We start from the raw sequence: 115,343 nt of genomic DNA on the forward strand, positions 1-115,343 counted from the left end.
ATGTTCAGACATATATTCTCCTCCTTTGACCACAAACCAGATATGATTGCCCGTCAGGCGAGCGTGTCCCCCTTCTGCCTGTAATCAAGGAAAACACAATGACCAGGCTTGCTCTGCCTCGCGTTATGCTATGGGTATGGCGAGCATGTGCCTGGTCATGTGTTCATTATCAGGATGTTTGACTACTACGACCGCCTGGCGCAATGAATATCTATCCTATTACACGTAGCAGCGGCCGAAACGGTTGTTCTGATGGATGAAAATTATTCGGTTGTTGGTGGCTTCGCGGCAATAGTGGGTTTGACCTGACGGCGGGCCGTCATGGGATCCTGTCCCATGTTGGGGTTGCGCAGGCGTGTGCCATCTCGATCGCCTAAGCCACGGGCCCAGGCCGCATAACTCTGGCGTGGATCGAGAGGGACCGTCGCAGCCTTACGGCGCGCAACTTCGCGCTCCGCCTCTTCTTGCCGTCGCTTGATGGCTTCCTGAGCCAGAATGGCATCCTGTTCCCGTTGCAGGTCTCTTTCGCGTCTGATGCGCTCCTGTTGTGCTGCTTCCTGTTCGGCTTTCAAGCGCTGGCGCCGCTCATTTTCCTGAATAATCTTCTGCTGGCGCTCAGTCAGCGCAGTCGGACTCATCATCGGATCCTTCGCCATGGCGGCCCGCTGGCGTGGTGTGATCTCGCCTTTCTGGGCGGCGCTTTCCTGATGGAACAGATAATGGGAAGACATAGGGTCTAGCGCGCCTGCAGGGGCTTCTTCAACCATGCGGGCGAAATGGTGTAAATCTTTTTGCAGGATCGAATCAAAGTAGGCATTAATGCCCAGATTCTCGCCCAGGCCACCGAGAGGTCCGGTGGGTGGTGTATAGCGCAGATAGACATCGACACTGGTTCGCTCAGGACCAAGCGCGCGAAACTTGACGCGCCCCGCGTTTTTGAGGCCTCGAGTTGAACGCCACCCCACCTGTTCATCCGGAATCCAATCCTCATTCACGGCGTCCCACTCATATTGTCCCAACACCTTCACAACCCAATGGCTCCGCTGCTCATCACGGTAGGTAACCTCTTTCACAAAGCTCATGAATTTGGGAAAATCATTGAAGTGTGTGAAGAGTGAATAAACCTGATGCACTGGAGCTTTGACGATAACCGATGCTGAATGTTCAACCATAACAGTTCTCCTTGTCGAGGGAGATGCACATCTCAGTAGGGATATACCGATTGCATATCTAACGATCGAGTAGTGACTGACATTTTTTCAGGCGTACGGGTTTCGACTTCAGATTGACTTTGTATGGTGCTACTAGCACTAAGGATTTCTTAGTATAGCACATTGATTCAAGGTAATCAATCATGTTTCACACGCAGGTCCGTGGCCCGGAACTTTACAAAAAGGGGCGTGTGCGATTAGACTTATTTGTAGTAAGTTCTGTCCGTAACTTGTTGAAGCGTCCTTAAGAGATGCCATGTGCATAAAGATGAACAGAGGGATCTGCTAGACGATGAATTTGAGATCGTGGATTTGGAGGATGGGGAGCGACACGTCTGGCCAGGATTGAATTTTTTGCAGGGACAGCGTTTCTCGCGCCGCGTGAGTGGCTATCTGGTTGCTCTGATACTGGTGACGGCAGTGATCGGGCTGGTAGTGCTGGGGCCGAACCTGGCCTTTGTCTCGCAGCGGCTAGTGGGAGGAGCGCAGAAGATACAGGCGAATAGAGGGGCGGTAGTGATAGGTACCCCGGTGGCGCAGGAGCAACAACTTCCAATCGTGACGATGGAGACGCTTGGGGACGTGATTGTGGTGTGGACCTCTCCAGCTATGCAGGATGCAGCGGGTCGGATTGTGGCACTCTCTCGTGGCACCGGTCAGGTGCGCTGGGAATCGCAACCGACGATCATGGCGATGGGCGTTGCTGATGGCAAGTTGTGGGTACAGGAGGCTGATAACTCGCTCAACGGTATCAGTGCGCACGATGGCTCACTGGTCTGGAAACGGGACCTGCCGCCCGCATCTCATGTGGTAGATGTGCACGATGGCTTGATCTATGTCCAGAATATCCAGCTTGCTCTATTTGTGTATCATATCGCCGACGGTTCGCTACAGTGGCAATATGCCCATGCCGATCGGATTGTGCAGTTTGGTCCGGGAATGATCTATGTGACTAAGGCGTATAGCTCGGTGCTGAGTGTGCTGATGGGTCTGCGTGAGCGTGATGGGAAGGTGGTCTGGCAATATACGCTGCCGATGGTGCCACAGTCGCTGAAAGTGGATCAGGATATTGCTTATGTGTCAGGCATGAATGATCTGCTGATCGCGGTGCGTGTGGGTGCCAGCCAGTCGCTCTGGGAGCAGCAGTTGAAACTGGGAGATGTGGTGTCGCAGGCGGTAGATGGTCGCGTCTATGTTGAGCTTGCCGGCCATAAGCGCCTGGATGTGCTGGATGGGCATACTGGCTCGTTGGCCTGGAGCTTCCAGCAATCAGACCTCTCGCTGGTGGCGGTGCAGCAGCAGCTGGTCTACATCAAGGTCTTTCAGGGAGTCACGGTCCTTTCCAGTCAGCACGGCACAACTATCTGGAGCTATGGCACCAGCATTACCGCACCGAATATTCAAATGGATGGTGGGGTACTCTATGCGAACTCGCTCGTGGATGGCGTGGTCAATGCCATGGATGCAACCACAGGCAAGCTGCTCTGGCATTATGATGCTTTTTCTACCACCAATAAGCCAGCGAAGCAACAGGCGGCCGTGGGCAAAATCGAGTCCGGGGTGCTCTATCTGGTGCTCAGGAGCGATCTCTCTCTGCGTGCGCTGGACACCCATACGATGGTCATACTCTGGCAAACCGCGCTGAATTGAAGCGTGTAACCAGCAATATCGATCACTGAAAGTGAAAGGGGATGCAGGGATGCAGGATGATGATGTTATTGAGATTATTGATCTGGACCGGCCGGAGGGCACAGGCTCTTCCAGTGGAGGAGCTTTTTCACACCGGAGCCGCCTGTGGCTGGGTGCGTTGACCGGTATCGGGATTGTGGTGACACTGGTGTTGTTTGGTCCGGCTTTAGCGCCTCTGTTTGGAATGACGCAGGCGACGCAGCCAGCCAATCCGATACCGCAGACTGCTGGTGTGGGACACACGCCGCCGCTGCTCTCGATGGTCACAGACGGGGATGTCGGCCTGGTGAAGGAGGCTCCTTCTTATTCCGGGGTCATCGGCCGTCTCTATGCGGTGCAGACAACGACGGGACGCTCGCTATGGCAGGTCGCGCAACCTGTACGCGAGTTCGGAATGGCTGATGGTAAGGTGTATGTGTATAAAAGCACATATGTGCTGGCAGTGCTGAATCGACAGACGGGCGCGACGGTGTGGCAAAAGCAACTGGACGTGGATGCTGCGGTGGTTGGGACGCTGGAGCAACAGCTGTATGTGAGTGAGGGCGATCAACTGGCGGCGTATGATGTGAACACAGGCGCACGGCTCTGGAGTCGAACGCGGGTGGGGAGTTTTCTACAGGTGGATGCTGGCCGGATCTATACCTTTGCCAATAGCCGTACCGGTTGGGCCTTGCTGGCCTTGCGACCGCAGGATGGGAAGACGGTCCAGACCTATATGATGATGGATGTCTACCTGCGCTCGATCCAGATTGAGCATGGCCTGGCGTATGTGGTGCAGGCCGATGGCGTCCTGTTTACGCTGCGGCTCACGGATCATCGCCAGCTATGGCGGCAGGCGCTACCAGACAACTCGACGGTGGCTCGGATCCTGGATGGCCGTATCTATCTGGATATTTATGATCAGGGTAAGGACAACTTGATCGAGGTGCTGAATGGCAGCAATGGCCACCTGCTCTGGAGCTATAGCTATGGCTATGTCTCAACCACCGATGTACAAAATGGGATTGTGTATGTGAGCGCGCATAGCAGTGTCAGCGCTTTACGGGTGGAGACAGGCCAGTTACTCTGGCACTACGAGACCGGCTTCCTGGATCCTGCGATTCAGATTAATGATGGCATCGTCTATATCAACTCGCTCTCCGCAGGCGTCATCGATACCCTCAATGCCCGCACCGGCCAGCACATCTGGCACTATACCACTCCACAGGGAGGGAAAGGCCAGTCTATGATCCAGAACTTTATCGTCCACGTTGATGGGGGCATTGTGTATATTGCCGCCGTCAATAATTTTACGCTCAACGCTATCAATGCCAGCGATAAAAGCCTGCTCTGGAATACGCCCATCCATGTCAACACGTAAAGTTAGCGCTGGATGGGAACATGGTCCAGGGATGAATACCAGATCAGGAGGGAAAGTGACCTTCAGGCTATAGCGAACAAATTTCCAAACTGGTAAGAAAAGTGATTTATTCGTTCTGAAGCGGGTTCTCACGTCCTTTTAGCGCCATGTTTTTTTACGGTCCAAGCTCAAAAAACATGGTATAGTTTCACTGATTGTGTTTTCAGAGGATTGCATATGTTAGCGTAATCGCTGCGGATTACCCCCGAGGGAGTAGAAGAGCATTGCATCTAGCTGGTAGGATAGAAGGGCTTGAACACAAGTCTTATAACAGAGAGAGGACCACCGATGAACTGGCAAGGCGCTTTTCGTATTCTTATCCGCGTCATTTTTATTTTTGCGTATATAGCTTTCCTGGCGGCGTCGATCCGACATGTCGCCACATTTTTCCATAATTTTGAAGCAGATCCAAACGACTGGGTGAATCCTTATACGCTGGCAGTAAGCATTGACCTGACGGCGCTGGTCCTTACAGTCGGTGTGATGTTTTTCCGAGGGAATATGCCCTGGTATGCGCAGGGTTTTACCTGGGTCTTTATCGTGGCGTTGACGGCCTTTAGCTGGTTTGTCAACTGGGAATATGCCATGACCTTCCAGGGCAATGATCTGCGTGTCAATGATACATTGAGGATGCTCAATCCTATTCTGGCCTCATCTTTTGCTTTCTTAAATCTGGCTTATTCGGTGGTGGCGGAGTTCTTTAGCTCTAAGAATAAGACTGCCGCTGAACTGGCTGCCGAAGTTGATGAACTGGAACTTCTGGAAGCGCAGCAGGTGCGCCTGGCTGAATATCGCGAGCGCACAAAGCAGCCGAGTATCATTCAACGTGTGAAAAAGACCGCCATCGAGGCTCGTGAGGCTGTCAATGAGGTCTTAACCGCAGAACAGATCGAGAATCAGCAGGTAACCGTCGCCAGTGCCGCTCAGCAGTTGACCCCGGCTATCCAGCCTGAGATCGTGGCCGAGACGCCTGTGCCTGCTATGGTGGCTACTGAGCAGCCACTGGCCAGTCAGAGTGTTGCGCCACTGACCCATGAGGAACCAGCCGCACCACAGTTTGTACAACCTGAGGAGCCAGCCTTTGTTGCTCCCGTTGTAGGCGAACCACAGACAGAGACCGTACAGCCTGTCAACGAGGAAGTCGTGACCAGCGAACTGGTGGAGCGTAGCGAGGATGAGGAGAATCTGATTACCGAGCCACTATCCCTGGATGCTTATGAGTATACCGTCGAGACCCGCCAGGATAGCACGCAACTGGAGCCACTGGAGGATTTCACCCTGTCGCGAGATCATCCTCTCAGTGATGTCTTTCTGCCGGCCTGGGCAGGTGGCGAGGACACCAATACGTTCCTGACCTCCGAAGAGATGCAGCCGTATATCCCAACAAGTGATACTGGCTCGATGTCCAGGATCTCATCGGCCACCGGCAAATTGACACGCCGCAAACCGATGACTGTTCCTGAAGCCGCCGAAGCTCTGGCACTCTCCGAGCGCCGGATCCGTGAGTTGCGCAGCCAGGGTATTCTGGTCACCGACGAGAGTAATAAAATCAAGGTTGCCAGCGTCAATGCCTATCTCGGCAAACGTAAAGTCAAAACAACATAAGTACGTCCCGTTTATAACTTCCAGGTGGTGAGTGTAGCGCTTCTTGTCAGACTCACCACCATTGCCACGCCCCCTGATTTTTATCACCAGTACACTACCCTTTCAGGGGGTCCTTTATGCTGAAATATGTAGTAATCTCCCTGAATTAATGATATTATGGTGGCACAAAAGAGAGTATCTATCGTGTGCTATATATCTATAGCTGCTTCCAGTTACAAAGAAATCTTAATCACACCAATAACGAAAAACCTATGGTAACGTACTCATTTGGTAGAAAGATGTAACGAATAGCGATGTCGATTCAAAAGTTTTTTAAATTATATTTTGCTGGCATCATCGTGTTTTGCGTGGCCCTGATCGTCCGCATCGGTTATAATGTATTCGTTGGACATAATTACCAGCCTTTATTTGATGCGCATTTTTTTCGCGATACGGGCTTAAATCTGGTCCATGAGGGATGTTTTTGTCTGCCCGCGCATGTGCATTCGGTTGGACGCGCTCCGATCTGGCCTACAATCATCGGTCTTATTTCTGTCCCATTCGGAACCTCAACCCTGTATCCACGCCTGTTCCTGTGCCTCACGGGCGCGCTTACATGTGTCATTATCTATCTGTTCGCCCAGAATCTGTTTGGACGGCGTGTCGCCCTGATTACTGGCCTGCTGGCCGCCATCTATCCAGGTATGTTTATCTATGATGGCTGGCTCTATTCAGAGGGCTTCTATACCTTTGTACTGACCTGCTTCAGCTACTCATTGTATAAAGTACTGCAGACCAAAAAAATCGCCTGGATGATCGCGAGTGGCTTCTTTATTGCTGCATGTGCCCTGACACGACCCAATGGCTTGATTCTGATCGGACTGGTTTTCCTCTGGGCGCTTGCGCTGTGCGTGGCTAAAGGTATCTCCTGGAAAAAAGGTATCCAGACGTTCGTGATTGCGACCCTGGTTGCCTCCCTCTTCATCATTCCGTGGACTATTCGCAATTATAATGTGACCGGAAAAATCATCCCGATCGAGGTCAGCGAAGGCGCGACCATTGCTGGCTCCTATAACGATACTGTGCTGAAAGAAAATCCTTATGGCTATGGTATGTGGATGCCCCAGCATTACATCTCACCACCGCTGAAGGACAATAAGGATGCCACGGAGACTGAGGCTGGTCTGCATTGGATTCGCACTCACCTCAGCTCGATGCCGTATCTGTTGACGCTACACTTCGCGAACCTGTGGGTTCCGTACACTTCGGAGTTAGGGTTGCCGATGATGCAGAATCCGGGCGCGATCTCGTCGCGTATTGTCTGGAATATGGTCTGGATCATGACACCCATCATCATCGCAGTGGCGGCGCTGGGCCTGCTGCTGACCTGGCGGCGCTGGAAAGAACTGCTGGTGGTCTACCTGCTCATTCTGCTGACGTGTGCGACCTGTATCGCGTTCTATGGTAGCTCGCGCTTCCGCGCACCGATTGAGCCCCTGCTGATCCTCTTAACGGGAGCCTGTATCTGGTGGTTCAGTAGCGATGCTCCGGGCTCGTTACGCTATTATCGCCAGCATAAAACATGGCGCGAGGAGTAAGGGATTCTTTTAGCTGCGGGTGCTTCTTCATAAGTTATGGAGAGGCACTTTTTTTGTGGTAAATTGGGTGGGGTGGATAAGACAAAAAAAAGCGCGCCCAGCAGGGTTCGAACCTGCGGCCAACCGCTTAGAAGGCGGTTGCTCTATCCACTGAGCTATGGGCGCTTACATGAAGGATGAGGTGCATCCTGTGTTTTTTCATAATAACAAGGATGATTGTGTACTGTCAAGTACTTGAGTCCTGAATTTTGGGGGATATGGTTGTACGCGGAGAGGCCGCAGGCGTGAGGCCTGCCGTTACGTTGGGGATATGGTCGTACGCGAAGGGGTTACAGCGACAAGCGCTGTCGGTACGGGCTGTTCAGCCTTGACATTGATGCTAAAAGCTCCTATAATACAATTAAATCCGAGTTCAGAAGTAAGGATTAACCAACAAGGAAAGCACGTGGCTTTCTATGTCTCAGATAGAATCAGCCAGCAAGTGGAGTGAATCATGAGTCAAGCATTTGAATTGGAACAGGGTAACTACAGTGCTGGGTTCCATGTAAAAGAAAATTATACATATAAGTCCGAACGCGGACTGACCCGCAAGGTCGTCGAGCAGATTTCCGAGATGAAGGGCGAACCCAGTTGGATGCGTGACTTCCGCCTCAAGAGCTTCGACCTCTATGAGAAGCGTCCAATGCCCACCTGGGGAGCTGATCTGTCCGGCATCAATTTCGATGATATCTTCTATTATATTAAGCCGGTTGCCCAGCAGGGTAAGAATTGGGATGATATTCCCGCCGAGATTAAAGATACCTTTGATCGCCTGGGTATTCCTCAGGCCGAACAGAAGTATCTGGCCGGTGTGACGGCTCAGTATGAGAGTGAGGCCGTCTATCACAAGGTGCGCGAAGACCTTGAGAAGCTCGGTGTGATCTTCACCGATATGGATACCGCGCTGCGTGAGTATCCCGATATCATTAAAGAGCACTTTGGCTCGATCATTCCACCATCCGATAATAAATTCGCGTCCCTCAATAGCGCGGTCTGGAGTGGTGGTAGCTTCGTGTATGTGCCACGCAACGTGCGTGTAGAGGTGCCTCTGCAGGCATACTTCCGTATTAATGCACAGAATATGGGCCAGTTCGAGCGTACGCTGATTATCGCCGAGCCCGGTTCCTATGTGCACTACGTTGAGGGCTGTACTGCACCAAGCTATACCAGCGATAGCCTGCACAGCGCCGTCGTTGAGATCAAAGCCATGGAAGGCGCTCGCGTTCGCTATACGACGATCCAGAACTGGTCCAAGAACGTGTATAACCTGGTCACCAAGCGTGCCGCCGCCTACCGCGATGCTACGATGGAATGGGTTGATGGTAACCTGGGATCCAAAGTCACCATGAAGTATCCGGCTATCCTGTTGATGGAGCCAGGTGCACGCGGTGATGTGTTGTCGGTCGCTTTTGCGAACGATGGTATGCACCAGGATGCCGGCGCGAAGATCACCCACCTGGCCCCGCATACGACCTCACAGATCCTGTCGAAGTCGGTCTCAAAGGGCACAGGCCGTTCCTCATACCGTGGACTGGTCCGTATCAATCCAGGTGCGCATCACACCAAGTCAAGCGTGCGTTGTGACGCTCTCTTGCTGGATGAGAACGCCCGTACAGATACGTATCCAACCATTCGCGTTGAAGAGAACCAGACCGAGATCGGCCACGAGGCCACCGTCTCCAAAGTCGGCGATGACCAACTCTTCTACCTGATGAGCCGTGGTCTGGATGAGTCCGAGGCCTACTCACTCATCGTCAATGGTTTCATCGAGCCAATCACCAAAGAGCTCCCGATGGAATATGCCGTTGAACTCAATCGCCTGATCCAGCTGGAGATGTCCGGTAGCGTAGGCTAGTCGGCGAGCGGTCCAGGACCGTTTATCCACGATAATAAAGAGAAAGAGCTTCCCACACCGGGAGGCTCTTTTTTGTGTCATAAATGGAAAGGGAAAATGTAAAAAGGGACATGACATGTAGGTTCGACCCTCGCGGTCGATTGTCCTGGCCTATGATAACGCCTATTCAAATATGATTCATTTGAGGTATGGATCGCGCTGTAGCGAGCATAGGTCGAGAGAGAGCATAATCGACCGCGAGGGTCGAACCTACGTTTCGTTTGGGGAAGGATTGCCGTTTTGGGGTTGGTATGAAAGAATAGATGGGAAAATAAGGGTAACAAGGGGCTATGGCTATTTTTGTTACGCTGAAATAAAAGAATTAAAGGAAGTTGTATGCAGATTGATATTCCGCAAAGCTGGCATGAGCATCTGGCTGATGAATTTGAGAAGCCGTATTTCCAGAAGTTGGCGCAGTTTGTTGATGAGGAGCGTCAAAAATATACGGTGTTTCCTCCTGAGGAGGATGTGTTTTCGGCTTTTCAGCATACACCTTATGAGAATGTAAATGTGTTTCTGCTGGGTCAGGATCCTTATCATGATAATAATCAGGCCCATGGTCTCTGCTTCTCGGTACGCCCGGGGATCAAGCCACCGCCGTCGCTGGTGAATATGTTGAAGGAGTTGCGCGAGGATCAGGGCTGTACGATTCCGAATAATGGCTATCTGGTGCCGTGGGCGGATCAGGGGTTGATGTTTAATGCGGTACTGACCGTACGCGCCCATCAGGCGAATTCGCATAAGAATCATGGCTGGGAAACCTTCACGGACCATGTGATCCGCGTGGTGAATGCGAAGGAGAGTCCGGTGATCTTTGTGCTGTGGGGAGGCTATGCGCAGAAGAAGAAGGCTTTGATCGATACGAGCCGTCATACGATTATCGAGTCGGCCCATCCATCACCGCTGTCGGCGCGCAATGGCTTTTTCGGCAGTCGCCCCTATAGCAAAATTAATCAGGCGCTCAAGGCGGCTGGCAAGCCTGAGATCGATTGGCAATTGCCGAATCTCTGAGGTACGGTCCGTGTCACGTAGGTTCGACCGCAAGGGTCGAACCTACGTTTTCGCCAGAGCGTGTACAATATGGAGGATGGAATCATGATGTATGTTTATCCATCCTCTTTTTGGTGACTTGCATGAGCGAAAGAAGCGAGCTGATGACTTCGAGGACAAAAGGTTTCTGGATTCTCCTGGCGACTATTCTGGGTTCGAGTATGGCGTTTATTGATGGAAGTGTGGTGAATGTGGCGATGCCGCGTATTCAGCTTGAACTTAATGCCAGCGCGGCCAGCGTGCAGTGGGTCGTAGAGGCCTATGCGTTATTTCTGGGGGCGTTGATTCTGGTTGGCGGTTCGATGGGAGATCTCTTCGGGCGCAAGCGGATGTTTGCGCTGGGGATTGTGATTTTCGCGGCTGCCTCGGTCTGGTGTGGCCTGACCTCGGATATTACGCAGTTAGTGGTGGCGCGGGCCGTCCAGGGGATCGGGGGCGCGCTGCTGACACCTGAGAGTCTGGCCATCTTGCGGGCCTCCTTTGATGAGGGGCAGCGCGGTAAGGCGATCGGTATGTGGTCGGCGTTCTCGGCGATTACTTCGGCGCTGGGACCTGTGCTGGGGGCTGGCTGGTGCAATATGCTTCGTGGCGCTGGATCTTCTTTATTAATCTTCCGTTTGCGATCATTGTGCTGGTGGTGCTCTATTTCTTTGTGCCGGAGAGCCGTGGCGAGCAGGCTAATCGCCACCTGGATCTCGCGGGTGCCTTCCTGGCCACCATTGGACTGGGCCTGCTGGTGTTTGGATTGATCGAGGCCAATACCTATGGCCTGGTCCATCCGCTTGTCGTAGGCTGTGTGCTGGGTGGCATTATTGCCCTGATCGCTTTCATCATGGTCGAGCGCCGCAGTCCAGCGCCGATGATGCCCTTACAACTGTTTCAGTCGCGTCTCTTTAGTGGCACTAACCTGTTGACCTTCTTCCTCTATGCCGCGCTGGGTGCGACGCTGTATTTTCTGCCCTTTAACCTGATGCGCGTCCAGGGCTATACGCCTACTGCAGCTGGCTCGGCCCTGTTGCCCTTTACGCTGCTGATGTTCACGCTCTCGCGCTGGTCCGGCGGACTGGTGGTGCGCTATGGGGCGCGGCTGCCGCTGGTCGTAGGACCAATCATCGTAGGATGTGGCTATCTCCTGTTTGCTGTTCCAGGGATCGGTGGTAGCTATTGGACGACGTACTTTCCGGCGGTGGTGGTGCTGGGATTGGGAATGTCGATTACGGTGGCGCCGCTGACGACGACGGTGATGGGGGCGGTCGAAGATCAATATGCTGGTACCGCCTCGGGCATCAATAATGCGGTGGCGCGTATCGCTGGTCTGCTGGCGATTGCTATCTTCGGGCTGGTGGTCCTCTCTACCTTTAATCTCGCCCTGGATAATCGCCTGGCCACTCAGAACGTGTCAACTGCTACCAGTCAGCTACTGGATACCGAGCGTCCCAAACTGGCGGCGGCCGTGGTTCCTGCCAGTGTGGATGCGCCTACGCGGGCCAGATTGCAACAGGATATCTCAGAGTCCTTTATCACCGGTTTCCGGGTCGCCTCGTTTATCTCGGCCGGCCTGGCCTTTGCCAGCGCAGTTTGTGCCGCTGTGACCGTGCCCTCACACCGTAGGGCTATACAAAAGGCCAGACAAGAGCGAGAATGTGGGGATAACGCGTGTACACTTATGTATGCCCATAGCGAGATTGAACTGGCGCATGACGCGGATATGTCCGATGCGAGCCAGAAATCTTGATAATAGTAGTATTGTAGCTTTATTTTGTTGGAGTGTTTTGTATGGCTAAGACACAATCTATTTCTATCCTGTCGCTGGATGTCGGTACATCCTCGACGCGCGCCCTGTTGTTCGACGCTACGGGCAAAGCTATGCCTGATATGGTGTCCCAGCATACCTATGAACTGACCACGTCGGGTGAGGGTGAGGTATCGGTGGATGCGGATCACCTGGTTGATGTGGTGGCCCAGACTATCGACGAGGTATTGAAAAAAGCTGGCAAGCTCTCGGCTCCCATCGGCGCGGTCGCCACGGATACGTTCTGGCATAGCCTGCTGGGCGTGGATGAGCATAATAAGCCTTTGACGCCGGTGATTACGTGGGAGGATACACGCGCCTTTGGGGCGGCCCGTGAGCTACGTAAGCAGTTTGATGAGAAGGCGGTCCATGATCGCGTGGGTGTGCGCTTCCATGCCAGCTACTGGCCCGCTAAACTACGCTGGCTGGCCGAGAATCAGCCGCAGGTCTTTAAGAACGTCAAGCAATGGATCTCCTTTGGGGAGTATCTGTATCGCAAACTGCTGGGCAAATCGGTCTGTAGCCTCTCGATGGCCTCAGCGACCGGTCTGCTCGGTATCAAGACGCGGCAGTGGGATCCAGAGTTGATCAAGGCCCTGAAAGTACGACCTGAGCAGTTGCCAGAGATTGGTGATTTTAAGGACGCGATCAAGGGATTGCAGGCAGAGTATGCGAAACGCTGGCCGGCCTTGCATGACGTGCCCTGGTATGCGCCGATCGGTGATGGGGCCTCCGCCTGTATTGGTACCAACTGCGTCAGTAGCGAAAACTGGTCCCTGACCATCGGCACTTCCAGTGCTATCCGTGTTGTCGTGGCCCCCGATCGCCTGGCCGCGCCGCCGCTGGGTCTGTGGCAATACTATATCGATGGGAAACGGGCCGTGGTGGGCGGAGCTATGAGTGAAGGTGGCAACTTGCTGGCCTGGCTGACCGAGTCCTTCAAACTACCAACCCTCCAGGAGGCCGAGCCACTGGTCGCCGCCCTCAAGCCTGACAACCATGGACTGACGATCCTGCCGTTTCTCTCAGGTGAGCGCAGCATCGGCTGGCACGCCGAGGCCCGCATGACCATCTCCGGCATCTCCAACCATAGTACGCCCGCCGAGATCTTACGCGCTGGCATGGAAGCCCTGGCCTATCGCCTCAACGTCATCCATAGCCAGTTACTGCAGGCGCTCGACATCAAACCGGCCGATCACCGCCTGATGGCCAGTGGTGGCGCACTCTTCCATTCTCCACTGCTGCGACAAATCATCGCCGACACCCTCGATACCAGCATCTATCCATCCCGTGAGCAAGAAGCATCCGCACGGGGCGTGGCGATCCTGGCCCTCGAAGCCCTCAACGTCCTCCCCGAGGCCGCCGCCAGCCAACCCGAGATCAAAGATCCAACCAGACCCAATTCCCATGACGGCCAGATCTATCGTAAGGCCGCCGCCCGCCAGGATACCCTCTACCACCAACTTCTCGCAGACTAAAGCATATATGGGGCCATTCACACCGGATGGCCTCGTATGCTTCTTAAGTTGGCATCGACGTACCGGTAGCGCTGGTCGCTGCGACCTGTTCGCGTGCGAGTCCGTTCCTGGCAGCGCTAACCCGTACCCGTTCGACACCATACAGGTCCATACAATGGAGAGCCATCTCATATAGCGTTACCTGCTCATACGTCGACAGGTCGCTGCGACCAGCACTGCCGGTACGAGAGATCGCGTTATTTCTGTTAAAAATGGGTCTGTTGCTTGCTTAAAAAAGAAGAGAACGTTACTTCTTGAGGAAGGAGACGTTTTCTAAATATATATGTATTATCTTCAATGCATATATATTTCATATTTGAAGCATGAAAGAAGAATTCTCATGAAAGTTGGTTCCATTGTCGTTGCAGTAGTTGGACTTCTGGCCGTCATCGTTGGCATTTATCTGAAAGCGACCGGCCAGCCGCATGGTCTCACAATCCTGGGAATCGGCGCTGTACTGGTAATCCTTGGTGCAATTGGCACTTTTGTGCTCAAACCCAAGGCTTAGGAGTCCGGACCGTATCTAGTTCACGAGGAAGCCTTCCCCACTACTCACAAGAGTAGGAGGAGGGCTTTCTCTTGCGTTACGTCAGGGTGTCGTATGCGTCTTAAGTTCTTATTCTTAAGTTGGCGGATGTGAGGAATGCCTATGATAATGCATGAAGAAACCCGACACGTAGGTTCGAGGCTTGCCCTCGATTTCCTTCCCCCCACGATAACGCCTTTCCCAAGGACAAAGCTGGTTGTAATCTCCAGGATTGCCGAGGCCAGTGGATTGACGCTCCAGGCTTCATAGCACAGCTCATGCAGCTCCAGATACGTCGCGGGGAGTAGATCTTTCCGCGTTACATCACCCGACAGTGCGCGCCAATAGTAATCTTCCTCAGTACCTGCACGGTTACCAAACGGATCATCCGAGGAGAGGAAGGCCGGATTGATCTGCTCAGTAATTCGCGAGCGACGACGGTGAGGATGCTGACAGTGGCGCATATGCGGGCTGTCCTCTGTACTCATCACAACAACACTAAACGACAAAGCCATCAGTATTACATAAAAGATACCTTGATGAGTATCATATTACATAAAACATCTGTTGTCAAGTGGATTTTCAACGAATTTTTAGATTTTGCAAAAAATTGGTTCTAGCAGCATGTTTATATAATATTTACTGCATCAACTTAAGATTAAGAACTTAAGACGCATAAGACATATGCAAATACCTGGCAGAAAGTATGGCAACTTAAGAATAAGAACTTAAGACGCATAAGACATCTATGATTTCCAGGCAGAAAATATTGTTTGCAGAAATTATTACTTGCAGAAATTATTACAACTTAAGATTAAGAACTTAAGAAGTATAAGTAACGTATAAAATACATTGCAGAAAATATACATTGCAGAAAGTGTATGTTTCAGTAATCACTGTAATGTTTCTTTACTGTAACCTTAATTCCCTGCATGTAAAAAACTTTCAATTATGTTAAAGTAACATATAATAACTTAATAATAATAATAAAATTTAATAATTATATATAATATATATATTATATATAATTATTAAATTTTATATATACTTAAATTTAAAATAACTTATAATTTTTACTTACTAAGTATCTATTCTACAAAGTAAAACCATTGCTAATAAAAAATAATATAAAAAAATAATTATCTTACGCGTCTTAAGTTCTTAATCTTAAGTTGTGTCAACCATATGCGAAAAAATAATTATCTTATGCGTCTTAAGTTCTTAATCTTAAGTTGTGTCAACCATATGTGAAAAAGCAAGTGTCTTATGCGTCTTAAGTTCTTAATCTTAAGTTGGTAGATAGATGTTTCATCTATTTTCCATTGTTTTATGCCATGGTGTTGCTATTGATTGAAATATATGCTATAATGCCGCAAAGCGTTACGTGAGGGGGCGGGTTGTCAGGAGAGGATGGCGGCCAGGGCTTGCTCGACGTGGGGAAGTTTGGTGATGGGGAAGATGCCCATACAGTGGTGGTCGGGCCGTGCGAGGAGGAAGAGGTCATGGCGGTGCTGGAGGATGGCGGCGAGTTGTCCGCTCTCGTCGATAATCTCGCTGATCCGCTCACTGGCAGCAATTTGTCCGGGGGCGAAGCTGGTGGAGCGGAGGGCGATACAGTGGACCGCTAGCTGGCGCCAGATGCCGCGCATGAAGGGCTCGAAGTCGTGGGCCGGGTTGTTGGATAGTCTGACAATGGAGAACGTGTTGCCGCTGACGTGATCATAGAGCTGGCGCTGGCCGTCTCGCAGGAGGATATGGGGTTGTGGCAGGAGCTTACCAGTCCAGGGGCCGCCACCGCTGATCTGGAAGCCTGAGCGATAGTGTGGTTGCGGTTTGACCTCCATGTCGGTAAGCTGGCGGCGTAGCGGAGGAATCCTATGGATGCTGTTGAGGACCAGGTCGCGTGCACCGGCGAGGAGGGGGTGCGTGGGCATGATCAGGCCACCTAACACGGAGGAGAAGAGGATCATCTGGATGACGTGTGGCAGGCGCTCCTGTTGATAGCTGTCGAGGATGCGGGGCGCGGCCGTACTCTGGATGACGAGTTGGAGTTTCCAGCACAGATTGCTGGCATCGCGCAGGCCACTATTCATCCCTTGTCCACCAAAGGGGGGCATCTGGTGAGCGGCATCTCCCAGCAGGAAGACCCGGCGTCCAGCCGCGAAGCGTTCGGCGATTGTGCTATGAAAGGTATACATGGTTTTTCGTATAGTTTTGTTGGCCAGGCTTGAACTGGTGGGGCGCTCGTTCGCTGGTAGGGTGTGCAGCGCCTGCTGGATGCAGTGGGTGATGGCTTCATCGGAGAGCAGGTCTTCCTCGGGTTCTCCCGGTTTGAGCATAAACTCCCAGCGTCGGCCGCCAGCCGGGGCGGGCACAGTGACCGCAGGCCGGGCGGGATTGCAGAAGAAGATGATGGATGAGAGGGTGGGCATGTCATCCACGGTATCGACGACCAGCCAGCGTTGCGTGCGCTCGCTCCTGATCGAGCGTCTGGACTGATGACTATAGGGATCCAGGAGGTGCCAGAAGCGGGTCGGGTGGAGTGGGATCTCCAGGTGCTGGCGCATGCCGCTGCGCCCCCCGTCACAGGCCAGCACATACTCACCGTGGAGCTCTTCGATGTTCCCGGAATGTTTTTCCAGTTGGAGGATGACCCCATGATCGTCATATGCGAGCGTCTTGACGTGGCAGCCAAAGCGCACCTGGACACAGGAGAAGCGTTGCAGTCCCTTGAGGAGGATCGCCTCGAAGGTGGGTTGGTGAAAGGTGGAGATCTGGGGATAGCCATAGGGCTGTTGTGTGGGCGCTATCTTGACCAGGTAACGCCCACGGGAGACATAGTGGGCTGCGCGTTTGAGCAAGGCATGTTCAGAGACCTCTTCGGCCAGTCCGATCGCCTGACAGATGCGCAGTCCTTCGTCGTCGATGGTGATGGCTCTGGGATGATCCGTCAGGTCGAGGTTGCGTTCCAGCAACACGGTCTCGATACCGGCCTGACCCAGTAGATTGGCGGCGAGCAGTCCGGTTGGTCCGGCTCCCACGATCACAACGCGCACCCTACCGCTCCTTCCTGAGTGTCAGTGCCACATTGGTTCCACCGGTGCCGCGTCCTCCGACCAGCGCGACCTGACTCCCTGAGGATGGCAGTGGCTGGGGCTTATCGCGGACCAGATTGAACTCATAATGAGGATTAAACTGGTCGCAGTTGAGCGTTGGCAGGATCTGTCCATGTTTGAGGCTCAGGAGCGCGGTGATTGTATCGAGCGCCCCCGCCGCCGCATAGCTATGTCCAAACATCGTGCGTGGCACACTGGCTGGAATCTGTTGGAGGCGCGTACCAAAGACCTGACGCAGCGCATCAACCTCGCCTTGATCCGAAGAAGGGAGTGCGCGACCATCCAGACTGAGATAGGCCACATCGTCCGGTGACATGCCACCCGCCTGGATCGCCTGACAGAGCGCACGAGCATAGCGCGTACCATCCTCGGACGGTGGTAGCAGTCCGTGGGCATCATTACTCTGTCCATAGCCAGTAATCTCGGCATAGATTGTGGCCCCGCGCTCCACGGCATGCTGATACTCCTCTAAGATGCAGATGCCGGCCCCTCGGCCAGGACCAGTCCTGAGGCGCGTTGATCAAAGGGCCGATAGCCCGCCAGATCATCGCCGGTGACATATTGACCCTGTTGCGAGAGGATCAGCAGGATAAAAGGATTAAGAAAAGCTTCGCAGCCCCCGGCGATAATCACATCGGCCGCCCCCCGGCGGATCGCCCCATAGGCCATCCCCAGCGCATCCAGGCCACCCACGGTATCATTGACCGGTGTTTTACAATAGCCCTGAATCCCATGGCGGATAGCGGTCTGGCCGATGGTGGCGACGTGCAGCCAGGCGATCGCCGTATAGGCGCTCATAAAGCGCGGGCCGCGTGTATATAAAGCCTGCAATTGTTGTAGCACATACTCCACACCACCCATGGTATTAGCGATCACCGCCCCCACGCGTTGTGGATCCTCATGGTCCAGTGCCAGTTGTGCATCCGCCAGCGCTTCCTGGATCGCCGCAAAAGCGAAATGCGTCATGCGATCCGAGCGATTGGCCAGCTTACGTTCAATATAATCCTCAGCCAGGAAATTCTGTACCACGCCCGCCACCTGGATCGGTAACGTCTCCTCTTGAGGAAGTCGGATCACGCCCGAGCGTCCGGCCAGGCCAGCCTGCCAGAAAGCATCCTGACCGATGCCATTTGGTGAAACCACACCCAGGCCAGTAATCACCACGCGTCTCTGTTGTAACTGCTTCATGCTTCATCATTCCAGTCCGCTTGTGCGAGTAGCAACGCACTATTCACTCCTCCAAAGCCACTCGAATGCGTCAATGCTACCTTGACCGTGGCCGGGCGGGCAGTATTGGGAACATAGTCCAGATCGCAACGCGGATCGCTTTGTTCCTGGTTGATCGTTGGTGGAAGTTGTTGCTGTTCAAGGACCAGCGCCGTAACCACGGCCTCAATCGCACTGGCGGCTCCCTGACTATGCCCGATCATTGATTTGGTGGCACTGATCGGAATGAGCGTGGCATACTCACCCAGGACCGCCTTGTAGGCCGCTGTCTCCGCGACCTCATTGGGGGGTGTCGAACTGCCGTGGGCGTTGATATAGTCAAGTTCCTGTGGAGTGATGGCGGCCTGCTCCATGGTTTGTTGTAGCAGTTGTTGCAGGGGATGTCCATCGGGTGGCAGGGAGGTCATATGATACGCGTTACTATTCGTCGCGAAGACCAGGATCTCGGCATAGATGTGAGCGCCACGTGCCAGAGCATGGTCGCGCTCCTCTAGCAGCAGCACGCCCGCCCCCTCGGCCATCACAAAGCCATCGCGGCCCAGATCATACGGACGTGAGGCGCGGGTCGGGGTCTCATTATACTTTGTACTCAGTGCCCCCATCACACAAAAGACATCCATTACCGCATAGCTCACCGCCGCATCGGTCCCCCCGGCCAGCATTAGATCGGCCTGGCCCTCCTGAATATGCCAGAAAGCCTGTCCGATAGCATCCGCGCCGGCCGAGCAACCTGTGGCAATCACCTGATTAGGACCATGCAATTGATGATGGGCCGCGATACTACTGGCGGCGGCATGCGACATCAGCAGAGTAGCCGGAAGTTGTTCCTGTGGGATCAGTTGCGGGGGCCTGGTCCCTTTCTCCGTCATGCGCGTCCACTGGCGCTCCCCCTCCTCAAGACAGGCCAGTGCCAGTCCCATAATCACACCAGTACGTTCACGCTCTTCCTCATCCAGTTCGGGAAGGATCTGTGCATCCGCCAGCGCTTGATTGGCGGCGGCCAGCGCAAACTGAGTTGCGCGATCCATATGCATGATCTCATAGGGATTTAAACCAAGCGCGGCCGCATCAAAATCCGTCACCTCACCAGCCACCCTGGCCGGTAGAGAAGTGGCATCGAAGCGGGTAACCGTACCTAGTCCCGAACGACCCGCCAGACAGGACTGCCAGAACGATTCTTTTCCAATGCCGTTCGCGGCAATAACTCCCATGCCGGTGATAACGACGCGACGTAGTGGCTGTATCAGGGCTTCATCCATCGGCCTCTCCCCTTGTCTTATGGTTGTAGTTGTTTGAGTGGACCTCTCCTGGTATCTCTGGCGGCAAGAAATGCTTCGATCAATGGCGTCACAGTCTCGGCGCGAGAATACATAAAGAAACGTTCCCTACCAGAAACGACGTGATAAGCCGCACAATTAGGTAAGTGTTTGGCCAGCCAGCGCGTCTTTGCCTCTGGCGAGAGCGCGTCATCGGTGCGGTTGATTAATAAAACGGGCATGGTGAGCGTATTGAGGCGCTTGTGGACATCAAAATTGTGGATGATCGGGAGTACAGAACATTTATAGACAAACGGCCATTGCGAAATTTTGTTGAACTGCTCCTCAATCAAGTGGCGTGGTAGCGAAGGGGTGGTGTGGTTATCCATAGAATGTGCCATGATGTAGTTAATCACATTGGCGCGCAAAACCGAAGCCGGCAGCACATATTCAATCGGGAGACGATAGAACAGCTCATGCAAGCACCAGATAAAAGGATGTGGCGAGATCCGATAATCGGCCCCCTGGGCAATAATCGTCAGGGAGCGGCAGCGCTGAGGATAGCGCAAAGCAAACTCAAACAGCACCATCGCCGCATCCCCATGTCCCACCAGATCCGGTGCCTCTAATCCCAGACCATCCAGTACCTGGCGCAACTCCTCCGCCCGATCGTTTGGTCCAAATGGGGTCGTGCGCATCTCTTGTCGGCGATAAAGGATGACCCGGCGTGACTCGCTCATCTTGCGCACCTGGCGTGAATAGACAAACTCTAGATGTTCCAGAATCGGCACAAAGACCAGCGGTTCGCCTCTCCCGATATCAATCAGTGGCAGTTCGATCGTACCAATCGATCGCTGCTGCCAGAGCGACTCTATATACTCTACATCTTCATGAAACGTTGCATCGTCGATCCAGCGATCTTTTGGCGTGGTCACAAGTTGCCTCCCTGATTACATTTCCCGCTGCGCTACCTGGCCAGTTGGTATCACATGCATGCCTCAAAATACACCGACGAGTGGATGCACACGATACCCTCAAGTGTAGCGACTGTGCTGTCTTCATACTGTACCATTTTGGCGGCAGAGTTGGTGGTCTCTTTTTCAGTAGTTGTAGCTAAAGATTTTCATGCGTGATTATTGCCATTCTCTGGTTATAGCCCTGCTATCCATAATTATAATTCTACTACCTTTGACAACATAAAAGCACCTGGAATTGAGCGAGGCCCAATATATCCAGGTGCTTGTTACCAGTTGAATAAACTCAGACTGTTATTTAGTTTTTTTCTGATTTTTGATCTTTTCAGCCGCCTGTCGGATTTCTTTTTCAGCCTGTTCCTTAGAAATAGTCTCGACATCATCAAGCTCGTCTTTACCCTTAGAGCCGCCCTTCGCAGCCTTTCTGGCGGCCTCCATCAGTTCCTTCTTTTCAGCCTGTTGCTCTTTACTAGAAATAGGTTCAGGATCCACTTTTTTCAGTTTATCATCCATCGGGTTTCTCCTCATGCAAGCTATTCAGATAAGTCAACAAACGAGCCTACCTGAATCCAGACATATTTCCAGGAAATCCCTTCCACAACCATCTATCCTTCGTTACAAAAAATGAGGTCAAAAGCGCGTGTCCTCAATAGCGAACCCGGGCCAACTTACGCTCATCACAAACCTACCCCAGGGTAGCCGACTCTTACTAAACACGCCTGCTTCAACCTGAAAGTTACTCAACAAAAAACAGGGAGCTATATCTAATATAAAGGATCATTCAAATAAAAAAGGAGTATTGAGCTAGCTCTTGACAAAGTACGCAAAGGTGCGTAAGATAGGTACATGTATACACCAGGAGAATTTGGGGAAATAATCCGCGTTTCCGTGAAAACGTTGCAACGATGGGATCGGCAAGGGGTGCTCAAAGCCCACCGAACCGCAACGAATAGGCGATACTACACGCAAGAAGATCTCCTCTCCATTCTCCCGCAGGAAGCGGGGGTGAGACGGCGAATCATTGCCTATTGCCGCGTATCGCGTGTGGCGCAAAAGCCGGATCTGGAAAACCAGCGAAGGATACTGGCCGAGTTTTGTGAAGCGAACCGCTATGAAGTCGATGAATGGATCAGTGAAATTGGTGGGGGACTCAATTTCAAACGGAAACAGTTTCTGCGACTGATTGATGCCATTATTGCGGGAGAAGTGGCCGTGCTGCTCATTGCCCACAAAGATCGACTGGCTCGCTTTGGATATCACTTGCTGGTACATCTGTGCGAAACCCACGACTGCGAAATCGTGGTGATGAATACCGAACAGCTTTCTCCTGAACAAGAGTTAGTGCAGGATTTGATCACCATTACCCATTGTTTTAGCTCACGGTTGTATGGACTGCGCAGCTACCGCAACGCATTAGAAAAGGCACTCAGAGATGAAAACCGCGCACCGGATCAGAATGAACCCCACACCTGAACACGTGGAGTATTTGAAACGTGCCTGTGGCACCAGACGTTTCATTTATAACTGGGGGCGCGAACAGTGGGAAAAACAGTATCAGGCGTATACGCTGGAGCAGGAAACGGTTCCTGAAGAGCACCGTGTGCTCACACCACCCAACGCACTTGCGCTTAAGAAGCAATTCAATGCCATTCGAGCAGAAGCCTATCCGTGGACGTATGAGGTAACCAAGTGCGTCGTGGAGGGAGCCTTTGATGATCTGGGAAAGGCCTACAGCAACTTCTTTGCCGGACGCGCGGCCTATCCAAAATATAAGAAGAAAGGGAAATCGCACGAGTCGTTTTATCTGTCCAATGATAAATTCACCCTCGGCAGTCATTGGATCGCCATTCCGGGGTTAGGTCGCTTCATCTTGGATCAACGGAAGCAGGAAAAGAATCGAGGCAAACTCAGGCGAAAACTCGGAACAGTCAATCTGTCAGAAAAGCTGCGTTTTGTTGAGCTTGGAAAAGCCTCAGCCCCACGCAAGAAGCGTCCTCGACGGAAACAGGTGCTTTGTGAGAAGGTCACGATTCTAGGCGCAACCATGTCATGTGAGGCCGATCACTGGTATCTGAGCATTCAGGTGGAGATCAAGAAGCCCTTGCCTCCGACTCCGGTACCAGTCGTGGGAGTGGATGTGGGGGTGAAACAAGCTGCCGTGGTGAGCGATGGACGAGTGCTTGAGAACCAAAAGCCACTCGCATGCCATCTCAACAAGCTCGGCAAGCTCCAACGCCAACTCAGTCGCAAACAGAAAACCAAAGACCCGCATACGGGGAAAACCACGTTCAGCAAGAACTATCAGAAGCAGCGGGTGAAGGTGGCACGCAAGCATCAGCACATTGCCAACATCCGTCGAGATGTCCAGCACAAATTCACGACTGAACTTGCTCGAACCTGCGGGACCATTGGCGTGGAAGACCTCAACCTCTTGGGAATGATGGCCAATCGGAAGCTCTCACGTGCTGTTGCTGATGCGGCGATGGGACAACTCCTGCAGTTTTTGAAGACCAAGGTGGCAAATGCCGGAGGAGAGATCTTCATCGCCTCGCGCTGGTTTCCCTCGACCAAACAGTGTTCGTGTTGTAAGCATGTCAAAAAACGCATGCCACTCAAGCATCGTACCTATGAGTGCCTGATGTGTGGGTTGGTGATCGAGCGCGATCTCAACGCTGCATTGAATCTCGCGTGGTTTGCAACAGAACAGCTTCGCCACCTTCGTGCGTAAAGGTGGTCGTCCAGGGTAGTGGCTACGACCGGACGTAAAAGCGCCTGTGGAGTTGATGTGAGACCGAAACGGGAGGGCTGATCCAAAGGTTCCCGTGCTCTGGCAACTGACTATGAAACAGGAACAACTAACCGCTCAGGCGTGTCTTGCGCACGTTTGAGTATGAGAAAGGTAGCAGAAATACCCGATGTCAATTGAACCTACCCCGTCGCTCGCCAGCCAATGGATCGCCGCCTTTAATGCCCATGATGTCGCGCAGATTGTCTCGTTCTATCATGAGGATGCCGAGCTGAATGATGCCGGTATGAAGCATCCACGGCGCGGAAAAAAAGCCATTGAAGCCTGGTTTACCCAACGCTTTAGCACCATGCCTACCATCACGTACACCCCCGGCGAATACGTGGTTGTCACTGATCAACGCGCCGTCGTTACCTGGACCACGTATGGTCGTAGTCCGGTTCCAGGGAGGCGTCGCTGGCTCAACTGGCTCTCACGTTCCTTTCAGGTCGATGGAGTGAGCGTCTTCATGATCGAGGACGGACTCATCCGCAGTCAGCGTGGCTATTATGATCATCTCGCGGTCATCCAGCAGATCCTTCCACCGCTGCGCTGGCTACTCCCGGTCCGCTTTTAGTTTTGTATGCATGCAAAAAAATACAGGCAATAGACTTGTATTGGTCTATCGCCTGTATGTCCGGGTCTGGTATTGGAGCTAGCGATTGAATAATGTATGTTCTTCAGAAATCTCTTCTAACGAACGCCCCTTGGGTTCTGGTAGGGTGGCCATCGTCAGGATCAATCCCAATATTGAGACGATGCCGGCTACCAGCATAGCGCCTGGAAGCTTATATTGCGCCAGAATAGCCGGGAAGGCCAGGGCACCAATAAACGCGCCAACTTTACCCAGTGCGGCCGCCAATCCATGAGCGGTACTGCGCACCATCACCGGGAAAATCTCGGCGGGATAGACAAAAGTTGTCACGTTTGGGCCGAACTCGGTGAAAAAGTAGCTGATGCCATAGACCAGCAGAAAGGGTGCGGTGATACTGGTGAGCTGTGGTACAAAGGCCAGTAGCAGATACGCCACCGCCATCACGGCAAAGCCCACACACTGGATCCATTTACGACCCAGGCGATCAATCATGAAGGCTGCCAGAACATAGCCCGGCACCGCTGCGATCAGGAAGATCAGGAGCGTGTAGAATGTATTTGTGATCAATTGAGCATGAGGATTGAGCAGTTTCAGCACCATCGGGCTTGAGATCGTGGTGCCGTAGTAAGCAATATCCAGCAGGAACCAGGTGCCAGCCGTACCGATCAACCATTTCAGATAGCGTGGTGTGAAGAGCAAGTAGAGCCAGGATTTCTTTTTCTGTTTTTTCTCCTGGGATAGAACCTCCGCCTGCTTTTCCTCGATCTTCTCTTCTTTGGGTGTGCCAATAACCTGACCCACGGTCCTGCTCGCGGCTGCAACATCCCCATTCATAGCCAGTGAGAAACGTGGTGTTTCAGCGATCTGACGACGCAGATAGAACGTTGCCAGAGCAGGAATAGCTCCGATGCCCAGCATCAGACGCCAGACCAGATCATTGTTCAGATGCATGCTGAGTAATATAATCGCGATCAAGGGTGCCAGAACCAGGCCAACGCCTTGCATCGAGAAAACCATTGTAATCAGCTTGCCGCGATCCTTACGGTTCGCATACTCGCTCATCAATGTCGCGCTGAGTGGATAATCACCGCCAATACCCAGTCCTAAGATAAAGCGGAAAATTAATAGAAAGATCAGGTTAGGTGCCAATGCAGAAGCGATTGCACCAATTGCCAGGACAACCAGCGTAAAGCCATAGATCGCCTTACGACCAACGAAATCCGCAATGCGACCGAAGATGATAGAGCCGAGCGCTGCCGCAATCAGTGAGGTGCTACCAACGAGAGAGATTTCAAATGTATTGAGGTGCCAGAGAGGCGTTAGAATGGCCAGAGCAACCCCGATAATAAAAAGGTCATAGGCATCTGTAAAGAATCCCATGCCTGAAGTAATCATTGCTTTCCAGTGGAAGCCCGAAAGTGTGCTGTTATCTAATTGTTCTAGCACAGCGTGCGTATGTGCACTGCGTGTCGAATGCGTATGTACCGACTTATCTTCGACGATCATAAAAGTGTTCGTCTCCTTGTTACTATTCCGGGGAGATAGGTTTCATGAACTCAACCATCCCTGATTGTGATTTTAGTATTCTAGTGTTATCGCAATGTTAATAAAATGTTAAATTGGGTAAAATAAATTCTCTTTTGTCAATATTTCGGTGTGTAGTGGACAAAGAGATTTTTCAGGGTGTTACGTATCGTACGTGAGGTGAGCACAAAAAGTGTCAGCGGGTCTGGTAGTTTGGGCCCAAATATGTGGGGGGGTAAAGACATAGGCCCCACCACATCGTCGTGATAGGGCCTATGCACTTTCTACTAGTGTATCATATAGATCAAGTAATTGGCGAGTGGGCAGGCAATGTATTTTTATCCTTCGCTGGCGATCTGGCTCTGTTGATACCAGGCCAGCGCCTCGCCAACACTGACAACCGAGCCGATCACGGTCAGGGCGGGTGTAGAAAAGTCGGCGGCGGCGGCCTTCGCGGCAATTTCCGCGAGCGGAGCAGTGACCACGCGTTGTTGTGGGGTGGTGCCTTCTTGAATCACCGCTGCGGGCGTAGTTGGATCCATTCCACCGGCGATCAGGCGTTGTGTGACATCCGGCAGTGCCTTGACACCCATCAGCACCACCAGCGTCCCATCCAGCGCGGCCAGCGCCTCCCAATTAACCGTAGGCGAGGCCGAGCGTCCCTTATGTCCGGTGACCACCGTAAATGATGTTGTATAGTCGCGATGCGTGACTGGAATGCCCGCATAGGCCGGGACCGCAATCGCCGACGTAATCCCCGGGATAATCTCATAGGGAATATGGGCCTCTACCAGTGCCAGAGCTTCCTCGCCGCCGCGTCCAAACACAAAGGGATCGCCCCCCTTTAAGCGTGCCACCGTCAATCCCTGTTGCGCCTGACTGACCAGAATCGTATTGATCTCGTCCTGCGCCATTGTATGGCAGCCGGGTCCCTTACCTACATAGATCAAGGTCGCCTCCGGACGCGCCTCCTGGAGTAGAGCCGGGTTGATCAGGCGATCATAGAGCACTACATCGGCGCTGCGTAGATAGCGCAGGCCCTTGACCGTCATCAACTCAGGATCACCAGGACCGGCCCCAATCAAATAGACCATACCAGGACGAGCGGCGGCGCTGACAGTGTCTGTGATGTTTGTCTTCGCGTCAGCGGGAACTTTCATGGGGAACCTCGGCCTCTTTCAAATCATCGAGAATGCGCGCTACTGAGACGTCTACCTTATAGCGACGGAGTAAACGAACAGTGGTGGCCAGTGCCTCTACTTCATCTTCGTCGATCCACAACGTAAGAACATCAGAACGAAAGAAGTCGCCGAAGAAGGCATCGCGTTCGTCATATGACAGGCCATGCTGGCGTAGATACGTGCGTACAACGCTGGCCAGGCGCATATAGCCCTCATACGCGGACGGAAACAGCTCTTCCAGGTGTTGACGAATGTGTTTCGCCAGCGCGGGACTTGATCCTTCGGTCGAGACGGCGATTGTCAGTGGTCCACGGCGTAAGATTGAAGGCACAATAAAGTTGCAGAGGGCCGGTACATCCACGATATTGACCAGCTGGTTATTGCGCTGGCCTTCCCGCCAGATCGCCTGTGCCAGTTCCGGCTCATAGGTCGCCGCCGCCACCACCACAAACGCGCCCGCCAGATCGCCATCCTCATAGGCTTTATAGCGCAGCGTCACCTGTTGCTGGCGCGCCAGATCCTGTAACTCCTCACAAAACTCCAGATTCATCACCGTCACCTGCGCACCGGCTGCGTTGAGGGCCGCAGCTTTTTCTGCTGCGACCCGGTTGCCACCAACAACCAGGGCCGGTCGCTGGCGTACATCTAGCATCAGTGGATAATAGTTTGGCATCGTGGTTTTATCCTATGGAAGACTGTGTGGTCGCTCTCTCTTTAAGCTGCTCGACACCGATGCGATGACAGAAATCCCCGAAGCCCTCGCCCGACTGGCGCTCGTCGTGCCAGAGCACAAACAGCGGCTGCAACGTGGCCGGGATATCCTTAACATTCACATTCTGCGCATAGATCGTATTCAGCCGCGTATTCGTCCAGTCGCCACCCACATGCACATTATAGAGATCCCGTGAGCGACCAATAAAGCCCACATCCCCCATAAATGGCCGTGCGCAGCCATTGGGACAGCCAGTCATGCGGAAACTTAGCTTCTCGTCATCCAGTCCCAGTTCGCGTAAATTATTTTCCAGGATTTTGACCACGGCGGGCAAGGCGCGCTCAGCTTCAGCTACGGCCAGACCACAGGTAGGCAGCGCAGGACAGGCCATGGCGTAGCGATACGCACCGGCATCTTTAGGATCAGTGGCGATACCAAACTCCTGTAAGCGTGTCTCGACCGCCGAGCGTTGCTCAGCAGGAATATCCACCAGTAAGATATTTTGTTGTCCCGTCAGGCGAATATTGGGGCGGAACTCTCTGACCACGGTGCGCAAGCCGGTCTTCAGGCGGCGCGTCTCCGTATCTTTCAAGCGTCCATTCTCAATGTGCAGTCCCAGAAACCAGTTGCCATCCGCCTGCTCATGCCAGCCCAGATGATGGTCTACATCATGGAAATGCACCTCACTCGGATCACTCAGCGCATAGCCCAGGCGCTCCTCAACCTGCTGACGGAACCAGGGAATGCCGCGCTCTTCAACCACATATTTCATCCGGGCGTGGCGCCGGTTGGTACGATCGCCATAGTCGCGCTGGACCGTGATGATGGTTTCGGCAACCTGTAATACTTGCTCAACACTCACATCCGCAAATGGATTAGCCACGCGTGGGAAGGTCTCCTTCTTACCATGGGTTGAACCCATGCCACCACCGATCACGACCGTAAAGCCAACCAGTTCCTCATGTTCAACGCGAGCCACAAAGCCAATGTCCTGCGTGAACGCATCCACACAGTTATCCCCTGGATACGCCACCCCGATCTTAAACTTACGAGGCAGATAAGTCGGACCATACATAGGCTCGATCGTCTCTTCCTCTTCCTCACTGGACGCGACCTTCTCGTTATCCACCCAGATCTCATGATAGGCTTTACTCTTTGGAGCCAGGTGTATGGCCAGTTTATGCGCAATCTCCTGGATCTGTGCCTGCGCACGCGACGAGACCGGAGCCGGACAGGCCATGACGTTACGGTTCACATCGCCACAGGCGGCCAGCGTTGAGAGGAGCGATTCATTAATGCTATGGATCGTGCTGTGAATATCCCCCTTAAGAATGCCATGTAACTGGAAACTCTGGCGCGTCGTGATGCGCATCGTCTGATTGCCATAGCGCTCCGACAAATCATCCTGAACCAGATACTGTTCCGCCGTCAGCGCGCCACCAGGGATGCGTGAACGGATCATAAACTGATAGGCCTTCTCGGCACCCGCCGCTTTGCGCGACTGGCGTGCATCCCGGTCCTCCTGTTGATACATGCCGTGGAACTTAATGAGTTGCACCTGATCTTCGGTGAAGCGTGGCGTATCCTGTTGCAGTTCTTCGACGATCTGCCCATGCAGATAATTACTTTCAATCTTAATATGCTCAACCTTACTGCCTTCGCCAGGGCCAAGCTCCAAAATAGTCTTTTCTGTTGTGCTCTTATCCTGATCGGGTGTGCTCATGGCATCTCCTTTGAGATTGCGCGACAATAGAACCTTTTTGTAACGGTTATAGTCGCTTTATACTGCCAGATATGGCGAATTTATCCCTTGCATTCTAGAATACTTTGTTGATATAGTAGATCAACAAAGTAGAAGTTAATACTAAATATAAGGCCAGGGGATAACTATGTCAACCTTTTTCAGGTGATTGGACATAGTAATACACTGAAATATGTGAGGACTGAACATTATGAATTTTCTCCTGAGTTGTATCTCGACCAGACATTCTCTGTTAAAAAATCACTGGGCGCAATCCCAGCAGTCTCAGCAAGAGTCCCAAACAGAGTGTCCTGTTACTGTACTGGGTAGCCTGCAAAAACCCAAAGAAGATCAGGGCGGCCTCCTCTGTTTACTCGATGAGAGCGGGAATGTCAAGGCCAGTCTGGATATGTCAATGCCAGCCGGGATCGTTCCAGCGACGCAAGGTTTTTTGATTGCCACCATGTATGATGTCCATCGTGTCTCGCGTGACCTTTCCCATGTCGAGCCCGCAACCATCAGCCTGCCTTCCTTTAATCTCCTCCACTCGCTCTCACGCAGCCAGCGCGGCTATCTCGTTGCCAGTACCGGACTGGACGTGATCGTCGAGTTTTCCGAGAGCGGCGAACGCCTCTGGGATTGGTGGGCTGTCGAGCATGGCTTTGAGACCACTCCTGATGGTCAGCCACGCTTCATCAATAAAGACGAAGACTATCGTGGCGTCAAATTTGGCACGCTGGCCCAGACCACCCACGTCAATTCTGTCGCCGAACTGCCCGATGGTACCATTCTAGCCACCCTTTTTCACCAGGGAACCCTCATCGCCATTGAGCGTGAGAGCGGCAACTGGCAGGTTGTCCTCGACGGTTTAGATCATCCCCACTCAGTACGCATCCTCAATGAAGACTATGTTACCATAGCCGACACTGGCCGTGGTCAAGGACTCCTGGTCAATATCAAAGGCCTGAAAGGCACAATTGAAGCCCGCGTAGATGCCCGGACCAGCTGGTTACAGGACTGTTCCTATAATGAGCGCAACGACCTCTGGACCCTGGTTGACGGTAAAAAGACCCGTATCGTCCTGCGCTCTGGTCCATCTGGTGAGAAACCATATGGACAAATAGAACTCAATCCCGAGTGGCGCCTCTACGAAGCCCTACCCCTTTCGTAACGGCAGCCCTCGTGGCTGCTGCCCGTTGGCGTACGTAATGCTCGCTTTCTATTTAAACCACGCCAACTTAAGATAAGAACTTAAGATACTAGAGACCTCTTCTATTTTGTATGTTGAGCATTACTGCCATTGTGCTCTGCTATCACCTCGATCCCTGCCTTGTTGGTGAGCTGGATTTTGTGCACCCGGAAGGAATTTTGTAGCGAGCGAACTATGTACAACCCCTGGGCTTGGTGCGATAATAGGAAACCATATACTATTACTGTTCGAGTTGTAGTTCACTGGGCGAGCAATATGCACATATAATCTGGATGTTGCTAATCGCTATCTTGCTGAATACATTAGAGAGATGTAAATATTATTATGACATTACGAATAATTCAAGTTGGCCTGGGAGGGTGGGGCCAGAACTGGGCTAAGGCTATTGTCGCAAAGAATAAAGATGTTGAGACGACCGCCTGGGTCGAGATTGATGCACCATCGCTGGAAGCCGCGCGTAAGCGCCTGGATCTTCCGGCAGAGAAGTGCTTTACCTCTTTAAGTGAGGCCCTGGATACAGTTCCTGCTGATGCTGTGCTGGTAACGGCAAGCCTGCCGGGCCACGTCCCCAGTGCGCGCACTGCTTTATTAGCCAATAAGCATGTATTGATGGAAAAGCCCTTCGCGCCAACCGTCGCCGAAGCGATGGAACTCATCGAGCTGGCGGAAGAGCGTGGTCTGACCCTGATGATCAGCCAGAACTACCGTTTTGAGCCAGCGGCTCGTGCGGCTGCTGAAGCCATTGCGCAGCAGAAAATCGGTCGCCTCAGTACTATTAATATTGATTTTCGTCGTTATGACAACACAGCGCCAGTGGACGAGCATCGTCACTACCATATCTGGGAGCCATTGCTGGTCGACATGACCATCCACCACTTCGACCTGATGCGCCTGGTTATTGGCCAGGATCCCGTCCAGGTCATATGTAAAACCTGGAATGCACCCTGGAGTAAATACGACGAGCCAGCCGAAGGAGCGATGACAATCACCTTTGATGGTGGTGCGGTCGTCAATTACCGTGGTAGCTGGGTCAGCACCGGTCCCAAGACCAACTGGGCTGGTGAGTGGCACATGGAAGGCGAAAAAGGCGAGCTAGTCTGGACCAGCCGCGGCGAACTGCCCGAATCCGCCGAACTGCGCCTCCTGGGCGAAACAGAGTCTACCGCGCTAGAACTGCCAACCATTGCTGAGCACGATCGCGCAGGAAGCCTGGCCGCCTTCGTAACCGCACTCAAAACAAAGACTGTGCCAGAAACCTCTGGTCGCGACAACCTCAAGACCTTAGCCTTGATGTTCGCCGCCATCGAATCCGCCAAAACTGGCCAACCAGTCGACGTCCAGTAGCGGCAGTGCTTGCCGCTGCGGCCCGTTGTACCGGAAGCGCTTGCCGCTGCGGCCCGTTGTACCGGAAGCGCTTGCCGCCAACACTTTTCGTTGAAGGAGATAACCTCAACGGTATGGCGTGGCGCCGTGTACGTGGAGAGAGCGCCACACGCGGAGGCCGCACTGCTGCGTTTGCGCAGGCCAGCGTGCTCGAACGACGCGCAGTGCTGTGGCGCCTCCAGGGATCGTGTGTGCCGTGGCCTGCTCGCACAGCAACGTGGTGGGTGAGCGCGTAGATCCTCCCCGTACCTTCTCGAAGAGGATCGCGAACCATAATCCGTCGCGGTGTAGGCGCCACAGGCATGCGCTGCTCTTTGAGCCCCTCGCTCCACGAGAACGCCGCATGCCGGCCTCCGCGTGTGGCGCCCTCTCCACGTACACCTTGCTTGCTGGTCACGTCGAACCATCTCTCAACGTAGCGCTAAACGAAAAGTATTGGCGCTTGCCGCTGCGACCAGTTCGCGTATGAGCAAGCGACGCCGGTACGTTGGAGGCCACCATTTGCATCCCATCAATGATGGTGTAATATATGACAGAGCCACATTTAGAGAGGAAGCAATCGGGGATGAAACAGAGTAGCAGGCCACGTGTCGTCAAAATATATTCAGAGAATAACGACTTTCAATACGCCGAAACCTTACGTCGCAAGCGCGAGAAGCGGCTCCGCCAGCGCGAATTCTTTGTTGAGGGCGTACGGCCCATCAATCAGGCGCTCCAGTATCACTGGCATATCCGGGCCTTCTTATATTCTCGCGACAAACCCTTATCCGATTGGGCTAAAAATATCCTGAACAGCTCCCAGGCCGAAGCCCACTATGAGTTACCGTGGCACCTGCATGCCAAACTCAGTAACAAGTCCGAGCCATCCGAGCTCATCGCCCTGGTGACCATGCCAGATGACGATGTCAGCCGTATTCCGCTCAAAGAAGACCTGCTGATAGTGGTCTTTGACCGTCCATCCAGTCCAGGCAACCTCGGCACCATCATCCGCTCCTGTGACGCCCTGGGAGTCGACGGCATGATCATCACCGGACACAGCGTAGACCTCTATGATCCTGAAACCATCAGCGCAACCACCGGCTCTTTCTTCGCCTTACCCGTTGTACGCCTGCCCTCCCAAAAAGAGCTCGTCACCTGGATCGACATCCTCAAGCACCAGTTAGGACACATACACGTCGTCGGCAGCGATGAAAAAGGCGATTGCGAACTCACCGAGCACAACTTCAAGCAGCCCACCTTCCTGATCGTCGGCAACGAAACCTGGGGCATGAGCGCCGCCTATCGCGAACTCTGCGACACCGTCGTCAGCATCCCCATGGCCGGCTCCGCCACCTCCCTCAACGTCGCCTGCGCCACCTCCATCCTCCTCTACGAAATTAGCCGCCAACGCCACCTCCCATGATGGCCCTCATTTGCGTGTAAGGCTCAAGAGAGGCAAAACGCGTAGGTTCGGCCCATGCGGCCGATTTATGCTTCTTGAAGAAACACGGCACGTAGGTTCGGCCCATGCGGCCGATTGCGTCCCCTCACGCCCATCTTGCCTCACCGAGATCATGTGGAACGCTCAGATGATCTCCAATCCATCCACGTCCGGCAATGCCGGATGTGGTGTGTGTGGCTCGGTCTGATACCAATAGGCCACGGAAGCTATATCATCCTGGAGCGGAAGATAGCGCCCTTCGCTACGCCAGCCGAGAGCCTGGATCGTGACGCGCAAATCTGCTTCAAAGCGGATCGGATCCATGATATGCCAGCGATACATCCCGAAGCGTTGCTGGCTCTGATAGAGTCCATCGGGTTGGAGGACCTGGGGCAGGCCCAGAAAGGCGGTTGAATAGGTGCCATACTGGCCCTGAGGATGTTCAAAGTTCCAGGCACCGCCAAAGTAATCCTCGGTTCCTGTACCACAGATAGTCGGAAACTCTTGATCTCCATCCAGATAAAACTTGATCTCGCCCTCACCCCACCAGCCGCGATTATTTACCTGCCAGGCCAGATATGTGCCCACATAGTGTCCATTACCCTTAACATTATCCAGCAGGGTATGTACTTCTTGATACTTCAGAGGATTGCTACGCCGCCAGCGGGCGTGAAAATAGCCGACCTCTTCTGGCACATCGGTGAGGGTATAGGTGATCTGATAGTACAGTACAGCCTCTTCAGTGCCCAGATTCTCAACCGTAATGCGCGCACCCTGGCGAAATGGCATTTCCCAGTAGGAGTTCATGCCACCGGCCGAATTCACGGCAATCGGCATGGAATTGATATTGCAGCGTTCCCCCAGCCATTCGCGAAGAAATCGCCCAGTGGACATTCGATCGAAGCGTGCTCCTCGCCGTCCCAGTAGGCGCGTAAAATAAGCTTGCGCCAGTGAGCGGGAAAGGTTGTCAACCAGATATGCTGGATGGCGCCAGCATCTGTAATCTCAGCCAGCGTAAATGTGCTATGAGGAGCAATCTTCACCGAAGGCGAAACCTTCCAGCCCTGACCCAATTCGCGGGCGTGAAACGCCCCTGTCCCCTCGGTCGCCATACCTCCCTGGCCCTTTGAGCCACTGAAGTTTTCGGCACTGATAGAGCGTGTTTTCGCATGCGAGAGACGAGAAAGATTGCCCAGGCCCATCCCCAGTCCATTAAAGCCTTTGTGTGTGCTTGTCATCGTCTGACCTCCTGCTAGCTCTAAAAAAAACAATCGTGTGAGCATCACGCATTTGTAATAAAGCGGAGATCACACGATTGACAATTGGTAGGCTACGAAGCCATAAAACTACGAGACTATAGACTCTTCGTGGATGCTCTCCTCTTGTTTGGACTCTTGCTGCTCAAGCTCTTCCTGTTTGGCGCGTCTGGATAGTCTGGCCTTTTTAGGTTGAGCCTCAACCTGGAAGGCCATGAATGGACCACTATGATTCTGGGGCATATGGCCACGGAGGTGGGTGCCTCCATCTTCATATTCCTCAATCTCAATCGTGCCATACTGGTGGAATTGCGCGACCAGTTCACCATGATCATAAGGGATCACAACATCGAGGGCCGTGAATTGCTCCACCAGCGTCTCACTGATGCAACGCAGCAGGCTATCGACGTTGGTTCCTTTCATCGCCGAGACCTCTACTTTAGGGAGCGTAGCCGCCACGCCCTTGAGTTCCAACTGATGGCCCTCAGGCAGCAGATCCGCTTTATTCAGGGCCAGCACCATCGGCAGACCACCGCCACCGATCTCTTCCAGGACTAACTCTACAGCCTCGATCTGATGCTGTACGTAGGGATGTGAGGCATCGACCACGTGTACCAGCAGATCGGCTTCGGCTACCTCTTCCAGTGTTGCGCGGAAAGCCGCCACCAGCGTGGTTGGCAGGCGCTGCACAAATCCTACTGTATCCGAGAACAGGATCTCTTGACCGCCAGCCAGACGCACACGACGCGTGGTAGGATCCAGGGTCGCAAACAGCTTATCCTCAGCCAGCGTTGTCGTTGTGCCTGCTAACTGATTGAGCATCGTAGACTTGCCAGCATTGGTATAGCCAACCAGCGCCACCACTGGAGCCCCGGCATATTTACGGCGCTCGCGGTGCAATTGTCGCTGACCGCGTACCTGTTCGAGTTCCTCTTCCAGCAGCGTTTTCTGGCGGCGCAGTAAACGGCGGTCCACCTCAATCTGTTTCTCACCTTCACCACGCTGATTGGTACCACCACCGCTCTGACGAGAAAGGTGGGACCACTGGCGGGTCAGGCGCGGCAGATCATACTCAACCTGAGCCAGTTCAACCTGGAGGCGTCCTTCACGCGTCCGGGCACGCTGACCAAAGATGATCAGGATCAAGGCGGTGCGGTCAAGCACCTGGATCTCTAACTCGCGCTCAAGATTACGGTGCTGATTTGGTCGTAACTCCAGATCAAAGATCACCGCATCGCAGTCGTGGGCATGGAGTAATTCGCTTAACTCTTTTACTTTACCAGAGCCAAGCAAAGTCGCAGGATGCGGATGATCCATTTTCTGAATCACACGATCCACGCACTGTACGCCCGCAGTGGACGCCAGTTGCTCAAGCTCATCGAGTGATTCATGGAGAGGCCAATCCGTCTCCGAGGTTTCCACACTCACCAGAATCGCACGCAGGGGAGCATCGGCCAGCAAGCCGCGCATAGGTTTTTGTTCGTTTGTATCTTTATTATTTTTCTCTTGAGAAGACATTTGTTCCGGCAAAATTGCACTCCTTCAGTTAAAGGCCATATGCATACATGTATCGTGTGTCGTCATTAGCGCTGTCTCTATGCCGGCTATGCGGACAGTAGTCGAGAACATACTCTGATGCTACTGTGAGTGGATACCTGATAATGGCAGAAAATCTGTGTGTGTATCTTTAAAAGGGGGAATAGGTTCTTCGTTGATCAGAAGCATACAACAAGAAAGCCTTCATCACCAGGTTCCGTCCCGCACCATGCTCTGCGCATCTGTATGCCTGAAAAGGCACGCCAAAAACAGCTATGACACGTGCTAAACGGTTGATCCATGGTTAATTAAAGACTATCACTCGTTATTTCTCCTATATAATCTTGTGGTCTTATAAGCATACCCGAACATCGAGCAAAAGTCAATGCAATTTTTTTATTTTTTCTGGATCAGATATTCGTTGGTGATGAGATTGGCTTGCAATAATGTATTGCCTGTGGTGCGGCTCCAAACTTTGATATCCAGGGGAGCGGCAGGATCATTGGCGATCACCAGGAGCGTCTGGCCAGGTTCGATAGTGACCAGAGCATCCTCGATATTTTCCAATAAGCGGCTACAGCCCTCTGTACCAAGATCAAGTATGCGATCTGCTCTGGTTGTGGTGTGTGAACCTTCCATGTTTGCAGCCTTTCAAGAGCAATGATAGTGATTGGATATCCAGTGATTTTTCTTATATATGCACCATGCGCCTGTAAAAAAGGCACTATGATGAGATTTTTCTAATTGTAACATACGTTTCTGTTTTTTTGGGTGTGTATTTTTGACAATGTTGATCAAGTTTATATGGTTATTCTTGATTGTCGTAACGAGAAAAATATGCTTGACAAAAGTTGATCACTATAGCTACACTTAGAAGAGATACCTACGGGTGTGAAATGACTATTTCTTTTTCTGTTTTCAGAGGACCCTTTTTTTATTGTAGAATGATCTGTAATTTTTAAAGAAGGCATAAACCTCCCGGCTTATACTGGCTTTATGTTATGAAAGATCATGTGGAGTGAAACGACTTTGCAGCAGGCGCAGCGATTTTCGATGTTAAAGACGATGCGTACGTGCATGCCGATGCCTGAGATGATGGCTATGGCATGCGGCAAAGTGTCATGTTCTTCTCCAGGTAGATTTCTGAGGGTCCCGCACGAGTGAGTATTACAGAAATGTAGATATTGAGAGGAGCGCAGATGACACGATCTGTGCTCCTCTCTTTTTGTGTTGTTTATCGACTATTTTTGCGAGGGAGATGCTATGACATATCAGCATTCTGAGGAAGGTACGGATGCGGGTGGCTCGGACAGCTACTATATCACGACCGCGATTGATTATCCCAATGGCGCACCGCACATCGGCCATGCACTGGAGAAAGTGGCGGCCGATGTGGTTGCACGCTATCATCGTTTACGTGGACACGATACTTTTTTCAGCATGGGCATTGATGAGAATAGCCTGCATGTATTGCGCACCGCGAATGAACGGGGTGTAGAGCCACATGAGTGGATCAATACACTGGATGAGACCTTCCGGCGGGCCTGGAAGGCGCTGGATATCTCTTACGATTATTGGATCCGGACCACTGAGGAGCGCCACCAGCGTGCTTCGCAGGAGATGTTTCGGCGCGCACTGTCCAAAGGCGATATCTATAAGGACAACTATTCCGGCTGGTATTGTCCCAACTGTAACACCTTCTATGCCACCGAAGAACTTATCGGGGGCCGCTGTCCCAATCATCCTTCGCTTTCACCTGAATGGTTGCATGAAGACAACTACTTCTTCGCTCTTTCAAAGTATGGTGAGCGCCTGCTGGCCCATATCGAAGCCAACCCGGACTTTATCGTGCCTGCCTCGCGGAAAGCCGAGGTCGTTGGTCTGCTGAAGCAAGGCCTGCGGGATTTTTCGGTGTCGCGCCTGGTGCGTCCAGGGGTTGAAGGTTGGGGTATTCCTGTGCCTGAGGATCCCAAACATGTTATCTATGTCTGGTTTGACGCCCTGACCAATTATCTGACGGCGGTTGGCTTTCCTGATGATGAGCAGAAATTCGCTAATTACTGGCCGGCGGATGCCCATGTGATCGGCAAAGACATTACGCGCTTCCACTGTCTCTACTGGCCCGCCATGCTACTCTCCGCTGATTTGCCACTACCAAAACAGATTCCAGTACATGGCTTTCTCTCGGTCGAGAATCAAAAGATCTCAAAGACGCTCGGTAACGTGATTGATCCTGTGAAGCTGGTTGAGAAGATCGGGGTAGATGCCGTACGCTATTATCTGGCCCGCAATCTTTTCTTTGCTTCGGATGGTGATTTCTCGCGAGCTGGTCTGGCGCGCTTTTATAATGATGAGCTTGGAAATGATTTAGGCAACCTGCTCAACCGCGTTGTCTCGATGATCAAGCGCTATCGCAAAGGCGAGGTGCCAGCCCCAGGACCACAGGGAACACGTGAAGATGAGCTACAGGTTATGGCTATCTCTACGCGGGAGCGTGCCGCCGAGGCGATTGAGAACTGGGAGATCGGGAATGCTCTGAGTATTACCTGGAACTTTGTGCGCCGTGTCAACCAGTATATTGAGCACAGCGAGCCCTGGAAGCTGGCCAAACAGCCGGATGCTGAACAACAACTGAATACCGTGTTGTATACCGCTGCTGAAGCCACACGCATCCTGGCCATTTTGCTGGCCCCATACATACCGACATCCAGTAATCGTATGTATGAGCAGCTCGGTCTGCCAGCTATCCAGGCCGGTGCCTGGGAGACACAAACCGCCTGGGGCAGCATCCCCATGACCGAAGTCTCTCCCTCAGCGCTACTCTTCCCACGTCTGGATCCCGAAGTTACAGCAACTCTCTAACTTTTACTCTATATTCAACTGGACAGCCCACATGATCTTTCATATATAAAGCAGTATAAGCAGGGAGGTGCAGGAGGGCCAGGCCCTCCTGCCGGGGTCGGGAGGGATTTTTTTACACCCTCTTTAAAAGTGAAAGATCATGTAGGCTGTCCATTTTTTGTCTTTGCCAGCGTCTCTAATATTGTTCAGATACGAAAATATCAATGTATTATTGAGTTTCAGTGTGTTTTAAAATGCATCAATGGATTTGATAAAAGCTCCACATTTACGTTGAATAGAGTGGTAAAATATATATATAAGGGTGGTTAGAGCCATCATCAGAAGGCAAGGGATATTATGACTACATTTTTGGTCGCATTATTCATTATCCTTGTCGTATCACTTATTGCGGTCTTTGTACACCTCTCAATTGGATTTCATCGCGTCTATCATTTTCGCTTAGGCCGGAAAGGCGATTCCCAGCTCAAAGCTGGACGCCCACAGCTCGATGACATCATCTTCGATCAAACACCTTAGTCTGGGCGCGCTCAAGCGCATTGCCATTCCAGACGTGTTGCCTCCTCTCTTTTTGTAGTGGAGCAGCGTCTCAATCTTCTATGTATGTAGTTTGGGGAGCCCGAGTTGTGGATATGCATCTGGCGACATCCTCTCTATAGTGCTCATGACATTGATGAGTACAGTAGAGAGGATGCTGTATTTTTGGCACACCCTGGTAGACTGAAAGTGTGGTACAGGAAACGCATTCTTTACTGGATTGTGCGGGACCATGTACGACCGCCTGGGTCCGACGTAAGCGTTTACTTTCAGCGGTGGAAGGGAATGTGGGGCAATGATTATCATTTCTCCCAACGCGACCAACTCCATCTTTACCTGCTCACATCGGCGTTAGCGGGCCAGATATTCTTGCTAGAGACACGCGATATGGAGAAAGAGGTTTTCATGCGATGGGACTACGACAATTTTTCACAGGCTATGCGCGAGGAGAAATATCCCGTCAGTGGGCATTGTTCGCCCCGACGGACAGTCAAGGGATGCCGCAGGTAAGTCTGGCAACCGGGATGCTGGCGATGTCTATGACGGATGGACGGACAGTACAGACAAAGCAGGGGATTGTGTCTGCACCAACTACATCTGAAGACGTACATATCGCGCAGAGTCTGGCTGTAGTATTGCCTGCTTATAACGAAGAAGCTGTCATTGAGAAGACTGTCTCAGTAGTGGCCACGGCACTCCAGAAATGGACCGCTGACTTTGAAATTGTGGTGGTGAATGATGGGAGTAAGGATCGGACGGGCCAGATTGTTGAGCAGTTGAGCATGAGCGAACCGCGTATCCGTTTGATCAACCATCCTGTGAACAAGGGATATGGTGCCGCCCTGGTAACGGGATTTCACGCTGTGGGTAAGGATCTGGTCTTTTTTATGGATTCTGATGGGCAGTTTGATATTGATGATCTACAGCATTTTTTTCCACTCATCGAGAACTTTGATGCCGTACTTGGCTATCGCAATCCTCGCCAGGATCCCTGGCTGCGTAAATTAAATGCCTGGGGCTGGAAGCAACTGATCTGGCTGGTATTTGGTGTCCGCGTACGTGATATCGATTGTGCCTTTAAACTCTATCGCGCAGATTTCTTTCAGCAACTCAACCTGGAGACCCGTGGTGCGATGATTAATGCGGAAATCCTCTACAAGCTGAAGCGTGATGGTCGCACTTATACTGAAGTCGGTGTCAAACATTTACCCAGAGAGGTGGGCCAGGCAACTGGAGCAAAGCCTCAGGTGATTCTGCGAGCCCTGAAAGAACTGTTCATATTTGGGCGGAAGTGGAAGCAAGAAGAGCGTGCAAAGTTGCACTATCCTCTCACCCTTCCTGAATAATTCTACGCGGTCCCGACCTGGGACGGCCCATCAGGATTGGTGGATACGTCCCAGGTGATTTGTGTATTTTACTTAATTTTTTAATCCCCAGCGATTGGCGCGACGACGGGCCTTCTGTGCCTCCTGAGAATTGCCAAGAGACTCAAAAACCTCCGATTTCAGTAACCAGGCTCGTCCATAATTCTTATCCATCTCGGTTGCCTCATTTAAGGCATCCAGCGCCGCTTTATTGTGTCCCAGGCGAATAAGTCCCTCAGCTTTATTACACCAGGCTACCGCGCTGCGTGGATTGATCAACAGGGCGCGGGTATAGGCATCCACGGCACCAGGGAAATCATGCAGGCTCGAACGGGCATTGCCCAACCCATTCCAGGCATGAAAACTTCTGGCGTCAATTCTTAACGCCTGTTCATACGAAGCCCAGGCATCCTCGGGCTTATTCATATCTAATTGCGTATCCGCTTTCCCATTCCAGGCGGCTACATATAATGGATCTATTGAGAGTGCCCGCTCAAAATGAACCAGCGCCTGTTGATAGCGTTGCAGGCGATTGAGCACCAGGCCCGCACTGACCCAGACGATGGCATTATTCGGTTCAATCTCAGTGGCCCGTTGATATGACTCCAGTGCCTTGCGATAATTGCCCTGATTATAGAGCGCCGTCCCTTTCCCATTCCAGGCATAAAAGTTAAACGGATCCATGCGCAGCGCCTCCTCATAAGCCATCAAGGCCTGCGAGTAGGCTTGCTGTTTCAGGTATTGATCACCCTCGCGACACTTCTCCCGGACACTACCCGTGCTGTAATGGATACGTGGCTGCGGATACGGTGGGCTCGGGTTGGGCGGATTATAACTGCTACTGGGTATATATCCCTTATTCGTATTTCGGTTATTGGTGTTTCTATCCTGCACCCGTTGAGCGGGCGTAGCCGGATTGGTCATATTGCGTGGCAGCACGATAATCTGTTCTTCATGCAGAGAACTGGAGTGTGGGCTACGTGACCGCATGTTGGGACGATACGCATAATCAAAGGCACGCATAAACTCCATCATATCGGCATAGCGATCCTCGGGATGTGAAGCCAGGGCGCGCTGCATCACAGTATCCAGTAACACCGGTAACTCTGGATTCAGTGAGGTCACCGGTGGAATCGAGCCCCCACGTGGATCGAGAGGATGGTAGCCAGTGAGCATCTCATACAGGACCACCGCGCTCCCATACTGATCGCTACGCGGGTCAACGATGCCACTGCTCTGTTCAGGTGCCATATAGCCAACCGTCCCACGCACCGTAATCGTTTTGCCCACACTTGTTCCAGGTTCCAGGGAACGTGCGATGCCAAAGTCAGTAATCACCAGGCGATAATCCTCCTGGTGAATCAAAATGTTTTCGGGTTTAATATCACGATGAATAATTGGACGTTGACGGGTATGAGCGTAATACAGGGCTTGAGCGAGTTGATGGAAATTATGAATAACTTCCTGTATCGGTAAAGGGCCATTGACCTGTGCAAGCCGGGTGCGTAAAGAGCCAACCGTATACAAAGGCATGACGAGAAAAACGCTTGAGCCATCCTTACCATAATCGAGTATGGGAACGATGTTTGGATGATCAAGCGTGGCAGCGATCCGTGCTTCACGCAGGAAATGATCGCGTTCATTGGGTGTGGTTTTACTGGGTAACAGCACCTTGATAGCAATGTGACGAGAAAGATTTTGGTCTATCCCACGAAATACCGCCGCGTATCCACCCTTGCTCAGCAGAGCCTCCACAATATAACGTCCAGCCAATGCGGTGTCTAATAACGGCAGTGCACATGCTCTACAAAATAAATCGCTGTCCCGGTTGTCATATCCGCAGTCAACCTGATCGGCGCAGCGTCGCATTCCCTCCTCCGTGTAGCAAAACACCCTTCTTAGGTGTCGAGATCTAAGGGCACCTGGTCAGTGGCACCGACATTTGTATGTTTGAGAGTGTCATCGGGACGGAACAACCTGGTTTGGCATTGACCACTATCACCAGGGATAGCTTTGCTGGATAAACCTGTGTCTGGGATTAGCGTCCCTGTTTGTCTTTGGCTTGCTGATCGAGCGAGCGTGCCCAGTCCTGGCAAGTGACCGCTTCCTGTTTTCGCCCTAGCTTTTCGAGGACGACCGCTTTATTATACCAGGCGTCCGGTTCCTCGGGTGCAAAGGATGTTGCTTGATCCAGGGCAGCCAGTGCCTCATCCAATCGGCCCAATGCAAAGAGTGAAAGACCTTTGTTATTCCAGGCGGCAATATAATGGACATCGAGTGAGAGCGCGCGATCGAATGCCGCAAGAGCCTCCTGGTGGCGTTTGAGCTCATGTAACAGGCTTCCCTTATTATACCAGGCCGAAATAAGTCCGTCATCATATTGTAGGGCGCGGTCATATGAGTCTAATGCCTGTTCGAATATTCGGAGTGCAGCTAAGACATTGCCTCGATTATACCACGCGCCAGCTAATGTTGGGTCAAGTGCCAATGCCTGATCATAATCGGACAGTGCTTCACGGTAGTTGCGTAGATCGCGTAGGTCATTGGCTTTGTCGAACCAGGTGGTCGCGTTATCGGGCTCAATCGCCGTCGCGTGCTCATGCAATGCCAGCGCTTTTTCAGGCTGCTTCAAGCGTCGCAGAATATTTCCTTTGGTATCCCAGAGTGAAGCCTGACTATCATCCAGCGCAAAGGCTCGATCGATCGCGATCAAAGCTTCATCGTAGCGCTGTAAGCTATATAATGTATCGCCCATCGCCTGCCAGATCGTACTGCGCTGTGGATCCAGCATTAACGCCCGATCAAAGGCCACCAATGCTTCTTCAGCATAGCCCTGTTCAGCCAGCGCCATGCCGCGTCCACTCCATGCATAGACATAATCTGGTTCAAAGGTCAGCGCCTGATCATAGCAATACATCTCCTCATCATAGCGCTGGAGATCGTGCAGCACACTGGCGCGTGACGTCCATAATTCAGGATCATTGGGATTGAGTGCGATCGCCTGATCATAAGCCACCAGGGCCTCATCCGGTTGCCCTACGTGTAGGAGCGTTGCTCCTTTTCCACTCCAGGCTTCAACCAGTCCTGCATCCTGGCGCGTCGCCATCTCATAGGCCGAGAGTGCCTGGTCATACGCACCATGTTCATAGGCCAGATTACCCTCAGTCAGCCAATCACGAAGCGCCGATGCTGGTGTTGACTGGATTGGTTGTGGTGATACGGCAGCGGCAGCCGGCACCGCTATGCGTAACTGGGTAGCCTCTTCTTCATCGCCACCCATATTCCCGGCGGGAGGTGTCTGGGGAAAGAAATCACTGGAAATACGGTTCACCAGGCGCGATAATGTCGATGCGGGCTGCTGCGGCTGTGCCAGGGCTGTTTTTGCCATAAAAACGACTGGTCCATCCTGACCATAATCAATTACACGAATGCTCCCGGGATCGCTGACATGCGTTGAAAGCGACACCGCTAGTTCGGCATCCTGTAAAAAATTTTCTTGTTCCTGGGTACTTGTATCTTTAGGAATCAATGCCCGAATCGTCACAGGCTGTTGCGTTTGCTGATCGGTTGCCTGAAAAGTAACCGTACCACGATCCTTATCTAGCAAGGACTCGATAGCATAACGGCCTTTTAGCAAGGTCCCTTTTGTCGGGATGCCGCAATGTGTACAGAAGCGCGCCCCGTCGCGATTATCAAATCCACAATTTTTGAAGTCCAAACACTTCCCCATGACCGTCCTTCCTCCCTGTCCTACGCATATATCATGCCATTCAATCATGTGAGCGAAGTCGCCTGACAGGCTGTTACATTTCTGTAATACTGATCAGCTTGTTCTTGTTGTGTGGTGGCGACTACGCTAGTTGCGAGTGAGCGGCGTTCACGATTGCTTTTCAATAGTATGTGCATAGAATATAACGTTTCTCTACTGTAGCGAAAGTAGTGCTGCTTTGTCAATATAAGGAGCATCCATATAGTAAGCCTGACGCAATAAAAGCATAGAGCACAACATTAGCGTTGCTAGCTCTAGTGTATCACTATTGCTCGCTTATTGCTGTGCTTTTATTGTGTTGATCAGGCACTTCTTTCTTGTTTCAGGGTATGATCCTTATTAGTATGATGATTCCTATTGACTTCGCGAAATGTTTCTTCTATACTCCCAAAAAGGTCGTTCTAGAATACACCCTTATCACTCTTTACTGTTCTGGCACAGCAAAAAAAATGTGCTCTTTGTTGTATATACGCTCATTGTCGCGCTTTTGATCTATTTATTTGCAATGGTCACTATGATTCTTTGTCATATGCCAAAAATACAGAGATATCTCTATACAAAGACGAATATACCCCACCAAAAAGATGCAGAAATAGCCTTTGATAGAGCAAAAAGTTGCTGTAACGGCATCTCTCGTGGCTGCGGCCAGTTCCCGTCTGAGCAAGCCCCGCGTGACTGAGCAAAAAAAGGAGAAAAATAATGTCTGAACATATCATATGGGAAGGTGAGGTCGTAGCCCTCTATATTGCGGCTGCCGCTGATGAGCCAATGCAGCAGGTTGATGAGGCCGATCTGGTTGCGGGCTGTGGTATTGTTGGCGATCGTTATTATGCGAAAAATGGTACGCATTCTGGATCTGACGAAGAGAGTTATGAAGTTACTTTTATAGAAAGCGAAGCTTTTGAAAGTGTTGAAGCCGAAAATAAGCTTTCCATTGCGTATGCGGATATGCGCCGCAACATTGTGACCCGTGGCTTTTCGCTCAACCATCTCGTTAACCGCGAATTTCGCATTGGTGATACCCTTTTCCGTGGGATCGCCCTGCGCGAACCCTGTCCTCATCTGATGGAACGGACAAACCATAAAGTTGTGGTTGGCTTCATTCATCGTGCTGGCCTGGGAGCGCGCATCATTGCAGGTGGCACTATTCGCGTTGGCGACACCATTCACGACTAGCGGCCAGTACCGGCAGCGCTTGCTGCTGCGACTGTTTCGCGTACCAGCAAGTTCCCCTAAAACTCTTCACCATAAGAAAATAAGAGCTTAAGATATCTGTTGCCAGCGTTTATTGTCTGGCGTTGCTTTTTCATACGCGACCCGGTCGCAGCCGTGAAGGCTAATACGTTTCACGTAAGCCTTTTTCTAGACGAGATTGACGAAAGCATCTAAGCCGATCAGAGGCCCAGTGACTTCAAAGGATCAAGAAAAGCGAACCTACACGTTTTACCTCTCTTGATCCTTTGAGAAGGTGTTCCTTCACCGTCATGCTATTATTTCAGCCATTCAATCCTTAAGTGAAACGTATTGGCCGTGAAGGCTGCCGGTACGTTGCCCCAGGTCCATCATGGTCCCTCCCTCCAATTTTTGAGATCCCCGTTTTCCGTTCCACAAAGGTAGTCCTATGCTATATAATAAGACTGAATGTTAGCTGTTTCTGATGTAGGCTTGGCTTGCACGAGGGTTTGTGCAGTCATCTGTCCCCCTACAAAAAATAACTCCTAAAAGGACTTGATATGACGACGTACAAAGATGTATTTAATGCCCGTACAAAATTAGAGGGCATGCAAAATTCCTCAATCCATTACTATCGTCTGGCCGCTCTGGCTGAGCGTGGAGTGCAAGGGCTGGAGCGACTTCCTTTTACGGTCAAAATTATTCTGGAAAATCTGTTGCGCCATGCTGGTGGTGAACTGGTGACCGAGGATGATGTCTTATCCCTGGCCGCCTGGACTCCTGGAAAGTCGGCTGGTAATGAGGCGGAATATCCATTCCTACCCGGTCGTGTCCTGTTGCAGGACTTTACCGGTGTGCCTGCGGTCGCTGATCTGGCTGCAATGCGTTCGGCTGTGGCACGGATGCAGGGTGATCCACAAAAAATTAATCCATTGGTGCCCGCTGATCTGGTCATTGACCACTCTGTACAGGTGGACTCATATGGTTCGACGCTGGCGTTTGGCCGCAACGTTGAACGGGAATATGAGCGTAACAGTGAGCGCTATGGCTTATTGCGCTGGGGCCAGCAGGCCTTTAGCAATTTCCGTGTCGTGCCTCCTGGAACTGGTATTGTGCACCAGGTTAATTTGGAATATCTGGCTTCAGTTGTGCTGACGAAAGACGATGCCGGGGAGACAGTTGCCTATCCTGATTCATTGGTTGGTACCGATTCGCATACAACGATGATTAATGGCCTGGGCGTACTGGGCTGGGGTGTCGGTGGTATCGAGGCCGAGGCTGTCCTGCTGGGTCAACCACTTTATTTATTGACGCCTGAAGTCATTGGTATGCGCCTGACCGGTGCCCTGCCTGAAGGTGCTACCGCCACGGACCTGGTATTGACCGTTACACAGATGCTGCGTAAGCGTGGTGTCGTCGCCAAGTTCGTCGAGTTTACTGGTCCTGGACTCAGTCAGTTGGGCCTGGCCGATCGAGCCACCATCTCCAATATGTCACCCGAGTTTGGCGCAACCGCGACTCTCTTCCCTGTGGATGCTGAGACACTGCGTTATCTCCGTGATACCGGTCGTGATTCAGAACTGGTGGATCTCGTGGAGCGCTACACAAAGGCCCAGGGCCTCTTTCGCACTGATGATACTCCCGAGCCACAGTTTGATGACCTGCTCGAACTGGATCTGAGCTCGATCGAGCCCAGCCTCGCCGGTCCTCGTCGTCCACAGGATCGTGTGCCGATGAGCGCCCTTTCACAGACGTTCCGCACTGCCTATGCTGATCGCTTTAAAACAGCCCCTGCTCAGACTCAAACCGCTGTGGCCGTAGCTGAGAAGCCAGTCTCGGGTGCGCAGGGCGTTGCGATCGACATGGGTGGCATGCAGACGCATCTGACCAATGGATCAGTGGCGATTGCTGCCATTACCAGTTGTACCAATACCTCCAATCCTTCGGTGATGATTGCCGCTGGTCTGGTCGCCAAGCGTGCTGTAGAGCGTGGCCTCTCGGTCAATCCAGCGGTGAAGACCAGTCTGGCACCCGGTTCACGCGCTGTCATCGACTATCTGGAGAATGCAGAGTTGATCCCTTATCTGGAGGCACTGCGTTTCCATCTGGTTGGTTTCGGTTGTACCACCTGTATCGGTAATAGCGGACCACTGTCCGAGCCAGTCGCTGAAGCCGTGCAGGATAATGATCTGATCGTGGCGGCTGTACTGAGTGGTAACCGTAACTTTGAAGGTCGCATCCATCCACAGGTGCGTGCCAGTTTCCTGGCCTCGCCACCACTGGTTGTTGCCTATGCCCTGGCCGGTACCGTCGATATCGATTTAACGACCGATCCGATTGGAACCGACGCCAATGGCGACAAAGTCTATCTGCGCGACCTCTGGCCAACCCAGGAAGAGGTACGTAACCTCGTCCAGAAGGCTGTCACGCCCGAAGTATTCTCGAAGAACTATGCCCATGTCTTTGAAGGCGACGAGCACTGGCAGGCCCTCTCCAACTCAACCGGACCCCTCTTCGACTGGGATCCCAATTCGACCTATGTGCAGGAGCCTCCTTTCTTCAAGGATATTACACCTGAGCCTGCGCCCGTGAAAGATATCCATGACGCCCGTGTCCTGGTCATGGTTGACGACTCGATCACCACCGACCACATTTCTCCGGCAGGAAGCTTCAATGAGAAGAGTCCGGCTGGACAGTATCTGGTTGAGCATGGAGTAGCCAAACGCGACTTCAACACCTATGGCGCGCGCCGTGGTAACCATGAAGTGATGGTCCGAGGCACCTTTGGCAATATCCGCCTGCGTAACCGCCTGGTGGAAGGGAAAGAAGGTTACTATACCGTTCACCTGCCAGATGGCGCAGAGACAACCATCTACGAGGCTTCTGAGCAATATCAGAAGGATGGCGTACCCTTGATTGTCATCGCCGGTAAAGAATATGGCTCCGGAAGCTCACGTGACTGGGCCGCTAAAGGACCATTGCTACTCGGTGTGCGTGCCGCCATCGCTGAAAGCTTTGAGCGCATCCATCGCAGCAACCTCGTTGGTATGGGTATCCTGCCACTCCAATTCAAACAAGGCGAGAGCAAAGAATCCCTGAACCTGACCGGACGCGAGACCTACGAGATCGCAGGCATCGAGCAGGGCCTCAAACCCCGGCAGGAAGTTACCGTCAAGGCGACCCGTGAAGATGGCAACAGTTTCACCTTCCAGACCATTGCGCGCCTGGATAGTGCTATCGACGTCACCTACTACGAAAACGGTGGCATCCTACCCACCGTCTTACGCCGCCTACTCCAGGCCTAAAAGCCCGACTTTTTAAAAAGAACAGGCAGGATATTGTTACGTAACATCCTGCCTGTTCTTTTGTATGAATAGTGTACAATAAAGTACATTTTATTGTGAAGTTAGCCAGGCTGGAAGCGATGTTTCTTTATGTATATATCAGCGCAGCGGCTGCGCCATATGCAGCAGGTGCAAGATTTGCTTGATCAACTGCAACCTACGGCTTCTGCCGAGGTTATCTGTGTACCTGGTTCGCAGGAGCCGGAAGGTACGGTGATAGTTTTCACGGGCTCATTTAATCCACCGACCATTGCGCATCTGGCTTTATTGAAGCAGGCACAGCAATATGCAAAAGATGTGCAGGGTCCGGTGCATGTGTATGCGGCTTTTAGCAAGCGTACGGTGGATAAAGAAGGGGTTGAGCGGCCGCTGCTGCTGGATAAGGTAATCCTGTTGCAGGATATACTCAGCAAGCGTTTACCTGCTGTGGGCATTCTGCTGTTCAATCGTGGATTGTATGTAGAGCAGGCACAGGCGATTCGCCAGGCTTTTCCAAAGGTGAAGCGGGTGTTGTTCTTGATGGGCTTCGATAAGATCGTACAAATTTTTGATCCACATTATTATGAGGATCGTGATGCCTCGCTAGAGGCGTTGTTTAGCATGGCGGAGTTGTTTGTGGTGCCACGGGGGAATGCCGGTGAGGATGATCTGGCCAGGCTGTTGCAGCAACCCGAGAATCAGCGCTTTGCTTGCTATGTGACCTCACGTCCTTTTGCGGCCGCCTATCGAGATATCTCAGCGACCCAGGTGCGGCAGGGAGGATCTCACTACGAACACGAGACGCCACGAGAAGTACGGTACTTCATTCAGCGCCTCCGGCCCTATGCTCCTCCTGTCAAACGCCTGGATGGAAGCGAGCGAGATGTGTATCAAGAGCATGTTGCCTATGTAAAGCAGCACCTGGGCCCGGTCTGCTGACAATCCGCTCTGGCTACTGCGCACCGTTGTCAACAATGCGCAGTAGCTATGCTACATCTTTGATAAGCGAAAGGTAAACGTGGTGTTGCCGATTTGTAGCACGTCGCCCTCTTGTAGCATGCTATGCGTAATCGGTTTCCCATTCACAAAAGTCCCGGTAGCCGAGTTGTTATCGATTAGCTCATATTGACCTGTTGTCACCTCTTTAATCGTTGCGTGATGGCGGCTAACGGTCAGATCTTCAAGGAAGATGTCGCATTCACGGCTCCGCCCGATTGTCATCCCAGGTAACAATTCGATACTGCGCATACCAGTGCCTGGATTCATCAATTGCAGATGGGCAATAATCGTCGTGCCAGGCTCTGGCGTTTTTCCTTTATGCAACTCACGACCGCGAGATGACGGCAGTTGGAATGGCCTGGTTCCCTCATTCGCAAAGAAGGTAATCAGGGTATTGCCAAATTGGAGCTCATCTCCGCTATTGAGAAGTTGCTCAACGATCGGACTGTTATTGACAAAACAATCTCCACTGCCATGGTCATCACGTAAGACATAACCGTTATCGGTATACAGGATACGGGCTTGCTTACGATGAACAGTGATATCCTCTAAAAAGATATCACTATCTCGGCTGCGACCAATGGTTGTACACTCTTTCCACAATTCGATACGCTTCCCAGCCAGAGAGCCTTTCTGGATGACAAGGTATGCTCCCGATGTTGGTTCTTGCGACATATGGCTCCACTCTATTTTGCTGCCTGATGTGGGCTTGCAAGAATTTATCGATGGGTTTCTCTTCCATCATTGGACTGAGTATAACGAATGAGATCTTGGTGTGTCAAGAATCATTCTGTTAAATAAATTTACGTGATTGTTAACTTGCCCGCCTTTTCGATTTTTTTGTGAAATAGCAGGATTTTCTCCTGTGCTCTATACGTTAACAGGCGGTTTGTGAGCCCTGGTATGTTCTATCTAAATGAACGGTGATTGGCACACTTTTCTCTTGCGTTGTATGATGGGTTTGTTCTTTCTTGACAATAAAAGATGTTGTAAAGAGGCAATTGTATCAGAGAAGGAGAATGCAGCTATGTCAGTTCAGTCGAGTCTGCAAGTGACGATCGAGTTTGATGTGCCCGCGAAGATGAGAGATGGTGTCACCCTGCGTGCCAATGTGTACCGACCGGTTGGCGACGAGCGCTGGCCCGTGCTCCTGACCCGTCTACCATATGGAAAGGATTTCCCCAATGCTGGCGGCGTCCTGGATGCGGTACAGGCGGCGCGTCGGGGCTATGTCGTGATTATCCAGGATACTCGTGGGCGTTTCGCTTCGGAAGGCGAGTGGATACCGATGCGGCAGGAGGCTCTGGATGGCGTTGATACCATTGCCTGGGCGGCTCAGTTGCCTTATAGTAACGGCGAGGTTGGTATGTTTGGTGCCTCCTACTTTGGTTTTACCCAATGGTCGGCGGCCATTCATCAGCCAGAGGCCTTGAAGGTGATGGCTCCCTACATAACCTGGAACGACCCGTTAAATGGAGTGACCTTTCGGGGAGGGGCCCTGGAACTCGGTACAGCCGCGTCCTGGCAACTATCCATGGGCGCGAACGTCATTATGCGCAGGCATATGCTGAATAACAATTTTACCGAACTGGGAACCGATATGTATATCTGGTCAAAGACCATGGATAGCCTGGGTTCAGAAGGCTACTGGTCCTTACCCCTCAGGAAATTTGCTCCACTGGCATATAAAGATATCGCGCCTGCGTTCTATGAGGTCTTTGATGCTCCGATGGATCGCGAACTGGTCGAGCCGATGACTATTCTGGGCAAACATGAACAGGTGACCGTGCCTACCTTTAATATTGGTGGCTGGTATGATATTTTCTTGCATGATACATTAGAAAACTTCAGGATTATGCGTCAGGATGGTACCACTCCGGTCGCGCGTGAGAGCAAACTACTCATCGGACCCTGGATCCACGGCGGTAGCTCGAATCCAGTGGGTGAGAAGAATTTTGGCTTTGCTTCAACCCCTGCGCTGATCAATCTTCAGAGTGATGTTATGAGTATGCAGTTGCGCTGGTTTGATCATTTCCTGAAAGATAAAGATACTGGTTTCCTGGCAGAAGCTCCGGTCAAGCTGTTTGTCATGGGGCGAACATCTGGCGTGATGAGCAGGAATGGCCGCTGGCCCGTGCAGTTGAGACACGCTACTATCTCCATAGTGCTGGACATGCGAATACACTGACCGGCGATGGGATCTTAAATACGGAAGTTCCAGCAGCAGAAGAGTCGGATCGCTATGCCTACGATCCCGCCAATCCTGTGATGACGCGTGGTGGTGCCTTATTAATGACACCAGAGTTTCCTGGTGGCGTCTTTGATCAGCGACCAACGGAGCAGCGCTCAGATGTGCTGGTGTATACGACACCAGAACTCATCGAGGATACTGAGGTCACCGGACCTATCTCTCTACACCTCTGGGCCAGTTCCAGCGCACCTGATACCGATTTTGTCGCTCGTCTGGTAGATGTGTATCCAGATGGGTATGCGCAGAATCTCACGGATGGGATTATCCGGGCGCGCTATCGGGATTTCTCTAAGGGTGCTGAGCCAACGTTGATTGAACCGGGAAAAGCCTATGAGTATGTTGTTGATCTCTGGGCCACGAGTAATCTGTTTAAGCAGGGACATCGTATTCGTGTTGACGTGACCAGTAGCAATTTTCCACGCTGGGACCGCAATCCAAATACTGGCCATGACCTGGGGGCCGATAGCGAACTGGTGGTGGCGCAGCAGACCATCCTGCACAATGCCGAGCATCCCTCTTATATCGTCCTTCCCATTGTCCCACAGGCTTAAAACAGGCATGCTAGAACCGCGTTACTGTAGTGCGCGCTAATTATACAGATTATACAGATGTGGTGAGATTGAGGTGCTACTACCCTCAATCTCACCACATATTTTATCTCTCCATAAAAATTGACACGTCGTGTTACTTAACGTCCATGGAGTATTATGAGTACCGCGATCAAAATGCCTATCGCGACCAGCAGTAAGAACACCAGACCCAGTAGCATAAATGCCAGAATGGGAGATAAGCGTACAAAGCGTAGCGGCATGGTCTTCTGTAGCCCGGTAAAGGTTGGGATGGCTGAGAACAAGGCCGGATGGTCTGTAATCGCCCTTCCTCGAACTGTTGGCGAGATCGGCACTGGTTTGTGTTGAGCTATCTGGGGTTGTTCCATCAGCGCGACCTGAACGCCAGCCCTTTGTGGCTCCCTGGCAGTCTGTTGATCTGGTTGCCTCCCATTATCCTGTTGTGGTATCGCCAGCATTGTTGCATCGCGTGGTTTCTGAGCCGCGAACGTCCTGGTCTCCCGTGGATTGTCACGCTGGATCGTGGCAGGGCGACCTGCCGCCAGATTGGCTTGTCGCTGGCGTAACGCTGTTTGCAGTGCCGCATCATAGGTTTGCGCAAACTCTAGAATACTCGGATAGCGCTGCTCCGGTTTTTTTGCCAGTGCGCGTAAGAAAACCTCATCCAGTTCCCTGGGAATACTCGGATTGCAGATGCTGGGTGGCTCTGGTGCGGTATGATGATGATGGTGCAAAAGCTGTGCTGCGGTCCCCTCAAAGACTGCCCGTCCCGTCATCAATTGATACATCATCACGGCCAGCGCATATTGGTCGGCCGAAGGACCCACATGTACCGAAGTCGCCAGGGAAGGATCATCAAATTGTTCGGGCGCCATATAGAGTGGGGTTCCCACCGAACGATGCAAAGAACGACCGGCCCGATAAAATGAAGCTAAACCAAAATCTGCCAGTAAAAGATGTGGCCTGCCATGAGGGAAAATATTTGCAAGATAAGGATATTGATCACTCTTTAAAGGACCGCGCTCAACACGAATTAAAAAATTTGTCGGTTTAATATCACGATGAATAATACCATGATCGTGTGCATATTGTAGGGCAGAAGCCGCCTGTAACAGATAATAACCAGCCTCCTCTGCTGAGATAGGCCAGCCAAAGCCAAATTGTTGGGTTCGTTGCTGTAGCCAGTTCCAGAGCGATCCCTCTGAGATATAAGGCATCACCAGATAGGTAATCGGTCCGACGCTGGTTTCCAGGTTTTCCTCTCCAAAATGATAGAGAGGCAAAATATGTTCATGTTCCAATTCGGCAACAGCACGTGCTTCGCGTTCAAAGCGTTGTGCAGCCTGCTTACCTTCAGGTGTATTTGGGACTGCGCGTAAGTCTCCACAGACGACTTTGATCGCGACTCTTCTGCCAATACGTGTATGTTGGGCCAAGTAGATATCACCCATACCACCACTCTCGACAAGTCGCTGCAGGCGATACCCACCGAGATGTTTCCCCACCAACATATTCATCTCAAAATTTCCTCTTGATTTTAAGAAGGTGAGAGTATCGTAAATACAGAAAGAAAGATAGTGCAGAATCCTTTAAAGCCGCTCAGTGAAAGAATATTTGCTCTGGACCTCTCACTCTGCTGATAGCATATCTGCGGTATCAAAAAGGTATGGTGCTAAAACAATAGGTACTCTCAACCATTAAATCATACTCTTCCCTATTATTCAGTATACAGGAGAGCCATAAATGTTTTAGACCTGAATGAGACAATAGTGCTATTTTATGTCTTTCTGGGTGTATAAATCTATGAAACAACAAATATATGTTGTTCTATATAAAATGAGGCTGTTTGAGATTTACTGTCAGTGAGGCGAGATCTCCTGGGCGCACTCGGGCACTAAAGTGCCCAGAATTCTTTATGCTGTGGTGGAAATTCGTGCGCATCGCGCACGAATTTCCACCACAGCATAATTATTGAGAGCTGTGGGCGCGAAAGTCTAGCCATAAAATTATTGAGAGCTGTGGGCGCGAAAGTTTAGCCATAAAATTATTGAGAGCTGTAGGCACGAAAGTTTAGCCACAACGTGTCCCATGGAAAGAATTTTCAGGCACACTCTGAGTATTGAAGACAAGAAAGCACATCACGGAGAGATTGTGGAAGGCATGGGCCTCAGACACTCTCTAGTTGTGTGAGAATGTCTCTGAGTGCGTATATGTGTTGTTCTTCGTTAGGATTGGCCAGAGCTTGCTGCAGACTGGCGCGTCCTGGACCATTCATCCAGCGCTCGATCTCATTCATGAGGGGGAGTACCTGGTAGACTGGTGTGATGATACGCGGATCTTTGATGTATCCTTTGTTTATGGCGCTCCAATACTGACCCATAAAAAGGCCAAGCTGATGCAATGCAACCGTATTCTGCCAGGTTGGCTCAGCCATGGCACTGTCCAGGAGAGCCTGAGCCAGCGTGGGAAAGTTGCGTGAGAAGATCACCGGCAAACTTTCAGGTGTGTCTGTGGCTGTATTCAGGGGAATCCTGGCACTATCCTGCAGCACAGACTGAAAAATCAAGGCAGCATTCGCCTTCAGACGCGGATCAGCTTTTCTATCTCCCAGATAGCGTTCCAGTGGCACCTGTTTATAAATTGGAAGTGCCACATAGCTTTCTAAACCGGAGACGTGCTCTAGCCCCCTGGCCAGGAGTAGATCGTGGAAACGCTCTTGCTGGAATTCCAGACAACCTTCGACCACATCTACTTTTGCCCAGCCATGGGCCTCTGGCAAGGCTCCGACCAGAGCTTGCATCGATGCGGCCGTGGTATGTTTGATCAATGCCTGGGTGGCATATAGCGAGACATGAGGATCGGTGGCCAGAGCACCCAGATATTGAGCCAGATCAGTCGAGAACAGCCTGTCATCATCCCGGCGACTGATAAAGTGGGCCTGGGATCCAGTCTTGTCTGCGATCCCCATTGTCCGATAATTACCCAGCATCAAGATCGCATAGCGTCTGGCCCGTCCCTGCTCTGTTTCTCCTGGATTGGCATCGATAGAGAGAGCGGATGGATCACCCTGTTCAATGATCTGTAACCAGATCGGAATCAGGGTTCCGCCGCGATCAATCTCATAGAGAAAGGGAATCAAAACATCTTTCCATTGTTGGATGGGACCAATATTAAGGAATGGTAGCAGATGTTGTACAGTTTCTTCGACGGATTGGTTTTCCCAACGCAGGTTGGTGAGGATGCGGGTGACTTCGGTACGCAAAGCACTCAGGTGCTGTTTCATTTCCGGCGTATGTATATTTAACGCATGAAACGTCTGGCGGGCCGTAAGATGTTCAACCGTGCCTGGCAGTTCGTGGGCACTGGTTGAAAGTGGGATCGTCGGATTGATTTCAATCCTGGCTAAATCTGGCTCCTGCAACTCTCGATCTGTTTCTCTTTCGAGGTATAGAAAGCCTTCTGTGCTGCTTTCGCTTGCTGGCTGAGTCATAGGCTGTGCCCTTTTATCATCTCTCTCAGACATTCGCCTGGCCCTCTCTTATGCTGGTAGTGAGTAATAGCTGTTGCTTTATTGTACCGTCATCCACCTACTGTTTATGGCTATAAAACTGGTTGCTTCTTGGTTTCATCTATATACTGAAGGTGAATTCTAGCAAGGGGGTGGCAGGCAAGATGGAGAGCATGTCAGATACGTGGCTTTTGAGTGCTATAGCGCAGCATATGCGTGATCTGTTATGTTGTGATGATGTCAGTATTCTCTTAGCCTGTTATGAGCCGCTGTATCGTCATCCTCTTTTAGAGCAGGTATCAGCATCCTTAGCTGAGGACACGGACAATAATTGCTCATCTGCAACAGCTTTTGTGCTGGCAGACGAGCGCATGCGAGCCATCTGTGATATTGCCATCCAGACCGGTACCGTCAGGTCCTTTATGGAGGCACCACATCCATCTCCCCAATCGCCTATCAGGCTTATCGCGCCTTTATGGTGTCCACGTGGCATTGTGGGCCTGGTCATCTGTACCACGACCTGTGCTAGCGGTTTTGGGCCGGGCGAATATCGCCTCCTCTCTCAACAACTGGCGACCCTGGCTCTGCAAGTAGAGCAGGTGCTGGAATATATATGCATGCAGCATGCCAGCAGGCTCCATCCTCACGTGCAAGCTGATCATTCTTATGGAAAAAATGATAGCGACGATCAGGCAACGTCACTCATACGATCGAACAGCATGTCAGTTGAACAAGAGCCAATCCTATCTGAACAGAATGTTTTTTTCTCAATGATCAGCCACGACCTGCGGCTTCCATTAAGCATCATCAAAGGGTATGTTGGATTGCTCCAGGTGTATGGCTGTACTGGAGAAGACGAGTGGTATGCACAGCAGTTAACGATGGAGTCTCAGCGGAGCTATTTAAAGACCGTGATGGAGCAGGTGCAACACATGGAAGTGTTGGTTGCAGACCTGTTAGATCTTTCACGTTTACAGGCACGACAACTTACCTTGCGTCCAACCGCTTTGGATCTCCTGGCACTTTGCCAGCGTGTCGCGCGGCAGATGCAGGATCGTGTAGACCAACAAGTTGCGGGACGCTTTACTATTCGCTGTCCTGATGAGATGAAACTCCCACTTGTCTGGGCTGATGAACATCGAGTGCGCCAGATTCTCGAAAATCTGTTGGAAAATGCCATCAAATATTCGCCAGATGGTGGCCTGATAGAAATTCTGGCCTACCGTACATATCCATGCACCATTGGCCGACTATTACCATCAGAAGATAATGTACCTGCTCGCGCACAGGAAGACGCCTCGTTGATTTCTATTACCATTCGCGACCATGGTATCGGAATTCCTCAATGGCAGCAAGCGCTGGTTTTTAAGCCATTTCAGCGTCTTGAGCAGCCCGCGACCAGACAGATTGCAGGACTTGGCTTAGGACTCTACATTGTCCGTAAACTTGTTGAGGCCATGCATGGTTCCATTATCCTCAAAAGTAAAGAAGGGCAAGGTACCAGTATTACGCTGACCCTCCCAATTGCCATGGCAAATTCATCTCCAGATCAGATCAACACTCAGAGATTTGCCGTATTTCACACATGAGTTTTTGACGCACCTATCACAAGGCACTAAGCTTTTTTTTGAGCTTGAGAAGCGCCACATAATAATAAATACTGAAAATAGAGGGCATCAAAAATGGCGGCCCAAAAAAAATTGGTCGTCTCATGTGTATCAAAACTACCAGATGAGTCGTGTTGTTAATAGTAGGTTGAGGAAATCCTACTTAACCTCGAAACGAGTACCAGGGAAAACGCATGTGCAGGGAGGAGAGTCCGGGGGTTGTCCTGTACTCTTACGTCCTGAAGAAGTTAAGGGTGTAAAATCTCATACACTTAAGTTAAGGGTGTAACGTCACACACACTTAGGAGGAGAAAGATAATGCAAACACAAAAAGGGCGTGGCCGCGGATTTGCTTCGATGAGTCCAGAGAAGAAACGTGAGATAGCCAGCAAAGGTGGAAAAGCTGCCCATGCACTGGGTACTGCACACAAATGGACAAGTGAAGAGGCGCAGGCGGCGGGGCGTAAAGGTGGATCAATTAGTCGCCGACGTTCAAAGTACAATGTTCAGGCGTAGAAGTTATCTTATAAAATAGAGGAAAGGCTGAGATATAACCCTGGCCTTTCCTCTATTTTTAGATAAACGCAATAAAAAATAGCCTGCTTTCCGGGATGTCTGGTGTCCATGAGTAAGTAATTACTTAGCTCATATGGGCCAGCATCCTGTTTTTTTTTCGTGTTTTCTTTTCTGCTCAGGTATATTCATTAGTAGAAAGCCAACGAATTGCAAACATATGGAGGAGGTTGTATGAAAAACATTGAGTTAAAGATTGAAGGTAGCAAACTGATTATTGAAGTGGACCTGGAGAAAGAGTATGGTCCATCATCCAGTGGCAAATCCATTACGATTGCGAGCACCGAAGGAAACATTGCAGTACCCGGGCGTGAGGAGGTTAAAATGGGCATCAATATTTATAAGCCGCGCCCCAAAAGTTCGTAGCCAGTACGTTTAGTACCCACAAAGGCGTAAGTGTGTTAAGATAAAGCCGTTATTTATCTTACATGCACTTTCGCACTATTGGGGCCAGCCTCGTGGCATTCCCCTTTTTTTAGGATTTGCCTTGCAGGCATAGAGACCAGACTGGTAACATCGACGACGTTAGAGCGGTAGCTGTTCTTCGCTACGTCGAGAGGAGGGATTCTTATCTCGTACGAACCACATAACACGGTTGATACATCATCATCGGCAATTGCCAATGTAGAGCCACAACACGATGCAGTTCCCCGTATTCCTGATAAACCTGCCCCCAGGCGCCGTTTTGTATGGGGTGGACGGACGTTCCGCTTTAATCTGAGCAACTTTCGCCTGAATGGTGGCCTTTCGCTGCGTCGTTTCAGTGTGATGGAGGGCGCGTTTCTCCTCATGCTTGCGCTCATGACTTCCCGTGTACTGGGGGTAGTGCGTCAGGTTATCTTTAATTCCTTCTTCGGTGTGGGTGCAGACGCGAATGCGTATTATGCCGCCGCGCGCTTGCCCGATACACTCTACAACTTGATTGCAGGCGGGGCGCTGATCCATGCTTTTATCCCGGTGTTTCTGGCTTATGAAAAAGAAAAGGGTGAGCGTGAGGCGTGGCGTTTAACCAGTCTGGTCTTTAATCTGGTGCTGGTCTCGATGACCGTCGTGTTGCTGCTGGGTGAATTTATTGCGCCCACCTTTGTGAATACGATCCTGATTCCTGGCTACACGCCAGCCGAACGCGATCTCACCACAACCTTGACCCGTATCATGCTATTTCAACCACTCATCCTGGGCCTGGGAACCGTGATCACCGCAATCCTGAATAGTCGCCGCCAGTTTTTATTGCCAGCGGTCTCGCTGGCCGTTTATAATGTTGGCTTGATTGGTGGTTTGCTCGTGGCCAAATGGGTACCTGGTGTTGGGATCTATGGTCCGACGTATGGAACCCTGGTTGCTGTGCTGTTGCAGTTAGTGGTACAACTGCCCGGCTTGTTTAAGCAGAACGTGCGCTACTCTTTTGTCTGGGATTTCCGGCATCCGGGTCTACGTCAGGTCTTGATTCTCTTGTTACCGAACGCGTTGGCGATCAGTGTGGCGTATATAGGTAATATTGTGGATACCCACTTTACCTCGTATCTACCTGATAGCGCCAGCCTGGCGGCTCTACATAATGCTGAGATGTTGCAGGCGCTGCCCGTGGCTTTGATTGGACAAGCGGTTGGTCAATCCTTGCTTCCCCACCTGGCCGCTCAGGCGGTGGCGGGACGGTATGTACGTATGCGCCAGATGGCCTTGAAAGTCATCGGTGTTTCCATGGCCCTGACCATCCCGGCGGCGCTGTTGCTGGCTTTGTTCGGAAAGCCAACCATTCATCTCCTCTTTGAACATGGTGCCTTTGATGCCCATGCCTCTGACGTTACCAATTTAGCCCTGCTGGGTTACGCCTGTGCCTTACCAGGATTGGCGGCTGGCAACCTGTTATCCGGTGGCTTTTTTGCTCTCAAGGATGCCTGGACGCCTTTTGCGACCAACACCTATGCTCTGGTTGTACGCTGGGGAATGCTCTATTTCCTGTTCCAGTTTATTCACGGTACCGAGGCAATTCTGGTGGTGCCACTGGCCCTGGCTATTTCTGCTGGATCTGAATCTATCGTAATGGCATTTCTGTTGCTCTTCCGGTTGCGTCGCTATATTAAGCGAGACGAAGGCATGAAGCGCCTGGAGCAGCGGCGGCGTTACCAGAAAGCGCGCAAGCAATTACCAATCCAGCTTTCCTCAAATCATGAATGATAAGTAGGTATCAGGCAAATTTCTTAGCGAATGCCCCAAAGATACCAGGCGAGAGTTCAATGTAGCGCTCGCCTGTTTTTCATTTTGGGACCTTTTGACCGCTTATTCAGTGACAAATATCTCTACTGATGTGGACAGAACTGAGTTATGCTCTTTATGTAAGTCGAGAGAGGACGGGGTGGGTTGGAAGATGGGCAATGGAATGGCTTGGAGCGTAGTCAGGGGTGGATTGGGAAAATGGGAAACCCCGGTCCTGCTCTCGTCTTGCGGCACACTAGATCTTGTGGGGACAGGGATGATGATGTGATATAATAAAACGAAGTAGGTGGAGGCCACCAGTTATGAATGTACAAAGACGTTATGTGGATGTCTTAGCATCTACAACTCCAACGCGTACCCGCTATCCTGCAAAAAAAACATCTGCCGATACATTGTTACCTGAGCAGGCAGAGCGTATTGCCTATTTAAAGGCACGTATGATGGCACGCACCGATGGGGAAGCCCGTATCGCTCGCGTAGAGCGCCTCAAAGCTGAGATAGAAGCAGGTACATATCAGATAGATGCCACCTTTCTGGCGCAATGCGTGCAGGCAGCTCCCGGGGCTATGGCTCTGATAAACCTGGAAGTAGCAGATACCTTGAACTATGATGATCAGAACTCCGTATAAACTACACCGTCTATGCGGTGCCCGGCATTCAGGATTCCAGATCTCCTCGTACAGACTTTCTGCCTTCACACGAGATCTGGATTTTTTTCTGCCTTTGATGCATTGATTTGTTTGCATGTAATATTTTATTGGTGGTATACACAAATTTTGTGTGGAATTTTGTCTGGTTGTTATCAAAAGCCAACAATATTCGTAATTCATAGTGGGAAAAAGATTTTATAGGCAACCAGCCGATAAATGATAACCTTCCCGATCACCATAAAGCGCCTGAGATTGCGAGGCGTTTGTTTTGCTATTTTGAGAAAAGAGGATACGTACTGAATTGAATCAAGGACTCACGCCTCAGGAGAATAGACGCATGAACCTCGAATCCGAGCAAGTGCCGATTAATGGAAATGTGTCACCGCAAGATCTCGCCCCGGTAGAAGGTGACATTATTATCCGTACCGAGAACCTCAACAAATATTTCGGCGATAAACATGTCCTCAAAGACATTCATTTCGAGGTCAGAAGGCGAGAAGTGGTGGCCCTGATTGGCCCCAGTGGTTCTGGCAAAAGTACGTTAATTCGCTGTTTGAATGCTCTGGAAAAGGCCGATAGCGGCGATATTTATATTCATGGCGAGCGTTTAAACCCCAATCTCTCTGTCAAACAGCTCAGTCCCATTCGGCGCGAGCTGGGCATGGTGTTTCAGAACTTTCATCTTTTTCCTCACATGACGGTCCTGCAGAACGTTATCGAAGCACCGCTGCTGGTACGTAAGCTTTCCAAAGAGCAAGCAGTAGCTCTGGGTGAAAGTTTGCTGGCCAAAGTAGGGTTGTTAGAGAAGCGGGATGTGTATCCCAGCCGTCTTTCGGGTGGTCAAAAGCAACGTGTCGCAATTGCGCGTGCCCTGGCGATGCAGCCGCGCGCCCTCCTCTTTGATGAGCCGACCTCAGCTCTGGATCCCGAGCTCGTAGGCGAAGTTCTTAAGGTCATGAAAGATCTCGCTTATGAAGGCAGTACCATGGTGGTTGTAACCCATGAAATGCAATTTGCTCGCGATGTCTCTGATCGTGTGGTATTTATGTCGGATGGATCAATCGTCGAAGAAGGCGATCCAGATGAATTGTTCCGACACCCGAAAGAGAAACGCACCCAGCACTTCCTGGAGCGCGTGCTTTCCGTATTACCATAAGATAAGTTCAATTCGCACTATTTTTTCATCATTTCACTTTACTCTTTTTAGCATGTTCATAAGAAAGGCACAAGAATGGCTCATGATGTAAACAGGCGTGTATTTTTGCAGCGAGCAGGACAAATCGGAGCCCTGGCTGTAACCGGTAGCGCGCTTGAATCCCTCCTGGCGGCCTGCGGTGGCAACGTTCCTACCACACCTTCCTCGACTGGCAAGACGAGCGCAAAAATTGCCAGTACTGGTTTAAAAATTCCAGGCATGTTCCAGTGGGGATCTACCTCAGATAATGGAGCGCCCTATGTGTATCGTGATCCCAAAAGCAGTAAATTGGTTGGCTTCGAACTAGAGATTGCGACCGCAATTGCCGGTTTGATGAACATTAATCAGAAGCAGGTTGAGACTGATTACGCGCAGTTGGACCAGTCTTTACAAGCCAATGCCTTTGATGCGATCCTCAATGGTTGGGAAATCACCGAAGATCGTAAGAAGACCGAGATTTTCTCACAGCCCTACTATCGCAATGGACAACAGATTGTTGTGCGCGCCAATGATAATCGTTTTGCCAGCAAGACAACTAAAGATACATTGTCCCTGAAAGATCTGGCCGGGATGACTGTTGGTACCGGTGCAGGCTTCAAGGCCGAAGAAATATTGGCAGCTGATAAAAACATCAAGCTGAAATCCTATGATCCTGATCTGCCTTTCAATGATCTGGCCCTCGGCCGTATCGACGCGGTCCTGATCGATTACTCGACCGTGACCTACTATGTCCTGGGTGATGGACCTGGTGGTGAGCTCAACAAGCAATTAAAGTTGATCGGTAAAACGTTTGACGCCAGCGATTATGTGATTGCTTTTAATAAAAATAACAGCAATGCCGCTACCTTACAGAAAGAGATCGATCAGGCGCTGGCCGCATTGAAAAACAACGGCATGTTGAAAGCTATTTATCAGCGCTGGGGACTCTGGACCGACCAGCAACCTGAGATTGGTATCAAGTAGTCTGGGAGTAACGCTATGGATGTAATCTGGCCTGTCCTGCCGGATTTTCTGGTGGGGGCGCGTAATACGATCTTTTATTGTCTGGCAGCATTTCCGCTGGCCTTGATCCTGGGCTTGTTGCTGGCACTGATGGATGACTCGCGTTTCATCTGGCTACGTAATCCGGCCCGCATTTTTATTGAAGTTGTGCGTGGTACGCCGATCGTAGCCCAGATCTTCATTGTGTACTATGGCCTGGGAGCGCTCCTGGCCAGCCTTCACCCATCCTGGGCGTTATGGATCAACAACTGGACTGCAGGTATTGGAACGCTGGCCTTGAACTATGCCGCCTATGAGGCAGAGATTTATCGAGCTGGTTTCCAATCGGTGGAGAAAGGGCAGGAAGAAGCTGCCCTTTCACTGGGGCTCACACCCAGTCAGAACTTTTTTCGCATCCAGTTGCCACAGGCGATTCCGTTGATGATTCCACCCTTTGTCAATGATTTTATTTATCTACTCAAAGATTCGGCTGTGATTAGCGTGATCGCAGGCACGGAACTGACATCGGTTTTAAACTTCTTTGTGAGAAAGAATGCCAGCAATCCTATGCCTTTCTTTCTCCTGGCGATCGTACTCTATCTGTTAATGAGCTTACCGGTCTCGTATGTGGCAAAGCGCCTGGAGCGTCGTTTACGGGCGGCCCTCTAGCAAATTGAGACTGAAAAAAAGCACATTGATGTTATAACAAGGAAGGAATGGAGCGATGATTTCAGACTCCCTGCAGCAGCGCGATAAGTCATCTATCCGCAGACGCAATCTCTGGCCGCGCAATCGTGTCGTCGGAGCGGACTACCTGTATTTTCTGCTGTTGCTGGTTGCGGTGGGTGCCTTTATCTATTATCTCTATACCTATCGCGACCTGGCCATCATCTACCTGCCCAGTCTGTTGGGTGGTACCCTTGTGACCCTGGTAATGTCGGTCTTAAGCGCGATCCTGGCCAGCGTGTTTGGCTTGTTGGGAGCTATGAGCAGTCTCTCGCGTTTCCGGGTCTTCCACTGGCTCTCATTGGTCTATGTAGAGGTTATTCGTGGGACGCCTCTGCTGGTCCAACTCTTCCTGTGGTATTTTGGTGTGCGCATCGTCCTTTCCAATCTTGGCTTTGATCCATATTCATTGGCCTTTCAAGGCATGACCGTCTTACAGAGCAACAGCCTGGTGCCAGATGCTTTTAATAGCTACTTCTATGGCATCCTTGGTTTAAGCTTCAACTACGGAGCCTATCTGACCGAAGTCTTTCGGACCGGTATCCTCTCGGTTGAGAAAGGGCAGACAGAGGCCGCTCTAAGCCTGGGATTGGACTCACGTCAGACCATGCGGCACATTGTCCTGCCACAGGCGATACGGACCACTATTCCGCCGCTGACAAACAATTTCATTACCCTGATTCAGGACAGTGCTTTCCTGGCCGTGATTGCGGTTGTAGAACTGGAATATATCACTACTGGACTGGCATTGCCGCAGACCAATCCAAACAACAAGATGTTCGTCTTCATCCTGGGAGCGCTCCTCTACCTGGCTATGTGCTATCCTCTCTCCCTGTTTGCGCGTACCCTGGAACGACGGATGATCGTTAACCGCGATTAATGTGGAGGGGAGTAATCGGCCGTAAGGGCCGAAACTACGTCCACATGTTTGATCTAACAAGAGATGCCCCGGACACGAGAATGTTGAGTTCGTGTTCGGGGCATCTGGTTTTACATGGGTTGTTTGCAGTCACGAGGACTGCCGCTACGATTGTTTGATCATGATTACTATTGGTAGCGGGTTGACGGAATCAAGGCTGACCTGTTGACTGCCGGAGCGCAGGTAGAGTCCAGTTGAGGTACCTCCATCCAGATTAAGGGCGGTCTTGAGTGAGAGGTCCGATTGCTCAAGCAGGTCGGCCAGTTCGTCTACGGAGAAGGCCTGGGCTGGACTGACGATGAAGAGCAGTCGGCCCTGGTTATCCATGGCAACGACACTCCGTGGACTGGCGGCAGCGGTCTCCTGGAACTGGGTGCGTTTTCCAGCCATAATCAGCATCGGTCGGCTCTGGGTGGCTTGCTGGAGTTGTTGCGTACCTGGATCATACGGCTGATCATGTAAGGATTGGATGGTAACATTGCCTGCGCTATCTGCCGCTAGCATGCCACAGCAATCCTGATAGGAACTCCCATGGGCCTGGCCATCTGAGATGAGCAGGGCGGTTGCACGATTCTGCTGATCAAAGTAACCGCCATTGATGATGGCAATAGCGTTGCTCTGCTTCATCCAGTCCTTCAACTGGAGTGGTTGATCAGGTTGATAACCAATACTCAGGTGAACCTTTTTGGTATCAAAGCGCGTGATCGTCACCGTATCTTCGTTCCCACCCGCGCTTTTCCAATGTTCCCGTCGTAACTCCACGCCAGGCTGGGTTTGTGTCCAGGTATCGAGGGTATCAGACCCACCAGCCTTGGAGGGAGCAGTTACGGGTGTACCGTGATAGGTAATGCTCGGTACCACATCGCAGGCCAGCAATGAACAGACCAGGAGTGCGATAAGGAGTGTCAACTTAAGGACATGTTTTGCTGGCATAACGATTTTTTTTCCTTGCTATGCTAGATGCAAAAAACTAGCGTTTCCAGGATGTGGCCTCAATGGCTGACATAGTACCCTTGAACTCCATTGCCAGCTTTAAGGCAGCGGCGTGGGCCGCGTTCTCAGTACTATCATCCAATGGTAACAATTTTACTTTACCATAGCGGTGCTCAAGTGAACGCTGGATCAGTAAGTCTGTCAACCAGGGATTCTTTGGCAGCACGGGTCCATGGGTATAGGTGCCAAAGGCATTCTTGTAGCGTGCGCCTTCGACGCCATCTTTGCCATTGTTACCCCAGCCAGCCAGAACTTTTCCCAGAGGCTGTGCTTTGGGGCCCAGGTAGGTACGTCCACTATGGTTTTCATAGCCCACCAGAATCTTGGTCCCGGTCTCCTCAAATTTGCACTCGAGGGCCATATGGGTCATGAAACGTGTAGATCCACCTTCAGTATACATGTCGAAGAGTCCGACGCCCTTCAGTTCAGGACCATTGAATGGCTTGTAATAGTGACCAAGCAACTGGTAACCGGCACACACGCTTAGAAAGACCGTGTTCGATTCAGCGGCCTCGCGTAATGACGAAGCTTTATGCTGAATATCCCTGGAAGCGATCTCCATCTCGCGATCCGCGCCACCATGGAACAGGATCAAATCGTACTTGGTGAAATCAGGTGTCTGCTTGACAAAGATTGGCTCCACCTCGGTAGCGATACCGCGCCATTTACAGCGGCGCTCAATCGAAAAAAGATTACCACGGTCAGCGGCCACGCTCATCAGGGTAGGATAAAGATGCCCGATTTTAATAACCATCCCTGTATCTGTTTTATTCTCGCTCATGTGCTTCTTATTCCTCCCAGAAGTGCTTGACCCAGCCGCGCTTCTGCATAATTCGACGTAACTCCTGGGTTGGAGTATAACCACTCATGATATACAGCGTACCGCCAGGCTCAACCTGTTTGAGCGCGGCATCCAGGGCCGCTTCACGATCTTCGATCAGTGAGATCTTGTCCGTAGAAACTTCGGCATACTTCAGGCGCATTGCCAGTTCTTCGGTCTTGTTGCCGCTACAGACTGCATCCAGAATATCGGACACGAGATCTTCAAATTCTACATCCCAGAGCCAGGCGAAGTCCTGTCCGTCTACTACGGTATGGCTCATGGCTAGCAAGAGATGCTTTTTGCCTGGATGCTGGGCGATCAGGCGCAACATCAGGTTGAATGAGGTAGGATTTTTTACAAATGACAGATAGATGGTCTTGTCGCCAGCCTGAATTTTTTCCATACGGCCGAAGGCGGTGCGGATATTGCTCAGGGCGGTCTGGACGCTATCCAATGGGAAACCAGCAGCCATGGCGGCACCGATCGCGGCGACGGCATTATAGATGTTGTGGATGCCGGGTAGTGGGATCTCCAGGTTCATCTCCCCTTCAGGGGTGCGCAGTGTGATCTTGCTGGGTCCCTCACCGTTCTCAGCCAGGGTAGCTCCGGTAACGGCCAGATCCAGGTCAGGAAGGGTGTAGCCGCACTCAGGACAGCGATACAGGCCCAGGTGTGAGAGATACGCTACTTCATAGGTGAAGTCGCTGTTACAGTGGATACAACGGATAATGTCGGCCGACTGCTCGGGGACAGGCGTTCCGATGTCTTTGGTCTCAAGTCCAAAGAAGATGCGTTTGGCTTTGGCGTTGCGACCAAAGTTGGCGACCTGTGGATCATTGCCGTTGAGCAGGATTGTCGCGGTCTCTGGTAGGCTCTCAAGCATCTCATCCAGGGCCCGGGCTACTGCATACAATTCACCGTAGCGATCCAACTGGTCACGGAAAATATTCGTGATTACAACGACATCAGGTTGGATCTCTGGAACAGCCAATGGAATCGTGGCTTCGTCGATCTCAAAGAGTAAGACATCGCTCTCCATGCGTCCAAAGAAGTCCGAGAAGTTCACCGCTACCGAGGTGATACCCTGAAGCAGGTTCGAGCCTGTGCGGTTCTGCGAAACGCTGCGTCCGGCCGCATCGGCAATGGCGGCGGTCATACGTGCTGTAGTGGTTTTACCATTACTACCGGTGATCACAATTTTCTTGGCTTTGCTGCCACCGACCACTGATTTCAGCACATTGGGATCAATGCGGCGTGCAATCATACCAGGTAAACTGGTGCCGCCACCAATATGAAATAAACGCCCGGAGGCACCAGCCAGTTTGCCGGCGGATATCGCGAATGCTAGACGTGCTTTGCGTAATCCAGATGGCGTTGTGCTGTCATTGTTTGAATTATCTGTTTGCATAGAAACCCATACCCTGACTAAAAATGCTGTAAGGCGTACCGATGGGAGTTGTCCCGCTGGATCACGCCGCGTCAAAATGAAAGTGAGCGCAATGTCCATGCCATTGTGTGAGTGAAACCAGCCGCGCTTGAGCGGCGTTCACAATTGCTTTGCAAGAGCCTGTGATAGGCTTTTATTGCTAATAGGCATGGAAGTAGTGATGTCCTTTGTGAGGTCCATGCTTTCTACCAGTACGCCGTTTGAAGTATAACAAACATGAGTATAGCGAGCAAGTGAATTAGGCACATGGTCAGGGCAGGCCTGTCAACCACGGTGAGTACCTCGCCCGTGGTTACTTTTATGCATTCCATTGAAGGGCCGATCATTTAAAAAACGCCGCACAGTTCCTAGACCGATTTACACTGTTTGGATTGTAGATTGCACTGAATAGTTGCATGTTCAAAGCGCTGACTAACCTGTGTGGTATTGGTGGTCGTGACATTACTAATTGGATAGCCAAACTTATCAAGGCCATGATTTTTGTCAAAGTAGGCCATGATGGGGCCGGAGATAATATATTGGGTAAAGACATAGTAGCGTCCATCTTTGCCCATTGAGATGGTGCGTGTGCGCTGGTCGCTGTGAAAGTAGGTCCACACGGCCGCGAAGGGAATAGGATGGACATTGGCATTGATCTCACGTGGTGAAATCCAGGTGAAGTCGCTAAAGCCCCAGTTCATCAGGCTCCGCATATCGGTCCACCAGTCCACTGTATGCATCACTACACCGATCAGATGACGATTATTGCGGGTACAGGAGATGACCTGTAAGAAATTAGAGGCGGCATCCCAGCCTGTTTTGCCACCATCGACACCAGGATACCAGAATAGAAACTGGTTACCATTCTCAAGAAAGTGTTCCGCGTGCTGTTTCGTGGCACTAAGATGAAGCTCTTTAGTGGAACTGATCTGGTGAATCTGTGGATCGCTAAACACCTTTGCCCCTAACACAGCTAGATCGTGGGCACTGGAATAGTGTCCATCTTCTTGCAAGCCATGGGGATTACGGAAGTGTGTGTCCTTCATACCCAGTTGCTGGGCACGCTGATTCATCTGATTGACAAAGGCAGGCACGCTCCCAGCATCCGCATCAGCAATCACGATGGCCGCATCATTTCCCGAGACCAGCAGCAAGCCATACATCAACTCACGAATACTATAGGTCTCACCCGGTTTGACACCCATCACCGAGCTATCGGCCGACAACTCATTGAGGTCCCGACTGATCGCTGAATTGATCGTAACCTGCCGATCCAGATTGCCCTTTTCAATGGTGAGCAGAGCGGTCATCATCTTGGTTGTACTCATCATGGGTATTCGTGCTGTGGGATTAAAGGCGTACAGGGTTTTACCCGTACCCGCATCCAGCAAATATGCTGAATAGGCCAGCACTGGTGGAGCCGGATGACCGTTATTGGGAGGCTCAACCTGCCCTGGATTTACCGGATGGGTGGGTTCAGGCGCCGGACCAATGACTGGATTAGGGAAGCTCGCGACGTTGGTCTTTGGTGTATGTGACAGCATATTGAAGAGCATGGGAATGATCAGGAAAACAATGAAGACCCCACAAATCGTAATCAACACAGGACGATTTTGAAAGATATACTTGAATTTACCAAACAGCATCTGCTGTGCATGGCGCTCACGGCGCTCGATCCGTTGATGGGATTGTTGAATAGTAGGTATATTCGGAGCAACAACGGGTCTACGCGGGCGGGGCTTGTGCCGGGTCTGGGTGGATTGAACGCGTGTAGGAGGCTCTTCAACCTCCTCCTGAACATAGACTCTTGGCCGTCGTTGGGTTGTCTGATCGCGACGCGGTGGCCTTTTCGTGGGAGCAGGACGTTGTAGCGTTGTTTCTTCGTCTGAACCTTCCTGCTGAGCTTTGCGTAACTGGGCGCGGCGACGGCGCAGTTGCTCCTCATCGACGTCGATACCCGATTGAGGGCGCTCTAAACGTGCTCTTTGCGTTGACTGAGGTGATTGGCGTCTGGTCGAAGGTGCAGCAGAATTCTGATAGCGAGACGCGCGCCGTATTTTGGGCACCTCAGGATGAGTGGCGAGATGATACTCTTCATCATCATCCAGCACGCGGCGGCGTCCTGGCTCAGGCCGCTTTGGCGTTCGAGTTGTCTCCTCCTCAAACTGCTTATCTTCATGTGATGGCGTTCTTCGCATCCGCCAATCCTCTCCATTCTAAACTTTTTTCATTAGCTTAATAGATAATATATGAATGTATTGCTTTATTGTCTCTTCTGATTACAAATTACTTTTATCTATCTTACTCAGCCGCTCTTGCTATTGTCAACTTTCAGGGCTGAGCCGGTCATTATGTAATAAACCTGATATTTTCCAGCTTTAGGGGCGGTGATACATACACTTTATTTTACGATAATCGCAGCGAGCAAACACTGCTTCGTGCTTTCATACTTTACTCTCTCTACGCATTATACATGGCTGGAATCACTTATATCATTCAATGTATGTACGTTAAATGTAAGTACTCAGTTTCGGGAAGCGTTGCCTTGTAGCGGCAGCGCCTGTCGCTGCGACCAGTTGGCGTCCGAGTAAGCATCACCTTGTTGCGGTTGCTTATGAGTACGCGGAGAGGCCGCAGCGACAGGCGCTGCCGCTACTTGACGGGGGGGCGGGCGCATGCTACCCTTGGATTTTCTGGTGGTATCATGCCTCTATCTGAGAAAGGGAATAAGTGTTATGAATCTCGCCGAGGTGAAACGTCTCATCGAGGAAGGGAAGATTGAATATATTAAGGTGGGTGTCCCTGATATTGATGGCGTTTTTCGCGGAAAACGTGTCGTGGCCCAGTTCTTCCTGGATTCTTTAGAGAGTGGTCTGGCGCAGTCGGATGTGCTGTTTGGCTGGGATATCGCTGAGAATGTGTTGCCAAACCTGAAGGTCAGCAATATTAATCGTGGTTTTGGCGATTTTGTGATGAAGCCAGATCTGACCACTTTTGCGTCGGTACCCTGGGAAGATGCCGTTGCATCCTGTGTCTGTGAACTCTGGAGCGAGCATGGGGATCCGATTACGGTTTCGCCGCGCTATGTCTTGCAGTCATTAATCAAACGTGCTCAGGATCTAGGTTTTGTGCCGATGGCCGCCTCGGAACTGGAGATGCGCTTTTTCCGCGAGGATCAGGTTTCTTTACGGGAAAAAGATTTTGGTCCTCAATTGACACCTTTAAATCCAGGGACGAATTGTTATGTGATCAGTCATGCCACGGCCGATGATTATTTGATTGGGCAGATTGTGCGCCAGATGCGTGCCTATGGTATCGAGATCGAGGGCTATAATCGCGAGCATGGTCCTGGTATGTATGAGATCAATATGCATTATAGCGATGTCCTGACTGCTGCTGATCGCACACTGCTCTTTAAGAATGGTGTCAAAGAGGTCTGCCATCAGCATGGCTTTACGCCGACCTTTATGGCCAAGTGGAGCGACCAGGAAGACGGGAGTAGCGGACATACCCATATGAGCTTATGGGATGTTCAGCGTGAGCGCAACGTATTCTGGGATGGTGACGCCGAGGGCCATATGTCTGAGACGATGCAGCATTTCCTGGCCGGTGTGCTGCAAAAGATGCCAGAATTTATGGCTTTATATGCACCTACCATCAATTCATATAAACGTTATATTGAAGGTACCTGGACCCCCCTGAACACTGCCTGGGGCATGGATAATCGAACCTGTGCTGTGCGTGTGATCAATAGTGGCAAGCGTGCGATTCGGCTGGAGAATCGAGTGCCGGGAGCCGATGCCAACTTCTATCTGGTCTTCGCGGCCATGCTGGCCAGTGGACTCTATGGGATCGAGCGCAAACTGGAATTGCCAGCACGTCTGGACGGTAACGCCTATAGTCCTGAACGTATCCAGCAGGCTATTGCCAGTGGAAAAATGCATCCGCTGGCGCGCAACCTGACAACCGCTACTGATTTATTTGAGCGCAGCGAGGTTGCACGCGAATATCTGGGAGCAGATTTTGTCGAGCACTACGCGATTACCCGGCGCTGGGAAGTACAGGAATATGAGAAAGCGGTCACCAACTGGGAGCGGCGCCGCTATCTCGAACTGATCTAACTCATCTAATTTTCAGGCTCTTCAATCCAGCCATGATCCTGGCGGAAGTTTAGTCCTTGTTCGGTTGCCTCTTTAGCCGTTAGATATGGCAGCAGGTGGCCGTTCAAGGGCTGACGATCCTTATAGTGCTGCAGGTTTTCCTGGGCGCGCTGGCTCATCAATTGGATGGCCTGGCGAGGATCGCTGAGGGCCGCTTCTATGTGCTGGAATGCCTGTTCGGCCTGTGCTCGTTTATCGTCCGGGAACTGTTCTTGCCGATAATAGCGGGCGGCCGCATAGAGTTCATCGTGTTTGAGCAAGCCCAGATGCTCGGCCTGGAGTAGCAGGCGTAAGCCATAGGCCAGCGATCTATCCAGCGTGGCGACATTGATCTCGGTATCATCGCGCATCCCACGATTATTCAGGTTGGCCGAGCCCACGGTCGACCAGAGATCATCCACGATGGCGGCTTTTGAGTGCACATAGATGGGCCGATAATGGATCAAGCCATCGCTCATTTTATACTGTGAGGTCGCCAGGCAAAATGCATTCAACCTGCCTTCTGTGACCGCCTCTGGTACTTCTGTGCGCAGTATCGTCAGAGCCGCATCGGTGAATGCGCGTCCCACATTGGGATGATCAGGAAGCAGGATACTCATGCTAGCTCCACGCCGTAACGCTGCAACGATCTGTCTCAGGTGTCCTTTCATCTCGGGACTATCCTGTCCCATCAGTGAAATATCGACGCCATAATATGCGCGTAGCCAGAGATACTGATTCTCTATATATAGAAAGTGCTGGACATTGCTCAAGGCATGATCATACAACTGGGTGATGCCCTGGATGGCCTCTTTATTGAAGTGATACGTGTGTTTCGGAACGGTGCGTGCGATCTGCATAATACTCTGGCTTTCAACAGGGGCAGGCGTGGGATGTTCGGGAATAAGCAATTGATTATCCAGGTGTTGGTGCTCAATGACATCATTCCAACGCTGGCGGAAATTTAGCTCAACATCTCCCGCTGCCGGACCCTCGATCTTCGCATGGGTATCATGCCAGCCGTGGGGTGTTTTGCCTGAATCTGTGCGGCGTAATGGGGTATCAAAGATATGCGCGTTAGTATCCCAGCGATCAAAATCCTCTTCTTTCTCGATCAATGGATCCACGCCGCCCACAAATGCTATGCTGTGATCCACCACCGTCACCTTTTGGTGCAGCGATTCAATTTGATGATGTAGAATTCCTTCGGCGCTGGTATCCAGCAAGCAGGTAATACCTTTTTCGATCAGTTTATCGGAGGCTGCCTGTGGATCATATACGGCAAAGGTCTTGTTGGCTTTCCACAGCAGCACCTTGACTTCAATCCCTTTACTTAAAGCATGGGCAAGGACATTCCTGACGGTAAGGTGATTGGACTGCCAGAAATCAATATCTGCCTGCTGCAAGCCTTGAGAGCGCAAATAATCGCAATAGGCTGCCTGAGTGTCAGCATTCGACTGTTCAACCAGTAACGCCTCACCACGAGCCAGTAGGAGATCCGGCTCCATGCCCCAGTTTGCCAGATAAATTGATTGGGTGGCACGCATAAAGCATAGACACATCTCCAGCAGAACAGCCTCACCATCCACAAAATACGTGACCCGTGAATCGTTATGTACTGGTGTATCGCCCTCGGCCCACCAGACCTCATTGGTTGCGCGATCCATAGTTAGTACTCCTTCTCTTCCCGGTAAAAATCGAGCAATAAAAAATAATACTCATGTATAAATACTCTTAATGACTGTATGCCGTAGACAAAGCCTGAAACAGAAACATGTCCTATGGGTGACGAGTGCGCTCGGATGTGCCCATCCCTGAACATGTTCCTCACCCGTGTAAACGCGCATAGAACATATGTGTATATCTATGTATATGTAGTCAATATTGGTCAATTTAAAATTTTTTTTCCTGATTAGTGAGAGATTTTGCATTGAGTATGCGTATAACTTAATATCAAAACTTTTATCAGTACACCCTGTTGGCATAGCAAAATGATTATGGTTACATATGTCAAAGGTGCGACGCAGAAAGAGTTATAAAGAAGACCCTTTTTTATTTTTACCTATTCTTGTGTCCATGTGTGCTGTGTTATTGTTCAACCTCTTTGGGTTCATACAAGGAGTATAATTGTGAAAGCCGGTAAGAAACTTTCTCTTCAGTTCCTCACCAGCCTCCTGTGCTTGATGGCCGTTTTTCTGGCCTCTTGCGGAGGTGGTAATGGAAATGGATCAAAAGCCCCAGATGCCAATCAGGTGTTACGTTTCCCTGTTGTTGGTGATATCAACAGCTTTGATCCTGCAACCGTACAGGATACCGACTCGAACTTCCCCATTCAGGCCGTATTTACTGGCCTGGTGACCCTTGACAAAGATCTGAAGGTAAAGCCTCAGCTGGCAGCAGCCCTGCCAACCGTCTCATCTGACGGTATGACCTATACCTTTAAGTTGCGTGATGGTCTTAAGTTCAGCAATGGCGATCCTTTGACATCAAAAGATGTTGTCTATAGCATCAATCGTGCCGTTGCCAAAGAGACAAATTCTCCTGTCAGTTACTATTTGAGTTTGCTGAAAGACTTTGATAAAGTCAACTCAGGAAAACAGGCAACTCTGGTTGGTGATAGTTTGCAGACCCCTGATGCCAACACAGTTGTGATCAAGATCAACAAACCTGCTGCGTATTTCTTGGAGACGCTCTCCTATCCAACATCTTATGTTGTGAACCAGAAGATCGTTGACAAATACAAAGGTGGCAAGAGCCCCTGGACCGATCACCTGCAAGAGGGTGCCGGTGCAGGACCTTTCAAAGTTGACAACTACAATCACTCAACTGGCATCAAGCTGGTACGTAACGACAACTACTATGGCCCCAAGCCAAAGTTGAATACTCTCCAGGTCGTCTTCTACAAAGACCAGGATGGTATGTACAAAGCCTATCAGGCCAAACAGCTTGACTTTGCTTATGTTCCAACTTCGAGTGTTGGCGATGTCGCTGGTAAACCAGACTATAGCGCAACCAACGTATTGACGATCCGCTATTTGAGCTTGAACTACCTGGCGAAGCCTTTTGATAATATCAAAATTCGTCAGGCGTTCGCACTGGCTATCAACAAAGACACGATTGTCAAAACTGCTATCAACAATGCATTTGTTGCCAGCAATCACATCATTCCTCAAGGTATGCCTGGTTACAATGATGCTCTCACCGGTCCAGAAGGTTCTACCACTCAGGGTGATCCTGCCAAAGCAAAACAATTGCTGGCAGATGGCCTGAAGGAAGAGGGAATGACTGCATTGCCTCCTCTGACCCTGACCTACTATCCACGTGAGCAGAGCTACAAAGACGCAATGTCAGAGGTCGTTTCCATGTGGCAGAGCAACCTGAGCGTGAAGGTTAATGTGAATACCGTTGCCCGTCCTCGTTTGCTGGACCTGGAAAACGCTACCAAGAATAACGCTTCTCTGACAATGTGGCAGGCTGGTTGGAATGCTGACTATCCAGATCCTCAGGACTGGTTGACCACCTTCTTTGATAGAGGTTCAGACTACAACCAGTTCAACTATGGTCAGAACAACTCAACGGCTGCTGCCGAGCAGGTAAAGGTCCAGGATGAGTTGCGCAAAGCTGACGTCACTCAGGACCAGACCGCACGTATGAAAATTTATAATGACGCTGAGCAGAAGATCATCAATGACGCCGGCTGGATCCCACTGTGGCAGGAGAAAGTTCACTCCCTGACCAGCCAGAAAGTCCACAATCTGAAGCTCAATTCTCAGCAGTTAATCCCACCCGACGACTGGAGCAACATCTACATGTCGGCATAACTGAGTACTTGTACATTGGGAAGTATCATTTGCGGCGCTACTCCTGATAGCAGTGCTGCAAATGAGCTTTCCTATCAGTTATTGTAGGTATCCGCGACGTATGGCATTTCGATTAGATTTACACGTTGCGGATATTTTCCTTTTTACCCACCTACGTTTACGTTCTCCAACTGAATAAAGAGTAAGATGTATAGAGTATGTGGCATCGAAAGGAATATTCTTATGTACGTCCATTTCTGGTAAGACACAAGCACCTTTGAGAAAAGGAGGACGGAACTTGATATGCTGAAGTTTCTGATAAAAAGATTTATAGGTCTTCTGTTTGTGATTCTGTGTGTGACCTTCCTCACGTTTATTATTGGCTACTATGCCCCAAGCAATCCCATTCAAATTATGATGGGTGATCACCCCAATAAACTCCTGGAAGCACAATTAAAGCATGCCTATGGGCTGGACTTACCCCCATTGCAGCAATATCTTAATTTTCTCATCCGCCTGCTACACTTTGATCTGGGCACATCCTTTAAAACAATTGGTCGGCCCGTCAATGATATCATCGGTGAGGGCCTGCCTATTTCACTTGAACTTGGGATGTGGGCCTTGCTGATCCAGATCTGTATTGGTGTACCGGTTGGTATTATTTCTGCCATTCGCGCTAATAGCTGGACCGACACCATCAGCATGGGAGCTGCCCTGATAATTTATGCACTCCCCGCGTTTATTCTGGGTATTCTGGTACAGTTTTTAATTATCTGGCTGGACAATACCTTTGGTTGGAGCTGGCCAAACACCCAGTGGGGAACACCCTGGCAGTATACATGGACCGATATTCAGTATAAATTGGCTCCGATCCTGGTGTATGGAGCGACTGGTATGGCCTACTTCGCGCGTCTGGCGCGTACAAGTATGTTGGAGATTCTCCGCCAGGATTACGTACGAACTGCGCGTGCTAAAGGCTTGTATGAGCGCGCCGTCATTTATCGTCATGCGTTTCGCAATGCCTTGATTCCTTTGATCACCATTATCGGTTTGTCTGTGGGCTTCCTCGTTGCGGGTGCCTTCTTTATTGAGCGCATCTTCTCCATTCCTGGCATTGCCGGAATAACTCTGGACTCGATTGACAACCTGGATTATCCGGTTGTGCAAGCGACAACTGTTGTGCTGGCGATTGGTGTGGTCTTTGGCAATCTGTTATCAGATATCTGTTACACCCTGGTCGATCCCCGCATTAAAGCTGAATAAATTGAGAAGGTGAGATTGAAATGGAACAAAATAACGGACCGAAATTTTCAAAACCGCGATTTGTTCAGCCCGGGGAATCGATGGTCCCACCTGGATCTCCGCAAGAACTGATCGTCGAAGAAGAAGCACCGGCCCTGTCTGCGGAAGTGGTAGATGGGAAGGAAGTGCGTACCCCGAATAGCCAGAAGAAATCTCAGACCCCATTGCAGGACTCGTTGCGCCGCTTGCGCAAAGATTTTCGGGCGATGTTTTGTCTGGGTGTGATTGCCTTTTATGTGCTCCTGGCGATCTTTGGACCCCCCATCTATAGAATGGCTGGCCCCGATTATAAAAGTAATATGACGAACACGGTCATCCCGGCCTCAGTCTATCGCGATTTTACCCATCAAGAGGCGGATCGCAAACACGAAGGCCCATCCGCACAATACTGGCTGGGAACTGACTCTATCGGGCGTGACCTGTTTGCGCGTCTGATGCAGGGTATGTTGATCTCGATTGCGGTGGCCGCAGTCGTTGAGTTGATTGACATTTTCCTGGGGGTTACTGTCGGCGTGCTGGCTGGGTACTATGGGGGCTGGATCGATTTTGTGCTGGCGCGTTTCACGGACGTGATTTTCGCCTTCCCGGGACTCCTCTTCATTATTTTGCTGGTTGGTATTCTGGGTTCCAAGGCTAATGATACGCTGGGGAATATCCCGGTTATTGGTGCTAATGGTAATGCCCGCTTGTTGTTTGTTTCGATTGGTCTGGCTCTGACCGTCTGGCCTTTGATGGCCCGCTATGTGCGTGGACAGACGCTCCAATTGAAAGAGCAGCAATTTGTAGAGGCTGCTCGTACCTCTGGCGCGACCGATTTTACGATTATCGTGCGCCACTTGATCCCGAATCTGTTTAGTATCGTGATCATTGCCTCTACCCTGAACATCGCCAATACCATTATCAGTGAAGCCGGTATCAGTCTGCTCGGTCTGGGTGTACAACCTCCGGGCTCCAGTATTGGTTTGATGATCTCGGATGCCACAACCTTCCTGGAAAATCATCCCTGGGAGGCCTTGATGCCTTCCTTCGTACTGGTCATCATTGTGCTGGCCTTCTCCTTCCTGGGCGACGGCTTGCGCGACGCCTTTGATCCTCGCTCCAAAGACTGAGGAAAGCGCAAACACACACAAAAGGTGGCTGGAACGTTCCAGCCACTTTTTTTTGTACTATTGCCAATACATCTACTCGGCTGGTTTTTGCGTTGGCGTCTCTTCTATTTTAGGACCGATCCAGATCGTCTGGACGTTGACAAACTCCTGGATGCCAAAGTGTGAGAGCTCGCGGCCATAGCCACTATGTTTCACGCCCCCAAAGGGCAGGCCGGGAGCGGATGCGGTCATACCATTGATAAAGACACCACCGGCCTCGATATCTCTGGCTAACTCCTGGGCTCGCTCCAGATCGCGTGTCCAGAGATTACTGCTCAGTCCATAGATGGAAGAGTTGGCAAGCTCAATCGCCCGGGCAGCATCGCGCACCCGGATCACGGCCGCCACCGGTCCAAAGGTTTCCTCTTTAAAAACCGTCATATCGGGCTGTACATCCACCAGGATGGTGGGCTCATAGAAATAGCCATTGCCAGCAACATTCTTGCCGCCTATGGCCAGTTTAGCGCCCTGCGCGAGGGAGTCCTGCACCTGCTTGTCCAGGGTTTCACGTAGATCTTTGCGTGCCAGCGGACCCACTTTCGTCTCACGGTCCATTGGATCCCCAATGCGCAACTGGGACGTATATTTCACAAACTTTTCCGTGAACTCATCGGCCACGGCCTCCTCGACGAAGAAGCGCTTGGCGGCGATACAGCTCTGGCCAGTATTCTGGTAGCGGGCCTGCACAGCGGTTTTAGCGGCAGCATCCAGATCAGCATCGGCCAGCACGATATAGGCATCCGAGCCACCGAGTTCCAGCACGTGTTTTTTGAGCACGCTACCACTGGTGGCCGCCACTTTGGTTCCGGCCGCCTCACTGCCCGTCAAGGTCACGGCGGCGATGCGTGGATCCTTAATCAAGGCCTCGGTCTCGGCACCAGGCACCAGTACGGTGCGGAACACACCGTGGGGAAAGCCACAGGCCTGAAACATCTGCTCGATCTCCAGCGCGACCCGCGAGACATTGGAGGCATGTTTCAGTACGGCCGTATTGCCAGCCATCAGACCAGGGGCCGCGAAACGCATAACCTGCCAGTATGGAAAGTTCCAGGGCATTAATGCCAGCACCACGCCCAGTGGTTGAAAGGAGGCATAGCTTTTACTGGCATTGCTCAGCATGTCCTGGGGTGCCAGAAACTTCTCGGCATTATCCGCATAATAGTCACAGTTGAGGGCACATTTCTCTACCTCAGCCTCAGCCTCAACGATTGGCTTGCCCATCTCAAGACTTGCCGTGCGTGCCAGCCGTGCTTTGTGCTCACGCATATAGTTTGCCAGGGCGTGAAACAGCTTGCCTCGTTCAGCAAAACTGGTTTTGCGCCAGCTTTTAAAGGCGGTCGAGGCATCTGTTAATGCCTCCTCAATCTGCTCCTGGCTATAAGCCTCAAAGGTCTCAAGAACTTCTTCGGTGGCGGGATTAATGGATTGAATACTCATATGATGTTTTTCCCTTATTTTTGTTCGCACTAACCGCCTCTCCTGTTACTACGACAGGAGAGGGAACGGTGGAGGCTAGAGAGACGATAGAAATTTATGTAAGTGTTCTAACAGTGGTAAGCGCCTGACAGATAAAGTTGGTGGCATTTTCAAACGAGAAGAGGCCCGTATTGATCAGCAGGTGATAGAAATTAGGTTGATGGCCATCGACACCATAATAGCGCCGCAGATAGCTATCCTGTTCATCATCACGCTGCTCCATCAGCTCACGGGCCGCATTGCGGTCCAGATGATAGTGACTCATCACATAATCAATGCGCTTATCCAGAGGCGCAAAAATATGGATATGGAGCGTACGTGGATTATTATGCAGTAAGAACTGCGAGCCACGGCCAACAATGATCGCATCGCCCTGAGAGGCAATCTCTAAAATGACCCGTTGCGTTAAATTGAAGTAGGCCAGTTCCTGAGATTGATGCTGGGTATTGCTGTGTTCATACATATAGTGCACGGTAAAGGGATTACTGGAGCGCAGCGCATCCAGGATATTATTCGAGAGGCCAATGGTCTGCTCATCCTGGCGTGCCGCAATCTCCTCATCAACCCCCAGGCGCTTTGCCACTTCTGCAATAATCTTATTATCTACATAATTGAGTCCCGCCGCATCCGCGACCATGCGAGCGATATCCGAGCCACCGCTGCCAAACTGGCGTGAAATGGTCACCACCACAGAGCCCTCGGGCGGAATTCCAGTGGGCATAGGATCGACAGCCATTGCCGTCTCCGGAAGCACCCGTGTTTCTGCTGCCTTTGTCTTTCCCTGGAGTTTTTTTGCTGCTCCATGCAGTGTATCTTCCATCAGTATGATCCTTTACTACAGAAACAGTTCCTGGTGTTTCTTGTAACCTACAACGTATGATGTCCGACTGAAAAAATTCGGATAGCGAGCCGCAGTTTTTTGTGATCTCTGGTCTCTTATGTTCTTAGGCATGGTTCAAATCAATGTGACACTTTGAACACTCACGCAACCTGGGCGGGATACCCTAAAACAGTTAACCAATTCATTGCGGGTATGCTTGCATCAGTTCGTTGTAATGGCGAGAGACCTTCATGCAATCCTCGTGGCGCAATGCGATGGTTGTGCCACACCGCTAGCAGGGCGAGCATCCCTGCTGAAAGCGTGCGATGAACCGCTAGATGTGGGCGGACAATGCTGTGCCAGTTTTCTACTGCACTACTTGCTCGTACTGCGGTCTCCCAGGCATGAAACAAGGGCTCCGCCACCGCTCGCCAGGCTGGTTCAATACTTTGGAGCAATTCCTGGGTGCTCGGACCAAGAATCTTGCGGCGCTGCCATGCCCATGCTAACAGCGATATCGCGTGTGGACCCAGTTGCTCACATGCTTGATGTTGTCTCTCATCCAGACTTCGGGCGAAGAGCAACAGTGATGGCAAGGCCAAGCTCAAATGTCTGGTGAGCAAACGCAGGTGCGTCTGCATCTTTTCTGGCGCCTGAACTGCCAGCTCTTCCAGCAAACACACAATCGTTTCTATTTCGGCCATCCGATCCTGGCTGGTGAGGATCCCCATGTGTGCGTTAGCACTGAGCACGACGATCTCCAGGAGACGCTTGAGTTCTTGTGAGAGATAGCTCACCCCTTCGGCAATGCTGCGGACCTGTGCAATGTAGCGCACGTGTCCATCCACATCGGCGCTTGGTCTGCGTCCAATCACTTTTTTGCCGTCCGCCACACGCTGCGCTTGGCGTTGGATGATCGTCAAGCGATCTTCTGCTTTTTTGACACAGTGCTCCAGTCGTCCTTGAACTTGAGCAGCCAGATGCAAGATATGCCAGACATCACGCTGGTGGCTCGGCAAGCTTTGGACCTGCTTCAAGGCCTCATGGATGGCCATGCCGCCATCACTGACGGTACATGACGCGTGAATGCCTTGCTCCTGCAATTGCCACCAGAGCAAGATCCAGCTTTCTCCATCCACTTTGACGGGTGGGATACTGGCCCACACATGACCACTGTGGACATCAATCACATTGAGATAGGCTTTGCCTCGCTGACTACTGTACTGTTCATCTAAGGCCAGCGCACGTGGCATGTCCGCTCGTTGCTGGCTCATCCACCTCTGAGCGCGTTGACCCGCTTCTTTGACCAGACTGGCGATGGTTCCCAAACTGATCTGGATGCCATGCACGTCTTTGAGCATGGACTGGATCCCTCGATAGCTCGCGTGCGTTTCCAGCAACAGAGTTAGCACCAGGCTGGAAATCGACTGAGATGGCTTCTGGGGCTGGCTCATCTTGCCAAACGCTGCTTCCAAGGCGTCCCGTCCAATATGCGCCCACCGATACAAGGTCTGACGAGAGACGTGATGGGTGCGGCTCAACTCGCTCACCAGGCCGTGAGTAGGCTCAGTCATCATCTGACTCACCATATTGACGCGTGCCTCAACCGTGCTACAATGGATCATGTATCCTCCCTGAAAGTGGTGCTTTTTTGATAATATTCACCGTATCTCTCAGGGATTCTTTATGTCAACTTTCTCGCCAATTGTCACAGTGCTTCACGCTCATCTTGAACCATGCCTTACGTTCTTATGGTATGATCTGGTTGTGCAAGAAACAGGTCGCAGCCGCTACTACATGCCAATAAGATCTGCTTTGGTGATGGTGTTGCGCACACTTCTGACGATGGCGGCGTCGACCATTTTTCCTTCAAAGGCAATGGCTCCCTGACCCTGCTTGAGGGCTGTGGTATAGGCGGCGTCCAGTCGGCGGGCGTGATCGACGTCTTCCGGGGAAGGCGAAAAGACCTGGTTGGCGATCTGGAGCTGATCTGGATGAATGGCCCACTTACCGACAAAGCCAAGGGTTCTGGCGCGGATGCATTCGCTTTGATAGCCGGCACCATCCTTGAAGTTGGCGTAGGCTCCGTCGATGGCATCAATGCCTGCGGCTCGCGCTGCGATGGCGATCTTGTTGCGCACATAGTGCCAGATATCGCCAGGATAGTCGGCATGCGAGCCTTCGATGCCTTTACTATCAACGCCCTGGGAGGCACTATAGTCGCCTGGACCAAAGATCAGCGCCTCGACACGGGTGCTGGCGCGTGCGATCTCCTCGACATTCAGCATGGCCTCTACCTCCTCGATTAGCACTTCGATCCCGATGCGGCGCGTTAACTGCTTGTGCTTCTCAATCTGTGTCAGTAAGGTATCGACCCACCAGACATCGCGGGCCGCCTTTACTTTCGGGATAATCAGGATATCCAGATATTCGCCTGCTTCTTCCACGATCGAGATAATATCCTGATAAGCAAACTCGGTCTCAAGATCATTGACCCTGACTGCACGTGTCTTCTTGCCCCAATCCAGGGTACGCAGACTTTTAATCACTTTGGCGCGGGCCGCCACTTTCTCATTTGGCGCGACCGCATCTTCCATGTCTAGCAGCACCAGATCCGCAGTACTGGCCACGGCCTTTTCCATCATGCGTTCATTGCTGCCCGGGGTCGAAAGCTCAGATCGTCTGAGGCGCATTACAATGTTCTCCTTTGATCATTTTTTCAGCGTTGCATGCTTCATTATATCAGAGGAAAAGGAGTGAGCAGCAAGAGCGGTGTGGGGGAGTGGAGGAGCATGCGTGAGGATAGAAGTTGTCGGACTGGCAACTTCTATCCTGGCCTAACCTATAACCTGGACATAAAGCTCGCAGATCACATCGGTGGCTTCTGCGTCACTAATATGCTGCGTAAGTTGTTCATGATATGTATCGACGCGCCGCATACGCGCATCAATAAAGGCATGTCGAGCCTGCCCACTCGCTAATCCTGTCAAGCCACGTTTCATGGCTTCATATTCCGTGGCGATCCTCGCACGGAGTAGGGCGACTTCACTCTGGCACATAACTGGCTCCTGATAGATAGAAAAAAAGCTACTGGTGATAGTTTAAGGACTGTATAAGAGAGCTAGATAAAAATTCTTATGTCTATCTATATTAACGGGATGCCAGAGGATTTTAACGGGCGATAGCTGCAAATTATGTCAGCGTGTCCTGAATGGGTGTGAAGCTGGTGCCGCGTACAAATGGACGATAGCCAGCGCTGTGTGCCAGTTTGAGGGAGGCACTATTTTCCGCCAGGGCGCTATAAAATGGCAGCAAGCCATCCTGCTCGACAGCGTTGGCCCAGAGGAGGGTGACGGCCAGCGCAAAGCCACGGCGCCGGGCCTGTGCATGTGTCTCAACGCCCAGTTCACACGCATGCGCGGTACGGCGGGAACTATGGGCCACACTCAAGAGCCTATTTTCCTCGATCACCCCGAATACAGGCGCAACCTGTTCCTGGAGAAAATAATCACTACTACCAGTTTCAAAATCCTCCATCAGTGAATAATCATCCCGGTTCAGTCGGTGAGCCATACTGCGGGCTGTCTGCAGATCCATCATGGTTGGGGCGGTGCGGGTCAGCGCAACTTCTGACCGTGTTTGATATCCAGCAGGTGTTTCTGTTTTTTGCTCCAGGCTCTGGAGCAGTCTGGAGCGGGCTGGCATTGATAGATCGGAACGCCAGATGTATAGCTGCTCGGTTTCCAATTCTCCGATATACAACTGCCAGGGAGGTTGGGAGCCTGTGCCTGTTATTTCAGTATGGGTGGAGGTCAACTCTGGTAGCGAGATACCCCAGACCGCCTCCAGATGGAGTTGTAACAGCTCGCGTGAGCTTTTCGTGGGCATGGGCAGTGTTTCCCTTTCGAATGTACCCGTAGCGGCAGCCATGAAGGCTAATACGTTTCACTTAAGCCCAGGGACGGTTTGATCCTTAGAGGAGATGAACGAAAGTAGGTTCGACCCTTTGGGTCGATTGGTTCCCTGCATACTATCCTTGCTTGACCATGAGCAAGCTATGACATGTTAGGCAATGCATTCGTGTGGGGGGAGACAATCGACCCAAAGGGTCGAACCTACCTGTTCGCTTTTCTTGATCCTTTGAAGTCACTGGGCCTCTGATCGGCTCAGATGCTTTCGTCAATCTCGTCCAGAAAAAGGCCTTAAGTGAAACGTATTAGCCATGAAGGCTGCCGGTACGACAGGTTGCAGCCATGAAGGCCAATACTTTTCGGTTAGCGCTACGTTGAGAGATGGTTCGACGTGACCAGCAAGCCAGGTGTACGTGGAGAGGGCGCCACACGCGGAGGCCGCACTGCTGCGTTTGCGCAGGCCAGCGTGCAAGAACGACGCGCAGTGCTGTGGCGCCTACAGGGATCGTGTGTGCCGTGGCCGTGGCCTGCTCGCACCGCAACGTGGTGGGTGAGCGCGTGGATCCTCCCCGTACCTTCTCGAAGAGGATCACGAAACAGGATCCGTCGCGGTGTAGGCGCCACAGGCATGCGCTGCTCGTTGAGCCCCTCGCTCCACGATCACGCCGCATGCCGGCCTCCGCGTGTGGCGCCCTCTCCACGTATGATTCGCTGCTTTTCTCCACAACGTCTTTCGCCGCCACAAAACTCGTTAAACGAAAAATATTAGCCATGAAGGCTGCCGGTACGACAGGTTGCAGCCATGAAGGCTGCCGGTACGACAGGTTGCAGCCATGAAGGCTGCCGTTACGGGCGCAGGTGTTCTTTCAGGAAGCTTACGGCGCGGGGCCAGGCGTCGGCTGCGGCTTGTTCGTTGCCCATGCCGTGGGTCGGATTGATGAAGGCGTGGCCGGCATCGTAAACTCTGACGGTGTAGGCTTTGTTGGCTGCTTTGTAGAGCTTGTCGATTTTTTGGATTTGTTCTAATGACACGCTGTCATCCTGTTTGCCATAGAAGGCCAGCACGGGTGCGTTGACTTTCGCAACTTCTTCCGGCGTGGGATCATAGCCTGCGCCATAGAAGGGGACTACGGCTCCGAGATCAGCATAGCGTGAGGCTACAGTGTAGGCCAGGAAGCCACCAAAACAGAAGCCCATCAGGCCCAGCTTTTTGGGTTGGACGTTTGGAAGTTGTTTCAGTGTGTCGAGCGCACCGATGATTTCTTTTGCTGCCCGGTCTACATTTTTCCGGACCAGCATCATCATGCGCTGGGCATCATCTGGCTCGGTGGCTACTTTGCCATGATAGAGGTCTGGAACCGCGACCACAAAACCATCGGTGGCCAGTTTCTGGGCCAGATCTAAGACATGGGGCTCAATTCCCCACCATTCCTGAATCAGCACGATACCAGGATGCTGCTGCTCATCATCAGGCTGCGCGAGAAAAGCATATGCGCCATCGCCATTGACTGGTAGCTCTACTTTTGAGGTACGTACGACTGCCATATATGACTCCTTTATCTTCAATTAAATACTCTTGCAGGTTGTCCTACACCATTATAGTCACGAGAAGATAGCACTAAACGATGCATAGACGCTGATGATTCTTAAAATGGGGCATATTCACTTAGCCATGCCAGCGGCGCGCAAATTGTTGCGTCAATGTCAGATACTGATTGCCATAGGTGACACTCGGCTCGATCATGGCTCCTTCAAACCACTCATTGAAGCTGGTAATTGTAATCCATTCGGGCTGGCTGGCTATGGCGGCATTCCAACTGGTGGCTCGGATCGACCTGCTGGCGAATGGCGGCCCATTGCGCTAACGTGCGCCCATTGCCCAGCGGACTCCAGAAGAAGAGTACGGGTTTGCCTTGCCAGTGGAAGAAAAGAGCGCTTCCCTCATACGGTGGCGGGCATTTTTTTAGAGCGGCCGGCCAGGTGGCGACGTGGAAACAAGTGGTGGCGTGGCTTGACCAGCCAGATGCTCAGAATGAGAAAAAGCAGTGCCATGCCAACACTGATCAGGAGATAGGAGTCCCAGTATGAGAGATGCCAGCTTCCTATGGTGAAAGGGGCTGTATTATTACTGTTCATGGCATAGCTTGTGGCAATGCCAGGGTTCAGGTAGAAAAGATAAGGCATGAGTACATTATTGTTGGGCGAGGTGTTGTTGATGGCCATTAGTGGGCTCCAGATATACAGGAGCTTGATCTTATTGGGATACATCTGGATCAGGCGATAGCCACTGCCTGAATTCATGAGGATGGCTGAGAGTAAGACAGGAAAAAAGACCCAGAGCAAGCTGAACATGTATGTGATGGCGGTTGAGATGGCTGGTCGTGAGATGATGATCGAACAAAAATGCCCAGTGTTGCGAGCCAGAGCGCACTGACGAGAAAGATGAGCACGACACTGGCGACCTGGGTGGGACCGACGCCGCCAAAGAAAAAGACCAGGCTGAATAATGGGATTGAGGCTGCGATTAAGAGTAAGGCGTTAAGCAGGCCCGCCCCTAATTTGCCCATGATCAGCGAAAAAGCCGAGAGCCGCGAACATATGAGCATCTCATAGGTCTGGCGTTCCTTTTCTCCATTGATGGCTGTCGCCGTTAATGATGGGGTAATAAAGATGATCAAAAGTAGCTGGACCTGCGCCAGGAGCGAGTAGAGCGTGGAACCAACCTCGCTGAGTCGATTATTGCTATAGGGACCAGACGAGTTGGTATCTACCGTACTCAGAAAAAGCCAGCCCAGCAGGCCCATCAGAAATACATAGCTAATAATGACCCAGATTGTTCGTTCGCGACGTAAACGTAAGCGCATCTCCTTGGTCAGGAGTGAGAGAAATGTCATGAGAGGCACCTCTTTTCCAGGCTATAGTGTCCTGCGACGACTTACGGCACTCCATGTTGATACTTCTATCATTCGGTCGGTAGCTTGCATACTTCTACGTAGAGAGGAGATCATGAATCTATTTATAGCACATATGTGCGCACTTGTCTGTAATGGAAGAGGAGCGTTGGGAGGTTTTGGGAGTAATGCGGGCTATAGACTAATATAGCCCGCATTATATTTTGTTTTTTTGCTGTTGCGATTGGAAACGAGCTAGGCGCGTTCCAACAACTCGTCGTATTTGGTATCGTAAGGCACCAGACGGCCCTCTGGCATCAGGAGCATGACAGTTGGTTTGAGCAGGCGCACAAACTCGACATCGTGGGTTACAGTCATGATCGTGCCACGATAGTTACCAAGTGCTTCACCAATAATCTCTTTCGAGATCATATCCAGGTGGGAGGTCGGCTCGTCGAGGACCAGAGCATTTGGACCTTCCAGGACCATCTTGGCCAGGGCCAGGCGGGTCTTTTCACCACCACTGAGGGTGCCGATTTTCTGGAAGACGCGATCACCACTGAACATGAAGCGTCCTAAGACGCCACGGACACGCTTGGCGTCAGTGGGCAGGACATCATTGGCCTCATTGAGCACGGTATTGTCATAGTCCAGTCCCTCGCTCTCCTGAGCATAATAGCCGACCTGGACGCGATCACCAAGGGTGACGGTACCAGAGTTGAGAGGAACCAGGCTCAATACCGTACGCAAGAGTGTGGTTTTACCAACACCGTTGAGTCCAACGATAACCAGGCGCTCACCGCGATTAACCTCGAAGCTGATATCGCTAAAAATCTCTTTCGTGCCATAGCTTTTATACAGATTTCTGGCCTCAACAACCTGGTGACCGCTCTGCTCACGCACCGGAAAATCAATCTTCATGCGGCGACTGGCCTGAGCGACCTGTGGCGCGCTCTCCTGTATGCTCTCGATACGCTTATCCATGGCGATACGCTGTTTTACACGCGTAGCACCAAAGCCACGCAGGCGATCCGAGGTCTTGCGCAAACGAGCAACCTCACGTTCCTGCTGCTTCTTGGTACGCTCGATCAGCGCCTGAGCATCACCGATAGCATTCAGGTAGTTCGTATAGGTGCCCTTGTATTCCTCAAGCTTATGAGTAAACTCATTGAGGCGCAAGACCTTATTGATACTGCGATCCAGCAGATCCAGATCGTGCGAGATGATCAGCAGAGCGCCCTTATAGCTCTCCAGGAACTCCATCAACCAGAAAGTCGCCTCAACGTCCAGGAAGTTGGTAGGCTCGTCGAGGAGGAGTAATTCGGGTGACTGGAAGAGCAAGCGTACCAGGGCCAGTTTGGTTTTTTGGCCACCGCTGAGCGTACTCACTTCACGATCCAGTGTCACGCCACCGATATTCAAGCCACTGATCAACTGCTCGCTACGTGCATCCGCATCATAGTATCCCAGACGTTCAAGCTCATTTTGCGCATCCTCAAACTCGGCCAGAGCCGCCTCAAGATCATCAATCTCAGGATCAGCGATCTTCAGAGAAAGTGCCTCATAGGCCACAATAGCCTCATCGAGTCCAGTGCCGCTGAAAATGAAATCCCGCACCGTACCGCCCTCTTTCACTGGCGTCTCATGGGCCACATCCTGGGAAAGATAGCCATAGGTGCTGGGGCGCATAATATTGCCGCGCTCAGCCTCCTGATAGCCACCAATAATCTTCAAGAGCGTACTTTTACCGGCTCCATTAATACCGATCAGCCCGGCTTTTTCGCCCGGAGCCACGGTCAGTGAAACATCATCCAGAATGGTTCGAGCGCCATAAGATAGTTTAATATGATTAACCTGTAGCATAGTGTCGTTTTAATCTCCCTGTGTGCTTTTTTTCAATAATTGCTGTTGTGAATAAATTGTCTTATCGGATTCATAAAGTGTTGTATGGGCAAGTGCAGCATTGCACGATCGCATACGAGTACTCTCGTACCTTAATGCAAACGGGAAGCACACAGTGCCGCAGGCAATCAGCAACGAGAGGATCGATGCTTGGCGACACACACGCAATCATAAGGTAGGCGATGATGTGATGACCCGTTCAGGAAGGAAAAGAGGCGAAGAGGATGCAAAGGGCATACTTATAAGCACTCACACGCATCTTTGTGTGAGCAAGCATCATAAGCGCCAATTCCTGCCGCAAAAGCCCAGGCGTGGTCGCTCAGGCGGCGTTGTAGACTGCAAGTGGTAATACCCTTTTCATATAACCTTAATTCCATGAATTTATACGTGTCCGTGAGAAATGGTACCATCCTGTACAAAAGATGTCAAGTGCGTATAGGGATAGTTGCAGCAGCATATCGGGTAATTAGAAATAGATGTTTTGTCTACGCGCTCCGTTTTGTGCTCAGTTCAGTTATGGACACATTACAGTGGTAGATTCAATCGTGATAACCATAAGTCATGCCTGGAACGAACATGCTCTTCCCGATTATCCCCTGATGTGTCTATGTTTCTTATGTTCTTATGCTTATGTTTAGCTTTACATCCCTTCCTCTAAGATCCATGTCACGTAAGATCCATGTCACGTAAGATCCATGTCACGTAAGATTCATGTCACGACACACGGTAACACCGCTGGTTTCGACCCGTAGAATCACGAAGAGTAGACAGCGAGATACGCAAATTCACGTATCATAAATAAGTAGATGCTTATGTATTATGCGTACTGCCTGTTTATAATCATTTTAGAGCAGCATACTATCACCAGGACCTTACATATATCCATAGTTATTGTGCTTGGAAATACTTTTTCACGAAAAATTAGTAGTTGATCATTAATTAATGTGACGCTACTTTTTAAGTGTGAAAAACAGGTTCGAGATATGTTGCTTAATATATATAGTATGAAAGAAGGATTATGTTATGTATCAGACAAAAGGAGCTAGAAAAATTCTAGCACAGGCTGGCTTTGTCATTCGAGCTCTGGTAGTGTGTCTGCTCCTCGTGGGAGGGGTGGTAGCTTTCCTGAATTATACCCAGGGAGGCATCTTAACTGCAAAAGCTGCGAGTGACCATGCTCATGTGACGAACCCGATTTCAAGTACACCCTCAAGCCTTGCAGTGACTGTAGTGCCGTCTACGTCCGATGAGAAACCAACGGGACAAGATAGTGGATATCACTATAGTGACACTAACACTGCAGACACCCAGGGTGACACTGCGAGTGCAGACAATAACCATGGTAATACTATGGATACAGGCACTACTACAGGCACTACTACAGGCACTACTGGTAACGCTGACAATGCAGATAACACTCATGATAACGCTGACAATGCTGGCAATTCAGATAACGTTGACAACGCTGACAACGGACATGATGACAACAGTTTTGCCAATAGCGACAATAAAGACAATGACCATGAGCATGAAAATCAGACAGAAAACCATCGTATAAATAATAACAACAATAATAATAACGACAATGAAAGCATCAACATCCATCATGAGGAAAAACAGCAGCATCATGAGCAGCATGTTCTTCCTAAAATGCCTTTAACTGGTAGCGATCCACGATCATAGGAATGGAATAAGAGAGGATGCGTGAAGCAACGTCGTAACAGGTTTCCTCTCTTTTGCTTCCAAAGAGAGAAGCCCTCTGCCGCGTGTATAGTGGCAGAGGGCTTTTTTTGTTGAGTTCTGGTTTTGAGTATCCCAGGGCTTTACGGAACAGCGACCCAGACATAGGTGAGACCATCACCACCTGAAGCTATGTGTTTACTATCAGGTGACCAGGCGATACTATTCCCGTTGCTTCCGTGATGATAGGTCGTAACCACGCGGCCGCTGACTGTATCCATAATCTTGATATCAGAGGGCGCATCGCCAGGGCTAAAGGCAAGATATTTGCCATCAGGAGACCATCGCGGGTTCGTTACATCCAGGTAGGTCTTTATTTTTGTGGCACTGGCAACATTCCAGATATACGTTGAGACATTTGAGGCCGTCGAATTACGGCCAACGTCGGTTGTCGCAAGTTGTTTGCTATCGGGCGACCAGCTTATGCTCATGGTTTCAAGCGATACCTGCGTACCCGGGAGTGTGTGGATAATCTGGCCACTGGTTGCATCGAGGATAGAGACAATGCCTGTCGTTAGATCACCGGCCGCAAGATATTTGCCATCAGGTGACCAGGATAACACTAATGGGGTAGTCAGCGCCAGACGCGTGTCCTGCCGTTGTCCCGTCGCAACATTATAGGAGACAAGGATATCAGTAAATGGCATGGAGCCTTTTGCGTTTGCTGGCGACATGATGATGATTTTAAGAACGTTGCCATCAGGAGACCAGCTGAGCTCTGGCGGGATATGTGCCAGATAGACTTTGCCTCCCTCTGTTGCTTGTGAGAAAGGATAGGTAAGAGATTTGAGTTGTTTGCCAGTATGGGCATCCAGCACCACGATGTGATCTACCTGCCAGACCGCCACCATCTTATTATCCGGTGAGAGTTGAGAAGATAACCACGTTGTTAAACCCTGAGTATGAACAGGGTATTGGATGACATGCTTACCGGTGAAGGCATCCCAACTGTAGAGTTGAGAACCGGTTGAGAAAACACGCTTACCATCATGTGTCCATTCTATTCCAGTAACAATGTCATCTTGCGGATAGCTATAGATCGTTGTGCCTGGTCTGGTGGCAGCCGCGCCTGTGCTAGTATCTCCTGGTGCGTGATGGGCAAGCTGATTTTGAGCACCGGTGACAATAAAGAAAACCGCGCTACCAATAACGGCGAAGATGATAACAGCAACTGCCAGCATGCTTAACGTTCTTTTGACCAGGGTAAATCTGGACAAGGGATGAGCTTGTTGTATTGATCGTAGTTCCATGAAAATGACTCCTCTATCATCTGGGGTATAGGTGCGCCGCCGGGTGGGTGCTTGAGCTTTAGCGGCCGTGATACGAGTCAGGGCGTTCTGTAGTGAGCGCTGATCTTGCTGCATCTGAACCTTAACATCCTCGGTCGCGAGCACCTGCCGTAAATCATGTAGAAAGCGCCGGTCGATATTCGTTGTATCAGGATTAGAGGTAGAGAGCTGATCCACCAGCTGCTCGACATCATCACTATTGAATGGTTGTTTGGGATCAGCCATTATCTCTTCCTTCCTTTTGTCCATAGGCTAAGCGCAGCACATTCAGGGTGCGAGCAAACTGCGTGCGAATAGCGCCTTCAGTTTTGCCTAATTGTTTCGCAATCTCGCTACAGCGTAGTCCGTGCACCAGGCGTAGTCGCAACACTCGTTGTTGTGCCGCGGGCAACTTATCAACGAGTGCATACAAATTCAGATAATCTTCGCTGCGCTCCATCAAGCGCTCCGGCGAAAGCTCTTCATCGTAGTAGATTTGCTCATAAAGATCATCGACATTCAAAGTGGTCCACGCGTAGATTTTTGTCGGTATACATCAACAAGTTTATTGCGAGCAACGCGCCAGAGCCATTTAGCCTGTTGTGGCTCAGACAGATCCTGAAACGATGGTTTTTCCAGGCACGCCATGAATATATCCACCAGCACATCCTCAGCATCCTCTTGCGAGCGCAAATGCAGGCGCAGATAGGTAAACAGGCGCGGCGCATAGAGCTGATAGAGTGCAGTGAACTGTTCTTCGGCCGCGGTAGCCTTTTTTATCTGTAACGGTTGATACATGTGTACATCCTGATAAAAGCAGAATAAATTTTCGCATGCGAGTAATTCCGTAGATACATGTCGTAGCCGATGGCAAAACGTTACAGTCGCTATGGACCATCTGGTTAGATTGTATTACGCCGAGGTTTAAGAGGGGGAGGATGGCTATTTAAGCCAGCGTGGCATCTCGTCGTGATCGATGCCGAAATGATGAGCGATTTCGTGGAGTACAGTAGCCCGGACCTGCCTGCGGATACGATTGGGTTTTCCCTGACAATAGGCCTCGATCGGTTTTTGAAAGATAGTAATATGTTCGGGTAAGCTATGCAGGTGTCCTATGGAGGTGAGTGGATTACCCTGGTAGAGGCCAAGCAGGCTATGGCCATCGGTGATATTCATGCGTTCACGTAGCTCCGCATCTGGTTCGTCCTCGACAAAGATGGCCAGGTTCGCCATATAGGGCTCAAATTCAGCGGGAATGTCGTTGAGTGCTTCCTGTACGAGTTGCTCAAAATAATCGGTGGAGAGTGGTGCAGTGGGGGAATCATCAGGATCGTCAACTATTTCTGTGGGATTAGAACTTTCAGTCTCGACCGCTTCATCCGGGAAGGATGGCTCTGTTCTACGCGGTGTCGTCACCAGAGCGCGAGCAGGCTGGCAGCGAGCAGACCAAGCATGATCAATAGTTTGTTCGTATCGTTAATAGGTAGCGTGATGATCAGGAAGGTCAGGATACAGAAAGCCAGAAACACACACAGGCCGCGAAACAGGCAAGATCTGGCGACAGATTGATATGAGCGATGCTCTGTCGGCTCATCTGCTAACTCTATGCTGGCATCTGTTGCATGTGAATGTTGATGTTCACTATAATTTTCCTTTAATATACCCTTCTCAGGCTCTTAAGTTCTTAAGTCTCTGGTTCAAGTGAAATTATCTGTGAAGTCAGGATACATGAAAGCAGAAACACACACAGGCCCTGAGCATCAAGCAATGATACATTCTCATTGCCACGATATTGATGGTTTTTCTCTTTCAAGTGAAATTATTGTGCAGATCATATGTTCAATGACATCAAATGATCAAGAAAAATGAAAATGTAGGTTCGACCTTGAGATCGATTGGCTCTCTTCATGTTCATCTCGCCCATAATTGATGGTTCCTCTATGTGCACCTCATCCCACCACGATTGCCTTCGGAGCGAGATTGATGTAAGGGAAGAAATCGACCTCAAGGGTCGAACCTACTTTTCTTACCAATGCCGTCCTTTACGTAGAGAGAAATCATATGTAATTTACGGGAATGACTGGTTATGGTTGTAATATACCTGAAGTGGGAAAATGTTGGGGTGGTGGTTTTGTCTATATGGGGGGCTTTTCTGTTGTGGGGAATGTCAGGATTTGTTGGTTCCTGTGGAATCGAGGGGGGAGGCATTGACTTTGAGAAATGGGCATGTTATATATTTCTATAGGGAAACGAACAATCACATAATGATAAAAGCTTTGACAGGATAAGTAACGATCTAGCGTTGCGAACAGAGAGTAGATAGCTAGTGAGAAGTCTACACGTGTACCGGTCGTGAATAAGAACCTGCAGCTGCGAGAAGAAATCGCGTGAGCGAGAGTAGAACTCTGCCGGTGACCACCGTGAATGGGTCTGAGTATGTATGAAGATACATACTTGCTGAGGTTGCTATCGTGAGGTGGCAATGAATGCAGGTGGCAACACGAGAGTTTAGGTGCTCTTCGTCCTGAGTAGTAGGATGAAGGGCTTTTTTATTTGTCCTTTATCCAGAGTACATAGACAATAGAACAGCAGTTAAAGCGGTGTGGGGAAAAGTAACGGTCTAATGGCGCATCCAGAGAGCGAACTGGTGCTGGAAATGTTCGTATGGCCATCCCGTGAATAAGACCCTGAAGCTACAAGGAAGAAATCGCGTTCGCGCGAGAGTAGAACTTTGTCGACTCGCCCTCGTTACCGGGTGGTTACAGAAATGCTTATTTCTGTACACTGAGGCCTATGCTATGAGGTATAGGCGAATGAGGGTGGTACCACGAGAGTTGATGCTCTTCGTCCTTACACGGAGGATGAAGGGCTTTTTTTGTCGAAAAATTTTAGCGGCATCTACAGTAATAATAGAGATTAGAGGAGTTGAGAAGATGACAGCACAATGTCCAGAATGTGAAGCAGCGATCGATGTTCAGGGTTTGATGGTGGGTGAGATTACCTTCTGTCCTGATTGTAATGCTGAACTGGAAGTTATTAACGTAGAGCAGCCTGAAGTAGCCCTGGCCCCAGAGGTCGAGGAAGATTGGGGGGAGTAACCCTATGCGCCTGGCTATCCTGACATCACGCGTTCGCGTGGAAGAGAAATTGTTGGTGGAAGCGTTGCGACAGCGTGCGATCGATTTTGACGTCATTGATGATGGCGATCTGCTATTCGATCTGGCGCAGCCGCAGGAGCGCTGGCAAGCGTATGATGCCGTGCTCTGTCGCAGCGTCAGTCAGTCCCGTGGCCTGGCTGTTCTGCATGTGTTGGAACACTGGGGGATCCCGGTGTTTAATTCGGCGGCGGTGACCGCTGTATGTAACGATAAATTGTTGACGTCGCTGGCCCTGGTGCGGGCTGGCTTGCCGGTGCCGCGCACGCTGCTGGCCTTTGATGAGGAGCGTACGCTGGAAGGTATTGAGGCGGTAGGTTATCCCGCTGTGCTCAAGCCGATCAGCGGTTCCTGGGGACGCTTGCTGGCCCGGATCAATGATCGCGATGCCGCCGAGGCGGTGATTGAGCATCAAGAGACGCTGGGCTCATATCAACATCATATCCATTATATTCAGCAGCACGTGGAGAAGCCCAACCGTGATATCCGCGCTTTTGTGCTGGGTGAGCGCACGATCTGCGCTATCTATCGTACGAGCGCCCACTGGGTCACCAACACTGCTCGTGGAGCTGTCACCGAGAATTGCCCTGTGACGCCTGAACTGGATAGCCTGTGTGTGCGGGCGGCCCGTGCCGTAGGTGGTGGCATCCTGGCCGTGGATATCTTTGAAGATCCTGAACGCGGCCTGCTGGTCAATGAGATCAATGCCACAATGGAGTTCCGTAACAGTATTGCTCCAACGGGTGTGAATATTCCGCACGAGATGATCGAGTATATCTTCAGTCAGGTGCGTGAGGGGGTGACGCAATGAGTCGAATACGCGTGAGTATCCTGGGTGGATCAGGTTATACCGGTGGCGAGTTGATGCGATTGCTCCTGTTTCATCCGATGGTCGAGATCAGCCAGATCGCATCGGGGAGTCAGGCCGGACACTTTGTGCATAGCGCCCACCCCAATCTGCGCAAGATCTGCACGCTGCGTTTCTGTCATCCCGACGACCTGACGACCTGTGATATTCTCTTTTTGTGTCTGCCGCATGGCGTCTCCTCGGGTGAGATCGCCCGCTATCGTGCGCTGGCACCACGTGTGATCGATCTTTCTGGCGACTTCCGTTTGCGCTCCCCCGAGCTCTATCGGCGCTGGTATGGGCATGAGCATCTGGCTCCGGAACTGCTACCCGAGGCAGTCTATGGATTGCCCGAGCTGCATCGTGGCGAGTTAGCCGAGGCCGCACTGGTCAGTGGTACCGGTTGCATGGCGACCACCTCGATCCTGGGACTGGCTCCACTGTATCGAGCGGGCATCGTCAATCAGGCGTTGCCACTGGTGGTGGAGGCCAAAGTTGGCTCTTCGGCCGCCGGTGCGAAAGCCGGACCATCCAGCCACCATCCTGATCGCAGTGGTGCGGTGCGCTCCTTTGAGCCGACCGGCCATCGCCATACGGCCGAGCTGATCCAGGAACTAGGACAATTGGATGGTGGGGCTGAACTGAAGCAGATCGTGGCCTTCTCGGCCACTGCCGTGGAACTGGTGCGTGGCATTCTGGTGACGGCCCATGTCTTTCTGCATGAGCAGCTTGAAGAAAAGGCCATCTGGCGCATCTTCCGCGAAGCCTATCAGCGCGAGGCATTTATACGCCTGGTGAAAGAGCGCAACGGTGTCTATCGCTATCCCGAGCCCAAGATTCTGGCTGGTAGCAACTATTGTGATGTTGGTTTTGAGGTCGATCTGGAGCAGCGGCGCGTGGTTGTGATGGCGGCCCTCGATAATCTGATGAAGGGTGCCGCCGGTAATGGGGTCCAGGCCTTGAATTGTATGTTGGGGTGGGACGAGACATTAGGATTAACCTTTCCGGGTTTGCATCCCGCGTAGGTTCGGGCCTTGAGCCCGATTGGCCTTGAGCCCGATTGGCCTTGAGTCCGATTGGACTTGATTTTTTGAAAGGATGTGTGTGATGACGCTGGTAATTAAGATTGGTGGGGGCGCCGGGGTGGCGACGACAGCGATTATAGCGGAGATCGCGGAGCTGGTGGCGGCCGGTGAACGGGTAGTGCTTTTACATGGAGGCTCGGATCTGACGAATACATTGTCTGAGCGGTTGGGGCATCCGCAGCGGATGATTACGTCGCCGAGCGGCATGACGAGTCGCTATACCAATCACGAGACGCTGGAGATTTTTTCGATGGCGGTGGCGGGCCAGATTAATACGGATCTGGTGGCGCAGCTCCAGGGACGTGGGTGAATGCGTTTGGGCTGGCTGGTGTGGATGGTCGGCTGCTGGTGGCGCGGCGTAAGGCGCTGGTGCGTTCTGTGACCCCGGAAGGCCGGACCCAGATCCTGCGTGATGACTATACCGGTCAGATTGAACAGGTGAATAGTGTGTTGTTGGAGCAACTGCTGGATGCTGGCTATATACCGGTGATTGCTCCTCTGGCCTTGAGTCATCAGGGGGAGAGACTGAATGTGGATGGTGATCGGGCTGCGGCTGCGGTGGCTGCGGCCCTGCACGCCGAGGCATTGATCATTATGACCAATGTGCCGGGATTGCTGAGCGATCCACAGGATAGCGCGACGTTGATCCCTTCGATCGCTGCTGAGCAGCTAGAGAGCTATATGGATTATGCGAAGGGACGCATGCGTAAGAAGTTGTTGGGCGCTCAGGAGGCGTTGAAGGGGGGTGTGGCACGCGTCTGTATCGGGAGCACGTCGCTGCGAGCTGTACTTGCTGGTGCGGGTACGACTATTGCTACTACCACTATGAATGGACAGGCACAGACAGATTCTATAGAAGAAAACAGGCAGGCACCCCTTCGTGAGATGGTGTCACTGCGTAAATAATCACAAGAGAAAGAGGAGGGAGGTCCCAGATGGGCACTAATTTAGTGGAAATAGAAAATCAATATACGAGCGGTGTGTATGGGAAGCGGCCGGTTGAGATCGTGCGTGGGCAAGGTGCCTTATTGTGGGATGCCGAGGGGCGGCGCTATATCGACTGTATGGCTGGCCATGGTGTGGCCAATATCGGCCATGGTCGGACAGAGATCGCGGCCGCCCTGGCTGCCCAGGCTCAGCGCCTGACCACCTGTCCTGAAGTGGTCTATAACGATGTCCGGGCGCGTCTACTGGAGCGACTGGCACAGGTGACGCCCGAGGGACTGAACAACTTTTTTCTCTGTAACAGTGGTACAGAAGCGGTGGAGGGCGCCTTTAAATTCGCCCGCCTGGTTACCGGCCGTACTGGTATCATCGCGACGCTGCGCGGTTTCCATGGTCGCAGTATGGGCGCGCTCTCAGCGACCTGGGAAAAGCATTATCGCGAGCCATTTGCGCCACTGATTCCTGATGTCTCACATATACGCTATAACGACCTGAACGCTGCCGCTAACGCCATTACTGAGGACACGGCGGCCGTAATCATCGAGCTGGTCCAGGCCGAAGGAGGCGTCCATGTCGCTCAGGAAGAGTATGTCCAGGGATTAGCGGCCCTCTGTCGCGAGCGTGGGGCACTGCTGATCATCGATGAGATCCAGACCGGCTTTGGGCGTACCGGTACGCTCTTTGCCTGTGAACAGTATGGGGTTCAGCCGGCTATCCTCTGTCTGGCTAAATCTCTGGCTGGTGGGGTGCCGATGGGTGCGGTCTGTCTGGGGACGCGCGTGATGGAGAGTGGGCACATCAGTAAAGGGTCTCATGGCAGCACCTTTGGCGGTAATCCACTGGCCTGTGCGGCCGCTCTGGCGACGCTGGAGATCCTTGAACACGAGGAGTTAGCCAACAGGGCAGCCGCGCTAGGAGCGCATGCTCAGCAACGTCTGAGATCCATGCAATCGCCTCTGGTTCGTGAGGTACGTGGACGCGGTCTTTTGATTGGTATTGAGCTCACCAAACGTGTCCAGCCCTATCTGGAGGCCCTCTGCGAGCGTGGAGTGCTGGCCCTGCCCGCCGGCGCAAATGTCCTGCGCCTGTTGCCGCCTCTGGTGATCGATCAGACACAACTCGACGAAGCGCTGGATATCGTTCAGGAGGTCCTGAGAGGCTCGTCACGGCCCGTGCAACCGCCGACTGGTACAAATAGCTTACTGGACGCTCCAATGCCTGATGTCGGGCTTCTAGTGAGTATTTTGAATATAGCCAGTCTTTCGCGTCAGGAAAGCACGTTAGCACACTTTCTGGTAGAGCAGGCGCAACAGATGGGACTGTATGCATATGTGGATGAGGTCGGGAATTTTGTCGCCAGTACGCATCCAGAACCAACCGATCAGCCGGCGGTGGTTCTACTGGGGCATATGGACACGGTGCCGGGGAATATCCCGGTACGGATCGAGGGTGATCTGCTCTATGGTCGGGGCGCGGTAGATGCCAAGGGTCCGCTGGCCGCCTTTATCTGTGCCACCGCCCGGGTGGCGAAACAGATAAAAGCAGCTAATGTCCAGCCGATCGTGGTCGTTGGAGCGGTCGAGGAGGAGGCTGCGACCTCACGTGGGGCGCGTGGCATCGTCGGGCGCTATCAGCCGTCCGCCTGCATCATTGGCGAACCGAGTAGTAGTCGGGCCGTAACCATCGGCTATAAAGGTCGCCTGCTTATTGATGGCTGTGTCACACAACAATCCAGCCATAGCGCTGGCCCGGCTCGGAGTAGTAATGAGGTCGCCGTGGCCTACTGGGAACGTGTACGCCGCCATGCTGAAGAGTGGAACCAGCAGCACGCCGGAAGCTCGGCCTTCGCGGCCCTGCAACCCTCGCTGCGCAGTATCCAGAGCACCCATGATGGTCTGGAGGAGCGGACCAGTTTTACGATTGGCTACCGCCTGCCACCAGCTTTTGAACTGAGCGCCCTGCGCGAGCAACTCCAGCGCTGGGCCTATGAAGATGATCTACACATCCAGTTTTCCGGTGAAGAAGTGGCCTACCAGACCACGCGCACGATTCCGCTGGCACGCGCCTTTATCGCCGCCATCCGCTCTACTGGTGTTCAGCCTGCGTTTAAGCACAAAACCGGTACCTCAGATATGAATGTCGTCGGACCCCATTGGGGGCAGAATATCGTGGCCTATGGACCTGGAGACTCAAGCCTTGATCATACACCCAATGAACATATTAGCCTCACGGAATACACCCATGCGATTGATGTACTTGAACATGTCCTGCATACGCTTGCAGCGCAAAGGGAAACCGCCTTATGAGATCACTCGCTATTCTGGATAGCACCCTGCGCGAGGGGGAGCAATTCATCAAGACCTTTTTTACCCTGGAGCAGCGTGTACAGATCGCACGCTGGCTGGATCGTCTTGGCGTAACGTTTATCGAGCTTCCCTCGCCGATTGCGTCGCCTGAGACCCGCGACTCGATCCAGGCTATCTGTGCGCTGGGTCTGCAATCACACATTGTCACCCATGTGCGTTGTGTGGAGGCAGACGTGCTGGCCGCACTGGAAACCAATGTCTATGGCCTGAATCTGTTCTTTGGCACCTCCACGGAACTGCGCTCAAATAGCCATGGACGCCGTATCGAGCAGATCGTCCAGCAGGCGGTCCCACTGATCCAGTTGATCCGCACGACCGGTCGCTACGTGCGCTTCTCAGCTGAAGACGCCTTTCGCAGCGATCTGGTTGACCTGCTGACCATCTTCGACGCCGTGGTCGAGGCCGGAGTACAGCGGATTGGCCTGCCCGATACTGTTGGCATAGCTACCCCACGTCAGGTTGAGCAGTTGGTCAGCCTGGTAGCCAGTCGTTATCCCGGCGTTGGTATCGAATTTCACGGACACAATGATACCGGCTGCGCCATCGCCAACGCCATTGCCGCCTTTGAGGCCGGGGCCGACTGTCTGGATGTCACGGTGATGGGCATCGGTGAGCGCAATGGGATCGCATCGCTGAGTGGCATTATCTCGCAACTCTACATCCACTATCCAGCTCTGCTGGCACGCTACGATCTGACACAACTGATGGAGTTAGAGCAATACGTGGCCGAGTGCCTGAATATCAATATTCCCTATAACATGCCGATCACGGCTCCCAGCGCCTTTACCCATCGCGCCGGTGTGCACACCAAAGCCGTCCTGCATAATCCAAACGCCTATGAAATCCTCAATCCTACCGATTTTGGACTCGCGCGCCACGTCGATATCGGTTCCCGTTTCACGGGCCGCTATGCCGTGGGACATCGCGCCGTCTTTCTGGGATTACAACTAACCTCCGACGAGGTTGTGCACCTGACACAAGCCCTCAAAGAGCGGGCCGAACACGGCTCACTCAGCGATGAAGAGGTCAATACATTTATTCTTGCCTGGTATGAACAGAAAGGAAGCCTGATATGGGAACGCTAGCCGAAGAGATTTTTAGTTATCGCCTGGGACGCCCTGTAGTGGCCGGAGATACGGTGGTGGTGGATGTAGACCACGTGATGAGCCATGATACGACGACGCCACTGGCCATCAAAGCTTTCCGCAAGCTGACGCAACAGAACAATGGGCGCGTCTTTGATCAGAAGCGCGCGCATATTGTCTTTGATCATATCATTCCAGCCGCGACGATCCAGGCCGCCACGCTACACCGCGAGGTACGCGACTTCGCCAGAGAACAGGAGATCCCCATTCTCCAGGAGGGCATCTGCCATCAGGTAATGCCGGAGAAAGGCTTTGTCCTGCCTGGGAGCATCATTGTTGGGGCCGATAGCCACTCCTGCACCTATGGCGCCTTCGGAGCCTTCGGGACAGGTATGGGCTCGACAGATATCGGCGTTGCCTATGCCACCGGACGCAGCTGGTTCCGCGTCCCTGAGACGATCAATGTGCATATCACCGGCGAATTGCCCCCTGGTGTCTTTGCCAAAGACATCTCACTGGAGATCGTGCGCCGCCTGGGTGTGGATGGGGCCAACTATCGTGCCCTGGAATACACTGGTGAGGTCATCGAAAACTTCTCCATGAGTGAGCGCATGACCTTCTCCAATATGGCCATCGAGATGGGCGGTAAAGCCGGCCTGATCGCGGCCGACGCGACAACTCAGGCATGGCTACGTGGTCGCACGGATAAAGACTATCCTTTGCTGCGCGCCCATAATCCGCACTATGAACAGATCATTGAGATTGATGTCAGCCACATGAAACCCCTGGTTGCCTGTCCGCCGGACGTCAATATCGTCCATCCCGCCGAAGAGGTCGAGGACATCAAGATCGACCAGGTCTTCCTCGGCACCTGCACCAACGGTCGCCTGGACGATCTTGAGATTGCCGCCAATATCTTACGTGGTCGTACCATCAGTCCTGATCTGCGCATGGTCGTAATTCCCGCATCCCGTGAAATCTACCTGGAAGCCATGCGGCGCGGCTACCTGGAGATCTTCGCCGCAGCTGGAGCCTCCGTAGGCACACCAGGCTGTGGGCCCTGCATTGGCCGTCACTTCGGCGTTTTGGCACCCGGCGAGCGCGCCATGACCACCATGAACCGTAATTTTACCGGCCGCATGGGCGATCCCACCGCCGAAATCTACCTTGGCAGTCCAGCGACCGTGGCCGCCACCGCCCTCACTGGCCATATCACCGATCCACGTAGCGTATTATTCACCGAAAACCTGGTCTAAAGCCACCAAACACACGAAAGGAAACACAAACCCATGGGACGCATCTGGAAAGTCGGCGACAACATCAACACCGACCTGATCATACCGGGACGCTACAACGTCACCACCGACCACGCCCAGCTCGCCAAATACTGCCTGTACGAAGCCTATCCCGAATTCTCCCAGGGCGTCCAGCCCGGAGATATCCTGATGGGAGGACACAACTTTGGCTGTGGCTCATCGCGCGAGCACGCCCCGACCGCTATCCTGGCCAACCATGTCAAAGTCGTCATCGCCCGCAGTTTCGCCCGTATCTTCTACCGCAACGCCGTCAACATCGGCCTGCCCGTCCTCGTCTGCGAAGAAGCCGTCCTCAACAGCGAAGACGGCCATCAGCTAGAAGTAGATCTCACCAGTGGCCAGATCAGCAATATCACCACCGGAAAAAAATTTCAGTCCGAGCCGCTTGATCCTTTTGTTGCCCGCATCGTAGCCGCCGGTGGTATAATCAACTATATTGAAGCCAATAACGGCCAACTCATTTACTAGCAAACCCCCTTCCCCGAGAGAGGCTAGAGCATTCCCCCCCTGGATGCCCTGGCCTCTCTCCCCTTTTTCCTTCTCTGTGCCTCTTCCCGTCCGAATAAGCTTCCCTCACAGCCCTGACCAGTTTCATCTCCCTCGCCCTACCTGATGGGTCGCTCTTTGTACCCAACCTGTCATGGCAACTTAAGAATAAGAACTTAAGAAGCCTACGACATATGATTTTGACATATTCACAACTCATGGCAACTTAAGAATAAGAACTTAAGAAGCCTACGACATACGATTTTGACATATTCACAACTCATGGCAACTTAAGAATAAGAACTTAAGAAGCCTACGACATACGATTTTGACACATTCACAACTCATGGCAACTTAAGAATAAGAACTTAAGAAGCCTACGACATACGATTTTGACACATTCACCACTATGGCAACTTAAGAATAAGAACTTAAGAAGCCTACGACACCTGCTTTTGATAAATTATTTGCTCCAACTTAAGAATAAGAACTTAAGAAGCCTACGAAACCTTAAAAATAACTCTATGTGTCATTAAATTGTATTTTGATATTAAAATCATGAAAAGCTTGACAAAGTAAATATTGTTAATTATAATAAATAAAAAATACATATAATAATACAATATATAATAAATATATTGTATAGGGGAATGCTATATTTATTATAGAAGGCACAAGGTATTGCATACCTTGAATTTAAAAGTAATACGAAAAGGTACGTAATAGTTTATAGTGAAAGTAATATAAAAGAGATACGTATTACATTGCAGAAAAAAAGATAATACAAAAAGGTACGTAATAGTTTATAGTGAAAGTAATATAAAAGAGATACATATTACATTGCAGAAAAAAAGATAATACAAAAAGGTACGTAATAGTTTATAGTGAAAGTAATATAAAAGAGATACATATTACATTGCAGAAAAAAAGATAATACAAAGAGATACATAATCTATTGCAAGGAAAGTAAACGAAGAGGTACGTATTACATTGCAGGAAAGAGAAATACAATACAAGTGTCGTAGGCTTCTTAAGTTCTTATTCTTAAGTTGATATACTTCCTGCCAGGACTAAGCGGTTACTATACTTTTTGCCAGGATAATACAAGTGTCGTAGGCTTCTTAAGTTCTTATTCTTAAGTTGCCACAGGTGGAGGTTGATGGTTGAGGAAAATGGCCCCCTTATTGCATGCAAAAAAGGCTCTTGTTGCAAGTCCATCAATATGGTATCTTCTCAATGGCGCTCGCAGATAGGCATCTGCAACTAACTCAATGTGTATTGATGAACAAAAGCTATTGCTATCAGGCGATTCAACTACAGATACAGGAGCTATTATGACACGCAAAGGCTGGATACTCTTTATCGCTATTTCCGTCTTCTGGGGCATCCCTTACTTTTTTATCAAAATTGCTGTACGTGAGCTGGATCCGGCGGTGGTGGTGTTTGCTCGTGCCATAATTGGAGCCATGGTGTTGTTGCCGATGGTGGCTCGCCAGAAAGCGTTACGGTCACTCCTCAAGCATTGGCCTATGGTTCTGCTGTTCTCGGTTATCCATATGGTCGGGGCGTTCCTGTTGATTAGTTATGGTGAACAACATGTTTCATCCTCGCTCACCAGCCTGTTGATCGCGGCCAATCCGATTATGGTTGCAGTATTCGCACTGGGCTTCGATAAAAGCGAGCGAGTCACGGGCCTGCGCCTCGTTGGTCTCCTGATAGGTCTGGTCGGTCTGGTTGTCTTACTGGGCTTCGATGTTGGTGGAGATAGTCAGATGTGGTTTGGGGCCGTGCTGATCCTGCTGGCGGCAGCTGGCTATGCGATCGGAGCCATGATGCTCAAGCACCGACCTCTGGTTGACTTGCCCAGAACCGCCGTCGCGGCCGGAGAATGTAGCGTGACAAGTATCGTACTGCTGCCCTTGATTCTGACGCGGCTTCCCAGCAGCGTACCCAGTGCGGGCGTGCTTGTGAGCCTGCTCATTCTCGGCCTGATCTGTACAGCCCTGGCTTTACCAACCTTCTTTGCCCTCATCGCCGAAGTTGGAGCCAGTCGTGGGACCGTCATCACCTATGTTAATCCCGCCGTCTCTGTACTCCTGGGCGTCACCATCCTTGGCGAGCAACTCACCCTCGCCACTGTGCTGGGCTTTGTGTTAATCATCGCAGGCTCCTGGATCTCTACCACTGGCTCCATACCATTCCTGACGCCGCGCAAAGTGTCGCAGCGTAGCGGCAGCCTTGACGGCTGCGACCAGTTCGCGCATGAGCAAGTCCCTGGAAACTGAGGCTCGTGAAGAGGCGGATTGTGGTTGCAGTGCTTGTCGTACGTCGAGAGATCGCAGCGACCAGCGCCAATACTTTTCGTTTAACGAGTTTTGTGGCGGCGAAAGACGTTGTGGAGAAAAGCAGCGAATCATCCGTGGAGAGGGCGCCACACGCGGAGGCCGGCATGCGGCGTTCTCGTGGAGCGAGGTGCGCAACGAGCATCGCATGCCTGTGGCGCCTACACCGAGACGGATCCTGTTTCGTGATCCTTTGCGCACTGGTACGAGGATCCACGCGCTCTTCTACCACGTTGCTGTGCGAGCAGGCAACGGCACGGCACCCACGATCCCTGGAGGCGCCACAGCACTGCGCATCGTTCTTGCACGCTGGCCTGCGCAAACGGCAGCAGGGCGGCCTCCGCGTGTGGCGCCCTCTCCACGTACACATGGCTTGCTGGTCACGTCGAACCCTCTCTCAACGTAGCGCTAACCGAAAAGTATTGGCGACCAGCGCTGCCGGTACGCTGGTCCTCTTCAGCGAAATGTACTGCTGAAGCTGGTTTTTTGTCTGGCTCGTATAAAAAAATAGCACTTAAAAATGCATACATAAGATCTCTTAAATCGGGTATAAACAGTAGTGGCAACCTTTATAGGGAGTGGTATTTCTTGACATAATATGGGGGGCGTGCTATAACTAGCTATAATGACAATCTTATATGGTGAAAAGCTTTGACAGGGAGAGTAGCGGGTAGCCGTGACGGACAGAGAGCAGGCGCTGGCTGAGAGGCTTGCACGTTGATGTTCCGCGAAGAAGACCCTGGAGCTGCGAGAAGAAATCACGTTTGTGAGAGTAGAACTCGCCGGTGATCTCCGTGATGGATCGGTGTATAGGTGCCCGTTTGTTTTCTGGGACTTATACCCGCTGAGGCTGTTGCTGTGAGGCAGCGGTGAATACAGGTGGTAACACGAGAAGTGCGCTCTTCGTCCTTGTTTGGTAGGATGAAGAGTTTTTTGTTGCACTGTACTTTGTCCGACCTTATGCGCTTGAGTGCTGGTTGATATGCCGATCCCTATGGAGAGGCGAAAGTGAGGACTTGCGTTGAGCGGCCGAGTAGTACAGTCTACACCAACTGTGTGTGTGATTACGGGCGATGATGCGGCCCTGAGGTGATGCGTCCGACGGTTGAGGTACTCCGGATTCTGGTGCCTGAGATTCGCTTTGTAGAGGCTCCGTGTGGCCGTGAGGCTGAGGCTGAGTATGGTACGCCGTTTCCTGATGTGACGCGGGCAGCGATCGACGCGGCCGATTGTACCCTGTTCGGGGCCAGTGGTGGTCCCAGCCGTCCGATCCTGTGGTATCTGCGCTGGAATAAAGAGACCTACATCAACGTGCGGCCCGTGCGCTGGATTCCCGGCTATCGCAGTCCGATGCGGGATCCGGAGCGCATTGATTATGTGATCGCGCGCGATAACCTGGAGGGGATGTATCCTCCCCGTGAAGGTGATGTCGCGGAACTGGCTGCGTTAGCGAGTAGTTCCTCGTGGTGGATGGCACCGCCGGTAGGGAAGGTGGGGGCTTATTCGGTCAAGGTTACGACGGACGAGCAGATGCAGCGCGTGGCGGCGTATGCCTGTAAACTGGCGCAGCAACGCCAGGCCGCTGGCTATCCCGGACGTGTCACGCTGGGAGCCAAATACTCGATCCAGCCGCGCACCGATGGACGCTTCCGTAGCATCGTCAAAGCAGCGGTCAGTCAGCATCCTGAGCTGAGCTATCAGGAGTTTCTGGTCGATGACATGGCGCGTCGCCTGGTTGCATCCCCTGAGACACTGGATGTCCTGGTACTGGGCAACGAGCATGGCGACATCCTGGCCGACGTATCCAGCGGCACCATTGGTGGCCTTGGCCTCTCACCCAGCGCCTGTTACGGGGACAACTACGCCTACTTCGAGCCCGTTCATGGCTCGGCCCCAGACCTGGCCGGCAAAGGCATCATCAATCCAACCGCCATGCTTCTATCGGGCGCTTTAATGCTTGATTATTTAGGGTATAATGAACAGGCGCGTACCCTGGAAGCCGCCATCCAACAAACCTATCAGGCAGGAACCCTGCTACCTGTTGACCAGGGCGGCCAGGCCGGCACCAGCGAATTCGTGCAAGCCATCAAAACACGCCTGTTGTACGGAAAATAAATTACGGAAACGTAGGTTCGGCCCTTACGGCCGATTTCTCCCCTCACGACAATACACAAAGAAATGTGACACATGGTTCCGTGGGCGTTATCGAAACCCAGGCAATCGACTGCAAGGGTCGAACCTACGTTTTTGTTTTGTCAAAGATACAAATTTTGGAGATAATAGATAACCATGAAAGCTGATTGGGTAAGCAAAGTAGCCGACCGTGTGGAAGCGAGTGTTCGGCAGCGTAAGGGCGAGAACGCCACGATTGTTTGTGCCTCGGGCATCAGTCCGTCAGGTCCTGTCCACCTGGGGAATCTGCGTGAGCCGATGACGGTCCATCTGGTTGCGGAAGAGTTGCGTGATCGTGGCTGGAAGGTAGACCACATCCATTCCTGGGACGATTATGATCGTTTACGTAAGGTGCCATCTGGTGTTCCGGCTGAGTTTGTGAATTATATTGGCATGCCGTATTCTGATATCCCGGATCCGTTTGGCGAATATGATTCGTATGCCACGCGCTACATCACCAGTTTCGCCGAAGGCCTGGCCCGCCTGGGTATTCATCCACGCTACATCCGCCAGTCTGAGGCCTATCGCCGTGGGGATTATCGTGAGCAGATCAAGGCAGCGATTCGGCAGCGCTTTGAAATCTTTGATATTCTGTCCGAGTATCAAAATTTGGAGGGCCAGAAGGAGACCGTGGACGCGCGCCGCGCCGCCTATTATCCTTTCAAACCCTACTGCGATAATTGCCATAAAGATATGACGCGCCTGACCTCGTATAACGATGAGGACGCCTCGCTAACCTATGTCTGCGATAACTGTGGACATGAGGGTGGCTATAGCCTCAATGACCGCATCGACGGTAAGTTGCTGTGGAAAATCGACTGGCCAATGCGTTGGAGCTATGAGCAGGTTGATTTTGAGCCAGGTGGTGAGGACCATTCTTCCCCGGGTAGTAGCTATACCGTGCATCGTGCAGAAGGTTTATGGGGCGAAGGCTCCGCAGTTCGTCGGCTACGCCTTTGTGGGTATGGGAGGCCGCTCTAAAATTTCGAGCTCGGCCGGTACTACCGCAACCATTGACTCGGCCCTGAATATCATCGAGCCCGCCATCCTACGCTGGCTGTATGCTCGCCGTGCCAATAACCAGGCCTTTGACATCGATTATGGTCAGGGACTGTTGCGCATGTATGAAGAGTGGGATGCCCTGGTGCGCCAGATTAACAAGGGTGCAGCCAATGAGAGCAATCAAAACCTCTTCAAGCGCGCCACCAGGACCAGTACCGAAGAGATCGTCTACACGCATAAAGCGGTCTCGTTCCCATTGCTCACCTCGGTGATTGATGTCACCCAGGCCAATGAGGAGCAGGTATTGCGCATCATCTCACAGACCCTTCCCGAGATGGAGGACCTGGAGAGCCTGCGCAGTGAGTTGGAGCCACGCTTTACCTGTGCCCTCAACTGGGTCAACAACTATCTACCCGATGACGAGCGCACGCATATCAACAGCACCTTTGATAGCGAGTCCTTCGACCAATTCTCTGAACTGGATCAGGCCGGAGTACGCATGCTGGCCGAGCGGTTGGACACTTCATGGAACCTGACTGAATTGTCCGAATTGATGTATAGCATTCCCAAAGTAGTGCGTGGCCTGGCCATTGATACGCCGCCCAACGACGAACTCAAGCAGGCGCAACGCTCATTCTTTATCGCGCTCTACACCTTAATCTGCGGCAAAGATACCGGCCCACGTATCCCAACCCTCCTACTCTCAATCGGACTCGAGCGGGCCAAACTCCTGTTAACCCCCTCAACCGTCGCCGAAAAACGCTAACCCCCGTCCTGACACGTACCAGCAACGCTTGTCGCTGTGACCTGTCGACGTACGAGGAGGCATCGCCAAAAATGATGCCTCCTTGCTGCGGTGATATGTTAAAAAAAACAGTTTTCTGACCCTTTCATAACATTCTCTTCACCTTCTCTTCATAATTGGCTGGCATAATAAAGATGAGGCTAGATGCTTCCGCTCAACCAGAAGGAGTTTTCCATTGATGAGTAATTATCTCCTGCCAGCCCATGAGTTCTTTATCTATGTGTCGGCAAAAAGCAAGCAACAATCATTATCGTATGTTCCATCAGTAGAGTTGAAGAGCGCAGAAGCCACATTCCGTCCATCTGAGCACGCTGAGGCACCGGCGAAGTTGCAGACATGGACCCGATTACAGGTGGCTGATGCACTCGATATCTATGCTTGCCTCTAATTAGTAACGCATCCTCATTTGTACGTGTTTATGGCGCCATCGCAGAACGCTTGATCCATCGCCCCTGAATTTTGTCTTGTGCCGTTCAATCGTGTGAGCTGTGCTAGCCGCGATTGAGTGGCGTTCACGATTGTTTTTCAATAGCGTGATATGTGCGCTTGACTGGTATCGACCAGAAGAGCGCATCTTTTCATCTCCAGATGTGTCTCTCTATTTCTTCCCGTTGCGTGCTATTATGAGAGTGTGTACTGGCTGCAATGCTCGGTATGTACTCAAAAACTGGCATGTTTTCCACACCTGGACATACTCTGTTAGTTAAATAGTGTGGGTGAGTGTGCGATGTTTTGTATATTATAAAGAATGTGAGGAATGGTGTGAGTAGAGTTCAGGCTCAAAAAGAGCGTATTATTGATGCACGACCTGAAGAAATCTATGCGATTCTGACTGATTATAAAGTGCAACGCCCAAAACTGCTGACCCCTAATTTTGTCGATTATACCGTGGAAAAAGGCGGTAAGGGTAGCGGTACCGTGATTAGCTATCTCTTAAGGGCGGCCAATCGTGAGCGCAACTATCGCATGCGTGTGGATGAGACGGTACGTGGTTCGACCATCACTGAGAGCGATGCTAACTCATCGCTGACCACGACCTGGGCGCTTGCTCCCCTTGATGGTGGCAGCAGGACCCGTGTGCGCGTTACCAGCGAATGGGACGGCGCGACCGGCGTCAAAGGCTTCTTTGAGCGCACCTTTGCACCCCTGGGACTCAAGCGTATCTATGGTGGTATGCTCGATGCCCTCAGCAGCGTCCTGGGTGTCTCAGACGAAGAAGTTACCGCCGTCAAGGGAACAGAATACAAGCCTGGCCAGAATGCCAGCCTCTTCCTGGTTGTCTTCGCCGCCGTAGTTGGCGTGGCTATTGCCATCAGCTATCTACAGAAGTCCCAGAACGAATAAAAACCATCAAGCGACCCTATGGTATATGCCACAGGGTCGCTTTTTTATGTATTCTTGTGCTTATAGTGCAAGGGTCGTTTAGCGGAATTTAATCGACCTCAATGGTCGAACCTACCGGGGTGCCATTCTGATCGCACCGTCGAGGCGGATCACTTCGCCGTTGAGCATTTCGTTCTCGATGATATGTTTGGCCAGGGCTGCATATTCTTCAGGACGGCCCAGGCGAGACGGGAAGGGAACCTGCTGACCGAGCGAGATCCGCGCCTGTTCGGGGAGTCCTGCCAGCAATGGGGTATCAAAGAGGCCGGGAGCAATCGTCATGACGCGGATACCATAGCGGGCGAACTCGCGGGCGATCGGGAGTGTCAGGCCCACAATACCGCCCTTAGAGGCGGAGTAAGCGGCCTGGCCGATCTGCCCATCGAAGGCGGCTACGGAGGCGGTGTTGATGATGACGCCGCGCTCACCGTTCTCCTCAGGTTGATTGGTGCTCATGGCCATGCCAGCCAGGCGAATCACATTAAAGGTGCCGATCAGATTGATATTAATGACCCTGGTAAAGCTTTCCAGGCTGGCGGGTCCCTGTTTCCCAATGACTTTTTCGGCCGAGCCCACACCGGCACAGTTGATCACACCATGAAGAGCCCCAGAAAGCGCTACCGCCTTCTCTACAGCGTTTTGCACACTTTGCTCATCTGTGACATTCGTTGATACAAAGAACGCCTTCTCTGGAAGCTCCTGGGCTAATTTAGCACCGGCCTCGGCATTAAGATCCGCGATGATCGCTTTAGCTCCTGAAGCCGTCAGCAGACGTACGCAGGCCGCTCCCAGTCCTGAGGCTCCGCCGGTCACGAAAAATGTTTTATCTTGAAGATGCATCTGGTATTCCCTTTCTTCGTTGAATTAGAATAAATAGAGCAGATATTGATTGGTCCTGAATTACAGCAAATAGGCGCACACTTAACTATAATACTGATAGATAGCTAAGCCCTTCTTTCATCATACCCCCTGGCAAGAGCCACTTACAAGTCACACCGTTCTCTTGTCGGGAGTAGGGGGAAGTGCTAGACTCTATGTAACCAGTTGTTGGACCATTAAAGGACAGAGAATAGAGTGGATAAAAAACAAGAACGTATGCAGTTGCTAGAGGCGCAGGTCCGGCGCCTACAACGTCGGATAGAGGCACTGACACCACGTAGTAATGTGTATTCCTGGTCGCGGGTTGCTATTTTCTTTGTGGGTATCGCGCTCACCGTTGTTTTGTTGATTGGTTCCCTGTGGTGGCTGGCCATTCCGGTCTTTGTGGTCTCAATGATCTTATTTGGGGTGGTCGCCCATTTCCATGGCTTGATCGATCACAGCATAGCCCGCCATACCCTCTGGCTCCATATTAAGACCGCGCATATCGCCCGTATGCGCCTGGACTGGGAGCGCATCCCGGCCGTCTTCTCCGAGCCGCCGGTCGAAGGACATCCTTTTGAGATGGATATCGACATCACGGGCCAGCGCTCCATTCATCGTCTGGTCAATACCGGTGTGTCGCGTGAAGGGATGGCACGCCTGCGTGACTGGTTATTGCAGACCTCGCCTGACCTGGACACGATTCAGCAGCGGCAGGCGCTGGTGCGTGAACTGACGCCGATGACGCGTTTTCGCGATCGCCTGACCCTTAATTCGTTACTGGCCTCAGGTGGTAAGTTTGAGCAGTTAGAGGGAAAGCGCCTGCTTCAATGGCTGGATCAGCCCTCAACCTCATCCTCCTCGTTGCGTACCCTCTTCTGGATCTCGTCGGCCCTGAATATAGCCACGGTGGTCCTGTTTCTCTTAGGACTCTTCAACATCATTCCGATGTTCTGGCAGTATACCCTGGCCGCCAGCGTTATTCTCTTCTTCGCGACCGCCAATCAGCGCGGTGATATTTTCGAGGACGCATCCTATCTGCGCTACGGCTTTGGTACCCTGAGCCTGATCTTCTCCTATTTAGAGAAATATCCCTATGGCTCGCATCCGCGCTTGCAAGCGCTCTGCCAGCCATTTCACGATAAGCGCGAGACTGGACCATCCGCAGTCCTCAAAGGCACAGCCCGTGTAGCCTCGGCCTCCACCTTAAAGAACAACGGCATCATCTGGCTGGTCGTCAATGCCTTTGTTCCCTGGGACCTGTATTGTGCCCGGCAATTGATCCATTACAAAGCTCAGCTACGCTCGCGCCTGCCGATCTGGCTGGATACCTGGTATGAGCTAGAAGCTATTTCATCCCTCTCCGCCTTCGCTTACCTGAATCCCGAGTATATCCTACCTGAGGTCAAGGCCGCCGAACAGCTCCAGAGCGCTGGTCGCCCACCATTTGAGGTCGATCATCTGGGACATCCGCTGCTCGCCGTAGAGAAAAAGGTCACCAATAGCTTCACTATGAACGAGTTGGGAGAGGTTGTTATCATCACAGGCTCCAACATGGCCGGTAAGAGCACCTTCCTGCGCACCCTGGGCGTCAACCTCTGTCTCGCCTATGCCGGTGGACCCGTCTGTGCCCACTCCTTTACCTCGACACTCTTCCGCCTCTTCACCTGTATCCGTGTCACCGATTCCGTCACCGACGGCTATTCCTATTTCTACGCTGAAGTACGACGCCTGCACGCGTTATTAGACGCGCTCAAGGAGCCGGGCCAGTTGCCCTTATTCTTCCTCGTAGACGAAATCTTCAAAGGTACTAATAACCGCGAGCGCCTGATCGGTAGCCGCTCCTTTGTCAAATCGCTGGTTGGTCACAACTGCGTCGGCCTCATCTCCACCCATGATCTGGAACTGGTCAACCTCGCCGAAAGCGTCCCCCAGGTCCAGAACAAACACTTCCGCGAAGAAGTCATCGAAGGCCAGATGGCCTTTGACTACGTCCTGCGTGAAGGCCCATGCCCGACCACCAACGCCCTCAAAATCATGGCCATGGAAGGCCTACCCATCGACGGCTAAGCCCACCACCCGGACAAAGCAAAACGGCGATCCAATCACGGATCGCCGTTATTTTGTAGATTTGACCCTTGCGGTCGATTACCTCGGTCTTCATCAGGGCGTTGCCCTTAATTCAATTGCGCAATCACCTGGCGGATCTGCTTGATATGATTGCGAACCTCATAGCGATCCTTGGCGTCCGGATGGAGCTCCAGGTATCCATGTAAATCATGCATCGCACGCCCATAATGCTTGAGTTCAAGGTGGAGAAAGCCACGGTCCCGTTGTTCGACGCCCGCTTTAGGCAGCAGGAGCAACAACAGATCACTGATCGCCAGCGCGTGCTCAAAATCCTCGTTCCCGATATAAG

General features: G+C 51.7%; 94 protein-coding genes, 1 tRNA gene and 4 pseudogenes (2 of these 99 only partly in view). 54 read left to right on the forward strand and 45 right to left on the reverse strand.

Features of this window, described 5'->3' with window-relative positions; all coding sequences use genetic code 11:
• Positions 1-12: the start of an SRPBCC family protein gene (locus KDW_RS14135; RefSeq protein WP_151756553.1), read on the reverse strand. 612 nt of this gene lie to the left of the window's left edge; 12 of the gene's 624 nt are visible here — the first part of the coding sequence; its start codon is at positions 10-12; the stop codon falls past the left edge of the window.
• Between the two features lie 251 nt (positions 13-263).
• Entirely contained in the window at positions 264-1,172 is a 909-nt protein-coding gene (locus KDW_RS14140; RefSeq protein ID WP_151756554.1) for an SRPBCC family protein, read from the reverse strand.
• Between the two features lie 297 nt (positions 1,173-1,469).
• Between KDW_RS14140 and KDW_RS14145 the strand changes: the two genes are divergently transcribed.
• The 4 genes from KDW_RS14145 (at position 1,470) to KDW_RS14160 (ending at position 7,481) form a co-directional block, all read left to right on the forward strand.
• Positions 1,470-2,861 (forward strand): outer membrane protein assembly factor BamB family protein, encoded by a 1,392-nt coding sequence (locus tag KDW_RS14145; RefSeq protein ID WP_151756555.1) that lies wholly within the window; start codon positions 1,470-1,472, stop codon positions 2,859-2,861.
• Between the two features lie 49 nt (positions 2,862-2,910).
• Positions 2,911-4,260, forward strand: coding sequence for an outer membrane protein assembly factor BamB family protein (locus KDW_RS14150; protein WP_151756556.1), 1,350 nt, complete (start codon positions 2,911-2,913; stop codon positions 4,258-4,260).
• Between the two features lie 327 nt (positions 4,261-4,587).
• Entirely contained in the window at positions 4,588-5,904 is a 1,317-nt protein-coding gene (locus KDW_RS14155; protein ID WP_151756557.1) for a helix-turn-helix domain-containing protein, read from the forward strand.
• A 293-nt stretch (positions 5,905-6,197) separates the two neighbouring features.
• Complete coding sequence (locus tag KDW_RS14160; RefSeq protein ID WP_151756558.1) at positions 6,198-7,481, forward strand: ArnT family glycosyltransferase; 1,284 nt, start codon at positions 6,198-6,200, stop codon at positions 7,479-7,481.
• Between the two features lie 92 nt (positions 7,482-7,573).
• Here KDW_RS14160 and KDW_RS14165 read toward each other — a convergent pair.
• Positions 7,574-7,646 (reverse strand) — tRNA-Arg (locus KDW_RS14165).
• Positions 7,647-7,974: 328 nt separating this feature from the next.
• On the opposite strand from KDW_RS14165, the gene sufB reads away from it, so the two are divergent.
• From sufB to KDW_RS31730, 5 genes and pseudogenes are all read left to right on the forward strand, one after another.
• Positions 7,975-9,375 (forward strand): Fe-S cluster assembly protein SufB, encoded by a 1,401-nt coding sequence (gene sufB / locus KDW_RS14170; protein ID WP_151756559.1) that lies wholly within the window; start codon positions 7,975-7,977, stop codon positions 9,373-9,375.
• A 375-nt stretch (positions 9,376-9,750) separates the two neighbouring features.
• Positions 9,751-10,425: a uracil-DNA glycosylase gene (locus tag KDW_RS14175; RefSeq protein ID WP_151756560.1), complete on the forward strand. Its 675-nt coding sequence runs from the start codon at positions 9,751-9,753 to the stop codon at positions 10,423-10,425.
• 236 nt (positions 10,426-10,661) lie between these two features.
• Positions 10,662-12,199, forward strand: a pseudogene (locus KDW_RS14180) (MFS transporter).
• Between the two features lie 41 nt (positions 12,200-12,240).
• Positions 12,241-13,734, forward strand: a complete 1,494-nt coding sequence (locus KDW_RS14185; protein WP_151756561.1) for a gluconokinase — start codon at positions 12,241-12,243, stop codon at positions 13,732-13,734.
• A 379-nt stretch (positions 13,735-14,113) separates the two neighbouring features.
• Positions 14,114-14,281: a hypothetical protein gene (locus KDW_RS31730; protein WP_162005225.1), complete on the forward strand. Its 168-nt coding sequence runs from the start codon at positions 14,114-14,116 to the stop codon at positions 14,279-14,281.
• 44 nt (positions 14,282-14,325) lie between these two features.
• Here KDW_RS31730 and KDW_RS14190 read toward each other — a convergent pair whose 3' ends face one another.
• The 7 genes from KDW_RS14190 to KDW_RS14220 all read right to left on the reverse strand — a co-directional run bounded on the left by KDW_RS14190 (position 14,326) and on the right by KDW_RS14220 (position 21,385).
• Entirely contained in the window at positions 14,326-14,763 is a 438-nt protein-coding gene (locus tag KDW_RS14190) for a hypothetical protein (RefSeq protein WP_162005226.1), read from the reverse strand.
• A 936-nt stretch (positions 14,764-15,699) separates the two neighbouring features.
• Positions 15,700-17,355: an FAD-dependent monooxygenase gene (locus KDW_RS14195; RefSeq protein WP_151756563.1), complete on the reverse strand. Its 1,656-nt coding sequence runs from the start codon at positions 17,353-17,355 to the stop codon at positions 15,700-15,702.
• 1 nt (position 17,356) lies between these two features.
• A complete protein-coding gene (locus tag KDW_RS14200; protein WP_162005227.1) occupies positions 17,357-17,866 on the reverse strand; it encodes a beta-ketoacyl-[acyl-carrier-protein] synthase family protein in 510 nt (169 codons plus the stop codon).
• Between the two features lie 17 nt (positions 17,867-17,883).
• Positions 17,884-18,603, reverse strand: a complete 720-nt coding sequence (locus KDW_RS14205; RefSeq protein WP_151756565.1) for a beta-ketoacyl-[acyl-carrier-protein] synthase family protein — start codon at positions 18,601-18,603, stop codon at positions 17,884-17,886.
• Positions 18,600-19,901: a beta-ketoacyl-[acyl-carrier-protein] synthase family protein gene (locus KDW_RS14210; RefSeq protein ID WP_151756566.1), complete on the reverse strand. Its 1,302-nt coding sequence runs from the start codon at positions 19,899-19,901 to the stop codon at positions 18,600-18,602. The genes KDW_RS14205 and KDW_RS14210 overlap by 4 nt, the downstream gene beginning before the upstream one ends.
• A 17-nt stretch (positions 19,902-19,918) precedes the next feature.
• Positions 19,919-20,833: an alpha/beta fold hydrolase gene (locus tag KDW_RS14215; protein ID WP_151756567.1), complete on the reverse strand. Its 915-nt coding sequence runs from the start codon at positions 20,831-20,833 to the stop codon at positions 19,919-19,921.
• A gap of 333 nt (positions 20,834-21,166) precedes the next feature.
• Positions 21,167-21,385, reverse strand: a complete 219-nt coding sequence (locus KDW_RS14220) for a hypothetical protein (protein ID WP_151756568.1) — start codon at positions 21,383-21,385, stop codon at positions 21,167-21,169.
• A gap of 333 nt (positions 21,386-21,718) precedes the next feature.
• On the opposite strand from KDW_RS14220, the gene KDW_RS14225 reads away from it, so the two are divergent.
• The 3 genes from KDW_RS14225 (at position 21,719) to KDW_RS14235 (ending at position 24,234) form a co-directional block, all read left to right on the forward strand.
• Positions 21,719-22,345 carry an IS607 family transposase gene (locus KDW_RS14225; protein ID WP_151756569.1) on the forward strand — a complete coding sequence of 209 codons (627 nt, stop codon included), beginning with the start codon at positions 21,719-21,721 and terminating at the stop codon, positions 22,343-22,345.
• Positions 22,305-23,600 (forward strand): RNA-guided endonuclease InsQ/TnpB family protein, encoded by a 1,296-nt coding sequence (locus KDW_RS14230; RefSeq protein ID WP_151756570.1) that lies wholly within the window; start codon positions 22,305-22,307, stop codon positions 23,598-23,600. Before KDW_RS14225 ends, KDW_RS14230 begins: the two co-directional genes overlap by 41 nt.
• A gap of 187 nt (positions 23,601-23,787) precedes the next feature.
• Positions 23,788-24,234 (forward strand): nuclear transport factor 2 family protein, encoded by a 447-nt coding sequence (locus tag KDW_RS14235; protein WP_151756571.1) that lies wholly within the window; start codon positions 23,788-23,790, stop codon positions 24,232-24,234.
• Positions 24,235-24,312: 78 nt separating this feature from the next.
• Here the strand turns inward: KDW_RS14235 and KDW_RS14240 are convergent, their stop codons facing one another.
• The 4 genes from KDW_RS14240 to KDW_RS14255 all read right to left on the reverse strand — a co-directional run bounded on the left by KDW_RS14240 (position 24,313) and on the right by KDW_RS14255 (position 29,392).
• Positions 24,313-25,758: an MFS transporter gene (locus KDW_RS14240; RefSeq protein WP_151756572.1), complete on the reverse strand. Its 1,446-nt coding sequence runs from the start codon at positions 25,756-25,758 to the stop codon at positions 24,313-24,315.
• 356 nt (positions 25,759-26,114) lie between these two features.
• Positions 26,115-26,936: a uroporphyrinogen-III C-methyltransferase gene (cobA, locus tag KDW_RS14245; RefSeq protein WP_151756573.1), complete on the reverse strand. Its 822-nt coding sequence runs from the start codon at positions 26,934-26,936 to the stop codon at positions 26,115-26,117.
• On the reverse strand, positions 26,920-27,630 hold the full coding sequence (locus KDW_RS14250) for a precorrin-2 dehydrogenase/sirohydrochlorin ferrochelatase family protein (RefSeq protein ID WP_151756574.1): 711 nt from the start codon (positions 27,628-27,630) through the stop codon (positions 26,920-26,922). Before KDW_RS14250 ends, cobA begins: the two co-directional genes overlap by 17 nt.
• A gap of 7 nt (positions 27,631-27,637) precedes the next feature.
• Complete coding sequence (locus KDW_RS14255) at positions 27,638-29,392, reverse strand: NADPH-dependent assimilatory sulfite reductase hemoprotein subunit (protein ID WP_151756575.1); 1,755 nt, start codon at positions 29,390-29,392, stop codon at positions 27,638-27,640.
• Positions 29,393-29,621: 229 nt separating this feature from the next.
• Here KDW_RS14255 and KDW_RS14260 point away from each other — a divergent pair, with 229 nt between their 5' ends.
• The 4 genes from KDW_RS14260 to KDW_RS14275 all read left to right on the forward strand — a co-directional run bounded on the left by KDW_RS14260 (position 29,622) and on the right by KDW_RS14275 (position 33,405).
• Positions 29,622-30,581: a hypothetical protein gene (locus tag KDW_RS14260; RefSeq protein WP_151756576.1), complete on the forward strand. Its 960-nt coding sequence runs from the start codon at positions 29,622-29,624 to the stop codon at positions 30,579-30,581.
• A gap of 363 nt (positions 30,582-30,944) precedes the next feature.
• Complete coding sequence (locus KDW_RS14265; RefSeq protein WP_151756577.1) at positions 30,945-31,964, forward strand: Gfo/Idh/MocA family protein; 1,020 nt, start codon at positions 30,945-30,947, stop codon at positions 31,962-31,964.
• A 113-nt stretch (positions 31,965-32,077) separates the two neighbouring features.
• Entirely contained in the window at positions 32,078-32,239 is a 162-nt protein-coding gene (locus KDW_RS31735; protein ID WP_162005228.1) for a hypothetical protein, read from the forward strand.
• A 293-nt stretch (positions 32,240-32,532) separates the two neighbouring features.
• The gene (locus tag KDW_RS14275; RefSeq protein ID WP_151756579.1) at positions 32,533-33,405 is read left to right on the forward strand and encodes an RNA methyltransferase; all 873 of its coding nucleotides are present in this window, start codon (positions 32,533-32,535) and stop codon (positions 33,403-33,405) included.
• 162 nt (positions 33,406-33,567) lie between these two features.
• Here KDW_RS14275 and KDW_RS14280 read toward each other — a convergent pair.
• The 3 genes and pseudogenes from KDW_RS14280 to KDW_RS14290 form a co-directional block, all read right to left on the reverse strand.
• Positions 33,568-34,661: pseudogene (locus tag KDW_RS14280) on the reverse strand (glycoside hydrolase family 172 protein).
• Positions 34,662-34,769: 108 nt separating this feature from the next.
• Complete coding sequence (gene hflX, locus KDW_RS14285) at positions 34,770-36,209, reverse strand: GTPase HflX (RefSeq protein ID WP_198925264.1); 1,440 nt, start codon at positions 36,207-36,209, stop codon at positions 34,770-34,772.
• A gap of 402 nt (positions 36,210-36,611) precedes the next feature.
• Positions 36,612-36,854 (reverse strand): sulfurtransferase TusA family protein, encoded by a 243-nt coding sequence (locus KDW_RS14290; protein ID WP_151756580.1) that lies wholly within the window; start codon positions 36,852-36,854, stop codon positions 36,612-36,614.
• A 624-nt stretch (positions 36,855-37,478) separates the two neighbouring features.
• Here KDW_RS14290 and metG point away from each other — a divergent pair.
• The 3 genes from metG to KDW_RS14305 all read left to right on the forward strand — a co-directional run bounded on the left by metG (position 37,479) and on the right by KDW_RS14305 (position 40,957).
• The gene (gene metG / locus KDW_RS14295) at positions 37,479-39,077 is read left to right on the forward strand and encodes a methionine--tRNA ligase (protein WP_151756581.1); all 1,599 of its coding nucleotides are present in this window, start codon (positions 37,479-37,481) and stop codon (positions 39,075-39,077) included.
• A 336-nt stretch (positions 39,078-39,413) separates the two neighbouring features.
• On the forward strand, positions 39,414-39,593 hold the full coding sequence (locus KDW_RS14300) for a hypothetical protein (protein ID WP_151756582.1): 180 nt from the start codon (positions 39,414-39,416) through the stop codon (positions 39,591-39,593).
• Between the two features lie 428 nt (positions 39,594-40,021).
• Positions 40,022-40,957: a glycosyltransferase family 2 protein gene (locus tag KDW_RS14305; protein WP_233097699.1), complete on the forward strand. Its 936-nt coding sequence runs from the start codon at positions 40,022-40,024 to the stop codon at positions 40,955-40,957.
• 72 nt (positions 40,958-41,029) lie between these two features.
• Here KDW_RS14305 and KDW_RS14310 read toward each other — a convergent pair whose 3' ends face one another.
• Together KDW_RS14310 and KDW_RS14315 are read right to left on the reverse strand one after the other, a co-directional pair.
• A complete protein-coding gene (locus KDW_RS14310; RefSeq protein ID WP_151756583.1) occupies positions 41,030-42,844 on the reverse strand; it encodes a serine/threonine-protein kinase in 1,815 nt (604 codons plus the stop codon).
• Between the two features lie 169 nt (positions 42,845-43,013).
• The gene (locus KDW_RS14315; protein WP_162005229.1) at positions 43,014-44,705 is read right to left on the reverse strand and encodes a tetratricopeptide repeat protein; all 1,692 of its coding nucleotides are present in this window, start codon (positions 44,703-44,705) and stop codon (positions 43,014-43,016) included.
• A gap of 738 nt (positions 44,706-45,443) precedes the next feature.
• Between KDW_RS14315 and KDW_RS14320 the strand changes: the two genes are divergently transcribed.
• The 3 genes from KDW_RS14320 (at position 45,444) to KDW_RS14330 (ending at position 50,179) form a co-directional block, all read left to right on the forward strand.
• On the forward strand, positions 45,444-45,920 hold the full coding sequence (locus KDW_RS14320; RefSeq protein WP_151756585.1) for an MOSC domain-containing protein: 477 nt from the start codon (positions 45,444-45,446) through the stop codon (positions 45,918-45,920).
• A gap of 557 nt (positions 45,921-46,477) precedes the next feature.
• A complete protein-coding gene (gene acnA / locus KDW_RS14325; protein WP_151756586.1) occupies positions 46,478-49,222 on the forward strand; it encodes an aconitate hydratase AcnA in 2,745 nt (914 codons plus the stop codon).
• A 129-nt stretch (positions 49,223-49,351) separates the two neighbouring features.
• On the forward strand, positions 49,352-50,179 hold the full coding sequence (locus KDW_RS14330; protein WP_151756587.1) for a nucleotidyl transferase family protein: 828 nt from the start codon (positions 49,352-49,354) through the stop codon (positions 50,177-50,179).
• Between the two features lie 51 nt (positions 50,180-50,230).
• On the opposite strand, the gene KDW_RS14335 is transcribed toward KDW_RS14330, so the two are convergent.
• A complete protein-coding gene (locus KDW_RS14335) occupies positions 50,231-50,914 on the reverse strand; it encodes an FHA domain-containing protein (protein ID WP_151756588.1) in 684 nt (227 codons plus the stop codon).
• Positions 50,915-51,320: 406 nt separating this feature from the next.
• Here KDW_RS14335 and KDW_RS14340 point away from each other — a divergent pair.
• Positions 51,321-53,041: pseudogene (locus tag KDW_RS14340) on the forward strand (CocE/NonD family hydrolase).
• A gap of 137 nt (positions 53,042-53,178) precedes the next feature.
• Here KDW_RS14340 and KDW_RS14345 read toward each other — a convergent pair.
• Entirely contained in the window at positions 53,179-54,576 is a 1,398-nt protein-coding gene (locus KDW_RS14345) for a serine/threonine protein kinase (protein ID WP_151756589.1), read from the reverse strand.
• A 650-nt stretch (positions 54,577-55,226) separates the two neighbouring features.
• On the reverse strand, positions 55,227-56,549 hold the full coding sequence (locus KDW_RS14350) for a hypothetical protein (RefSeq protein ID WP_151756590.1): 1,323 nt from the start codon (positions 56,547-56,549) through the stop codon (positions 55,227-55,229).
• A 191-nt stretch (positions 56,550-56,740) separates the two neighbouring features.
• Between KDW_RS14350 and KDW_RS14355 the strand changes: the two genes are divergently transcribed.
• The 9 genes from KDW_RS14355 to KDW_RS14395 all read left to right on the forward strand — a co-directional run bounded on the left by KDW_RS14355 (position 56,741) and on the right by KDW_RS14395 (position 65,396).
• Positions 56,741-58,156, forward strand: a complete 1,416-nt coding sequence (locus tag KDW_RS14355; protein ID WP_162005230.1) for a sensor histidine kinase — start codon at positions 56,741-56,743, stop codon at positions 58,154-58,156.
• Positions 58,157-58,492: 336 nt separating this feature from the next.
• Complete coding sequence (locus KDW_RS14360; RefSeq protein WP_126551677.1) at positions 58,493-58,690, forward strand: KGG domain-containing protein; 198 nt, start codon at positions 58,493-58,495, stop codon at positions 58,688-58,690.
• A 231-nt stretch (positions 58,691-58,921) separates the two neighbouring features.
• On the forward strand, positions 58,922-59,113 hold the full coding sequence (locus KDW_RS14365; RefSeq protein ID WP_151756592.1) for a hypothetical protein: 192 nt from the start codon (positions 58,922-58,924) through the stop codon (positions 59,111-59,113).
• 402 nt (positions 59,114-59,515) lie between these two features.
• Complete coding sequence (gene murJ / locus KDW_RS14370) at positions 59,516-60,925, forward strand: murein biosynthesis integral membrane protein MurJ (RefSeq protein ID WP_269822474.1); 1,410 nt, start codon at positions 59,516-59,518, stop codon at positions 60,923-60,925.
• A gap of 341 nt (positions 60,926-61,266) precedes the next feature.
• On the forward strand, positions 61,267-61,593 hold the full coding sequence (locus KDW_RS14375; protein WP_151756594.1) for a flagellar biosynthesis anti-sigma factor FlgM: 327 nt from the start codon (positions 61,267-61,269) through the stop codon (positions 61,591-61,593).
• A 436-nt stretch (positions 61,594-62,029) separates the two neighbouring features.
• Positions 62,030-62,770: an amino acid ABC transporter ATP-binding protein gene (locus tag KDW_RS14380; RefSeq protein WP_162005361.1), complete on the forward strand. Its 741-nt coding sequence runs from the start codon at positions 62,030-62,032 to the stop codon at positions 62,768-62,770.
• 75 nt (positions 62,771-62,845) lie between these two features.
• Entirely contained in the window at positions 62,846-63,772 is a 927-nt protein-coding gene (locus KDW_RS14385; protein WP_151756596.1) for an ABC transporter substrate-binding protein, read from the forward strand.
• Positions 63,773-63,787: 15 nt separating this feature from the next.
• Positions 63,788-64,459, forward strand: a complete 672-nt coding sequence (locus KDW_RS14390; protein WP_151756597.1) for an amino acid ABC transporter permease — start codon at positions 63,788-63,790, stop codon at positions 64,457-64,459.
• Positions 64,460-64,514: 55 nt separating this feature from the next.
• Positions 64,515-65,396, forward strand: a complete 882-nt coding sequence (locus KDW_RS14395) for an amino acid ABC transporter permease (protein WP_151756598.1) — start codon at positions 64,515-64,517, stop codon at positions 65,394-65,396.
• Between the two features lie 144 nt (positions 65,397-65,540).
• Here KDW_RS14395 and KDW_RS14400 read toward each other — a convergent pair whose 3' ends face one another.
• The 4 genes from KDW_RS14400 to KDW_RS14415 all read right to left on the reverse strand — a co-directional run bounded on the left by KDW_RS14400 (position 65,541) and on the right by KDW_RS14415 (position 70,875).
• Positions 65,541-66,368: a phosphodiester glycosidase family protein gene (locus KDW_RS14400; protein WP_151756599.1), complete on the reverse strand. Its 828-nt coding sequence runs from the start codon at positions 66,366-66,368 to the stop codon at positions 65,541-65,543.
• A 37-nt stretch (positions 66,369-66,405) separates the two neighbouring features.
• Entirely contained in the window at positions 66,406-67,209 is an 804-nt protein-coding gene (locus tag KDW_RS14405; RefSeq protein WP_198925265.1) for a type 1 glutamine amidotransferase, read from the reverse strand.
• Positions 67,210-67,216: 7 nt separating this feature from the next.
• On the reverse strand, positions 67,217-68,659 hold the full coding sequence (locus KDW_RS14410) for a MurT ligase domain-containing protein (RefSeq protein WP_162005232.1): 1,443 nt from the start codon (positions 68,657-68,659) through the stop codon (positions 67,217-67,219).
• 386 nt (positions 68,660-69,045) lie between these two features.
• Complete coding sequence (locus KDW_RS14415) at positions 69,046-70,875, reverse strand: D-alanyl-D-alanine carboxypeptidase family protein (RefSeq protein ID WP_151756601.1); 1,830 nt, start codon at positions 70,873-70,875, stop codon at positions 69,046-69,048.
• Between the two features lie 537 nt (positions 70,876-71,412).
• On the opposite strand from KDW_RS14415, the gene KDW_RS14420 reads away from it, so the two are divergent.
• Positions 71,413-72,798, forward strand: a complete 1,386-nt coding sequence (locus tag KDW_RS14420) for a glutamine synthetase family protein (protein ID WP_162005233.1) — start codon at positions 71,413-71,415, stop codon at positions 72,796-72,798.
• Positions 72,799-72,803: 5 nt separating this feature from the next.
• Here KDW_RS14420 and KDW_RS14425 read toward each other — a convergent pair whose 3' ends face one another.
• The gene (locus KDW_RS14425; protein WP_151756603.1) at positions 72,804-74,483 is read right to left on the reverse strand and encodes a phospholipase D-like domain-containing protein; all 1,680 of its coding nucleotides are present in this window, start codon (positions 74,481-74,483) and stop codon (positions 72,804-72,806) included.
• A 462-nt stretch (positions 74,484-74,945) separates the two neighbouring features.
• Between KDW_RS14425 and KDW_RS14430 the strand changes: the two genes are divergently transcribed.
• The 3 genes from KDW_RS14430 (at position 74,946) to KDW_RS14440 (ending at position 79,027) form a co-directional block, all read left to right on the forward strand.
• The gene (locus KDW_RS14430; RefSeq protein ID WP_151756604.1) at positions 74,946-76,637 is read left to right on the forward strand and encodes a peptide ABC transporter substrate-binding protein; all 1,692 of its coding nucleotides are present in this window, start codon (positions 74,946-74,948) and stop codon (positions 76,635-76,637) included.
• A 282-nt stretch (positions 76,638-76,919) separates the two neighbouring features.
• Positions 76,920-77,879 (forward strand): ABC transporter permease, encoded by a 960-nt coding sequence (locus KDW_RS14435; RefSeq protein WP_151756605.1) that lies wholly within the window; start codon positions 76,920-76,922, stop codon positions 77,877-77,879.
• 20 nt (positions 77,880-77,899) lie between these two features.
• Positions 77,900-79,027 (forward strand): ABC transporter permease, encoded by a 1,128-nt coding sequence (locus tag KDW_RS14440; protein ID WP_233097700.1) that lies wholly within the window; start codon positions 77,900-77,902, stop codon positions 79,025-79,027.
• 72 nt (positions 79,028-79,099) lie between these two features.
• On the opposite strand, the gene KDW_RS14445 is transcribed toward KDW_RS14440, so the two are convergent.
• From KDW_RS14445 to KDW_RS35890, 9 genes are all read right to left on the reverse strand, one after another.
• Entirely contained in the window at positions 79,100-80,503 is a 1,404-nt protein-coding gene (locus KDW_RS14445; protein WP_151756606.1) for an NAD-dependent succinate-semialdehyde dehydrogenase, read from the reverse strand.
• Positions 80,504-80,597: 94 nt separating this feature from the next.
• Positions 80,598-81,362: a cytidylate kinase-like family protein gene (locus KDW_RS14450; protein ID WP_151756607.1), complete on the reverse strand. Its 765-nt coding sequence runs from the start codon at positions 81,360-81,362 to the stop codon at positions 80,598-80,600.
• Positions 81,363-81,523: 161 nt separating this feature from the next.
• The gene (locus KDW_RS14455) at positions 81,524-82,987 is read right to left on the reverse strand and encodes a hypothetical protein (protein ID WP_151754554.1); all 1,464 of its coding nucleotides are present in this window, start codon (positions 82,985-82,987) and stop codon (positions 81,524-81,526) included.
• A 168-nt stretch (positions 82,988-83,155) separates the two neighbouring features.
• Entirely contained in the window at positions 83,156-84,055 is a 900-nt protein-coding gene (locus KDW_RS14460; RefSeq protein WP_151756608.1) for an HpcH/HpaI aldolase/citrate lyase family protein, read from the reverse strand.
• Positions 84,056-84,199: 144 nt separating this feature from the next.
• Complete coding sequence (locus KDW_RS14465; protein ID WP_151756609.1) at positions 84,200-84,421, reverse strand: hypothetical protein; 222 nt, start codon at positions 84,419-84,421, stop codon at positions 84,200-84,202.
• Between the two features lie 133 nt (positions 84,422-84,554).
• Positions 84,555-85,250, reverse strand: coding sequence for a GNAT family N-acetyltransferase (locus KDW_RS14470; protein ID WP_162005234.1), 696 nt, complete (start codon positions 85,248-85,250; stop codon positions 84,555-84,557).
• Positions 85,251-85,578: 328 nt separating this feature from the next.
• Positions 85,579-85,866 carry a hypothetical protein gene (locus KDW_RS14475; RefSeq protein WP_162005235.1) on the reverse strand — a complete coding sequence of 96 codons (288 nt, stop codon included), beginning with the start codon at positions 85,864-85,866 and terminating at the stop codon, positions 85,579-85,581.
• 253 nt (positions 85,867-86,119) lie between these two features.
• A complete protein-coding gene (locus KDW_RS14480) occupies positions 86,120-86,818 on the reverse strand; it encodes a dienelactone hydrolase family protein (protein ID WP_151756612.1) in 699 nt (232 codons plus the stop codon).
• Positions 86,819-86,939: 121 nt separating this feature from the next.
• On the reverse strand, positions 86,940-87,050 hold the full coding sequence (locus KDW_RS35890) for a hypothetical protein (RefSeq protein WP_371876255.1): 111 nt from the start codon (positions 87,048-87,050) through the stop codon (positions 86,940-86,942).
• Here KDW_RS35890 and KDW_RS33835 point away from each other — a divergent pair.
• Positions 86,998-87,138 (forward strand): hypothetical protein, encoded by a 141-nt coding sequence (locus KDW_RS33835; RefSeq protein WP_233097701.1) that lies wholly within the window; start codon positions 86,998-87,000, stop codon positions 87,136-87,138. The two genes, KDW_RS35890 and KDW_RS33835, sit on opposite strands and share 53 nt — an antisense overlap.
• 76 nt (positions 87,139-87,214) lie before the next feature.
• Here KDW_RS33835 and KDW_RS14490 read toward each other — a convergent pair whose 3' ends face one another.
• The 3 genes from KDW_RS14490 to KDW_RS14500 all read right to left on the reverse strand — a co-directional run bounded on the left by KDW_RS14490 (position 87,215) and on the right by KDW_RS14500 (position 90,027).
• The gene (locus KDW_RS14490) at positions 87,215-87,574 is read right to left on the reverse strand and encodes a hypothetical protein (protein WP_151756613.1); all 360 of its coding nucleotides are present in this window, start codon (positions 87,572-87,574) and stop codon (positions 87,215-87,217) included.
• A complete protein-coding gene (locus KDW_RS14495; protein WP_151756614.1) occupies positions 87,571-88,167 on the reverse strand; it encodes an ABC transporter permease in 597 nt (198 codons plus the stop codon). Before KDW_RS14495 ends, KDW_RS14490 begins: the two co-directional genes overlap by 4 nt.
• A 252-nt stretch (positions 88,168-88,419) precedes the next feature.
• Complete coding sequence (locus KDW_RS14500) at positions 88,420-90,027, reverse strand: ABC-F family ATP-binding cassette domain-containing protein (protein ID WP_151756615.1); 1,608 nt, start codon at positions 90,025-90,027, stop codon at positions 88,420-88,422.
• A 1,062-nt stretch (positions 90,028-91,089) separates the two neighbouring features.
• Between KDW_RS14500 and KDW_RS14505 the strand changes: the two genes are divergently transcribed.
• A complete protein-coding gene (locus KDW_RS14505; RefSeq protein ID WP_151756616.1) occupies positions 91,090-91,749 on the forward strand; it encodes a hypothetical protein in 660 nt (219 codons plus the stop codon).
• Between the two features lie 140 nt (positions 91,750-91,889).
• On the opposite strand, the gene KDW_RS14510 is transcribed toward KDW_RS14505, so the two are convergent.
• From KDW_RS14510 to KDW_RS33840, 4 genes are all read right to left on the reverse strand, one after another.
• Positions 91,890-93,320, reverse strand: a complete 1,431-nt coding sequence (locus KDW_RS14510) for a WD40 repeat domain-containing protein (protein ID WP_162005236.1) — start codon at positions 93,318-93,320, stop codon at positions 91,890-91,892.
• Positions 93,313-93,597, reverse strand: coding sequence for an RNA polymerase sigma factor (locus KDW_RS14515; RefSeq protein ID WP_151756618.1), 285 nt, complete (start codon positions 93,595-93,597; stop codon positions 93,313-93,315). The genes KDW_RS14510 and KDW_RS14515 overlap by 8 nt, the downstream gene beginning before the upstream one ends.
• The gene (locus KDW_RS14520) at positions 93,594-93,872 is read right to left on the reverse strand and encodes an RNA polymerase sigma factor (RefSeq protein ID WP_151756619.1); all 279 of its coding nucleotides are present in this window, start codon (positions 93,870-93,872) and stop codon (positions 93,594-93,596) included. Before KDW_RS14520 ends, KDW_RS14515 begins: the two co-directional genes overlap by 4 nt.
• 144 nt (positions 93,873-94,016) lie before the next feature.
• Positions 94,017-94,490, reverse strand: coding sequence for a metallopeptidase family protein (locus KDW_RS33840; RefSeq protein ID WP_233097702.1), 474 nt, complete (start codon positions 94,488-94,490; stop codon positions 94,017-94,019).
• A gap of 1,517 nt (positions 94,491-96,007) precedes the next feature.
• On the opposite strand from KDW_RS33840, the gene KDW_RS14530 reads away from it, so the two are divergent.
• The 15 genes and pseudogenes from KDW_RS14530 (at position 96,008) to KDW_RS14600 (ending at position 112,024) form a co-directional block, all read left to right on the forward strand.
• Positions 96,008-96,172 (forward strand): lysine biosynthesis protein LysW, encoded by a 165-nt coding sequence (locus KDW_RS14530; protein ID WP_151756620.1) that lies wholly within the window; start codon positions 96,008-96,010, stop codon positions 96,170-96,172.
• Positions 96,173-96,176: 4 nt separating this feature from the next.
• Positions 96,177-97,040: a lysine biosynthesis protein LysX gene (gene lysX, locus KDW_RS14535; protein ID WP_151756621.1), complete on the forward strand. Its 864-nt coding sequence runs from the start codon at positions 96,177-96,179 to the stop codon at positions 97,038-97,040.
• Complete coding sequence (argC, locus tag KDW_RS14540; RefSeq protein WP_151756622.1) at positions 97,037-98,101, forward strand: N-acetyl-gamma-glutamyl-phosphate reductase; 1,065 nt, start codon at positions 97,037-97,039, stop codon at positions 98,099-98,101. The genes lysX and argC overlap by 4 nt, the downstream gene beginning before the upstream one ends.
• Positions 98,102-98,183: 82 nt before the next feature.
• The gene (locus KDW_RS34935) at positions 98,184-98,471 is read left to right on the forward strand and encodes an amino acid kinase family protein (protein WP_198925266.1); all 288 of its coding nucleotides are present in this window, start codon (positions 98,184-98,186) and stop codon (positions 98,469-98,471) included.
• On the forward strand, positions 98,468-99,067 hold the full coding sequence (locus KDW_RS14545) for an amino acid kinase family protein (protein WP_198925267.1): 600 nt from the start codon (positions 98,468-98,470) through the stop codon (positions 99,065-99,067). The genes KDW_RS34935 and KDW_RS14545 overlap by 4 nt, the downstream gene beginning before the upstream one ends.
• 29 nt (positions 99,068-99,096) lie before the next feature.
• Positions 99,097-101,412: a [LysW]-lysine hydrolase gene (locus tag KDW_RS32805; protein WP_151756623.1), complete on the forward strand. Its 2,316-nt coding sequence runs from the start codon at positions 99,097-99,099 to the stop codon at positions 101,410-101,412.
• Positions 101,409-102,557 (forward strand): hydroxymethylglutaryl-CoA lyase-like TIM-barrel protein, encoded by a 1,149-nt coding sequence (locus tag KDW_RS14555; protein ID WP_151756624.1) that lies wholly within the window; start codon positions 101,409-101,411, stop codon positions 102,555-102,557. Before KDW_RS32805 ends, KDW_RS14555 begins: the two co-directional genes overlap by 4 nt.
• Complete coding sequence (locus KDW_RS14560; protein ID WP_151756625.1) at positions 102,545-103,813, forward strand: 3-isopropylmalate dehydratase large subunit; 1,269 nt, start codon at positions 102,545-102,547, stop codon at positions 103,811-103,813. Before KDW_RS14555 ends, KDW_RS14560 begins: the two co-directional genes overlap by 13 nt.
• 33 nt (positions 103,814-103,846) lie before the next feature.
• On the forward strand, positions 103,847-104,341 hold the full coding sequence (locus KDW_RS14565) for a 3-isopropylmalate dehydratase small subunit (protein ID WP_151756626.1): 495 nt from the start codon (positions 103,847-103,849) through the stop codon (positions 104,339-104,341).
• A gap of 1,352 nt (positions 104,342-105,693) precedes the next feature.
• On the forward strand, positions 105,694-106,644 hold the full coding sequence (locus KDW_RS14570; protein WP_233097703.1) for a DMT family transporter: 951 nt from the start codon (positions 105,694-105,696) through the stop codon (positions 106,642-106,644).
• A gap of 205 nt (positions 106,645-106,849) precedes the next feature.
• Positions 106,850-107,107 (forward strand): hypothetical protein, encoded by a 258-nt coding sequence (locus KDW_RS31740; RefSeq protein WP_162005237.1) that lies wholly within the window; start codon positions 106,850-106,852, stop codon positions 107,105-107,107.
• Positions 107,108-107,790: 683 nt separating this feature from the next.
• Positions 107,791-108,816, forward strand: coding sequence for an isocitrate/isopropylmalate family dehydrogenase (locus KDW_RS14580; protein ID WP_151756629.1), 1,026 nt, complete (start codon positions 107,791-107,793; stop codon positions 108,814-108,816).
• 174 nt (positions 108,817-108,990) lie between these two features.
• Positions 108,991-110,641 (forward strand): annotated as a pseudogene (gene lysS, locus KDW_RS35895) (lysine--tRNA ligase).
• A 217-nt stretch (positions 110,642-110,858) separates the two neighbouring features.
• Positions 110,859-111,068 (forward strand): hypothetical protein, encoded by a 210-nt coding sequence (locus KDW_RS14595; RefSeq protein WP_151756632.1) that lies wholly within the window; start codon positions 110,859-110,861, stop codon positions 111,066-111,068.
• Positions 111,069-111,442: 374 nt separating this feature from the next.
• On the forward strand, positions 111,443-112,024 hold the full coding sequence (locus KDW_RS14600; RefSeq protein ID WP_151756633.1) for an SRPBCC family protein: 582 nt from the start codon (positions 111,443-111,445) through the stop codon (positions 112,022-112,024).
• A 111-nt stretch (positions 112,025-112,135) separates the two neighbouring features.
• Here the strand turns inward: KDW_RS14600 and KDW_RS14605 are convergent, their stop codons facing one another.
• Entirely contained in the window at positions 112,136-112,903 is a 768-nt protein-coding gene (locus KDW_RS14605; protein WP_151756634.1) for a 3-hydroxyacyl-CoA dehydrogenase, read from the reverse strand.
• A 234-nt stretch (positions 112,904-113,137) separates the two neighbouring features.
• Between KDW_RS14605 and KDW_RS14610 the strand changes: the two genes are divergently transcribed.
• Complete coding sequence (locus KDW_RS14610; RefSeq protein WP_151756635.1) at positions 113,138-114,994, forward strand: MutS-related protein; 1,857 nt, start codon at positions 113,138-113,140, stop codon at positions 114,992-114,994.
• Positions 114,995-115,101: 107 nt separating this feature from the next.
• Here KDW_RS14610 and KDW_RS14615 read toward each other — a convergent pair whose 3' ends face one another.
• Positions 115,102-115,343 carry the 3' portion of a SirB1 family protein gene (locus tag KDW_RS14615; protein WP_162005239.1) on the reverse strand. It continues 655 nt past the right edge of the window, so only the last 242 of its 897 coding nucleotides appear in the window; its start codon lies off the right edge, out of view — the gene reads right to left on this strand; it ends in the stop codon at positions 115,102-115,104.

This window comes from Dictyobacter vulcani (assembly GCF_008974265.1).
Classification (GTDB): Bacteria; Chloroflexota; Ktedonobacteria; order Ktedonobacterales; family Ktedonobacteraceae; genus Dictyobacter; species Dictyobacter vulcani.

Excerpts from the sequence above, each read along its gene's own strand:
- KDW_RS14530 (WP_151756620.1), top strand. The coding sequence starts at position 96,008 with ATGACAGCACAATGTCCAGAATGTGAAGCAGCGATCGATGTTCAGGGT.
- KDW_RS14315 (WP_162005229.1), bottom strand. The coding sequence starts at position 44,705 with ATGGGGAAGTGTTTGGACTTCAAAAATTGTGGATTTGATAATCGCGAC.
- KDW_RS31735 (WP_162005228.1), top strand. The coding sequence starts at position 32,078 with ATGGCGTGGCGCCGTGTACGTGGAGAGAGCGCCACACGCGGAGGCCGC.
- KDW_RS14345 (WP_151756589.1), bottom strand. The coding sequence starts at position 54,576 with ATGAATATGTTGGTGGGGAAACATCTCGGTGGGTATCGCCTGCAGCGA.
- KDW_RS14365 (WP_151756592.1), top strand. The coding sequence starts at position 58,922 with ATGAAAAACATTGAGTTAAAGATTGAAGGTAGCAAACTGATTATTGAA.
- KDW_RS14480 (WP_151756612.1), bottom strand. The coding sequence starts at position 86,818 with ATGGCAGTCGTACGTACCTCAAAAGTAGAGCTACCAGTCAATGGCGAT.
- KDW_RS14265 (WP_151756577.1), top strand. The coding sequence starts at position 30,945 with ATGACATTACGAATAATTCAAGTTGGCCTGGGAGGGTGGGGCCAGAAC.
- sufB (WP_151756559.1), top strand. The coding sequence starts at position 7,975 with ATGAGTCAAGCATTTGAATTGGAACAGGGTAACTACAGTGCTGGGTTC.
- KDW_RS14175 (WP_151756560.1), top strand. The coding sequence starts at position 9,751 with ATGCAGATTGATATTCCGCAAAGCTGGCATGAGCATCTGGCTGATGAA.
- KDW_RS14390 (WP_151756597.1), top strand. The coding sequence starts at position 63,788 with ATGGATGTAATCTGGCCTGTCCTGCCGGATTTTCTGGTGGGGGCGCGT.
- KDW_RS14140 (WP_151756554.1), bottom strand. The coding sequence starts at position 1,172 with ATGGTTGAACATTCAGCATCGGTTATCGTCAAAGCTCCAGTGCATCAG.
- KDW_RS14465 (WP_151756609.1), bottom strand. The coding sequence starts at position 84,421 with ATGTGCCAGAGTGAAGTCGCCCTACTCCGTGCGAGGATCGCCACGGAA.
- KDW_RS14560 (WP_151756625.1), top strand. The coding sequence starts at position 102,545 with ATGGGAACGCTAGCCGAAGAGATTTTTAGTTATCGCCTGGGACGCCCT.
- KDW_RS14255 (WP_151756575.1), bottom strand. The coding sequence starts at position 29,392 with ATGAGCACACCCGATCAGGATAAGAGCACAACAGAAAAGACTATTTTG.
- KDW_RS14555 (WP_151756624.1), top strand. The coding sequence starts at position 101,409 with ATGAGATCACTCGCTATTCTGGATAGCACCCTGCGCGAGGGGGAGCAA.
- KDW_RS14275 (WP_151756579.1), top strand. The coding sequence starts at position 32,533 with ATGACAGAGCCACATTTAGAGAGGAAGCAATCGGGGATGAAACAGAGT.
- KDW_RS14335 (WP_151756588.1), bottom strand. The coding sequence starts at position 50,914 with ATGTCGCAAGAACCAACATCGGGAGCATACCTTGTCATCCAGAAAGGC.
- KDW_RS14510 (WP_162005236.1), bottom strand. The coding sequence starts at position 93,320 with ATGGCTGATCCCAAACAACCATTCAATAGTGATGATGTCGAGCAGCTG.
- KDW_RS32805 (WP_151756623.1), top strand. The coding sequence starts at position 99,097 with ATGGGCACTAATTTAGTGGAAATAGAAAATCAATATACGAGCGGTGTG.
- KDW_RS14225 (WP_151756569.1), top strand. The coding sequence starts at position 21,719 with ATGTATACACCAGGAGAATTTGGGGAAATAATCCGCGTTTCCGTGAAA.
- KDW_RS14320 (WP_151756585.1), top strand. The coding sequence starts at position 45,444 with ATGTCTGAACATATCATATGGGAAGGTGAGGTCGTAGCCCTCTATATT.
- KDW_RS14400 (WP_151756599.1), bottom strand. The coding sequence starts at position 66,368 with ATGCCAGCAAAACATGTCCTTAAGTTGACACTCCTTATCGCACTCCTG.
- KDW_RS14520 (WP_151756619.1), bottom strand. The coding sequence starts at position 93,872 with ATGTATCAACCGTTACAGATAAAAAAGGCTACCGCGGCCGAAGAACAG.
- KDW_RS14260 (WP_151756576.1), top strand. The coding sequence starts at position 29,622 with ATGAATTTTCTCCTGAGTTGTATCTCGACCAGACATTCTCTGTTAAAA.
- KDW_RS14205 (WP_151756565.1), bottom strand. The coding sequence starts at position 18,603 with ATGAAGCAGTTACAACAGAGACGCGTGGTGATTACTGGCCTGGGTGTG.
- KDW_RS14460 (WP_151756608.1), bottom strand. The coding sequence starts at position 84,055 with ATGCGCCTCAGACGATCTGAGCTTTCGACCCCGGGCAGCAATGAACGC.
- KDW_RS14420 (WP_162005233.1), top strand. The coding sequence starts at position 71,413 with ATGAATCTCGCCGAGGTGAAACGTCTCATCGAGGAAGGGAAGATTGAA.
- KDW_RS14310 (WP_151756583.1), bottom strand. The coding sequence starts at position 42,844 with ATGCGACGCTGCGCCGATCAGGTTGACTGCGGATATGACAACCGGGAC.
- KDW_RS14360 (WP_126551677.1), top strand. The coding sequence starts at position 58,493 with ATGCAAACACAAAAAGGGCGTGGCCGCGGATTTGCTTCGATGAGTCCA.
- KDW_RS14210 (WP_151756566.1), bottom strand. The coding sequence starts at position 19,901 with ATGGATGAAGCCCTGATACAGCCACTACGTCGCGTCGTTATCACCGGC.
- KDW_RS14385 (WP_151756596.1), top strand. The coding sequence starts at position 62,846 with ATGGCTCATGATGTAAACAGGCGTGTATTTTTGCAGCGAGCAGGACAA.
- KDW_RS31730 (WP_162005225.1), top strand. The coding sequence starts at position 14,114 with ATGAAAGTTGGTTCCATTGTCGTTGCAGTAGTTGGACTTCTGGCCGTC.
- KDW_RS14220 (WP_151756568.1), bottom strand. The coding sequence starts at position 21,385 with ATGGATGATAAACTGAAAAAAGTGGATCCTGAACCTATTTCTAGTAAA.
- KDW_RS14445 (WP_151756606.1), bottom strand. The coding sequence starts at position 80,503 with ATGAGTATTCAATCCATTAATCCCGCCACCGAAGAAGTTCTTGAGACC.
- KDW_RS14240 (WP_151756572.1), bottom strand. The coding sequence starts at position 25,758 with ATGATCGTCGAAGATAAGTCGGTACATACGCATTCGACACGCAGTGCA.
- KDW_RS14230 (WP_151756570.1), top strand. The coding sequence starts at position 22,305 with ATGAAAACCGCGCACCGGATCAGAATGAACCCCACACCTGAACACGTG.
- murJ (WP_269822474.1), top strand. The coding sequence starts at position 59,516 with ATGGAGGGCGCGTTTCTCCTCATGCTTGCGCTCATGACTTCCCGTGTA.
- KDW_RS14410 (WP_162005232.1), bottom strand. The coding sequence starts at position 68,659 with ATGCAAACAGATAATTCAAACAATGACAGCACAACGCCATCTGGATTA.
- KDW_RS14490 (WP_151756613.1), bottom strand. The coding sequence starts at position 87,574 with ATGAATTCAGGCAGTGGCTATCGCCTGATCCAGATGTATCCCAATAAG.
- KDW_RS14290 (WP_151756580.1), bottom strand. The coding sequence starts at position 36,854 with ATGGAAGGTTCACACACCACAACCAGAGCAGATCGCATACTTGATCTT.
- cobA (WP_151756573.1), bottom strand. The coding sequence starts at position 26,936 with ATGAAAGTTCCCGCTGACGCGAAGACAAACATCACAGACACTGTCAGC.
- KDW_RS14500 (WP_151756615.1), bottom strand. The coding sequence starts at position 90,027 with ATGCTACAGGTTAATCATATTAAACTATCTTATGGCGCTCGAACCATT.
- KDW_RS34935 (WP_198925266.1), top strand. The coding sequence starts at position 98,184 with ATGACGCTGGTAATTAAGATTGGTGGGGGCGCCGGGGTGGCGACGACA.
- KDW_RS14150 (WP_151756556.1), top strand. The coding sequence starts at position 2,911 with ATGCAGGATGATGATGTTATTGAGATTATTGATCTGGACCGGCCGGAG.
- KDW_RS14250 (WP_151756574.1), bottom strand. The coding sequence starts at position 27,630 with ATGCCAAACTATTATCCACTGATGCTAGATGTACGCCAGCGACCGGCC.
- acnA (WP_151756586.1), top strand. The coding sequence starts at position 46,478 with ATGACGACGTACAAAGATGTATTTAATGCCCGTACAAAATTAGAGGGC.
- metG (WP_151756581.1), top strand. The coding sequence starts at position 37,479 with ATGACATATCAGCATTCTGAGGAAGGTACGGATGCGGGTGGCTCGGAC.
- KDW_RS14235 (WP_151756571.1), top strand. The coding sequence starts at position 23,788 with ATGTCAATTGAACCTACCCCGTCGCTCGCCAGCCAATGGATCGCCGCC.
- KDW_RS14375 (WP_151756594.1), top strand. The coding sequence starts at position 61,267 with ATGAATGTACAAAGACGTTATGTGGATGTCTTAGCATCTACAACTCCA.
- KDW_RS14190 (WP_162005226.1), bottom strand. The coding sequence starts at position 14,763 with ATGCGCCACTGTCAGCATCCTCACCGTCGTCGCTCGCGAATTACTGAG.
- KDW_RS14605 (WP_151756634.1), bottom strand. The coding sequence starts at position 112,903 with ATGCATCTTCAAGATAAAACATTTTTCGTGACCGGCGGAGCCTCAGGA.
- KDW_RS14305 (WP_233097699.1), top strand. The coding sequence starts at position 40,022 with ATGGGACTACGACAATTTTTCACAGGCTATGCGCGAGGAGAAATATCC.
- lysX (WP_151756621.1), top strand. The coding sequence starts at position 96,177 with ATGCGCCTGGCTATCCTGACATCACGCGTTCGCGTGGAAGAGAAATTG.
- KDW_RS14155 (WP_151756557.1), top strand. The coding sequence starts at position 4,588 with ATGAACTGGCAAGGCGCTTTTCGTATTCTTATCCGCGTCATTTTTATT.
- KDW_RS14355 (WP_162005230.1), top strand. The coding sequence starts at position 56,741 with ATGTCAGATACGTGGCTTTTGAGTGCTATAGCGCAGCATATGCGTGAT.
- KDW_RS14455 (WP_151754554.1), bottom strand. The coding sequence starts at position 82,987 with ATGATCCATTGTAGCACGGTTGAGGCACGCGTCAATATGGTGAGTCAG.
- KDW_RS14470 (WP_162005234.1), bottom strand. The coding sequence starts at position 85,250 with ATGCCCACGAAAAGCTCACGCGAGCTGTTACAACTCCATCTGGAGGCG.
- KDW_RS14440 (WP_233097700.1), top strand. The coding sequence starts at position 77,900 with ATGGAACAAAATAACGGACCGAAATTTTCAAAACCGCGATTTGTTCAG.
- KDW_RS14435 (WP_151756605.1), top strand. The coding sequence starts at position 76,920 with ATGCTGAAGTTTCTGATAAAAAGATTTATAGGTCTTCTGTTTGTGATT.
- argC (WP_151756622.1), top strand. The coding sequence starts at position 97,037 with ATGAGTCGAATACGCGTGAGTATCCTGGGTGGATCAGGTTATACCGGT.
- KDW_RS31740 (WP_162005237.1), top strand. The coding sequence starts at position 106,850 with ATGCCTGTGGCGCCTACACCGAGACGGATCCTGTTTCGTGATCCTTTG.
- KDW_RS14450 (WP_151756607.1), bottom strand. The coding sequence starts at position 81,362 with ATGGAAGATACACTGCATGGAGCAGCAAAAAAACTCCAGGGAAAGACA.
- KDW_RS14495 (WP_151756614.1), bottom strand. The coding sequence starts at position 88,167 with ATGACATTTCTCTCACTCCTGACCAAGGAGATGCGCTTACGTTTACGT.
- KDW_RS14395 (WP_151756598.1), top strand. The coding sequence starts at position 64,515 with ATGATTTCAGACTCCCTGCAGCAGCGCGATAAGTCATCTATCCGCAGA.
- KDW_RS14425 (WP_151756603.1), bottom strand. The coding sequence starts at position 74,483 with ATGGATCGCGCAACCAATGAGGTCTGGTGGGCCGAGGGCGATACACCA.
- KDW_RS14405 (WP_198925265.1), bottom strand. The coding sequence starts at position 67,209 with ATGAGCGAGAATAAAACAGATACAGGGATGGTTATTAAAATCGGGCAT.
- KDW_RS14185 (WP_151756561.1), top strand. The coding sequence starts at position 12,241 with ATGGCTAAGACACAATCTATTTCTATCCTGTCGCTGGATGTCGGTACA.
- KDW_RS14565 (WP_151756626.1), top strand. The coding sequence starts at position 103,847 with ATGGGACGCATCTGGAAAGTCGGCGACAACATCAACACCGACCTGATC.
- KDW_RS14330 (WP_151756587.1), top strand. The coding sequence starts at position 49,352 with ATGTATATATCAGCGCAGCGGCTGCGCCATATGCAGCAGGTGCAAGAT.
- KDW_RS14350 (WP_151756590.1), bottom strand. The coding sequence starts at position 56,549 with ATGACTCAGCCAGCAAGCGAAAGCAGCACAGAAGGCTTTCTATACCTC.
- KDW_RS14570 (WP_233097703.1), top strand. The coding sequence starts at position 105,694 with ATGACACGCAAAGGCTGGATACTCTTTATCGCTATTTCCGTCTTCTGG.
- KDW_RS14160 (WP_151756558.1), top strand. The coding sequence starts at position 6,198 with ATGTCGATTCAAAAGTTTTTTAAATTATATTTTGCTGGCATCATCGTG.
- KDW_RS14505 (WP_151756616.1), top strand. The coding sequence starts at position 91,090 with ATGTATCAGACAAAAGGAGCTAGAAAAATTCTAGCACAGGCTGGCTTT.
- KDW_RS14415 (WP_151756601.1), bottom strand. The coding sequence starts at position 70,875 with ATGCGAAGAACGCCATCACATGAAGATAAGCAGTTTGAGGAGGAGACA.
- KDW_RS14300 (WP_151756582.1), top strand. The coding sequence starts at position 39,414 with ATGACTACATTTTTGGTCGCATTATTCATTATCCTTGTCGTATCACTT.
- KDW_RS14595 (WP_151756632.1), top strand. The coding sequence starts at position 110,859 with ATGAGTAATTATCTCCTGCCAGCCCATGAGTTCTTTATCTATGTGTCG.